This is a genomic window from Pseudomonas sp. ACN8 (assembly GCF_002303925.1).
Taxonomy (GTDB): Bacteria; Pseudomonadota; Gammaproteobacteria; order Pseudomonadales; family Pseudomonadaceae; genus Aquipseudomonas.
On record NZ_MRCS01000001.1, the window covers coordinates 1 to 115,343 of the forward strand.

General features: G+C 59.9%; 102 protein-coding genes and 2 pseudogenes (1 of these 104 running past the window's edge). 48 read left to right on the top strand and 56 right to left on the bottom strand.

Annotated elements, in window-relative coordinates:
• Nucleotides 1–84 (bottom strand): hypothetical protein (locus BSF44_RS29320; protein ID WP_305886979.1); only part of this gene is annotated, 84 nt, incomplete at its 3' end.
• 24 nt (nt 85–108) lie between these two features.
• Between BSF44_RS29320 and BSF44_RS00005 the strand changes: the two are divergent.
• The 3 genes and pseudogenes from BSF44_RS00005 to BSF44_RS00015 all read left to right on the top strand — a co-directional run.
• Nucleotides 109–795: pseudogene (locus tag BSF44_RS00005) on the top strand (tripartite tricarboxylate transporter substrate binding protein); the annotation flags it as partial.
• A gap of 1 nt (nt 796) precedes the next feature.
• Nucleotides 797–1,279, top strand: coding sequence for a tripartite tricarboxylate transporter TctB family protein (locus tag BSF44_RS00010; RefSeq protein ID WP_095941698.1), 483 nt, complete (start codon nt 797–799; stop codon nt 1,277–1,279).
• A gap of 15 nt (nt 1,280–1,294) precedes the next feature.
• Nucleotides 1,295–2,803 carry a tripartite tricarboxylate transporter permease gene (locus BSF44_RS00015; protein WP_095941699.1) on the top strand — a complete coding sequence of 503 codons (1,509 nt, stop codon included), beginning with the start codon at nt 1,295–1,297 and terminating at the stop codon, nt 2,801–2,803.
• 146 nt (nt 2,804–2,949) lie between these two features.
• On the opposite strand, the gene BSF44_RS00020 is transcribed toward BSF44_RS00015, so the two are convergent.
• Nucleotides 2,950–3,462, bottom strand: coding sequence for a carboxymuconolactone decarboxylase family protein (locus BSF44_RS00020; protein ID WP_095941700.1), 513 nt, complete (start codon nt 3,460–3,462; stop codon nt 2,950–2,952).
• Nucleotides 3,463–3,596: 134 nt separating this feature from the next.
• On the opposite strand from BSF44_RS00020, the gene BSF44_RS00025 reads away from it, so the two are divergent.
• Entirely contained in the window at nt 3,597–4,412 is an 816-nt protein-coding gene (locus tag BSF44_RS00025) for an AraC family transcriptional regulator (RefSeq protein WP_095941701.1), read from the top strand.
• Between the two features lie 142 nt (nt 4,413–4,554).
• On the opposite strand, the gene BSF44_RS00030 is transcribed toward BSF44_RS00025, so the two are convergent.
• A complete protein-coding gene (locus BSF44_RS00030) occupies nt 4,555–4,986 on the bottom strand; it encodes a nuclear transport factor 2 family protein (protein WP_095941702.1) in 432 nt (143 codons plus the stop codon).
• A gap of 157 nt (nt 4,987–5,143) precedes the next feature.
• Between BSF44_RS00030 and BSF44_RS00035 the strand changes: the two genes are divergently transcribed.
• Complete coding sequence (locus BSF44_RS00035) at nt 5,144–5,794, top strand: DUF2238 domain-containing protein (protein ID WP_095941703.1); 651 nt, start codon at nt 5,144–5,146, stop codon at nt 5,792–5,794.
• A gap of 144 nt (nt 5,795–5,938) precedes the next feature.
• On the opposite strand, the gene ilvD is transcribed toward BSF44_RS00035, so the two are convergent.
• The gene (ilvD, locus tag BSF44_RS00040) at nt 5,939–7,621 is read right to left on the bottom strand and encodes a dihydroxy-acid dehydratase (protein ID WP_095941704.1); all 1,683 of its coding nucleotides are present in this window, start codon (nt 7,619–7,621) and stop codon (nt 5,939–5,941) included.
• Between the two features lie 372 nt (nt 7,622–7,993).
• Between ilvD and mqo the strand changes: the two genes are divergently transcribed.
• Nucleotides 7,994–9,640, top strand: a complete 1,647-nt coding sequence (gene mqo / locus BSF44_RS00045) for a malate dehydrogenase (quinone) (protein WP_095941705.1) — start codon at nt 7,994–7,996, stop codon at nt 9,638–9,640.
• A gap of 143 nt (nt 9,641–9,783) precedes the next feature.
• Here mqo and BSF44_RS00050 read toward each other — a convergent pair whose 3' ends face one another.
• A complete protein-coding gene (locus BSF44_RS00050; RefSeq protein ID WP_095941706.1) occupies nt 9,784–10,149 on the bottom strand; it encodes an NIPSNAP family protein in 366 nt (121 codons plus the stop codon).
• A 57-nt stretch (nt 10,150–10,206) separates the two neighbouring features.
• Nucleotides 10,207–10,377, bottom strand: a pseudogene (locus tag BSF44_RS00055) (transposase domain-containing protein); the annotation flags it as partial.
• A gap of 353 nt (nt 10,378–10,730) precedes the next feature.
• Here BSF44_RS00055 and BSF44_RS00060 point away from each other — a divergent pair.
• Together BSF44_RS00060 and BSF44_RS00065 are read left to right on the top strand one after the other, a co-directional pair.
• Entirely contained in the window at nt 10,731–11,972 is a 1,242-nt protein-coding gene (locus BSF44_RS00060) for a molybdopterin-dependent oxidoreductase (RefSeq protein ID WP_095941707.1), read from the top strand.
• Nucleotides 11,973–11,982: 10 nt separating this feature from the next.
• Nucleotides 11,983–12,615, top strand: coding sequence for a c-type cytochrome (locus BSF44_RS00065; RefSeq protein ID WP_095941708.1), 633 nt, complete (start codon nt 11,983–11,985; stop codon nt 12,613–12,615).
• 78 nt (nt 12,616–12,693) lie between these two features.
• Here BSF44_RS00065 and BSF44_RS00070 read toward each other — a convergent pair whose 3' ends face one another.
• The 10 genes from BSF44_RS00070 to BSF44_RS00115 form a co-directional block, all read right to left on the bottom strand.
• Entirely contained in the window at nt 12,694–13,500 is an 807-nt protein-coding gene (locus tag BSF44_RS00070; protein ID WP_095941709.1) for a glycosyltransferase family 2 protein, read from the bottom strand.
• A 120-nt stretch (nt 13,501–13,620) separates the two neighbouring features.
• Nucleotides 13,621–15,201, bottom strand: a complete 1,581-nt coding sequence (locus tag BSF44_RS00075) for an arylsulfatase (RefSeq protein WP_095941710.1) — start codon at nt 15,199–15,201, stop codon at nt 13,621–13,623.
• Between the two features lie 84 nt (nt 15,202–15,285).
• Entirely contained in the window at nt 15,286–15,918 is a 633-nt protein-coding gene (locus tag BSF44_RS00080) for an SDR family NAD(P)-dependent oxidoreductase (RefSeq protein WP_095941711.1), read from the bottom strand.
• Nucleotides 15,915–16,559 carry a TetR/AcrR family transcriptional regulator gene (locus BSF44_RS00085; RefSeq protein ID WP_095941712.1) on the bottom strand — a complete coding sequence of 215 codons (645 nt, stop codon included), beginning with the start codon at nt 16,557–16,559 and terminating at the stop codon, nt 15,915–15,917. Before BSF44_RS00085 ends, BSF44_RS00080 begins: the two co-directional genes overlap by 4 nt.
• 125 nt (nt 16,560–16,684) lie before the next feature.
• Complete coding sequence (locus tag BSF44_RS00090; protein WP_095941713.1) at nt 16,685–17,509, bottom strand: SDR family NAD(P)-dependent oxidoreductase; 825 nt, start codon at nt 17,507–17,509, stop codon at nt 16,685–16,687.
• Between the two features lie 30 nt (nt 17,510–17,539).
• Nucleotides 17,540–17,956: a MaoC family dehydratase gene (locus BSF44_RS00095; protein WP_095941714.1), complete on the bottom strand. Its 417-nt coding sequence runs from the start codon at nt 17,954–17,956 to the stop codon at nt 17,540–17,542.
• A gap of 14 nt (nt 17,957–17,970) precedes the next feature.
• Entirely contained in the window at nt 17,971–18,411 is a 441-nt protein-coding gene (locus BSF44_RS00100) for a MaoC family dehydratase N-terminal domain-containing protein (RefSeq protein ID WP_095941715.1), read from the bottom strand.
• 29 nt (nt 18,412–18,440) lie between these two features.
• A complete protein-coding gene (locus tag BSF44_RS00105; protein ID WP_095941716.1) occupies nt 18,441–19,625 on the bottom strand; it encodes a lipid-transfer protein in 1,185 nt (394 codons plus the stop codon).
• A 27-nt stretch (nt 19,626–19,652) separates the two neighbouring features.
• Complete coding sequence (locus BSF44_RS00110) at nt 19,653–20,753, bottom strand: acyl-CoA dehydrogenase family protein (protein WP_256588926.1); 1,101 nt, start codon at nt 20,751–20,753, stop codon at nt 19,653–19,655.
• Between the two features lie 315 nt (nt 20,754–21,068).
• Nucleotides 21,069–23,900 (bottom strand): LuxR C-terminal-related transcriptional regulator, encoded by a 2,832-nt coding sequence (locus tag BSF44_RS00115; RefSeq protein ID WP_095941718.1) that lies wholly within the window; start codon nt 23,898–23,900, stop codon nt 21,069–21,071.
• A gap of 197 nt (nt 23,901–24,097) precedes the next feature.
• Here BSF44_RS00115 and BSF44_RS00120 point away from each other — a divergent pair, with 197 nt between their 5' ends.
• The 16 genes from BSF44_RS00120 to BSF44_RS00195 all read left to right on the top strand — a co-directional run bounded on the left by BSF44_RS00120 (nt 24,098) and on the right by BSF44_RS00195 (nt 45,546).
• Nucleotides 24,098–25,252, top strand: coding sequence for a CaiB/BaiF CoA-transferase family protein (locus BSF44_RS00120; protein ID WP_095941719.1), 1,155 nt, complete (start codon nt 24,098–24,100; stop codon nt 25,250–25,252).
• Nucleotides 25,253–25,291: 39 nt separating this feature from the next.
• Complete coding sequence (locus tag BSF44_RS00125) at nt 25,292–26,095, top strand: enoyl-CoA hydratase/isomerase family protein (RefSeq protein WP_095941720.1); 804 nt, start codon at nt 25,292–25,294, stop codon at nt 26,093–26,095.
• A gap of 51 nt (nt 26,096–26,146) precedes the next feature.
• A complete protein-coding gene (locus tag BSF44_RS00130; protein ID WP_095941721.1) occupies nt 26,147–27,703 on the top strand; it encodes a long-chain fatty acid--CoA ligase in 1,557 nt (518 codons plus the stop codon).
• Nucleotides 27,704–27,707: 4 nt separating this feature from the next.
• Complete coding sequence (locus BSF44_RS00135; RefSeq protein ID WP_095941722.1) at nt 27,708–29,231, top strand: long-chain fatty acid--CoA ligase; 1,524 nt, start codon at nt 27,708–27,710, stop codon at nt 29,229–29,231.
• 217 nt (nt 29,232–29,448) lie between these two features.
• Nucleotides 29,449–30,588 carry an acyl-CoA dehydrogenase family protein gene (locus BSF44_RS00140; RefSeq protein WP_095941723.1) on the top strand — a complete coding sequence of 380 codons (1,140 nt, stop codon included), beginning with the start codon at nt 29,449–29,451 and terminating at the stop codon, nt 30,586–30,588.
• Between the two features lie 28 nt (nt 30,589–30,616).
• A complete protein-coding gene (locus tag BSF44_RS00145) occupies nt 30,617–31,825 on the top strand; it encodes a lipid-transfer protein (protein WP_095941724.1) in 1,209 nt (402 codons plus the stop codon).
• On the top strand, nt 31,822–32,979 hold the full coding sequence (locus BSF44_RS00150; protein ID WP_095941725.1) for an acyl-CoA dehydrogenase family protein: 1,158 nt from the start codon (nt 31,822–31,824) through the stop codon (nt 32,977–32,979). Before BSF44_RS00145 ends, BSF44_RS00150 begins: the two co-directional genes overlap by 4 nt.
• A 24-nt stretch (nt 32,980–33,003) precedes the next feature.
• Nucleotides 33,004–34,005, top strand: a complete 1,002-nt coding sequence (locus BSF44_RS00155; protein ID WP_095941726.1) for an acyl-CoA dehydrogenase family protein — start codon at nt 33,004–33,006, stop codon at nt 34,003–34,005.
• Nucleotides 34,006–34,014: 9 nt separating this feature from the next.
• On the top strand, nt 34,015–34,803 hold the full coding sequence (locus BSF44_RS00160) for a crotonase/enoyl-CoA hydratase family protein (RefSeq protein ID WP_095941727.1): 789 nt from the start codon (nt 34,015–34,017) through the stop codon (nt 34,801–34,803).
• Nucleotides 34,804–34,970: 167 nt separating this feature from the next.
• The gene (locus BSF44_RS00165; RefSeq protein ID WP_095941728.1) at nt 34,971–36,803 is read left to right on the top strand and encodes a DUF1302 domain-containing protein; all 1,833 of its coding nucleotides are present in this window, start codon (nt 34,971–34,973) and stop codon (nt 36,801–36,803) included.
• A 26-nt stretch (nt 36,804–36,829) separates the two neighbouring features.
• On the top strand, nt 36,830–38,197 hold the full coding sequence (locus BSF44_RS00170; RefSeq protein WP_095941729.1) for a DUF1329 domain-containing protein: 1,368 nt from the start codon (nt 36,830–36,832) through the stop codon (nt 38,195–38,197).
• Nucleotides 38,198–38,335: 138 nt separating this feature from the next.
• A complete protein-coding gene (locus tag BSF44_RS00175) occupies nt 38,336–40,546 on the top strand; it encodes a LuxR C-terminal-related transcriptional regulator (protein WP_095941730.1) in 2,211 nt (736 codons plus the stop codon).
• Between the two features lie 53 nt (nt 40,547–40,599).
• On the top strand, nt 40,600–42,030 hold the full coding sequence (locus BSF44_RS00180; RefSeq protein WP_256588917.1) for a coniferyl aldehyde dehydrogenase: 1,431 nt from the start codon (nt 40,600–40,602) through the stop codon (nt 42,028–42,030).
• 28 nt (nt 42,031–42,058) lie between these two features.
• The gene (locus tag BSF44_RS00185) at nt 42,059–43,141 is read left to right on the top strand and encodes a Zn-dependent alcohol dehydrogenase (RefSeq protein ID WP_046040422.1); all 1,083 of its coding nucleotides are present in this window, start codon (nt 42,059–42,061) and stop codon (nt 43,139–43,141) included.
• Between the two features lie 56 nt (nt 43,142–43,197).
• The gene (locus BSF44_RS00190) at nt 43,198–44,391 is read left to right on the top strand and encodes an acyl-CoA dehydrogenase family protein (RefSeq protein ID WP_095941732.1); all 1,194 of its coding nucleotides are present in this window, start codon (nt 43,198–43,200) and stop codon (nt 44,389–44,391) included.
• A 12-nt stretch (nt 44,392–44,403) separates the two neighbouring features.
• A complete protein-coding gene (locus tag BSF44_RS00195) occupies nt 44,404–45,546 on the top strand; it encodes an acyl-CoA dehydrogenase family protein (RefSeq protein ID WP_095941733.1) in 1,143 nt (380 codons plus the stop codon).
• Nucleotides 45,547–45,573: 27 nt separating this feature from the next.
• Here the strand turns inward: BSF44_RS00195 and BSF44_RS00200 are convergent, their stop codons facing one another.
• Entirely contained in the window at nt 45,574–46,200 is a 627-nt protein-coding gene (locus tag BSF44_RS00200; RefSeq protein WP_095941734.1) for a dihydrofolate reductase family protein, read from the bottom strand.
• A 233-nt stretch (nt 46,201–46,433) separates the two neighbouring features.
• On the opposite strand from BSF44_RS00200, the gene BSF44_RS00205 reads away from it, so the two are divergent.
• The 5 genes from BSF44_RS00205 (at nt 46,434) to BSF44_RS00225 (ending at nt 51,307) form a co-directional block, all read left to right on the top strand.
• Nucleotides 46,434–47,006 (top strand): DUF2214 family protein, encoded by a 573-nt coding sequence (locus BSF44_RS00205; protein ID WP_095941735.1) that lies wholly within the window; start codon nt 46,434–46,436, stop codon nt 47,004–47,006.
• A gap of 305 nt (nt 47,007–47,311) precedes the next feature.
• Nucleotides 47,312–47,860, top strand: a complete 549-nt coding sequence (locus tag BSF44_RS30570; RefSeq protein WP_371918204.1) for a hypothetical protein — start codon at nt 47,312–47,314, stop codon at nt 47,858–47,860.
• Nucleotides 47,861–47,989: 129 nt separating this feature from the next.
• Complete coding sequence (locus tag BSF44_RS00215) at nt 47,990–48,832, top strand: DUF6502 family protein (RefSeq protein ID WP_095941736.1); 843 nt, start codon at nt 47,990–47,992, stop codon at nt 48,830–48,832.
• Nucleotides 48,829–50,454, top strand: a complete 1,626-nt coding sequence (locus BSF44_RS30250; protein ID WP_095941737.1) for a DUF5666 domain-containing protein — start codon at nt 48,829–48,831, stop codon at nt 50,452–50,454. The genes BSF44_RS00215 and BSF44_RS30250 overlap by 4 nt, the downstream gene beginning before the upstream one ends.
• Nucleotides 50,455–50,557: 103 nt before the next feature.
• Nucleotides 50,558–51,307: a hypothetical protein gene (locus BSF44_RS00225; protein WP_095941920.1), complete on the top strand. Its 750-nt coding sequence runs from the start codon at nt 50,558–50,560 to the stop codon at nt 51,305–51,307.
• A 93-nt stretch (nt 51,308–51,400) separates the two neighbouring features.
• Here BSF44_RS00225 and BSF44_RS00230 read toward each other — a convergent pair whose 3' ends face one another.
• The 3 genes from BSF44_RS00230 to BSF44_RS00240 form a co-directional block, all read right to left on the bottom strand.
• On the bottom strand, nt 51,401–52,204 hold the full coding sequence (locus BSF44_RS00230; protein ID WP_095941738.1) for a 2OG-Fe(II) oxygenase: 804 nt from the start codon (nt 52,202–52,204) through the stop codon (nt 51,401–51,403).
• Nucleotides 52,205–52,287: 83 nt separating this feature from the next.
• Nucleotides 52,288–53,097, bottom strand: coding sequence for a glycosyltransferase (locus tag BSF44_RS00235; RefSeq protein WP_095941739.1), 810 nt, complete (start codon nt 53,095–53,097; stop codon nt 52,288–52,290).
• A 333-nt stretch (nt 53,098–53,430) separates the two neighbouring features.
• Nucleotides 53,431–53,916 (bottom strand): adenosine-specific kinase, encoded by a 486-nt coding sequence (locus tag BSF44_RS00240; protein WP_095941740.1) that lies wholly within the window; start codon nt 53,914–53,916, stop codon nt 53,431–53,433.
• Between the two features lie 522 nt (nt 53,917–54,438).
• Here BSF44_RS00240 and BSF44_RS30500 point away from each other — a divergent pair.
• Nucleotides 54,439–54,777 (top strand): hypothetical protein, encoded by a 339-nt coding sequence (locus BSF44_RS30500; RefSeq protein ID WP_178081853.1) that lies wholly within the window; start codon nt 54,439–54,441, stop codon nt 54,775–54,777.
• A 628-nt stretch (nt 54,778–55,405) separates the two neighbouring features.
• On the opposite strand, the gene BSF44_RS00250 is transcribed toward BSF44_RS30500, so the two are convergent.
• From BSF44_RS00250 to BSF44_RS00320, 15 genes are all read right to left on the bottom strand, one after another.
• Nucleotides 55,406–55,756: a copper-binding protein gene (locus BSF44_RS00250; protein ID WP_095941742.1), complete on the bottom strand. Its 351-nt coding sequence runs from the start codon at nt 55,754–55,756 to the stop codon at nt 55,406–55,408.
• Entirely contained in the window at nt 55,753–58,911 is a 3,159-nt protein-coding gene (locus tag BSF44_RS00255; RefSeq protein WP_095941743.1) for an efflux RND transporter permease subunit, read from the bottom strand. Before BSF44_RS00255 ends, BSF44_RS00250 begins: the two co-directional genes overlap by 4 nt.
• Entirely contained in the window at nt 58,908–60,392 is a 1,485-nt protein-coding gene (locus BSF44_RS00260) for an efflux RND transporter periplasmic adaptor subunit (protein WP_095941744.1), read from the bottom strand. Before BSF44_RS00260 ends, BSF44_RS00255 begins: the two co-directional genes overlap by 4 nt.
• Entirely contained in the window at nt 60,389–61,645 is a 1,257-nt protein-coding gene (locus BSF44_RS00265) for a TolC family protein (protein WP_095941745.1), read from the bottom strand. The genes BSF44_RS00260 and BSF44_RS00265 overlap by 4 nt, the downstream gene beginning before the upstream one ends.
• A 100-nt stretch (nt 61,646–61,745) precedes the next feature.
• Complete coding sequence (locus BSF44_RS00270; protein WP_095941746.1) at nt 61,746–62,087, bottom strand: hypothetical protein; 342 nt, start codon at nt 62,085–62,087, stop codon at nt 61,746–61,748.
• Between the two features lie 220 nt (nt 62,088–62,307).
• Nucleotides 62,308–63,216, bottom strand: coding sequence for a MurR/RpiR family transcriptional regulator (locus tag BSF44_RS00275; protein ID WP_095941747.1), 909 nt, complete (start codon nt 63,214–63,216; stop codon nt 62,308–62,310).
• A 119-nt stretch (nt 63,217–63,335) separates the two neighbouring features.
• Nucleotides 63,336–64,100, bottom strand: coding sequence for an ABC transporter ATP-binding protein (locus BSF44_RS00280; protein ID WP_095941748.1), 765 nt, complete (start codon nt 64,098–64,100; stop codon nt 63,336–63,338).
• A gap of 18 nt (nt 64,101–64,118) precedes the next feature.
• Nucleotides 64,119–65,231 carry a succinylglutamate desuccinylase/aspartoacylase family protein gene (locus BSF44_RS00285; RefSeq protein ID WP_095941749.1) on the bottom strand — a complete coding sequence of 371 codons (1,113 nt, stop codon included), beginning with the start codon at nt 65,229–65,231 and terminating at the stop codon, nt 64,119–64,121.
• Between the two features lie 9 nt (nt 65,232–65,240).
• Nucleotides 65,241–65,939, bottom strand: coding sequence for an ABC transporter permease (locus tag BSF44_RS00290; protein WP_095941750.1), 699 nt, complete (start codon nt 65,937–65,939; stop codon nt 65,241–65,243).
• 13 nt (nt 65,940–65,952) lie between these two features.
• Nucleotides 65,953–66,642, bottom strand: coding sequence for an ABC transporter permease (locus BSF44_RS00295; protein WP_095941751.1), 690 nt, complete (start codon nt 66,640–66,642; stop codon nt 65,953–65,955).
• Nucleotides 66,643–66,747: 105 nt separating this feature from the next.
• The gene (locus tag BSF44_RS00300) at nt 66,748–67,524 is read right to left on the bottom strand and encodes an ABC transporter substrate-binding protein (RefSeq protein ID WP_095941752.1); all 777 of its coding nucleotides are present in this window, start codon (nt 67,522–67,524) and stop codon (nt 66,748–66,750) included.
• Nucleotides 67,525–67,973: 449 nt separating this feature from the next.
• The gene (gene arsH / locus BSF44_RS00305; protein ID WP_095941753.1) at nt 67,974–68,669 is read right to left on the bottom strand and encodes an arsenical resistance protein ArsH; all 696 of its coding nucleotides are present in this window, start codon (nt 68,667–68,669) and stop codon (nt 67,974–67,976) included.
• Nucleotides 68,670–68,680: 11 nt separating this feature from the next.
• Nucleotides 68,681–69,151 (bottom strand): arsenate reductase ArsC, encoded by a 471-nt coding sequence (locus BSF44_RS00310; protein WP_095941754.1) that lies wholly within the window; start codon nt 69,149–69,151, stop codon nt 68,681–68,683.
• 29 nt (nt 69,152–69,180) lie between these two features.
• Entirely contained in the window at nt 69,181–70,464 is a 1,284-nt protein-coding gene (locus BSF44_RS00315) for an arsenic transporter (RefSeq protein ID WP_095941755.1), read from the bottom strand.
• 23 nt (nt 70,465–70,487) lie between these two features.
• A complete protein-coding gene (locus BSF44_RS00320; RefSeq protein ID WP_095941756.1) occupies nt 70,488–70,835 on the bottom strand; it encodes a metalloregulator ArsR/SmtB family transcription factor in 348 nt (115 codons plus the stop codon).
• 154 nt (nt 70,836–70,989) lie between these two features.
• Between BSF44_RS00320 and BSF44_RS00325 the strand changes: the two genes are divergently transcribed.
• A complete protein-coding gene (locus tag BSF44_RS00325) occupies nt 70,990–71,493 on the top strand; it encodes a GNAT family N-acetyltransferase (protein ID WP_095941757.1) in 504 nt (167 codons plus the stop codon).
• 42 nt (nt 71,494–71,535) lie between these two features.
• Here BSF44_RS00325 and BSF44_RS00330 read toward each other — a convergent pair whose 3' ends face one another.
• The 5 genes from BSF44_RS00330 to BSF44_RS00350 all read right to left on the bottom strand — a co-directional run bounded on the left by BSF44_RS00330 (nt 71,536) and on the right by BSF44_RS00350 (nt 78,499).
• Nucleotides 71,536–72,369 carry a DUF2950 domain-containing protein gene (locus tag BSF44_RS00330; protein ID WP_095941758.1) on the bottom strand — a complete coding sequence of 278 codons (834 nt, stop codon included), beginning with the start codon at nt 72,367–72,369 and terminating at the stop codon, nt 71,536–71,538.
• 80 nt (nt 72,370–72,449) lie between these two features.
• A complete protein-coding gene (locus BSF44_RS00335) occupies nt 72,450–74,000 on the bottom strand; it encodes a DUF3300 domain-containing protein (RefSeq protein ID WP_095941759.1) in 1,551 nt (516 codons plus the stop codon).
• A gap of 156 nt (nt 74,001–74,156) precedes the next feature.
• Nucleotides 74,157–75,434: a flavohemoglobin expression-modulating QEGLA motif protein gene (locus tag BSF44_RS00340; RefSeq protein WP_095941760.1), complete on the bottom strand. Its 1,278-nt coding sequence runs from the start codon at nt 75,432–75,434 to the stop codon at nt 74,157–74,159.
• A gap of 88 nt (nt 75,435–75,522) precedes the next feature.
• The gene (locus tag BSF44_RS00345) at nt 75,523–77,649 is read right to left on the bottom strand and encodes a TonB-dependent receptor domain-containing protein (protein ID WP_095941761.1); all 2,127 of its coding nucleotides are present in this window, start codon (nt 77,647–77,649) and stop codon (nt 75,523–75,525) included.
• A gap of 109 nt (nt 77,650–77,758) precedes the next feature.
• Nucleotides 77,759–78,499: a Mut7-C RNAse domain-containing protein gene (locus BSF44_RS00350; protein WP_095941762.1), complete on the bottom strand. Its 741-nt coding sequence runs from the start codon at nt 78,497–78,499 to the stop codon at nt 77,759–77,761.
• A 154-nt stretch (nt 78,500–78,653) separates the two neighbouring features.
• On the opposite strand from BSF44_RS00350, the gene BSF44_RS00355 reads away from it, so the two are divergent.
• Entirely contained in the window at nt 78,654–79,160 is a 507-nt protein-coding gene (locus BSF44_RS00355; RefSeq protein ID WP_095941763.1) for a GNAT family N-acetyltransferase, read from the top strand.
• Between the two features lie 485 nt (nt 79,161–79,645).
• Here the strand turns inward: BSF44_RS00355 and BSF44_RS00360 are convergent, their stop codons facing one another.
• The gene (locus tag BSF44_RS00360) at nt 79,646–80,779 is read right to left on the bottom strand and encodes a response regulator (protein ID WP_095941764.1); all 1,134 of its coding nucleotides are present in this window, start codon (nt 80,777–80,779) and stop codon (nt 79,646–79,648) included.
• A 49-nt stretch (nt 80,780–80,828) separates the two neighbouring features.
• Entirely contained in the window at nt 80,829–85,691 is a 4,863-nt protein-coding gene (locus BSF44_RS00365) for a HAMP domain-containing protein (protein WP_095941765.1), read from the bottom strand.
• A 298-nt stretch (nt 85,692–85,989) separates the two neighbouring features.
• On the opposite strand from BSF44_RS00365, the gene BSF44_RS00370 reads away from it, so the two are divergent.
• Both BSF44_RS00370 and BSF44_RS00375 read left to right on the top strand, forming a co-directional pair.
• On the top strand, nt 85,990–86,631 hold the full coding sequence (locus BSF44_RS00370) for a response regulator transcription factor (RefSeq protein WP_095941766.1): 642 nt from the start codon (nt 85,990–85,992) through the stop codon (nt 86,629–86,631).
• 348 nt (nt 86,632–86,979) lie between these two features.
• The gene (locus BSF44_RS00375; RefSeq protein ID WP_095941767.1) at nt 86,980–87,279 is read left to right on the top strand and encodes a hypothetical protein; all 300 of its coding nucleotides are present in this window, start codon (nt 86,980–86,982) and stop codon (nt 87,277–87,279) included.
• 239 nt (nt 87,280–87,518) lie between these two features.
• Here the strand turns inward: BSF44_RS00375 and BSF44_RS00380 are convergent, their stop codons facing one another.
• Nucleotides 87,519–88,172 carry a hypothetical protein gene (locus BSF44_RS00380; protein WP_095941768.1) on the bottom strand — a complete coding sequence of 218 codons (654 nt, stop codon included), beginning with the start codon at nt 88,170–88,172 and terminating at the stop codon, nt 87,519–87,521.
• A 275-nt stretch (nt 88,173–88,447) separates the two neighbouring features.
• Entirely contained in the window at nt 88,448–88,726 is a 279-nt protein-coding gene (locus BSF44_RS00385) for a DUF2790 domain-containing protein (protein ID WP_057715339.1), read from the bottom strand.
• Between the two features lie 369 nt (nt 88,727–89,095).
• Between BSF44_RS00385 and BSF44_RS00390 the strand changes: the two genes are divergently transcribed.
• Both BSF44_RS00390 and BSF44_RS00395 read left to right on the top strand, forming a co-directional pair.
• Complete coding sequence (locus BSF44_RS00390; protein ID WP_095941769.1) at nt 89,096–90,070, top strand: quinone oxidoreductase; 975 nt, start codon at nt 89,096–89,098, stop codon at nt 90,068–90,070.
• Nucleotides 90,067–90,993 (top strand): LysR family transcriptional regulator, encoded by a 927-nt coding sequence (locus BSF44_RS00395; RefSeq protein ID WP_095941770.1) that lies wholly within the window; start codon nt 90,067–90,069, stop codon nt 90,991–90,993. Before BSF44_RS00390 ends, BSF44_RS00395 begins: the two co-directional genes overlap by 4 nt.
• Nucleotides 90,994–91,282: 289 nt before the next feature.
• Here the strand turns inward: BSF44_RS00395 and BSF44_RS30255 are convergent, their stop codons facing one another.
• Both BSF44_RS30255 and BSF44_RS00400 read right to left on the bottom strand, forming a co-directional pair.
• A complete protein-coding gene (locus tag BSF44_RS30255) occupies nt 91,283–91,438 on the bottom strand; it encodes a hypothetical protein (RefSeq protein WP_172435283.1) in 156 nt (51 codons plus the stop codon).
• A 543-nt stretch (nt 91,439–91,981) separates the two neighbouring features.
• Nucleotides 91,982–92,320: a hypothetical protein gene (locus tag BSF44_RS00400; protein WP_095941771.1), complete on the bottom strand. Its 339-nt coding sequence runs from the start codon at nt 92,318–92,320 to the stop codon at nt 91,982–91,984.
• Between the two features lie 315 nt (nt 92,321–92,635).
• On the opposite strand from BSF44_RS00400, the gene BSF44_RS00405 reads away from it, so the two are divergent.
• Genes BSF44_RS00405 through BSF44_RS00425 form a run of 5 tightly spaced genes read left to right on the top strand, consistent with a single transcriptional unit; the run spans nt 92,636 to nt 97,669 of the window.
• Nucleotides 92,636–94,108, top strand: a complete 1,473-nt coding sequence (locus tag BSF44_RS00405) for a cytochrome c oxidase subunit II (RefSeq protein WP_095941772.1) — start codon at nt 92,636–92,638, stop codon at nt 94,106–94,108.
• A gap of 49 nt (nt 94,109–94,157) precedes the next feature.
• A complete protein-coding gene (ctaD, locus tag BSF44_RS00410; protein WP_095941773.1) occupies nt 94,158–95,930 on the top strand; it encodes a cytochrome c oxidase subunit I in 1,773 nt (590 codons plus the stop codon).
• Entirely contained in the window at nt 95,927–96,619 is a 693-nt protein-coding gene (locus BSF44_RS00415; RefSeq protein ID WP_095941774.1) for a cytochrome c oxidase subunit 3, read from the top strand. The genes ctaD and BSF44_RS00415 overlap by 4 nt, the downstream gene beginning before the upstream one ends.
• A 5-nt stretch (nt 96,620–96,624) precedes the next feature.
• Entirely contained in the window at nt 96,625–97,338 is a 714-nt protein-coding gene (locus BSF44_RS00420) for a heme-copper oxidase subunit III family protein (protein WP_095941775.1), read from the top strand.
• 13 nt (nt 97,339–97,351) lie between these two features.
• A complete protein-coding gene (locus BSF44_RS00425) occupies nt 97,352–97,669 on the top strand; it encodes a cytochrome C oxidase subunit IV family protein (protein ID WP_008053359.1) in 318 nt (105 codons plus the stop codon).
• 30 nt (nt 97,670–97,699) lie between these two features.
• Here the strand turns inward: BSF44_RS00425 and BSF44_RS00430 are convergent, their stop codons facing one another.
• Both BSF44_RS00430 and BSF44_RS00435 read right to left on the bottom strand, forming a co-directional pair.
• Nucleotides 97,700–98,260, bottom strand: a complete 561-nt coding sequence (locus BSF44_RS00430) for a hypothetical protein (protein WP_095941776.1) — start codon at nt 98,258–98,260, stop codon at nt 97,700–97,702.
• Between the two features lie 132 nt (nt 98,261–98,392).
• Complete coding sequence (locus BSF44_RS00435) at nt 98,393–98,683, bottom strand: hypothetical protein (protein ID WP_095941777.1); 291 nt, start codon at nt 98,681–98,683, stop codon at nt 98,393–98,395.
• 298 nt (nt 98,684–98,981) lie between these two features.
• Here BSF44_RS00435 and BSF44_RS00440 point away from each other — a divergent pair, with 298 nt between their 5' ends.
• Nucleotides 98,982–99,521 carry a hypothetical protein gene (locus BSF44_RS00440; RefSeq protein ID WP_095941778.1) on the top strand — a complete coding sequence of 180 codons (540 nt, stop codon included), beginning with the start codon at nt 98,982–98,984 and terminating at the stop codon, nt 99,519–99,521.
• A gap of 300 nt (nt 99,522–99,821) precedes the next feature.
• On the opposite strand, the gene BSF44_RS00445 is transcribed toward BSF44_RS00440, so the two are convergent.
• Nucleotides 99,822–100,367, bottom strand: coding sequence for a carboxymuconolactone decarboxylase family protein (locus BSF44_RS00445; RefSeq protein WP_095941779.1), 546 nt, complete (start codon nt 100,365–100,367; stop codon nt 99,822–99,824).
• 34 nt (nt 100,368–100,401) lie between these two features.
• Entirely contained in the window at nt 100,402–101,019 is a 618-nt protein-coding gene (locus tag BSF44_RS00450) for a nitroreductase family protein (RefSeq protein WP_095941780.1), read from the bottom strand.
• Nucleotides 101,020–101,132: 113 nt separating this feature from the next.
• Between BSF44_RS00450 and BSF44_RS00455 the strand changes: the two genes are divergently transcribed.
• Nucleotides 101,133–102,563, top strand: a complete 1,431-nt coding sequence (locus BSF44_RS00455; protein ID WP_095941781.1) for a PLP-dependent aminotransferase family protein — start codon at nt 101,133–101,135, stop codon at nt 102,561–102,563.
• Nucleotides 102,564–102,701: 138 nt separating this feature from the next.
• Here the strand turns inward: BSF44_RS00455 and msrA are convergent, their stop codons facing one another.
• The 4 genes from msrA to phnA form a co-directional block, all read right to left on the bottom strand.
• Nucleotides 102,702–103,208: a peptide-methionine (S)-S-oxide reductase MsrA gene (gene msrA, locus BSF44_RS00460; RefSeq protein ID WP_095941782.1), complete on the bottom strand. Its 507-nt coding sequence runs from the start codon at nt 103,206–103,208 to the stop codon at nt 102,702–102,704.
• A gap of 316 nt (nt 103,209–103,524) precedes the next feature.
• A complete protein-coding gene (locus BSF44_RS00465) occupies nt 103,525–104,628 on the bottom strand; it encodes a polyamine ABC transporter substrate-binding protein (protein ID WP_095941783.1) in 1,104 nt (367 codons plus the stop codon).
• Between the two features lie 414 nt (nt 104,629–105,042).
• A complete protein-coding gene (locus BSF44_RS00470) occupies nt 105,043–106,329 on the bottom strand; it encodes an MFS transporter (protein ID WP_095941784.1) in 1,287 nt (428 codons plus the stop codon).
• 96 nt (nt 106,330–106,425) lie between these two features.
• On the bottom strand, nt 106,426–107,649 hold the full coding sequence (gene phnA / locus BSF44_RS00475; protein WP_095941785.1) for a phosphonoacetate hydrolase: 1,224 nt from the start codon (nt 107,647–107,649) through the stop codon (nt 106,426–106,428).
• Between the two features lie 140 nt (nt 107,650–107,789).
• Between phnA and BSF44_RS00480 the strand changes: the two genes are divergently transcribed.
• Nucleotides 107,790–108,689: a LysR substrate-binding domain-containing protein gene (locus BSF44_RS00480; protein ID WP_095941786.1), complete on the top strand. Its 900-nt coding sequence runs from the start codon at nt 107,790–107,792 to the stop codon at nt 108,687–108,689.
• Between the two features lie 423 nt (nt 108,690–109,112).
• Here the strand turns inward: BSF44_RS00480 and mhpT are convergent, their stop codons facing one another.
• Nucleotides 109,113–110,330 carry a 3-(3-hydroxy-phenyl)propionate transporter MhpT gene (mhpT, locus tag BSF44_RS00490; RefSeq protein WP_095941788.1) on the bottom strand — a complete coding sequence of 406 codons (1,218 nt, stop codon included), beginning with the start codon at nt 110,328–110,330 and terminating at the stop codon, nt 109,113–109,115.
• Nucleotides 110,331–110,661: 331 nt separating this feature from the next.
• Here mhpT and BSF44_RS00495 point away from each other — a divergent pair, with 331 nt between their 5' ends.
• On the top strand, nt 110,662–111,984 hold the full coding sequence (locus BSF44_RS00495) for an OprD family porin (protein ID WP_095941789.1): 1,323 nt from the start codon (nt 110,662–110,664) through the stop codon (nt 111,982–111,984).
• A gap of 61 nt (nt 111,985–112,045) precedes the next feature.
• Here BSF44_RS00495 and BSF44_RS00500 read toward each other — a convergent pair whose 3' ends face one another.
• Nucleotides 112,046–112,534, bottom strand: a complete 489-nt coding sequence (locus BSF44_RS00500; RefSeq protein ID WP_046038332.1) for a MarR family winged helix-turn-helix transcriptional regulator — start codon at nt 112,532–112,534, stop codon at nt 112,046–112,048.
• A 212-nt stretch (nt 112,535–112,746) separates the two neighbouring features.
• Here BSF44_RS00500 and BSF44_RS00505 point away from each other — a divergent pair, with 212 nt between their 5' ends.
• From BSF44_RS00505 to BSF44_RS00515, 3 genes are all read left to right on the top strand, one after another.
• Complete coding sequence (locus tag BSF44_RS00505) at nt 112,747–113,577, top strand: p-hydroxycinnamoyl CoA hydratase/lyase (RefSeq protein ID WP_046038330.1); 831 nt, start codon at nt 112,747–112,749, stop codon at nt 113,575–113,577.
• A gap of 83 nt (nt 113,578–113,660) precedes the next feature.
• The gene (locus BSF44_RS00510) at nt 113,661–115,109 is read left to right on the top strand and encodes an aldehyde dehydrogenase (protein ID WP_095941790.1); all 1,449 of its coding nucleotides are present in this window, start codon (nt 113,661–113,663) and stop codon (nt 115,107–115,109) included.
• 89 nt (nt 115,110–115,198) lie between these two features.
• Nucleotides 115,199–115,343 carry the start of a feruloyl-CoA synthase gene (locus tag BSF44_RS00515; protein ID WP_095941791.1) on the top strand. 1,739 nt of this gene lie beyond the right edge of the window, so only the first 145 of its 1,884 coding nucleotides appear in the window; it begins with the start codon at nt 115,199–115,201; the stop codon falls past the right edge of the window.

The window sequence follows — 115,343 nt, forward strand, 5'->3', positions numbered from 1 at the left end:
GGTGGAATAGGACAGGAAGGTCGGAATCTCGGCGCCACCGGCCGGAATCGAACCAAACGGAAAGCCGATCAGCGTGCCGCGCAACCAGGCGGGGACCGAGCGTTTCCAGTCGGCGCGATCATGGTCGCGGGCATCGAACAGAACAAACCGCAGATCAGCCTGAAGGATGTGACGCCCATTGCCCGGCTGTTCACCGAGTACAACGTGATCGCCGTGCGCAAGGAATCTGAATTCAAGACCCTCGATGACCTGATCAAGGCCTTCAAGGCCAATCCAACCAGCATCACCTGGGGCGGCGGCTCCAAGGGCTCGGTGGATCACATTGGCATCGCCGAGTTGGCGGGCAAGCTGGACGTGCCGGTCAACAAGGTCAACTACGTGGCCTTTGGTGGCGGTGGCGAGGTGGTTGCCCAGGCGTTGGGCGGCCAGCTCAAGGTGATCACCGGCGGTTACGCCGAGCTGGGGCAATACATCAAGACCGGTCAGTTCCGTGTCCTGGGCATCGGCGCGCCGGAGCGGGTTCCCGGCATTGATGCACCGACCCTCAAGGAGAGCGGCTATGACGTGACGATCGGCAACTGGCGCGGCGTTTACGGTGCGGCGGGCCTCACCCCGCAACAGCGTAAAGAGGTGATCGACGCGGTCGTGGCCGCCACCAACAGCAAGGTCTGGCAAGACAATATCCAGACCAATGCCTGGACGCCCAGCGTGCTGACCGGCGATGAGTTCGGCAAATTCGTCGAGGAAGAACATGTGCGGTTGCGCGCCATGCTGGTCAAGGTCGGGCTGCTTTGAGATGGCCACACAGCGCGCAGTAGTACCGACGCAATTGGCGGTCGGCATCGGCCTGATCGTCATCAGCGTCGTATTGGCGATTGGCGCCTACCGGTTTCCGCCCGAAATGGGCTTCGTGATCCTCCCGGCGTACGTCTACCCCTATGTCGTGGCAGCGTTTCTGGGTGCAGTGGGGCTGCTGCTGGGGTATCAGGCCGTCAGTGGCGGTTTTCGCGAACTGGATAACGACACTGCCACGGTGCCCGGTGGGAAAACCGGTGCGGCCTGGGTGACGGCGGGGCTTGTCGGGGTGGCGGTGCTGATCAACCTGATCGGGTTTGTGCTGGCCGCCGGGTTGCTGTTTACCTGTTCGGCGCGGGGGTTCGGCAGCCGTCATCCCCTGCGGGACCTGGCCATCGGCATTGCCTTGACCCTGCCGATCTACTGGCTGTTCAACGCCGGGCTGGGGGTTTCCCTGCCGTCGCTGATCAACATCTGGCTTTGAAAGGAGCTCGACACCGTGGACATTCTTTCAAGCCTGGCGATGGGTTTTTCCTCGGCGCTGACGCCGATCAATCTGATGTGGGGGTTCATCGGCTGCCTGCTTGGCACCGCCATCGGCGTGCTGCCGGGGATCGGTCCGGCACTGACGGTGGCCCTGCTGTTGCCGATCACCGCCAAGGTCGACCCCACTGGCGCGCTGATCATGTTCGCCGGTATCTATTACGGTGCGCAGTTCGGTGGCTCCACCACCTCGATCCTGCTCAACACGCCCGGTGAATCATCCTCCATGGTCACGGCCCTGGAGGGCAACCTGATGGCGCGCAACGGCCGAGCGGGACCTGCGCTGGCGACGGCGGCGATCGGCTCGTTCGTCGCCGGCACCATTGCCACGATTTTGCTCACGCTGTTTGCGCCCATCGTGGCCAGGCTGGCCCTGAATTTCGGCCCGACCGAATACTTCGCAATCCTGGTGCTGTCGTTCACCACCGTGTCGGCGGTGCTTGGCGCTTCGATGCTGCGCGGGTTTGCCTCGCTGGGCGTCGGGTTGACCATCGGTTTGATCGGCCTGGACTCGACCTCGGGCATTGCCCGCTACACCCTCGGCGTGCCGGAACTGGTGGATGGTATCGAGGTGGTGCTGGTGGCGGTTGGTTTGTTCGCGGTGGGCGAGGCCTTGTACAGCCTGCTCTATCAAAAGGAATCAAACGAAGGACGGCACCGCCTGACCTCGTTGTGGATGACCCGCGCCGACTGGAAACGCTCGGTCCCCGCCTGGTTGCGCGGCACGCTGATCGGCTTTCCGTTTGGTTCGATTCCGGCCGGTGGCGCCGAGATTCCGACCTTCCTGTCCTATTCCACCGAACGCAAACTCAGCAAGTACCCCAAGGAGTTTTCCGCCAACAAGGGCGAGGGCGCCATCGAAGGCGTCGCCGGCCCGGAAGCGGCCAACAACGCCAGCGCGACCGGGTCCCTGGTGCCGTTGCTGACCCTGGGCATCCCGACGTCCGCCACCGCGGCGATCTTGTTGGCGGCGTTCCAGAACTACAACCTGCAACCCGGGCCGATGCTGTTCGAAACCTCCTCGGAGCTTGTCTGGACGCTGGTGGCCTCGCTGTACATCGGCAACGCGATTCTGCTGGTGTTGAACCTGCCGCTGGTGGGTTTGTGGGTCAAACTGCTGCAAATCCCCCGGCCGTACCTGAATGCCGGCATCCTCGTGTTCGCCACCATCGGCGTGTATGGCATGCGCCACTCATCTTTCGACCTGATCCTGATGTTGGCCATTGGCTGGGGCGGGGTGCTGATGCGCCGTTTCGACTTCCCCGTCGCCCCGGTGATCGTCGGCATGCTGCTGGGGCCGATGGCCGAGAAACAACTGCGCAATGCCTTGTCCATCAGCCAGGGCGACTGGACGGTGTTCCTCACGCAACCGATCTCGGCGTTCTTCCTCGCTCTGACGCTGCTGGTGCTGGTGGTGCCTCATGTGCTGCATAAACGCGGCATCAAGTTGCATGAGGATGATTGAGGCCTGCGAATACATGGCAGCGGAGTGAATATCTGTAGGAGCGAGCCTGCTCGCGATGGCGGAGTGTCAGACGACATCATAGGTGTCTGACTCAACGCTATCGCGAGCAGGCTCGCTCCTACAGGTTTTTTCAGACTGGATTTACGCTAGATGGCCGGGAAGTCGATGTCGGTCAGCGCTGTGTTGTTCAGGTAGTTGGTCAATGTCTGCGAGGCCACGTGGGCGATCACTTCGATGATCTTGCCGTCATCGATGCCGGCGGCACGGGCAGCGGCGAGCTGCTCGACGGTCAGGTGACCACGGCTTTCGGTAACTTGGCGGGCGAGGGCGGCAATGGCGTTGAGCTCGCCGTGTCGTGCGCTGAGGATGTCCTGCTTCGACAATCCGGCCTTGCCGGCGAACAACGTATGAGCCGCCAGGCAGTAGTCGCAGCCGTTGACCTGCGAGGTGGCGAGGGACACCGCTTCTTTTTCCGTGGCGCTCAGGGACGTTTTGCCCAACGCTGCCGAGTTTTGCAGGTACGCGGCCAGCACCGCTGGGGCGTGAGCCAGGACTTTGAAGGTATTGGGCACAAAACCGACTTTTTTCTGCACGGCTTCCAGCAGCGGGCGGGTGGCGTCGGTGGCGTGTTCCAGGCTGATCGGGGCAATGCGGGTCATGGTGATACTCCGTGGTGTGAAGCGCGGTATGCGCTGGGTACGGAGCTGATGTTAGGGAGAGTGGCTGGCTTGTTGGGTGCAAATCGTCGAGGATATGCGACACATCGTCCAGAACTGCCTTCGGGAGCCTTGTCATGGATCGCTTGTCCACCTTGCTCACACACTTTGGCGTCAATGCCGGCACTTTCCATAGCGGTACGTTTTGCGGCACCTCCGCCTTCGATGGCCAACAGGCCAGCGGTCATCTGCACTTGCTTCAGGCGGGCGAGTTGCTGCTCAAGATGGGCGATCAGCCGGACCTGCAACTGAGCGAGCCGACCCTGATCTTTTTCCCCCGGCCCTATCGACATCGTCTGTTCGCGTCTGAAGCGTCCGGCACGCAACTGGTCTGCGCGACCCTGGATTTCGACGGCGGTGCAGGCAATGCCCTGGCGGCGGCGCTGCCGGATTACCTGGTGCTCAAACTCGATGAAATCCCGACCCTGGCCGGGACCCTGGAATGGCTGTTCAACGAGGCGTTCGACGGTACGTGCGGGCGCGAAGCGGTGATGGATCGCCTGTTCGAGTTGCTGGTGATTCTGTTGTTGCGGCACATCTTGAGCACCACAGGCCAGCAGCCGGGCATGATGGCCGGCCTCGCCGATGCGCGCCTGGCGCGCCCCCTGAGCCTGATGCATCAAACCCCGGCCAAGGCCTGGAGCGTGGCCGAACTCTCGGTCGCCGCCAACATGTCGCGAGCCAGTTTCGCCGAGCACTTTCGCCGGGTAGTCGGGCAGACGCCGGTGGATTACCTGGTGAGCTGGCGCATCAGCCTGGCACAGAAACGCTTGCGCGAGGGCCGACCGATTGCGCTGATTGCCGAGGAGGTCGGCTACGAAAGCCCCTCGGCGCTGGCCCGGGCGTTTCGGCGCAAGACCGGGCTCAGTCCCAGGGAGTGGAAAGGTAGTTGATTCACCCGAAAACCCCTGTAGGAGCGAGCCTGCTCGCGATGGTTGCTAACGATTACGCGTGTTACCTGAATAAATGCGGTGCATTTACGTCCATCGCGAGCAGGCTCGCTCCTACAGGTTATGTTGGTGGCTTACGAACTCATCAGAACTTGAACGCCTGCCGTCCTACCAACAGCCATTTACCGTCCTGCTTTTGCCAGATCTGGAAGTTTTCGATTTCCGTCGGCACCACTTCAGTGCCTTTGAGCGCTTGCGCCGAGAAGTGGTGACGGACCAGCGCGACATCGCCGGAGACGGTAATGGTCTGGTTTTGCATCTCAAGGGTCTTGAACGCGCTTTTGCCGGTTTCGATGTCGGCGATGAAGGCCTGCTTGTCCTGGATCTTGCCGCTGGAATGCCCGTAGGTCAGGTTCTCGGCGGTCAAGGCGTTCAGTTCCGGGATGTCTTTGTGCAGCATGGCCTGGGTCAGGTGTTCGACCGCCAGGGCCACGTCCTTGTCCGCGACAGCCGGGGTGGCGGCGACGTAACCGCTGAACAGGCACAGAAAACCGATCAGCACGTTTGCTTTTTTCATGGGTGTTTCCTTGTTGTTGTAGGGATAGAGCGATGACTGGATAAACATTCGTCAGTCATCGTACAACCTATCATGAGCTGAAGGAAAAAAGCGAACTTGCCTGGCACCCTTGCCTCGAAGTTAAAAGGGTGATGCCCTGACTTCGAGGTATTGCACCATGCAGCCTGACCCGCGTTTACGGCACGACCTGATGCTGCTCCTGGTGTTTGTGCTGATTGTCGTGGCGTCGGGTTTTTCTCCCCGCAGTCGGGTGGACTGGGCGCTGGAAAACCTGCTGGTGTTGTTGCTGGTGGGGACTTTGGTGGCTGTATCACGTCGTTTCCGCTTGTCGGCGATGTCCATCACGTTGGTGTTTGCGTTTCTGTGCGTGCACGAACTGGGCGCCCATTACACCTATTCCCTGGTGCCATACGATCACTGGTCTTCGGCGTGGTTGGGCTTCAGTTTTGACCGGGCGGCAGGTACTCACCGCAATCACTACGACCGGTTGGTGCACCTGAGCTACGGGCTGCTGCTGGCTTATCCGGTGCGCGAAGTCCTGTGGCGCCTGACGCCGCTGCGCGGGTTCTGGCTGTTTTTCGTGACCCTGAACATCATGCTGTCGACATCCGCGGTGTACGAACTGGTGGAATGGATCGGTGGAGCCTTCCTGGGCAAAGACACGGCGAACGCCTTCGTCGGCGCGCAAAATGACCCGTGGGATTCGCAAAAGGACATGGGCATCGCGGTTGCCGGTGCGTTTGTCAGTCTGTTGCTGGTGTCTTTGCGCGGTATGGCGCAAAAGCAATCGGTGACGACTGCAAGGTGATCGGTTCAGGCTTTGAGGTAGAGGTTGCCTGACAGGCCGCCTTCGCGAGCAGGCTCGCTCCCAGGGGATCTTCGGCATATGGAGATCAACTGTGTGCGAGCCTGCTCGCGATGGCATTAGACCAAACAGCGCCAGACTCAAACCTTACAGGTACTTATCCGTCACAGCCCCCTCCGAAGCACTGGAAACTGTCTTCGCATACTTGGCCAGCACCCCGCGCTTGTATTTCGATTCCGGCCGCACCCAGTGCGACTTGCGCTCGGCCAGCACTGCATCGGGAACATCCACCGTGATCTGCCGGGTTTGCGCATCAATAATGATCCTGTCGCCATTCTCGACCAGCGCAATCGGCCCGCCCTCAAAGGCCTCCGGCGTGATGTGACCGACCACGAAACCGTGGGAGCCGCCGGAAAAACGCCCGTCGGTGATCAGCGCCACCTCCTTGCCGAGGCCCTTGCCCATGACCGCCGACGTCGGCGACAGCATTTCGCGCATGCCCGGGCCGCCCTTGGGCCCTTCGTAGCGGATCACGATCACTTCGCCGGGCTGCACTTCGCCATTGAGGATGCCGGCCAGCGCACCTTCCTCGCCGTGATAGACCCGGGCCGTGCCTTCGAAGCGCAGGCCTTCCTTGCCGGTGATCTTGGCCACGGCGCCGGTGGGCGAGAGGTTGCCGCGCAGAATGACCAGGTGGGAGTCCTTTTTGATCGGCTGGTCGAAAGGCCGGATCACGTCCTGGCCGGCCGGGTAGTCGGGCACGCTGGCCAGGTTGTCCGCCAGGGTCTGGCCGGTGACGGTCAGCACATCGCCGTGCAGCATGCCGGCATCGAGCATGCGCTTCATCAGCGGTTGAATGCCGCCGATGGCCACCAGCTCGCTCATCATGTATTGACCGCTGGGGCGCAGGTCGGCGACCACCGGGGAAACCTTGCCCAGCTCGACGAAGTCATCCAGGGTCAGTTCGACATCCACCGCATTGGCCATGGCCAGCAGATGCAGCACGGCATTGGTCGAGCCGGCGAGGGCGATTACCACGCGGATGGCGTTCTCGAAGGCTTCGCGGGTCATGATGTCGCGAGGCTTGAGGTCGAGCTTGAGCAGCTCCATCACCTGCTGGCCGGCGCGAAAGCTGTCCGAGGCCTTGTCGCCGCCAATGGCGTCCTGGGAGCTGGAACCGGGCAGGCTCATGCCCAGTGCTTCAATGGCCGAGGCCATGGTGTTGGCGGTGTACATGCCGCCACAGGAGCCGGGGCCGGGAATCGCCACTTCCTCGATCTGCTTGACCTGAATCTCGCTGATATCGCCCCGCGCGTGCTGGCCCACGGCCTCGAACACGGAAATGATGTCGGTGTGGCCGGCGCCCGGCTGGATGGTGCCGCCATAGACAAAAATCGACGGGCGATTGAGCCGTGCCATGCCGATCAGGCACCCCGGCATGTTCTTGTCACAGCCGCCGATGGTCACCAGGCCGTCGAACCCCTCGCAACCGGTGACCACTTCAATGGAGTCGGCGATCACCTCGCGGGACACCAGGGAATACTTCATGCCTTCGGTGCCGTTGGCGATGCCGTCGGAAATGGTGATGGTGTTGAAGATCACGCCCTTGGCCCCGGCGGCGTTCGCGCCTTTTTCGGCTTCGAGCGCCAGTTTGTCGATGTGCATGTTGCAGGGCGTGACCATGGCCCAGGTCGAGGCGATGCCAATCTGCGGCTTGGTGAAATCTGCATCGGTAAAGCCCACGGCCCGCAACATGGCGCGTGCCGGTGCGGCCTCCACGCCGTCGATCACTTGAGAGGAGTACTTGCGCAGATCGTCTTTGTCGCTCATGGCTGTTCCTCACACACTCATGGAGAAAAACAGGATGAGTATAGAAGGCCGATCGCCCGCGCCCGGACTAACCGGTCGGGAACAGACGCGCGGGTAAGCCTTGTCGTGATATTCTTCGCGCCAACTTGGTTTGACCTATTCAGTTTGCATGTCGTTGAGACGTGCCGACCGAATCACTGTCGCTCAAGTAGCTGAAGCCAATAAAGATAAAAAGTCAGTTCAGAAGGGACATTAAACTGGGGTCGATGCGGTTCATCGGCCTTGTGTGCCCACCCTGTAATCCTTGAGTGCCGCACCCGTGACTGCCGTGAAACACGGGGCTGTGCGCGTGAGGATGGAAGGGCGGATGGCGTTTTATCATAGGTGCTACAGATGTTTAAGAAAGTGAACACGGCCCTGCTGGGGCTGGCTTTGTCCATGGGGATGTCTGCCGTCCACGCGCAAGAGGCCAAGAAAGTCGATGTGCTGCTGATCGGCGGCGGCATCATGAGCGCGACCCTGGGTGTATGGCTCAATGAGCTGGAACCCGGTACCTCGATGCAAATGATCGAGCGCCTCGACGGCGTCGCCCAGGAAAGCTCCAACGGCTGGAACAACGCCGGTACTGGTCACTCCGCCCTGGCCGAGCTGAACTACACCCCGGAAGACGAGAGCGGCAAGGTGTCGATCCCGAAGGCCGTTGAAATCAACGAAGCGTTCCAGATCTCCCGTCAGTTCTGGGCCTGGCAGGTTCAGCAAGGCGTGCTGAAGAACCCGCGTTCGTTCATCAACTCCACCCCGCACATGAGCTTCGTGTGGGGCGATGACAACATCAAGTTCCTGAAAAAACGCTACGAAGCCCTGCAAGCAAGCCCGCTGTTCGCCGGCATGCAGTACTCCGAAGACCCGGCTGTGATCAAGCAGTGGGTGCCGCTGATGATGGAAGGGCGTGACCCGAGCCAGAAAATCGCGGCCACCTGGAGCCCGCTGGGTACCGACGTGAACTTCGGCGAAATCACCCGCCAGTTCGTTGCGCACCTGCAAACCACGCCGAAGTTCGACTTGAAGCTGTCCAGCGAAGTGCAGGACATCACCAAAAACGAAGACGGCAGCTGGCGCGTCAGCTACAAGAACCTCAAAGACGGCAGCAAGACCGAAACCGACGCGAAATTCGTGTTCATTGGCGCCGGCGGCGGTGCCCTGCACCTGTTGCAGAAGTCCGGCATTCCTGAAGCCAAGGAATACGCAGGCTTCCCGGTAGGCGGCTCGTTCCTGGTGACCGAGAACCCGACCATCGCCGAGCAACACCTGGCCAAGGCCTACGGCAAAGCCTCCGTTGGCGCGCCGCCGATGTCGGTTCCGCACCTGGACACCCGCGTGCTGGACGGTAAGCGCGTGATCCTGTTTGGCCCGTTCGCCACCTTCAGCACCAAATTCCTGAAAGAAGGTTCGTACCTGGACCTGCTGACCACCACGACCACCCACAACGTGTGGCCAATGACCAAGGTCGGCATCAAGGAATACCCGCTGGTCGAGTACCTGGCAGGCCAGCTGATGCTGTCTGACGAAGACCGCCTCAACGCCCTGAAGGAATACTTCCCGAACGCCAAGGCTGAAGACTGGCGCCTGTGGCAAGCCGGCCAGCGCGTGCAGATCATCAAGCGTGACGAAGCCGCCGGTGGCGTGCTGAAACTGGGCACCGAAATCGTCGCTTCCCAAGACGGCAGCATCGCCGGCCTGCTGGGCGCCTCCCCGGGCGCATCGACCGCCGCGCCGATCATGCTGACCGTGCTGCAGAAAGTGTTCAAGGACAAGGTCGCGACCCCTGACTGGCAGGCAAAGCTGCACCAGATCGTCCCGAGCTACGGCACCCAGTTGAACGCCAGCCCTGAGAAGGTTGCGCAAGAGTGGGCCTACACCGCCAAGGTGCTGGAACTGACTCCGCCACCCGCGGTGATCGCGCCGGCTGTGACGCCAGTGACTGTTGATACTGCAGTAAAAGCGCCGAAGGCGAATGCTGCGAGTGATATGGCTCTGTAATTAGAGACCGGATCAAAAAAAGCCCACTGAACCGGCGACGGTCAGTGGGTTTTTTTGTGGGCTGGAAAATGATTCTGGAGGCATGATCGTAAGCGTCCGGCTAACACACCTTCCTGATCCCTGCGTTGAAGAATACGGGCCTATCACGCTGATTGAACGTCGGCTTTCGACATATCCATGGACGCTCTGAAGGCATCAATTACGTCTTGAGTGAGCGCCATTACTGTCGTTGTACTGACTTCAATGAGACTGATAATGTCTGCTCGCGGGCCCTGTTTCCAGGCAGCGCTTGCGTAAAAAATATCTTGAGATGCCAAGCGATGGCTCTCGCTTTCATAGGCGCGAATCAGGTGATAGCTGTCACAATCATGCAATGAGCCGCCATAAGAAACGACATCGATGCCAGCTTCCAGGTGAAGCGGAATACTTACATTCTGCATTATTCGATGAAAATCCAATCCCGATCCTGGCTTTAAGGTGTACATCAGGATTTCAATAATTCGAGTCATTCCAAGTCTTCCTTGTGGAGTTTCAACGTGAGTATCCGTACATCCCGGTTTACGTTGTTAGGTGGGTGGCCAGTTATGCGGCAGCAGCTCGGTAATCTTACTCGCCCACTGCGTCGGCAGGCGCGCTAAAACATACTTCAGGTAAGCATACGGATCATGCCCGTTGAGCCGGACCGACTGGATCAATCCCATGATCGCCGCCGCCCGATTACCATGGCGTAACGAGCCTTTTTGTGGGTGATGGCACAGGCAGGGCTTCGAATCCGAAGTGTCTACGCCGGCCTTGACGGGAGTTCCTGTCATCAATTGTCAAGTCGCTGACGCTCAATGAAAAGCGGACAGTTTGGCCCTGACGATACTGGCTTGTTCATCGACCGTAAGCCTGATATCTCACCGCCTGGCGCGCAACATTCTGTAGGAGCGAGCCTGCTCGCGATGGTCGTTAACGATAACGAGTGTTTATTGGTTAAACGTGGCGCTCTTTAGTCCATCGCGAGCAGGCTCGCTCCTACATAAAAGCATTGCGTCCTGGTGGGGAACGATCAGTTGCATCTCAATAAAACAATCATAGAGAGCGCAGAATGAAGTTCAGTTTTGTAGACAACAGCCAGCCGACCCGTCGGCGGGTTTTACGCGATGCTTTCACTTTGGCTTTGGCGGCCTCGCCGTTGGCAAATCTCGCCAGGGCTGCCGAGGAAAACGTCGAAGAAGTGACCTTTGCCGCCGGCCCACGACCGCTCGTGCAATACCCGCAAAAACGTCCGTTGACCCTGGTGACCACGCGTCCGCCGCATCTGGAAACGCCATTCTCCGTCTTCAACGAAGGGCCGATTACGCCCAATGACGCCTTTTTCGTGCGTTACCACCTGGCCAATTTTCCGACCAGCATCGATCCCGACAGCTACCGCCTGATGATCAAGGGCTCGGTCGACACGCCACTGTCGCTTTCCCTTGCCGAGCTCAAGGCCCTCGCCGAACCGGTGGAAGTGGTGGCCGTCAATCAGTGTTCGGGTAATAGCCGTGGCTTCTCGATGCCTCGGGTGTTCGGCGCTCAGTTGGGCAATGGTTCCATGGGCAATGCGCGGTGGGTGGGGGTGCCCCTCAAGGCGGTATTGGAAAAGGCCGGTGTGAAAGCCGAGGCCCGGCAAGTGACCTTCCGTGGGCTGGATAAACCCGTGCTGCCGAGCACGCCGGAGTACATCAAGGCGCTGGACATCAGCCATGCCATGGACGGTGAGCCGATGATCGCCTGGTCGATGAATGGCACCGACCTGCCATTTCTCAACGGCTACCCGATTCGTCTGGTGGTGCCTGGCTATTTCGGTACCTACTGGGTCAAGCACCTGAGTGAGATCGAAGTCGTCGATCACACCTACGACGGTTTCTTCATGGCCAAGGGATACCGGGTTCCGGATAACGATTGCTTGTGCATTGCCCCCGGCACCACGGCGGCGAAAACCCGGCCGATTTCCAAATTGCCGGTGCGCTGTTTCATCACCAGCGTTAAACACGGCGATGTATTGCCGTTGAACAAAAGCCTGGTGCTCAAGGGCATCGCGTTCGACGGTGGCGTTGGGGTCAACAAGGTGGAGGTGTCGATCGACGGCGGGAAAACCTGGCGTGAAACCATGCTCGGGCAGGACCTTGGCCGTTTCTCCTTTCGTGAGTGGACACTGCCGATCACCTTTACCGGCAAGGGCGCCACCCAGCTGATGGTGCGGGCCAGCAACAGTGCCGGCGAGACGCAGCCGCTGCAAGCCGACTGGAACCCCGCTGGCTATCGCCGCCATGTCGTCGAAACCACCCACGTGACCGTCGCCTGAGGAGGGCCGCATGAGACTTGTGAAATGCATGACCGCCTTGCTCTGCGCGGTTCAGGTTTGTCTGGCGACCCTGGCTGGCGCCACGCCGCTGTCCATTACGCTGCCGCCTGAAACGGCTGTGTTCAAGCCCAGCGCGATGCCTGGCTACGCATTGGCGCAGCAGAAGTGTTCTATCTGCCATTCGGCCGATTACATCAACTTCCAGCCGCCGGGCATGAGCCTGGCGCAGTGGACCGCCGAAGCGGGCAAGATGCAGCACGTGTACGGTGCTCCGATCAGCGACCGGGAGGTGAGTGCTATCGGCGCTTACCTGGCAGTGACCTACGGCAGTGCGAAGGTCAATGATGCCGATGTTCAGGCGGCCTCGAACGCCCCGGCGGTGGCTGATGCAAAAGTCGACGCCAAGGCCTTGCTGCAGAACAACGCCTGCCTGTCCTGCCACGCGATCGACCACAAAGTGGTGGGCCCGGCCTACCGCGATGTGGCGGCCAAATATGCCAAGGACCCGCAGGCAATGGACCGGCTTATGTCCAGCATCCAGCACGGCGGCAGCGGGAAGTGGGGGGATGTGCCCATGCCGCCTTTCGCGCAGTTGAGTCCGGACGACCTGAAAAGCCTGGCGACTTTTATCCTGCAACAGTGAGCCGGTATCAGCCTGATGCGAAAAGCCCACTGCACCGGCAACGGTCAGTGGGCTTAATTTTTGTGGGTGCGGGTTTGTTCAAGACATCGAGGAGTTGGTTGCACTGAAGCGCTTGAGAATGTCCTGGTACATTTTGGTCCGCCGATGATCCTGGCCATATCCGCCCGCAGCGGCGACGGTGCCGGACTGTACGTGGTCCAGGTACTTGAAGATTTTGCCGGGCGAAAGAAACACGACTTTGTAGCCAAGGTCGATCACGCGGTCTTGCAGCTCATAACCGGGCACACGGTCATCGATCTGAAAATGCAGACCCTGCTGCTTGATCAGCCTGCCATTCCATAGCGTGCAAAAGCTTTTCAGGTAGGTTTCCCGGTAGGGTTTCGGCTCCTTTGATCGCAGGCCCAGCGATTGCTTCAAGCGTCGGTAGTGGTGCTTGATCAGGCGTGAAGTGAAGCGCCACGCGGTCCTTGGCAGTCCGCGGTTGAGTTGCTCCGTGCAACCGACCGCGATGACATTTTGATCCTTGGTGCAGCGCTCCATCATCATCGCAAATACGTTTGCATCGAAGACGAACGTGTCGGTGTGCATCAGGAACAGGTAGTCGGTGTTGACCCTGGCCAGCGCCATGTCCAGTGCCTTGCCATGGGCGATGTGCCCCGGTTCTTTGGTGGGGGCATCGCGTTCGATCAGGTTGATCCAGTCGAGCGAGCGCAAATACTCGACGCTGGCATCCGCCGAACCGTTATCGACCACCCAGACCGGGATTCCGGCTTTTCGTACCGGTTCGCGCAAAAGGTCCAGGCAGATCCTGGTCAAATCATGGGTTTTGTAATTAACCAGAACGATGCTGAACGGTGGCTTGGCGTTTGTATCGACACTACCCATCTTCGAAATGCTCGACTACTCGAAAGTGCCGAAGACTAAAGAGCCAACCTTAGCCCAAGCTTAATTTCACCTGGGCGGGTTGGCCGCTGGCATTCAGGCCGCATTGGCGTAGAGAGGCGCTTAGGGTTTGGCCTGGCCTTTCATCTTCTCTTCGATTTTCGCGTCGACGGCAGCGCGGATCTGATCAACGCTGAAGCTGGCAGGTTTCTGGCTCGGTGGGTACTCGATGAAGGTCTGCAGGAAGCGCGCAGCCTTGGCCACACCTGCGGCCAGCAGGTAGGAGTTCTTCACGAGCCAGTCGTTGTACTGGTCCGAGACCAGGTCAGCCCGCTCATACGGGTCCATGCGCAGGTTGAACAACTTGGGTACGCGCAGCGGCACGAACGGGCTGCTCCACACCGCAAAACCACCGGGTTCGCGTTGTTCGGCGAAGACCACTTTCCAGTTGTCGAAGCGCATGGAAACCAGCACACCGTCGTCATTGAAATAATAGAACTCGCGGCGTTCACCTTTAGGTTGCTCGCCAGTCAGGTAGGGCAACTGGTTGTAGCCGTCCAGGTGCACCTTGAAACTGCTGCCACCCGAGGTCGGCGCCCAGCCTTTCAACAGCTTGTCCTTCACCTTGGTATCTCCAGCCGCCGCGAGCAGGGTAGGGAACCAGTCCAGGCCCGAGAACATCTCGTTGGACACTTCACCGGCCTTGATCTTGCCCGGCCAACGCACAATCGCCGGTACGCGATAGGCACCTTCCCAGTTGGAGTTCTTCTCGTTACGGAATGGCGTGGTTGCCGCGTCCGGCCAGGAGAACTGGTTCGGGCCGTTGTCGGTGGTGTAGACGACGATGGTGTTGTCGGTGATCTTCAGGTCGTCGAGAGTTTTCAGCAGTTTGCCGACGTCGCCGTCGTGCTCGATCATGCCATCGGCGTAATCGTTGCCGGGCATGCCGCTCTGGCCCTTCATCGATTCGCGCACGTGGGTGAACACGTGCATGCGGGTGGTGTTCATCCAGACGAAGAACGGCTTGTCCGCCTTGGCCTGCTTCTCGATGAACGCTTGCGCGGCGGCGGTGGTTTCGTCGTCGATGGTTTCCATGCGCTTGGTGGTCAGCGCGCCGGTGTCCTCGATCTTGCCGTCGGCGTAGCTATGAATCACGCCCCGTGGCGTGCGGGTTTTGACGAAGTCCGGGTCGTCCTTGGGCCAGTACGGACGCTCAGGCTCTTCTTCGGCGTTGAGGTGATACAGGTTGCCGAAGAACTCATCGAAACCGTGGTTGGTCGGCAGGTACTCGTCGCGGTCACCGAGGTGGTTCTTGCCGAACTGGCCGGTGGCATAGCCCTGGGACTTGAGGGCCTGGGCGAGGGTGATGTCGCGTTTCTGGATACCGATCGGCGCCCCCGGCACGCCGACCTTGGTCAGGCCGGTGCGCAGCGGTGACTGGCCGGTGATGAACGACGAGCGCCCGGCGGTGCAGCTGTTCTCCGCGTAGTAGTCGGTGAACAGCATGCCTTCGTGAGCGATGCGATCAATGTTCGGTGTCTTGTAGCCAACCACACCCATGGAGTAGGCGCTGATGTTGGTCTGGCCGATGTCATCGCCGAAGATCACCAGGATGTTGGGTTTGTCAGCAGCATTCGCCGCCATTGCCATGACCGTTGTCGCCACCATGGCGAGTTTCGGCAGCCACTTTTTTATGCGAGTCATCTGACTGGCTCCTTGTTGACGGGCGTCGCGCAGGGCGACCGGTCCCGATGTTCAAGGGTCGTCAGAAACTAAACGCCACCCGTATCAGGTGGCGTGGTTGTCGATGTGCAACACCGCCCCGGTGACGCTGGCACCCGCGCCACTGGCCAGCAACAGCAAGGGACCGTTGAGCTCCTGCAGGCCCGCGTCCTTGCCGCGTCCGGCGGCAATCACATTGACCCGGATCCGGTGCGGCGTCAGCGACTGGGCCATGGCCCTGCTCATGCGGATCAGGCTGCTGTTGGAGCGCAAACAAGGGTTGGGCTCGCTGATCGGGCGGGGCGGTGGTTCGATGTTGACGATGCTGCCGCCACGTTCGGCCTTGATCATGTACAGGCTGGTGCAATGGACCAGGTGATTGTTCAGCGCCATGTGCTCGCGCTCGGCGCTGTTGTTGATCAGTACATCGACGCTGCCGAAGCGCTCCTCGATGGCCTCGAGCGCCGCTTCGACGCTGGGACGGCGGGCGCTGTCGAGGCTGACGATCAGTACTTCACCACCCTCCCAGCGCAGGTCGGCTTCCAGCTGCTCAAGCTGTGCGGGGCGTTGCGCGCCGAGGGCTACCCGGGCGCCGGCGAGGCTGATCAGTCGGGCGAAATGGGCGCCGAGCCGAGTGGTGGCATCGGCTACCAGCACAGTTTTGCCGGCCATGGAAAAGGGTTGCATGAGATCGCTCATGAAACTGCCTCCATCGGCATGGTGCGGCGTGTAATGGTCGTACGGCGCGTGGGTGGGCGAGGTGATGCGATGGGCACGGCACCGAGCATTTTCAGCACCAGTTCCGAGTAATGGCGGATGACGTCGTCGACGCTCCAGCGGCCATCGGCCTGATACCAGACGCAGGCGTGGGTGAGCATGTTGAACAGGGTTCTGGCCATCAATTTTGGTTCGGCGCAGCTGAGCGAACCTTCACGCACGCCTTGCTCCAGCAGATCCTGCAGGCCCTTGAGGTAACCCCGTCGCGCTTGGCGGACCTGGGTCAGGGATTGTTCATCCAGGCTGCGTAATTCCAGGTTGCCGAGAATGGCCTGGTTCTTATGCTCCAGGTGATAACGCACATGGCAGGCGATGAACGTGCGCAGTTTCGTATCGGCCCACGCAACGGCGGGGCGGCTGCGTGCCCATGCCAGGGACATCTCCTGGAAATATTCCAGAACCAGCTCCAGCAGCAACTCGCCTTTGCCTTGGTAATAGAGGTACAGCGTCGAGGGGTTGATCCCCGATTCAGCCGCCAGTTGCCGAAGGCTCATCGAGCCGTAGCCATTACGCGAGATCAGTTTGATGGCAGCCTGGCGGATATTGGTTTCAGTCATGTTCATGGTGTGATCCTGCGGTCTTGTAGGAGCGAGCCTGCTCGCGAAAAACGTCAGGACGCCGCGATCAATCAGACAGCCCGCGTCATCGTTGACGTCCATCGCGAGCAGGCTCGCTCCTACAAGTTGAGTTATTGCAGATTGCCGGCGACGGCGATGGTCTGGGCCGTGATGTAGTTCGACTCCGGCGAGCAGAACAGGTACACGGCGTCCGCCGCTTCCTTCGTGGTGCCCGGGCGGCCGAGCGGGTTGCGCTGGGCGAACGATTTGGCCGCTTCCGGGCTGATGCCGACGCGGATGTCACGGCCCTCGATGTTCACGGTGGCACCGGCATGGGCGTCGGCGCTGGTCATGCGGGTTTCGATGAAACCGAAGGCCACGGCGTTGACGTTGACCTTGAAGCGGCCCCATTCCCGGGCCAGCGCGCGAGTCATGCCCAGTACACCGGCCTTGGCCGAGGAGTAGTTCATTTGCCCGGCATTACCGTTGAGGGCCGATACCGACGAGATGTTCACCACTTTGCGGAACACTTCGCGCTCTGCTGCGGCGTCCGCCTGGGCCTGCGCCTTGATGATCGGGTAAGCGGCACGCAGGATGCGGAACGGTGCGGTCATGTGACAGTCGAGAATCGCGTACCACTGCTCGTCGCTCATCTTCTGGATCACGTCGTCCCAGGTGTAACCGGCGTTGTTGACGATGATGTCGATGCCGTTGAAGTTGTCCATTGCGGTCTTGATGTAGCGCTCGGCGAAATCCGGGGCGCTGACGTTGCCGTGACACACGGCGGCTTCGCCACCCATCTTGCGAATCAGCTCAGCGGTTTCATGGGCCGGATCGGCATCCAGGTCGTTGATAACGATGCGCGCGCCTTCACTTGCCAGTTTCAGGGCGATTTGCTGGCCGATGCCACGACCGGAACCGGTGACCAGTGCGACTTTGCCGTCGAGTTTTGCCATGGGGTGTTGCTCCTCAATTATTCGGTTTGTTTACAGAGCGATCACAGCGTCACCAACAATTTTGGTGTCGCCGTATTGATTGGTGGTGCGCACTTCAACCTTGATGCGTTGCTCGCCGTCGACTTCAAAGCGCTCGACGACTGTGCCGGTGCAGGTAATCTGGTGGCCCAGGTGGGTGATACCGAGAAAGCGCACGCCGAATTCGCGTAACTGGCGCTGGTCGACCCACTGGGTCAGCAGGCGACCGAGGTAGGCCATCGACAACATGCCGTGGGCGAACACGTCGGCCATGCCGGCCTTGCGCGCGTAGTCGGTGTCGAGGTGAATGGCGTTGTGGTCACCGGACGCGCCGGCAAACAGCGCCAGGGTTGTGCGGTTGATCGGCGGCAACGCCAGTGGCGGCAGGGTGTCGCCGATGTTGATTTTTTCCAGGCTTATGGCGTTCATCAGTGTTCTCCGCTTCAGCTGTTGCGCTGTACGAGCACGCTGCGCAGGTCCGCGACGTGCTCACCGTGCTGGTTGGTGACCCGGGTCTCGCGCACCACGAACTCCAGCGCGCCGCCTTTTTTGTCGTAGATGTCGGCGATGCGCACATCGAAGCGCAGGGTGTCGCCGGCATAGGCCATGCGGTGATAACGGAACGACTCCTCACCGTGCAGGATGCGTGCAGTGACGATGCCCAGCTCAAAGCGCCAGCCGTTGGACGGGATCTGGAATTCCAGCGAGAACAGAAAGGTCGGTGGCAATGGCAGGTTCGGATGCCCTGCATCGCGAGCGGCCTGCTCGTCGAAGTAGATCGGGTTGGTTTCCCCGGTGGCCTTGGCGAAGAAGCGCAGTTGTCCGGCTTCGGCGGTGGCGAGGAAGGTGGGCAGTTGTCTGCCGATGTGTTTCTTGTCGATCATCTGAGTGACTCCTTCATTAACCGGTCGCTTCAGTTTTTCTGGTACACGGTGACGACGCAGGCGCCGCCCAGACCGAGGTTGTGCTGCACGGCGATGCGCGCGTTCGGCACCTGGCGCTGTTCGGCGGTGCCGCGCAGTTGGTGGGTCAGCTCGTAGCACTGGGCCAGGCCGGTGGCGCCCAGCGGGTGACCCTTGGAGAGCAGGCCACCGGAGGGGTTGGTTACCCACTTGCCGCCGTAGGTGTTGTCGCCGTCGTTGACCAGTTGCTCGGCGCCGCCTTCAGCGCACAAGCCGAGGCCTTCGTAGGTCAGCAACTCGTTCTGCGCGAAGCAGTCGTGCAGCTCGATCACGTCGATGTCTTGTGGACCGATGCCCGCCTGGTTGTAGGCGATGTCGGCAGCCATGCGGGTCATGTCGAAACCGACCACGCGGATCATGTCCTTGGCATCGTAGGTGCTCGGCAGGTCGGTGGTCAGGGCCTGGCCGGCCATCAGCACGTCGGTGCGCAGGCCATGCTTTTTCGCGAAGGCTTCGGAGACCACGATGCTCGCGGCGGCGCCGCAGGTCGGCGGGCAGGCCATCAGGCGAGTCAGCACGCCTTCCCACAACATCGGTGCGGCCAGGACTTCTTCGGTGCTGACCACGTTGCGGAACACTGCCAGCGGGTTGTTGGCGGCATGGCGGCTGGCCTTGGCGCGGATTTTGGCGAAGGTTTCCAGCCGGGTGCCGTACTTCTGCATGTGCGCGTAGCCGGCACCGGCGAACTGGCGGATGGCAGTCGGCAGGTCGGGCATGCCCACCAGTTCGTTGGTCAGCTTGAGGGCGCGCTCGGTGGCCGGGGCGCGGTCGGTCCAGGCGGATTTCAACGCGCCGGGATTCATCTGCTCGAAGCCAAATGCCAGGGCGCAGTCCACCGCACCGCTGGCCACGGCTTGACGGGCCAGGAACAGCGCGCTGGAACCGGTGGCGCAGTTGTTGTTGACGTTGATCAGCGGGATACCGGTCATGCCCACGCGGTACAGGGCTTTCTGGCCGCAGGTGGAGTCGCCGTAGACGTAACCGGCATAGGCTTGCTGGATGTCACTGAAGTCCAGCCCGCAATCGGCCAGGGCCAGGCGAATCGCCTGTTCACCCATGATGTCGTAGGGCTCGTTGGTCCCCGGTTTCTTGAACTGGATCATGCCGACGCCAGCAACGAACACTTTATTGCTCATCGTTGTTTTCCTTGTTGTTTTGAAGGGTCAGAGCTTGCGCGCGATCATTTCGCGCATGACTTCACTGGTACCGCCGTAGATGCGGTTGACGCGCATGTCGACGAACGCGCGGGCAATCGGGTACTCCATCATGTAGCCGTAGCCGCCGTGCAGCTGGACCATGTCGTCGATGCATTTCCACAGGGTTTCGGTGGTGTAGAGCTTGGCGATGGCGGCTTCTTCCAGGGTCAGCCGGCGGCGCATGTGTTCGCCCAGGTAGTAGTCGACCATCACCCGCAGGGCGGTGGCCTGGGCCTTGATGTCGGCGAGCTTGAACTTGGTGTTCTGGAAGTCCCAGACGGTCTGGTTGAAGGCCTTGCGGTCCTTCACGTATTCAAGTGTCTGTTCCAGCACGCGCTCGAGCTTGGCGGCGGCGGACACCGCGATCGAGAAGCGTTCCTGGGGCAGTTCGCCCATCAGGTAGGTGAAACCCAGGCCTTCTTCGCCAAGGCGGTTGCCGACCGGCACCCGGACGTTGTCGAAGAACAGCTCTGCCGTGTCCTGCGCATGCTGGCCAACCTTGTCCAGCTTGCGACCATGTTTGAAACCGGCGCGACTGGCTTCCACTGTGATCAGGCTGATGCCCTTGGCGCCGGCTGCCGGGTCGGTCTTGCACACGACGATGACCAGGTCGGCGGTCAGGCCGTTGCTGATGAAGGTCTTGCTGCCGTTAATCACGTATTCGTCGCCATCGCGTACGGCGGTGGTGCGCACGGCCTTGAGGTCGCTGCCGGTGCCGGGTTCGGTCATGGCGATGGCCAGAATGATCTCGCCAGAGCAGATGCCCGGCAGCCATTTCTGTTTCTGTTCTTCGTTGCCGCAGCGATTGATGTACGGCGCAATGACGTCGGAGTGCATGCCGAAGTAGGCGCCACTCACGCCGGCACGGGCGAACTCCTCGTTGAACACCGCGCTGTGACCGAAGTCGCCACCGCCACCACCGTATTCGGTGGGCAGTGTGATGCCGAGCAAGCCTTCACGGCCGGCCTTGAGCCAGGTCTCGCGGTCGACCTGGCCGGCTTTGTCCCAGGCTGCCTGGCGCGGCAGGCATTCACGCTCGAAAAAACGGCGCACGGTAGTGCGAAACATTTCATGGTCGTCGCGGAAAACGGTTCGGGCGATATGCACGCAAGACTCCTCAAAAATGCCAGGCCGGCCACAGGCCGAGCGCTTACGCAAGGCGCGGACTGCACCTGTGATCTGAGGGTTACGATAGGCTTGAGAGGCTTGGATGAACGCCACCCGAGGTGGGTGGCGGGAGAGAAATGCCAGCAGGAAGAAGAGCACCACGGCCCCTGTGGGAGCGGGCTTGCCCGCGAAGAGGCCGGTACATTCAACATTGATGTTGACTGATACACCGCCTTCGCGGGCAAGCCCGCTCCCCCAGGTTTCTCTGTTTGTCAGTTAGTGCGTATTGAGACCCGCATCACCCTGCGATTCCAGATCCCGGACCCGCGCCACCGCTTCATCGCGGCTGCTGACGCCGAGCTTGCTGTAGATATGGCTCAGGTGCCATTTCACGGTTTCCGGGGACAGCCCCAGCGCGCGGGCGATTTTCTTGTTGGGCAGGGCCTGGGCCAGCAGTCGAACCACTTCGATCTCCCGTTCGCTCAAGGGCTCGATCCCGGCCGCCAGCGGTTTGCTGGTTGCCGCCGTCGCGGGCTTGGTTTTCGAGACTGCAGGCGCTGTAGCCCCGGCGGCCTGCAAGCGCTCGACATAAAACGCCAGCACCGGGTCAAGGACTTCCCGGCTGGTGATATCGCAGATCAGTTTCAACCCCTCCGGATGGGCGTCGATGAGGCTGCGTACCAGGCCGAAGCGTTGCCCTCGGCGCAGCGCCTCCATGACCTTGTCCCGCGCCTGCTCATGGTGACCCCGTTCGGACTCGATCACGGCACTGAGCACCATCAGGCGTACCGCTCCGAGTTGGCGGCGGTGCCTTTCACAGGTTTCGATCAGCTGTTCTATGCGTGCGAAGGCGCCGTCCAGGTCGCCCTGCGCCAGTTGCCAGCGAGCGCGGGCGTTCTCGGCCAGGATGTGGATTTCCTTGAGTGCCGTGTGCCCGGCGTCCGGGTGGCGCGCATCGATGGCTTCCAGGCGCGCCAGCTTGGCCTGGGCTTGTGCGGTCTCCCCGAGTATCAACAACCAGCGCACCTGCCAGGTCAGGCAGTAGGCTTGCAGGCGCTCCAGGCCGAGTTTGATTGCGTACTCATCAAGCCGCTCGACGAACGCCAGGGCCTCCTGATGGTTACCCGCCAGCCATTGCACATTCCACAGCACTTGCAGCACACGCAGCACGGAATCGGGAATCGAGATCCGTTCGAGAATGTCGATCCAGCCCGAGAGCATCTTGAATGCGGCGTCGAGGTCGTTGGTTTCGTACAGCACTTCGCCGAGCAGCGCAGCGGAGAGGTAAGTAGCGTCGGCACCGCTTTTGCCGCATTGGCCGGCTTCATGCAATACATCGCGGTAAACCCGTTCCGCCTGGGTCATCTGGCCTTCAAGGGCCAGGCTCAAGCCGATCAGGCAGCGCCCCTGAAGGCTGCCCGCCGTGGTTCCCAGCAGCGGCTGGCCATTGATCAGCAGGTTCGGCCGGTCGAGTTGCACCTGCCGGGCTTTTTCGTATTCACCGCGATGCATGTACAGCCAGGACAGGATGTTGGCACAGGAGCCGATGGCCACGCTGTTGCTGCCCGCCGGCGGGTTGAGCAATTGCGGCAGGACCGTCATGGCCGCATCGGTGTCATCCCGCTGCAGGGCCAAAGAGGCGCGCAGCAGCGAGATCATGAAGCGGTCATGGACTTCGCTCTCGGGAACGTCGTGAAACAGTTGTTCGAGGCTGGCGGTGCAGGCCACGAAGTCCCTGGCATATAGCTGCATCCGCGTTTTGAGAATGCGCAGCTTGACCCGGGCCTGTACCTGTTCGACCGGCAACAGCCGTACCAGCTCGATCAGCATGCGCAGGTCGCCATGGGCGTACAGCGCTTCGCAGTGTTGTTCCACCAGATCGGCGGCGGCCGACGGGTCACCGCCCATGACCGCATGGTGCACCGCTTCATCCAGGTGATTGTGCTCGCGGAACCAGTTCCATGCGCGAACGTGCACCGCTTGCTGCTCGGCGTTGTTGCGCGAGTCGAAATACTTGAGCAGGGTTTCGCGCAGCAATGGGTGCAGGCGATACCAGGTTTCGCGCTCGGCGCTGTCCACCGGGATCAGGAACAGGTTGTCCCGCTCCAGCCGCGTCAGCAGCGCGTTCGCCTCGGCAACCGCCTGCGGGTGACCACTCAAGGCCGCGCACAACGAGGCGCAGAAACGGTTGCACACGGCCATGAGCAGCAACAGGTCCAGGTCTGTCGGTGACAGGTGGGACAACACTTCGACTTCGAAAAACCTGGCGAAGGCTTGATCGTCCCGTAGCTGCGCTTGCACCGATGCCGCCTCTGTGGCGGCAGGCGGGCGATTCTTTTTGCGGCTGACGGCGAGCAGTTGCAGGCCGGCGACCCAGCCATCGGTCAGCTCATGCATCATCCTGGCGTCCCGGGCGCTGATCTCGCCCAACTGCGCCTTGAGGAACTGTTCGGATTCGGCGGCGGTGAAACGCAAGTCCCGCAGGTTCAGTTCCAGCACCAGTTCCTGGCTGCGCAACCGCGCCAGGGACAGCGGTACGATACTGCGCGAGATCAGCGCCAGGTGCAGGTTGGCCGGGGCGTAGTCGATCAGCCATTGCAGGGCCTGGTGAATGCCCACGTCAGTCAGGTGGTGCAGGTCGTCGAGTACCAGCACCAGCTCACGGCCACGGCTGGCAATGCTGCGCACCAGAGTGATGACAGTGCGTTCCACGGCTTCGCTGTCGATGCCGCGACCTTCCAGTTGAGTCGCTTCGCGCACGAGCGTCGGGTCGATCTGGCCGAGGCTTGCCAGCAGATAGTCAAGAAAGCGTGCCAGTTCGTTGTCATCGGCCGACAGCGTCAGCCACGCCACATCGAACCCCAGCGGCAACAGCGCCTGGCGCCAGGCGATCAGGGTCGAGGTCTTGCCACACCCGGCCGGCCCCTTGAGCACGATGCAACGCAGGCGGCGGGCCTTGAGCATTTGCTCCTGCAGGCGCTCGCGGGAAATCAGGCGCCCGGCGCTGCGCGGTGGAGTCAGCTTGGTACTGACGATCGGGGACTGAACCGGATTGAAGACCTGGCTGGCATGGGTGTCCGATGCATTGGACTTGCGGTGTTTATCCATGGGGCTGTCCGATTCTTTTTTGTTTTATGAGTGCGCCGAATCTCATCGAGTGTAACCCAGACCATGGGCGGGATGACCCTGTCTTTGGCGGCCACCACCCGATGCGGGTGGTGGTCGGTGGGGCCGGGATTGATCTACTGGATGGCACAACAATAGGAGTGCTGCTGGCGCTCCAGAAGAATCACGGAGCGTTGGCGATGGGCGTACTGAGCGGCATTCGGGTGGTGGAGTTTGAGGCAATCGGGCCGGCGCCGTTTGGCACCATGCTGTTGGCCGACATGGGCGCCGACGTGGTGCGCATCGACCGGCCGCAGAAGGCCAGTGACCTGGGGCCGAAACTTGAAGGCAAGCGGGTCGACATCACCGGGCGCAACCGGCGTTCGGTCACCCTCGACCTGAAGCACCCCGACAGTGTCGCTGTCGCGCTGGAGTTGATTGAGCGCGCCGATGTGGTGATCGAAGGGTTTCGCCCCGGCACGATGGAGCGCCTGGGTCTCGGCCCGGAAGTCGCGCTACAGCGCAATCCGCGCCTGGTCTACGGCCGTATGACTGGCTGGGGCCAGACCGGCCCGATGGCCGACCGCGCCGGCCATGACCTGAACTACATCGCCTTGTCGGGTGTGCTGTCGAGTATTGGCCCGGCCGGTGGTCGACCGGTGCCGCCACTGAACCTTGTGGGTGACTACGGCGGTGGCGGCATGTTGCTGGCGATGGGCGTGCTCGCGGCGCTGGTCAATGTGCAGCGTGGCGGCGCCGGGCAGGTGGTTGATGCGGCGATGACCGAAGGTGCGGCGCAGTTGGGCTCGGTGATCTGGGGTCTGCTGGCCGGTGGTCACTGGAAAGAACAGCGCGGCAGCAACCTGCTCGATGGCGGTGCGCCCTGGTACGACACCTACGAAACCGGCGACGGCCAGTACATGGCGATCGGACCGATTGAATCGCGCTTCTATGGGCAAATGCTGGACATTCTCGGGCTTTCCAGCGCAGACCTGCCCAGCCAGCACGACCGGGCTGGCTGGCCGTGGCTACGGGAGGCATTCACTGCTGCGTTCCTTGGCCGTACCCGCAAGCAGTGGGAGGAGGCCTTCGAAGGCAGCGATGCCTGCGTCGCGCCGGTGCTCGGGCTCGCCGAAGCGGCCAGGCACCCCCACGGCGTTGCCCGTGGCAGCTTCATCGAAGTCGACGGGGTGGTGCAACCGGTCCCGGCTCCCCGTTTCCTCGGCACGCCATCGGCGCAACCGCAACCGGCGCCTGAGCGTGGTGAGCATGGCGGCGCGGCACTGCGCGACTGGGGCTTCGACACCGCGGCCATCGAGCGCCTGCGTGAACTGGGCCTGGGTTTTGGCGCCTGAAAAACAACATGAAGAATCGCGCAGCGCAGGAGTTACATCATGGCCATTCAGTTCAAGATCAACGATCACGTGGCACTCATCACGCTCGATGCGCAACAGTCGAACAACGCGCTGAGCGTCAGCGACCTGATGCACCTGCGCAAGACCCTGGGTGCCTGCCAGGATGACGAGCAGGTGCGGGTGATCGTCCTGACCGGTGCCGGCGAGCGCGCGTTTTGCAGCGGTGCAAGCCACAAGGAGTCGTTGCTGGCGGCATCCGGTTTTGTCGCCGGCACCCTCAAGAGCCGCGAGACCGAAGCCGAGGAGGGCGGCTACAGCCGGCTGTTCGACCTCAGCGACCTGGACATCTGGAAACCGGTGATTGCCGCCATCAATGGTGCCTGCCTGGGTGGCGGTCTCGAGCTGGCGCTGCAATGCGATCTGCGCATTGCCTCGGCCGGCGCCACGTTCGGCTTGCCTGAGGTGTGCGACGCGACCATTCCGGCGGCTGGTGGCGTGCAGTACTTGCTGCGTGCAATTCCAGCGGCCCATGCCATGAAAATGGTGCTGACCGGGGAATCGATCAACGCCGGGCAGGCCTTGGACATCGGTTTGATCATCGAGCTGCTGCCCAAGGACCGTCTGCTGGCAGCGGCGCTGGACCTGGCCGAGCGCATTGCCGCCAACGGCCCGCTCGCAGTGCAGTCGATCAAGCGCCTGGCCTTGCAGAGCGCCCATCTCGCGCCCCGGGACTTCGTCACCCAGGCCCATCTGCACTGGGGCTTGCTGCGCGACAGCGAGGATCACGCCGAAGGGCGCATGGCCCAGGTCGAGCAGCGTTCGCCGAAATACACCGGTACCTGATCCGTAGCGTCGCGTTCGTTACCTGACAACAATAATTCACAGGAGAACCTCATGTATCTGACCCAAGGCCTGCACCGCGTGCTGCAGCAACGTCCACATGCCGTGGCGACGGTCTTTCGCGGCCGCCGCCGCACCTATGCCGAACTGGCCGACCGGGTGGCTCGCCTGGCCGGGGCCTTGCAGCAACTGGGGATGCAGACCGGCGATCGCGTCGGTCTGCTGGGCCTGAATTCCGACCGGTTCCTTGAGTATTTCCTGGCGACCTGGTGGGGTGGTGGCGTAGTCAACCCGGTGAACATTCGCTGGAGCGTGCCGGAAATCGTCTATTCGCTGGACGACTGCGACACCCGCATCCTGCTGATCGACGACACCTTCCTGCCCATGGCCGAAGGCATTGCCAGCAGCGCCAGGGTGCGGCCGTTGCTGATCCACATCGGCGACGGGCCGTTGCCAGAAGGCATGCTGTCCTACGAGCAACTGATTCGTGAAGCTACGCCCGTGGACGACGCGTTTCGCGGCGGCGATGACCTGGCGAGCATCATGTACACCGGCGGCACCACCGGCCGACCGAAAGGCGTGATGCAGTCGCACATGAACCTGTGGACCGCCGCCGTGGCCCGTGCCGCCGACGTGCCAGTGCCGGCTGACGCCTTGACCCTGCACATCGCGCCGATGTTCCACCTGGCGGCGCTGTCGCGGGTGATCCTGATTTCGTTGCTGGGGCTGCCGAGCATTTTCGTTCCGGCCTTCGATGCCCTGGACGTGATGCGCACCATCGAGCGCGAGCGCATCACCGATATCCTGATCGTACCGACCATGCTTCAGGCGCTGATCATGCACCCCGATTTCGCCGGGCATGACCTGAGTTGCCTGCGCAGCCTCACTTACGGCGCCTCGCCGATTGCCGTGCCCTTGCTGGAAATGGCACTCAAGGCCTTGCCGAATGTCGAGTTCACCCAAGGCTACGGCATGACCGAAGCGGCACCGCCAATCTCTGCCAACGGCCCGGAAAACCACAGTGCAGAAGGCATCGCCAATGGTCGCCTGCGCTCGGCCGGGCGGCCGGGACTGGGCGTCACGGTGCGTATCGTCGACGAAAATGACAACGAAGTGCCCTGCGGCACCGTCGGCGAAGTGGTGGTGCGCGGCCCGAACATCATGCTCGGCTACTGGAACAACCCCGAGGAAACCGCCAAGGCCTTGCGCGGCGGCTGGATGCACACCGGCGACGGTGCCTACATGGACGCCGATGGCTTTATCTACATCGTCGACCGCTTCAAGGACATGATCGTCAGCGGTGGCGAGAACGTGTATTCCGGTGAAGTGGAAAGCGCCATCGCCAGTCACCCGGCCGTCGCCGCCTGCGCGGTGATCGGCATTCCCTGCGCGCAGTGGGGCGAAGCGGTGCACGCGGTGGTGGTGCTCAAGCCGGACAACGAGGTTGCAAGCGCCCAGATCATCGAACACTGCCGTCGGCAGATTGCCGGCTACAAGACCCCGAAATCCGTGGAGTTCCGTGCTGCGTTGCCGTTGTCCGGTGCGGGCAAGGTGCTCAAGCGCGATCTGCGCGAACCGTTCTGGCGCGGCACGGATCGGGGCGTGAGCTGACAGCATGTACATGACCCAATGCCTGCAACGCACGCTGCAACAGAACCCGGACCACATCGCGACTATCTGTGGCGAGCGTCGCCACACCTACCGTGAATTTGGCGAACGGGTCGCTCGCCTGGCGGGCGCCTTGCAGAATCTCGGCATGGCGGCCGGTGACCGGGTTGGCATGCTGGCGCTGAACTCCGACCGCTACCTGGAATACATCATGGGCGTGTGGTGGGGCGGCGGGGTGCTCAATCCGGTGAACATCCGCTGGAGCGTGCCGGAAATCGTCTATTCGCTGGACGATTGCAGTACTGGCATCCTCATCGTCGATGAGCACTTCACTGCGCTGGCCGAAGGCATTTGTGCCAGGGCCCGTCGTGCGCCGCTGTTGATTTATGCGGGTGACGGTGACGTGCCGGCCGGCATGTCGGGTTTCGAGCAATTGATTGCCCAGACTGCGCCAGTGCAAGACGCCGGGCGGGGCGGTGAAGACCTTGCCTGCATCATGTACACCGGCGGCACCACCGGGTTTCCCAAGGGTGTCATGCAGTCGCACCTGAACCTGTGGTCGGCGTGCATGCCTCGCATGGTGGACATGCCGCCGATCCACGGCGGCCTGTTGATGCATGTCGCGCCGTTGTTCCATGTCGCCGGCATGGCCCGTGCGCTGATTCAGTTTCTGGCCGGTGAAAGCCATGTGCTGGTGTCGAGCTTCGACCCGTTGCAGGCCTTGCAGATGATTGAGCGCGAACGGGTCACCGAGACGTTGCTGGTGCCGACCATGATCCTTGCGCTGTTGGCTCATCCAGACTTTGACAAGTATGACTTGGGCGGCCTGAAACGCCTGACCTACGGCGCTTCACCCAGCGCCGGGGATATGGTCGAGCAAGTGCTGGCCAGACTGCCGGACATCGAATTGTCCCACTCCTACGGACTGACCGAGGCCTGCCCGGTGGTGTCCAGCAATCTGCCGTGCAATCACACGCCAGAGGCGCGCATCAGCGGTTTGTCGCGCTCGGTGGGGCGTGGCGGCCTGGGCGTCAACGTGAAGATTGTCGACCCCCAGGGCCAGGAGGTTCCCCGTGGCACGGTGGGCGAGATCATCGTGCGCGGGCCGAACATCATGCAGGGCTACTGGAACAAGCCCGAGGAAACCGCCAGGGCGTTGCGCGACGGTTGGCTGTACACCGGCGACGCGGCGTGGATGGACGAGCAGGGGTACCTGTTCATCGTCGATCGCTTGAAGGACATGATCGTCAGCGGTGGGGAAAACGTTTACTCGGCGGAAGTCGAAAACATACTGGCACGACACCCGGCCGTGGCGATGTGCGCGGTGATCGGCATTCTCCATGAACAGTGGGGCGAGGCGGTGCACGCGGTGGTGGTGTGCAAGCCCGGTGTCCAGGTCGATGAGGTGCAATTGCGGCTGTTCTGCCGCGAGTTCATCGCCGGCTACAAGTGCCCCAAGACCGTGGAGTTCCGCGACGAGCTGCCGCTGTCGGCGGCGGGCAAAGTCCTTAAGCGCGAACTGCGCAAGTAACCACACCACAAAAACCTGTGGGAGCGAGCTTGCTCGCGATAGCGGAGTGTCAGGCACCGTCAATATTGAATGTGCCGTCACCATCGCGAGCAAGCTCGCTCCCACAGGGGGCCGCATTCCGCTACCCGATCCGGGTGGCTTCATCACCCACCTCTCGCCAATACAGTGGACCCACGAACCAGGCGCATGCCTGCCTGGCAACCCACTGGAGATCCCGATGCACATCAACCGTACCGTCTACCGTGAAGACCACGAAATGCTGCGTGAAACCGCGCGGCGTTTCTTCGAGCGTGAATGCCTGCCCAAGCAGGCGCAGTGGGACGAGGCCGGGCAGGTCGACCGGGAAACCTGGCTCAAGGCCGGGCGCCACAACCTGTTGTGCCTCACCGTCCCCACCGAGTACGGCGGTGGCGGCGGCGACTTCGGCCACTCGGCGGTGCTGATCGAAGAGCTGTACCGCGCCGGCGTTTCGGGCTGGAGCCTGGGCGTGCATTCGGACATCGTCGCCCCCTATATCGTGCGCCTTGGCACCGAAGAGCAGAAGCAGAAATGGCTGCCGAAAATCTGCTCCGGCGAAACCGTGCTGGCGGTGGCCATGACCGAACCGGGCACCGGCTCCGACCTCAAGGCCATTCGCACCACCGCCGTGCGTGACGGTGACGAGTGGGTGATCAACGGCAGCAAGACCTTCATCAGCAACGGCCTGACTTGCGACATGGTCGTGGTGGTGTGCAAGACCGACCCGAGTGCGGGCGCCAAAGGTTGCAGCCTGATCATGGTCGAGTGCAATCGCGAGGGTTTCCGTCGTGGCCGCAAGCTGGAGAAGGTCGGCCAGCACGCTGCCGACACCGCCGAGTTGTTCTTCGACGACGTCCGTGTGCCGGTGGGCAACCTGCTCGGTGAAGAAAACAAAGGCTTCATGCACTTGATGGAGGAGTTGCCACAAGAGCGCCTGGTGATCGCCCTGTACTGCGCCGCCAAACTCGAACGCCTGCTGGAGCAGACCGTCGAGTACGTCAAGGACCGCAAGGCCTTCAACCAGACCGTGTGGGACTTCCAGAACAGCAAATTCAAGCTGGCCGACATCAAGGCCAAGGCCACCGCCGTGCGCCTGACCATCGACCACTACATCGCCGAACACATGCGCCGTCGCCTGACCGTGCAGGAGTCGGCCATCGCCAAACTGTACGCCACCGAGACGCTTTGGCAGTGCATCGACGACATGGTCCAGCTGCACGGCGGCTACGGCTACATGCTCGAGTACCCGATTGCCCGTGCCTTCGTCGACATGCGCGTGACGCGCATCTTTGGTGGCACCAGTGAAGTGCTGCGTGAGCTGATCGCTCGCCAGTTGTGATCCTTCCCCCTCATTTTCAGGTGACACCATGAGCGAAAAAGTCCTGGTTGCCGGCGTCGGCATGATCCCGTTCCGCAAGCCCAGCGAAAGCCCGACCTATGTGCAGATGGGCTCCGAAGCGATACGCCTGGCCCTGGCTGATGCGGGCATCGACTACAAACTGGTGCAAGAAGCCTATGCCGGTTATGTCTACGGCGACTCCACCTGCGGCCAGACCGTGCTGTACGAAGTGGGCATGACGGGGATTGCGGTGGTCAACGTCAACAACAACTGCTCCACCGGTTCCACCGCGCTGTTCCTGGCGCGCAAGGCCATCGAGTCCGGTTCGGCCGATTGCGTATTGGCGGTGGGGTTCGAGCAGATGCAGGCCGGCGCATTGAAATCCCACTGGGACGACCGCCCACCAACCCGCGAGCGCTTCCTGCCGATCCTGTGCGGTCTCACCGCCGATATGGATGGCATGCCCCAGGCCATCCGGACCTTCGGTGGTGCCGGGCGCGAGTACATGCACAAATACGGCACCAAAATGGAAACCTTCGCCGCCGTGCGCGCCAAGGCCAGCCGTCATGCCGCCAACAACCCACTCGCATTGTTTCGAAAGGTGCTCAGCGTCGAAGACGTGATGAACGACCCGGTGATTCTGCCAGGCGTCATGACCCGCCTGATGGCCTGCCCGCCAACCTGCGGTGGTGCCGCGGCGATCCTGGTGTCCGAGCGCTTTGCCAAAAAGCATGGCCTGCGCCGCGACGTGGAAATCGTCGCCCAGGCGATGACCACCGACACCCCGGAATCCTTCAATTTCGAAAAACCATCGATGCTCGATTGGGTCGGTACCCACATGACCCACGCTGCGGTGGGCCAGGTCTACGAGAAGGCCGGTGTCGGCCCGCAGGACATCGACGTGTGCGAACTGCATGACTGCTTCGCCCAGAACGAAGTGATCTGCTACGAGTCGCTGGGTTTCTGCCCTGAGGGCGGGGCCGAGAAGTTCGTCATGGACGGCGACAACACCTACGGCGGGCAGATCGTCATCAACCCGTCGGGTGGCCTGCTTTCCAAGGGTCACCCGTTGGGCGCGACCGGTCTGGCGCAGTGTTACGAGCTGACCCGACAATTGCGCGGCAACGCCGATCAGCGTCAGGTCGACGGCGCGCGTCTGGCCATGGCCCATAACCTCGGTCTGGGCGGTGCATGCGTGGTGACGCTGTACGGCAAAGTCAGTGGGGGTGCCCAGTGAGCAGCTTGCTCGACGCCTTTCGCCTGACCGCGCTGCCGCCACACGCCGAGGCCTTTCGTACCGAGGTCAAAGAATTTCTGGCCGAGCATCTGCCGAGCGTCCCGGCGGATGTACGGGCCCGTAGCTGGACCGGTTTTGACGCCGGTTTCAGTCGCCAGCTCGCGCACCGTGGCTGGGTCGGCCTGACCTTGCCGGCCGCTTATGGCGGTGCCGGGCTGGATGCATTCAGTCGCTTCGTACTGGTCGAGGAACTGCTGTCGGCCGGTGCTCCGGTGGCGGCGCACTGGATCGCCGACCGCCAGAGCGGGCCGTTGATCCTGAAATTCGGCAACGATGCGCAGAAGGATTTTTTCCTGCCGCGCATCTGCGCCGGCAAGGCGTTTTTCTGTATCGGCATGAGCGAACCGAACTCGGGGTCTGATCTGGCCAGCGTGCGCAGCCGCGCCACCCGTTGCCCTGAAGGTTGGCGTCTGAACGGGCGCAAGATCTGGACCACCAATGCTCATCATGCCGACTACATGATCGCCCTGGTGCGCACCAGCGGTTCGCCCGAGGACCGTCACAACGGGCTGTCGCAATTCATCATCGACCTCAGGCAGCCAGGCATCAGCGTGCGTCCCATTGTCGACCTGGCCGGCGACGCGCATTTCTCCGAAGTGGCCTTTGACGACGTCTTGCTCGGCGAAGACGCGTTGGTGGGCGAGGAGGGCAGCGGCTGGAAGCAGGTCAATGCCGAACTCGCGTTCGAGCGCAGCGGGCCGGAACGCTTCTACTCCAGCGTGGTGTTGCTCGATCTGTGGGCCGACACCTTGCGCCGTCACGGCGCCACTGCACAGGAATCCGCGTTGCTCGGCAGTTTCCTCACGCAGTTGACCTGTCTGCGCAATCTCTCGCTGGCGCTGACTGCATTGCTCGCCCGGGGCGAAAGCCCGGTGGTGGAAGCCGCGCTGGTCAAGGACATCGGCACTGAATTCGAACAGGCGATCCCGTCAGCGATCGCCTTGGCGATCAGCGCCCATCCGGATGTACCCGTCGATGAGGAGCTGTACCGCACGGTCGCCTACCTGAACCAGGTCGCGCCGACTTTCTCGTTGCGCGGCGGCACCCGGGAAATCCTGCGCGGCATGATCGCCCGCGGCCTTGGCCTGCGCTGATGCACCTCGAATAGGAAAAACTTCATGTTCACTGAAGCCATTGAAAAGATCCTCAGCGACTTTTGCACGCCGGCACTGGTCCGTGCTGTGGAGGGCGGAGACAGCGCCGCAACGCTGTGGAGTGCCCTGGAAGACAGCGGCTTTCTCGAATTGCTGACGCCAGAAGTCGCCGGTGGCGCGGGACTTGCGCTGAATGCACTGCTGCCGGTTTTTGTCGCCTTCGGTCGCTGCGCGCTGCCGGTCCCGGCGGCGCAAAGCATTGCCGCCCGCGCGCTGCTGCGTGACTGCCCGATCACACCACCGACCGGCATGGTGACCCTGGCCGGCACAGCCTGTCGCCAGCCCGATGGCCTGTTATGCGTGCCGCGCGTGGCGTTTGGTTTGTTGGCTGATTTCGCCCTGGTCAACCTGGACGGCGAGTTGCTGCTGCTCGATTGCAGGCTCGCCCGGCGCGAGTCCACGGGCGTTCACGGCAGTCAATGCGCCACCTTGTACTGGCCGCAGTATTCACTCGGCAGCGCAATCGGCCATAACGGCGAAGAAGTACGAGTGTTCAACGCCGCCATTCACGCCGCCACCATCGCCGGGGCCATGGAGCAGGTTCTCGCCATGACGCTGGAGTACTGCAACGACCGGGTGCAGTTCGGCAAGGCCATCGGAAAATTCCAGGCCGTGCAGCATCAACTCAGCGTGATGGCCGAGCAAGTGGCCGCCGCGCGCATCGCCGCTGAACTGGCGTTTGCCGGCGATTTGCAGGTGCCGGACCTGATGGCGACGGCCATTGCCAAAGCGCGGACCAGCATGGCCGTGCCTCAAGTCACTGCCATCGCCCACGCACTGTTCGGCGCCATCGGCGTGACCGAAGAACTGGACTTGCAATTGTTCACCCGGCGCCTGCACGAGTGGCGCATCAGCGACGGCTCGGAAACCTGGTGGAACGGCATCGTCGGCCAGGCCTTTCTCGAACAACCGGATACCTGCGCCAGCCATTTCGTGCGTCACGTCACCCTGTCCCCATCGGCCTGAGGATCATTCATGAGCGCGTTTTTGAAATACGAACAGGAAGGTCATGTCGTCACCCTGACGATGAATGACCCCGAGCGACGCAACCCGCTGACCGGCAACAGCGCGGTGCCGGAATTCCTCGAAGCCATTGAGCGAATCGAACGCGACAGCAGTGTGCGTGCAGTGATCATCACCGGCGCCGGCACGGCGTTCTGCTCCGGTGGCAACGTGCGCGACATGGATCGCTACGCGCAGATGTCGGGCATGCAATTGCGTCAGGAATATCGCACCGGCATTCAGCGCTTGCCCTTGGCATTGTTCAATCTGGAAGTACCGGTGATTGCCGCGGTCAATGGCGCGGCCATCGGCGCGGGGCTGGATCTGGCGTGCATGTGCGACATCCGCGTGGCGTCGGAGCACGCGAAGTTTGCCGAGAGCTTCGTCAAGCTGGGGATCATCCCTGGCGACGGCGGTGCCTGGTTGTTGCCACGCATCATCGGTTTGTCCCGCGCTACCGAACTGACCCTGACCGGGCAAATGATCGACGCTCGCCAGGCCGAGCAATGGAACCTGGTGTCCCGGGTTGTTCCCGCCGAACAGTTGCTGGATACGGCGCGGGACATCGCCGCGTCGATTGCCTCCAACCCGCCTCACGCCGTGCGCCTGGCCAAGCGTTTGTTGCGCGAGGCCTTGCACACCCGACTCGACACGCTGCTGGAAATGTCGGCGACGTTCCAGGTGCTGTCGCACCAGACCGCCGATCACCGCGAAGCCGTGGCGGCGTTTATCGACAAGCGAACACCGACTTTTACCGGGTGAGTGTCACCGAGCGTAACGCACGGTGAGCGTTGTTCAAACCGGGTTGTTACGCGGCACAAAACCCCATCAATAACGCTGTTTCAAATCACCCGTTCGGGTGTGAGACCCCCAACGGAGCGCCGCTAGCATGGGCGCTCCAACACTTAATCCTTAACCGGAGAAACCGCATGACAACAAAAACAATGCGCGGAGTCTTCCAGCCGAGTCTGCTGGCCGTCGCTGTGATGGTTGCCACTTGCGCGAGCAATGAGGCTCACGCTGTCGTTTTCAATATCGGGGAAATTCAGGGCAATTTCGATTCGTCGCTGTCGATTGGCGCGAGCTGGTCGGCAGCTGATCCGGACAAGCAATTCATTTCCAACTTCAACTCCCAGGGTGTCACCGGTGGCAAGTCCGCGTCCCGGACCACCGACGACAACCGCCTGAACTTCAAGAAAGGTGAAACCTTCTCGAAGATCTTCAAGGGCGTGCATGACCTGGAGCTCAAGTACGGCGACAGCGGCGCCTTCGTGCGCGGCAAGTACTGGTACGACTTCGAGCTGATGGACGAGAGCCGTCCGTTCTATGACATCGATGACTCGGGACGTGACCGTGCGGCCAAGTCGTCCGGCGCAATGTTCCTCGACAGCTTCGTCTACCACAACTATTCGATTGGCGATCAGGTCGGCAACGTGCGCCTGGGTAAGCAAGTGGTGAGCTGGGGCGAGAGCACTTTCATCGGTAACTCGATCAACAGCATCAACCCGATCGACGTCGCCGCCTTGCGTCGCCCGGGTGCGGAAGTGAAGGAGGGCCTGATCCCGGTCAACCTGCTCTATGTGTCCCAGGGCCTGGCCGACAACATCACCGCCGAAGGGTTTTACCAGCTGCAATGGGACAAGTCGGTGGTCGATAACTGTGGCACGTTCTTCGGCAATGACGGCGTGCCACAAGGCTGTGACGACCGCCTGGTGATCGCCGGTCTCGACCTGCCACCGGGTGTCGCGAAGAACACCGGCGGTCTGGCTGCCATTGCTGCCGGCACCGACGACGCGTTCATCCCGCGCCTGAAGGACAATGATGCCCGCGACGGTGGCCAGTATGGCCTGGCGCTGCGCTGGTATGTGCCGGAAGCCAACGACACCGAGTTCGGCGCCTATGCGATGAACTACCACAGTCGCAACCCGCTGCTGAGCATCAATCAGATGAGCAACTCGGCCGGTGGCGTGGCCTCGGCGCGCAGTGCGCGTTACTTCATCGATTATCCTGAAGACATTCGTCTGTACGGCTTGAGCTTCCAGACCAACGTCGCCGGCGTATCGCTCGGTGGCGAAGTCAGCTACCGGCCGAACATGCCGCTGCAACTGAACACCGCTGACCTGCTGTCATCGGCAACCTTTGGCGCGACGTCACCGCTGATTACCACCGGATTCGCCGGACGCACCCTGGGGGCCGAGGTCAACGGCTACAAGCGCATGCCGGTGACCCAGGCGCAGGTGACCGCCACGCAGTTCTTCGATCAAGTCTTCGGCGCCAGTCGCCTGACCCTGGTGGGCGAGGTGGGTTACAACAAGATCAACGGCCTGGGCAAGGCGGACGGTACGGACCTTCGCTTCGGTCGCAGCCCGGCCTTCGGTTCCGGCGAACTGCCGGGCGCAGCGGGGGCGGCCACTTGCCGTGGAACCGCAGCGGGCCTGCCCAACGCCAGCAACCCGGCGCAGGAGTGCAACAACGATGGCTTCTACACCAGCAGCAGCTGGGGTTATCGCCTGCGCGGCAAGCTCGATTACCCGAACGTGATCGCCGGTATCAACCTGTCGCCGAACATCGCCTGGTCCCACGACGTGCAGGGTTACGGCCCGAACTTCGATGAAGGCTCCAAGGCCGTGAGCCTCGGTGTCGACGCCGACTACCAGAACACCTACACCGCCAGCCTGAGTTACACCAACTACTTCGGTGGCGATTTCAATACCAACGTCGACCGCGACTACGCCGCGCTGAGCTTCGGCGTGAATTTCTGATGCAACCCTGCCAGAGGAAACTGAACATGAACGCACGTTTAATTCTGCGCGCTGGCGCACTGAGTCTGTCGTTGCTGGCCAGCGGTGTGATGGCCGCGGTTTCCCCGCAAGAGGCGGCGCAACTGGGGACTACGCTGACGCCGTTGGGGGCCCAGAAAGAAGGCAATGCCAACGGCAGCATTCCGGCCTGGACCGGGGGCCTAAAGCCCGGTGCGGCGGCACTCGACAATGGTTTTCTCGGCGATCCGTTTGCCGGTGAAAAACCGCAGTTCGTGATCACGGCAGCCAACGTCGACCAGTACAAGGACAAGCTGACCCCGGGCCAGCTGGCGATGTTCAAGCGCTATCCGGACAGCTACAAGATCCCGGTGTACAAGACCCAGCGCACCGCCGCGTCACCGCAAAATGTCTATGACATCGCGAAAAAGAGTGCGGTGACCACCGAGCTGACACCCGATGGCAACGGACTGGTGAACTTCACCCAGACCCGTTACTACCCGTTCCCGATCCCGAAGAACGGCGTGGAGATCTATTGGAACCACACCAACCGTTATCGCGGTGGCAACATGGAACGTATAGCGGCCCAGGCGGCTCCGCAAACCAATGGTTCTTACAACATTGTCGAGTACGAGGACAAACTGGCTTTCCCGCAATTGATGGAAGGCGTCGATGCCGGGCAGGCCGACAACGTCCTGTACTACTACAAACAGGAAATCACCGCGCCATCGCGCATGGCCGGCAGCGTGATCCTGATCCACGAGACCATCGACCAGGTCAAGGAACCGCGCCTGGCGTGGGTCTACAACGCCGGCCAGCGCCGCGTACGGCGTGCACCGCAAGTGGCTTACGATGGCCCGGGCAACGGCTCCGACGGCATGCGCACCGCCGACAACACCGACATGATGAACGGTGCTCCGGATCGTTATGACTGGAAGCTGGTGGGCAAACAGGAGCTGTACATTCCGTACAACAACTACAAGTTGCAGTCGCCGAAGGTCAAGTACGACGACATCATCAAGCCGGGGCATATCAACCAGGACCTGACGCGCTACGAATTGCACCGCGTCTGGCACGTGCAGGCCACGCTCAAGCCCGGTCAGCGTCACGTGTATGCCAAACGTGACATGTACTTTGACGAGGACACCTGGCAACTGGCCGAGGTCGATCACTACGACGGTCGTGGCCAGCTGTGGCGGGTGGCGGAAGGTTATGCGATCAACGATTACGAGCGTGGCGCGCCGAACTTCGCGATGCTCGGCATCTACGACCTGATCGCCGGCCGCTACAACGTGCTGGCCATGACCAACCAGTCCAGGCATGCCACCACCTATGGCTTGACCGCGAAGATGACCGACTTCACCCCGGCTGCGCTGCGCAACGACGGCATTCGCTAACCGTTCGCCGCTGCCTCAAGCAACGCCCTGTTCGCAGGGCGTTGTACATTGCGGGCCTTGCACCCACCTGATGCGGGTGGCGCGCAAACCGGTGTCCGGCTCAATGATGGAGTCCACTTCCCATCAGCGAGGTCCGCCATGTTTGTGCCACGGCTGCATCTGATCGATGCACTTGAGGGCAAGCAGTGCCGCTTGCAACTGCTTTGCGCGCCTGCCGGATATGGCAAGACGTCATTGTTGCAGCAGTATTTGCAGGGCGTTGCGCCGCCGGGGCAAGTGGTCTGGATGTCTTTGGGCGCACGGCCGCGGACGCTGGAGCACTTCATTTCAGGATTGGCGGGTGAATTGGGGTTGGCGGCTGATACTGCGCCGGATGCGGTATTGGCGTTTTTCGATTCAAGAGCTGTGGTGCCTGAGCTATTGCTATCGCGAGCAGGCTCGCTCCTACAGGGGAACGCGGTTAACTGTAGGAGCGAGTGTGCTCGCGATGAGGCCCTTGAGGTAGCCCCAATCCACCTGGTATTCGACGATCTTCCCGTCGATATGCCCGCAGACCTGAACCACTGGTTCGACCAACTCCTGTCCCTCAAAACCCCACGACTGCAAGTGTTGGTCACCTGCCGCCAGCGCCCAGACTGGAATCTGCCGCGCTTGATGCTGACCGGGCAGTTGCAGGAGCTGGGCACCGGGCAGCTGGCCCTGCACCCCGATGAGTTCGAATCGCTGATCGATGCCCTAGCGCCGCACACCGATGCAGCGGCCAGAGAAAAACTCTGGCATGAGACAGGCGGGTGGTGCGCCGGTATTCGCCTGTCGCTTTCTCTGGAACAGGCACAGTCCTCACCCTTGCTCGGCCAATACCTTGAGCGCGAACTGTTGTCGCGGCTGAGCCAGGAACAGCGCGAGGTCCTGTGTGGGCTCGCGCATTTGTCCCGATTCAGCGCGGACTTCTGCGAGCAGTTATGGGAAGGCCAGCAGGGTGGTCGGGTATTTCACAGCCTGCTGGACTGCCGGGCATTTCTGTTCCCGGTCGAGCAACAGCCCGGTTGGTATCGCCTGCTGCCCGCCGTGGCACAGTCCCTGCAAAACCAGTTGAACGCAGCACCGTTGAATCGGCTGCGCCTGCGGGCCTGTCAGTTGCTCAGCGTGCTGGGGCATGTCGATGAGGCGGTGGAGCAGGCGTTGTGCGCTGATCAGCCGGAGGTGGCTGCCAATTACATGGAGCGCTTGTGGCTGAGCTGGATCCTCGGCGAACGTCATCTGAGCAAGCTGATGGACTGGCGTGAGCGTATCGAACCGCAGTTGCTGCACAGCAGCCCGCGCCTGATCTATCTGTGCGCCAAGGCCTTGCTGTTCAGCGGGCGACTGGACGAAGCCGCCGAGTGCCTGGCGCGGCTCGGGCATTTTCTGCCGTTGCCTGATGCCCGGCGCAATAAGCGTCTGCTGGTGAACTGGCAGGCGCTGTACGGCACCTTGCAGGCATTGCGCGGCCATGCCGATTCGGCGCGCCTGCATTGTCGGGCGGCCCTTGACGAGCTGACGGCGGAGGATTGGCTGTCGGTGTTGTTGTGTCATTGCATCCTGGCGCGGATCGCGATGGAGGGCGGCGACCTTGTCAAGGCCCAGTCGCTGCTGGATCACTCACTGGAACTGGCCCGGCGCCAGGGCAGTCATGAGTCGGAAGTGTTGGTCAACGTCGACCGGGCGCGCCTGCTGATGCTTCAGGGGCAATGGGGGCAGGCGCAATCGCTGGTGCGAAGCGAGCTCAACCGACTGACCGTGAAGGGCGCGCAACCTTACCCGTTGCTCGGGCGGCTGCTGTTCACGCAAGGCGAGTTGCTGTTGCAACAGGGCCACACCCACGAAGCCGAAGTGGTGGTGCAGGCAGGGCTGTTGCAGGTCCGCGACTGCTGCGCCCCCTTTGTGCTCAACGCCTACCTGCTGTTGTCGGAAATCGCTTCGCGCAGCCGTGACCCGGAAAAGGCCCGCTGGCATTTGCACGAAGCCGAGCGACGCATGCATTGGGGCAAGATCCACGCGGCGTGTTACCAAGGGCCGATCGCACGGCAGAACGCCCGGATCGCTGCCCGCGAGCAACCGGCCAACGACGACAAGGTTTCACCGGTTCGCCTGACCGGCGTGGCGGATTACCAGGATGACCTGACGCCCCGCGAGGTGTCGGTACTCAAGTTGCTGGCCGAGGGGATGTCGGTGCGGGAGGTGGGCAGCCGCTTGTTCATCTCGGAAAACACCGTGAAAACCCACGCCAAGAACATCAACGTCAAGCTTGGCGCGTGCCGTCGCACTCAGGCCATCAACAGCGCCAAGGCCATGGGCATCCTCGCTTGAATCCATCGACGTGACGCCACCCACCTGATCCGGGTGGCGGCGTCGCGCCGGCGATGATCAACCATGCAGCCAGACCCTGTGCATTGCAGCCCGACCGTGGCCGCGTCCTGAAAAAAACAAGAGAGGTAGTGATGAGTGCCATCGAGAGTTCGACGAGCTGTGACATCCGCACGATCCTGGAAAAACAACGCGCGGCCTTTCAGGCCCGCGAACCCTATACCCTTGAAGAGCGCTGCGAGTTGCTCGACCGGGCGATCGGTTTGCTGGTCAATCATGAGCAGGAAATCATCGAGGCCCTGAGCGCCGATTTCGGCCATCGCAGCCCCGGTTTCTCCAAGGGCAGTGAAGTGCTGTCGCCACTGGCGACGCTCAAGCAGACCAAAGCCGAACTGGCGCAATGGATGCGCCCGGAACAGCGCCAGGCCCGGGCCGGTGAAGCCTGGGTGCAATTCCAGCCCCTGGGGGTCGTGGGCATCGTCACGGCCTGGAACGTGCCTGGCTACATGGTGTTCAGCGGGCTTGCCGGCGCGTTGGCAGCGGGCAACCGGGTGATGATCAAACCGTCGGAATTCAATCCGCATACCTCTGAGTTGATCGCTCGGTTGATCCGCTCTGTGTACGCAGAAGATGAGGTAGCGGTGGTTCTGGGCGGTGCGCAGGTCGGCCAGGCGTTCTGTGGCCAGCCGTTCGACCATCTGCTGTTCACCGGCGCCACCAGCATCGGCAAACATGTGTTGCGGGCGGCGGCGGAGAACCTGGTGCCGGTGACCCTGGAGCTGGGCGGCAAGTCGCCGACGATCATCTCGCGCTCGGCGGACTTCAACGACGCGGTGGCCAAGGTCGTGATCGGCAAGCTGCTCAACGCCGGCCAGTTGTGCGTGGCACCGGACTACGTGTTTGTCCCGCAAGAGTCGGTGGACGCCTTCATCGGCGTGGCGAAAGCCGTAGTGGCGAAGTTCTTCCCGACGCTCAGGGACAACCCCGACTACACCTCGATCATCAACGCCCGGCATTTCGAGCGCTTGCAGGATTACCTGAGCGAGGCCCGCGCCGCCGGTGTCGAGCTGATCGAACTGAATGCCGGTGCTGAAGATTTCAGCCAATCGACACTGAACAAGATCGTGCCGACGTTGCTGCGCAACCCCGGTGACGATTTGCAGGTCATGCAGGACGAAATCTTCGGCCCGCTGCTGCCGATCAAACCTTACGAAACCATCAGCGAGGTCATCGCCCAGATCAACGCGCGGCCGCATCCGCTGGCCTTGTACTACTTCGGCAACGATGCCGTCGAAGAGGCCCAGGTACTCAGCCGCACCTGCTCCGGTGGCGTGACCCTCAACGGTGTGATGAGCCACGCCAGCACCGAAGGCTTGCCGTTCGGCGGCGTCGGCCAGAGCGGCATGGGGGCCTACCACGGCATCGACGGTTTCCGCACTTTCAGTCATGCCAAGGCCGTTTTGCGTACAGCGGCCAACCCGGCCTGAACCCCACATCATTGTTGAGAGAACTGCCATGAAAGCTGCCGTATTCCATCAGGTTGGAGCCCCGCTGGTCATCGAAGAGGTGGGCATCAGCAAACCGGGTCCGCGCGAAGTGTTGATCCGCACTAAAGCGGTGGGTGTGTGCCACTCGGACCTGCACGTCATCGACGGCTCGTTTCCCTATCCCGGCCCGATGGTGTTGGGTCATGAAGCCGCCGGTGTGGTCGAGCAGGTCGGCTCCGAAGTGCGTTCGGTCAAGCCCGGCGATCATGTGGTCACCTGCCTGACGGTGTTCTGTGGCCACTGCGATCACTGCGTGACCGGCCATCTGGCGCGCTGCGTGTCGCCGGAAACCAAACGTGGTAAGGACGAAGAGCCGCGCCTGACCTACGTGCACAAACCGATGCCGCAATTCGTCAACCTGTCCGGGTTCGCCGAGCAGATGCTGGTGCACGAAAACGCCTGCGTGGCGATCCGCCGCGACATGCCGCTGGACCGCGCCGCCTTGCTCGGTTGCGCGGTCACCACCGGCACCGGCGCGGTGTTCAACACCGCCAAGGTGCGGCCGGGCGAGACCGTGGCCGTGATCGGTTGCGGCGGTATCGGCCTGGCCGCGATCAACGGCGCGGCGCTGGCCGGAGCAGGGCGGATCATCGCCATCGACATGCTCGACTCGAAGCTGGAGCTGGCCAGGCAGTTCGGCGCCACCGATGTGATCAACGGCCGCGACGGTGATGCCGCCAAGCAGGTGATGGAGCTGACCCGTGGCGGTGTGCACCACGCGTTCGAATGCATCGGCCTCAAGCAAACCGCCGAGCAGGCGTTCGCCATGTTGGCCCGTGGCGGTACCGCCACGGTGATCGGCATGCTCAAGCCGGGCCTGAAGATCGAACTCGACCCGCTGCAATTGCTCCACGAACGGCGCATTCAGGGTTCGCTGATGGGCTCCAACCGCTTCCCGGTCGACATGCCGCGCCTGGTGGATTTCTACATGTCCGGCAAGCTCAAGCTCGACGAGATGATTTCCCAGCGCATCCGCCTGGACCAGATCAACGAGGCATTCGATGAACTGCGTCGCGGTGAGCTGGCGCGCTCGGTGATCGTTTTCGAATAAACACCGCAGTTCCCCTGTGGGAGCGGGTAAGCCCCAATGCTTTTTGGAGTGGATGGATGGACATTGAATTTTCCCCACAGGAACAGGCCTTTCGCCAGGAAGTCCGGGCCTTCTTGCGCGACAATTTGCCTGGCGAACTGTCCGAGCGGATTTCGTTGGGCAAACGCCTGAGCAAAACGCATCAGGTGCAATGGATGCAGATCCTCGACCGGCAAGGCTGGCTCGCGCCGGGGTGGCCGGTCGAGTTCGGCGGTACCGGCTGGAGTGCCGTGCAAAAGCATATTTTCGACGAGGAATGCTTTGCCGCGGGCGCACCGAAGGTGGTGTCGTTCGGCCTGAAAATGGTCGCGCCAGTGATCATCAAGTTCGGCACCGCCGAGCAGAAAGCACACTTCCTTCCCCGAATTCTTTCCAGTGAGGACTGGTGGTGCCAGGGCTACTCCGAGCCGGGTGCCGGTTCTGATTTGTCGTCGTTGAAAACCCGCGCAGTGCGCGAGGGCGATCACTACGTGGTCAACGGCCAGAAAACCTGGACCACCTTGGCGCACTTTGCCGACTGGATGTTCTGCCTGGTGCGCACCGACCCCGAGGCCCGTCAGCAACGCGGCATTTCGTTCCTGCTGATCGATATGAAAACCCCGGGCATCACGGTGCGGCCGATCATCACCCTCGACGGCGAGCATGAAGTCAACGAGGTGTTCTTCGACAACGTGCGGGTGCCGGTGGCGAATCTGGTGGGGCAAGAGAATGAGGGCTGGACCTGCGCCAAGTACTTGCTGACCCACGAGCGCACCAGCATCGGCGGGATCGCGCAGAACAAGGCATTGCTCACCCGGCTCAAGCGCATTGCCAGCCAGGAAGTCCGTGACGGTCGAACGCTGATCGAAGATCCGTTGTTCCGCGCGCAGATCGCCGAAGTCGACATGCAATTGATGGCGGCCGAAATGAGCAACCTGCGCACGTTGGCGGCGACACAAAACGGCGATGTACCCGGTGCCGAAAGCTCGTTCCTGAAGATCAGGGGCACCGAGATTCGGCAGGCCATTACCTACCTGATCAGTAAGGCCGTGGGGCCGTACGCGTTGCCGTTCATTGAAGATGAACTGGGTTATGGCAGCGAACCGTTGCTCTACACCGACTACAGCAGCGCGGCCACCTACCAGTACCTGGATGCGCGCAAGGCCTCGATCTATGGCGGCGCCAATGAAATCCAGAAGAACATCATCGCGAAAATGATCCTCGAACTCTAAGGCGCCACGACCATGGATTTCAAACTGACAGAAGAGCAGCTGATGCTGCAGGAAACCGCCGCGCGCCTGGTGCGTGACGTTTACGGTTTTGAGCATCGCGAGCAATACCGCCGGAGCAGGCAGGGTTTCAGTGGCCCGTTCATGCAGCAACTGGGTGAACTCGGACTGTGCGCCGTGCCCTTTGCCGAAGCCTATGGCGGCTATGGTGGCAGCGGTGTGGAGAACATGCTGATCATGACCGAACTGGGCCGGGAGCTGTGCCTGGAGCCTTACCTGCACTCGGTGATTTTCGCTGGCGGCCTGGTTGAGCAGTTGGGCTGCGCAGCCCAGAAAGACACGCTGTTGCCGCAAGTCGGCAGCGCCAGCCTGCAACTGGCTGTGGCCCTCGATGAGCCGCAGAGTCGCTACCAGTTGCACGACGTTCAGACCATCGCCGAGCCAGTCAGCGGCGGCTGGAAACTTAGTGGCCGCAAGTCGGTGATTATCGGTGGCCAGAGCGCCGGGCTGATTCTGGTGTCGGCGCGCACCAGCGGCAGTGTTCGGGACGAAAAGGGCATCACTCTGTTCCTGGTCGACCCGCAAGACAACGGCGTCAGTCGACGCTCCTTCGATACCCAGGACGGGCGAATGGCCTGCGAGCTGTACCTTGAGGACGTGTTCGTCAAAAGCACTGCGGTACTCGGTGAAGTGGGGCAGGCCTTGCCAGCGCTGCGTTATCAGCAAGGCCGCTGCATCGCCGCGCAATGCGCTGAGGCTGTCGGCAGCATGGAAGCGGCGTGCGCGTTGACCCTCGATTACCTGAAAACGCGGCAGCAGTTCGGTCAGCCCATCGGCAAGTTCCAGGTGCTGCAACACCGCATGGTGGATATGCGCATCGAGCTGGACCAGGCCACTTCGATGACCCTGCTCGCCGCCTGCGTGGCGGATCAGGCCGACAGTGACGAGCGCAGCCGCGTCCTGGCAGCGGCCAAGTTCATCGTCAGCCGCGCCAGCCGCTTTGTCGCGGACCAAAGCATCCAGTTGCACGGCGGTATCGGCCTGACCTGGGAATACATGCTGTCGCACCATGCCAAGCATCTGCTGATGGTGGCGCGCCAGTTCGGCGATGACGATCACCACTTGCAGGTTTACGCGAAGTTGATGCCGGTGGCGTGAGGCGCGGGGCGGTGGCGCCGGCTATCGCTACCTCACGCCTTCGAACGAACCTGTGCGCACCTCGCCGCTGCGGGTGTAGCGGGTGATCAGCACACCCCCGGGTGAGCTGATCGAATTCACCAGGGTGAAGGCCGACGCTTGTGCGTTGTCGTCGAACAGGCGCTTGCCGCGTCCCAGCAGGATGGGGTGAATCATCAGCCGCAACTCGTCCACCAGGCCGGCGGCTAGCAGTTGCCGCACCAGATCGCCGCTGCCTTGGGTCAGTAGCTGTGGGCCGTCCTGGCGTTTAAGCGCGTTGATCGCGTCGACCAGTTTGCCCTCCAGCGCATGGCTGTTGTGCCAGGCCAAGGAGTCGGCGCGATGGGTGGCCACATGCTTGGGGACGGCGTTGAACAGATCAGCAATGCTGTGATGGGGTGAATCGGCTTGAGTGTGCGGCCAATAGGCGGCGAAGATGTCGTAGGTACGACGCCCCAGCAGCAGTTCGAATGGCTGCGAGAACAGGTCCATGACGGCCTGGCCGGTGGTTTTGTCGGCGTAGGGCACGATCCAGCCACCGAAGCGGAATCCGCCACTGCAATCCTCTTCAGGCCCGCCGGGTGCCTGCATGACGCCGTCCAGACTTACGAACGCGGCAACAGTCAGTGTGCGCATGGTCTTCTCCTAGTTGATCCTGGTTTAAGCGTTTAGACAGGGAAGTCTGCGATCTCTTGAGACCGTTCCTTGAAAGATAGTCGCTTCCATGTTCGACGAAAGTCGTATGGCGGTCTGTTCCGTTGAGTGTTAGCAAGTATTTGTCTTGAAAGCGCAATTGCTAATTTGTATCATTCGTTTTCAATTCAGCGAAGCAGGGAACGCAGCGCCAAAACAATAAAAAGGTCAAGGCAATGCTCAAAATGCTTCTCGTGTACGGTCATCTGCTCGCTACGTGTATTGCCCTGGGGAGGGTATTGCAGGCAGATCACAAGCTTTGGAGTTGGCGCAAGGAAATACTGGACCAGGCGAGGCTTGAGTACCTCAATGAGACCCAGAAGATTGTCAGCCTCGCGCTGCTGGCCCTTTGGGCAAGTGGGCTGTTGCTGGTGCTTCAGGGTTATCTCGATGAAGGTGACGCGTATCTGCTCAATCAGAAGCTCTGGGCCAAGGTGACGGTCGTCGCGCTGCTGAGCCTCAACGGCGCACTATTGCATCGAATCGGCTTCCCGCTGCTGCAAAAGGCTCCCTTCGTCGCACTGCGCAGTGCAGGCCGCTCGCGGCTCGCCTTGTTGGGTGCGCTTTCCATGAGCGGTTGGCTGTTCGCCGCTTTCCTGGGGGTGGCTCGAGCCTGGAATCACGTGTTGCCTTATCTGCATGTGATGGGCGCATTCGCTGCATTCTCGTTGCTGGCCTGTTGCGTAGCACTGGCAGTCGCCGGCAGGGCGGGCGGTGTTGGCGCGCAAAAATCCTCGGTTCCCGGGTAGCGATCAACAGGCTGTATTTCATACCTGTAAACCTGCGGTTTAAAACGTAAAGTACCACCGCCCATGCGACTCCCGCATGGGCAACCCCCTCTCATCCCCATCTGTGTCCACAGGCCGTCGGTCGGCTTTCTCCTGCGCGAGTTGACCCTGAGCCAGAAAGGGCTAACTTCTGTGTGTGGGAAAAATTCCCACGCTAAAGAATTCAGAAGAAGCTGTAGGTTTGACAGTCTGCTCCCATGCCGCCCCCGGATTGCAACGCTTATGGCGTTGACACTGTTCGCGGTAAATCACCAGGAGAATGCACGATGAACAATTACCTGTTTTTCAAGAGAGGATTGCTGGCGCTGGCAATTGGCGGTGTCCTTTCGGCTTCCATCGTTCTGGTACCAGATTCCATTTCCCATGACTCCAGTGCCTATGCCAAGGATGGTGGTGGTGGTGGTGGTGGAAGCGGCGGTGGCGGCAATGGCGGTAGCGGTGGCGGTCACGGCGGCAACAGTGGGAGCGGTGGCCATGGTGGCAATAGCGGAAGCGGCGGCAACAGTGGCCATGGTGGCAACAGTGGTCACAGCGGCAGCGACCATGGGAATTCAGGCCATGCCGGTTCTGGAGGCGCGAACTCTGGTCGCGGTGGTACCCATGCTGAAGCGGGGGATGATCACGGCAATCATGTCGGCGGCGAGCCGGGTGATGACCACGGCGTCCACGTCGGCGGCGAGCCAGGTGATGACCGCGGTGTCCACGTTGGCGGCGAGCCGGGTGATGACCACGGTGTCCACGTTGGCGGTGAGCCAGGTGATGACCGCGGTGTCCATGTCGGCGGCGAACCCGGCGACGACAACAGCCGGATCTGAGGCGTTTTGTGATTCATGCAAAACCCCGGGGACCGGTTTTGCATGAGTCGTGGCAAAAATACGTGCGTGGTTTCATGGGATTATTTCCCACATGGCTATACTGGGGTTATCTATCCAGGAATTCGCTGAATGCAATCGTCCACGCTGCCCACCTCGCTCCTCAAAGCCTTGCGGCATGTCATGCAGCCGCTGGTGCGCCTGATGCTGCGCAAAGGCGTCACCTACCTGGTGTTTGCCGACCTGCTCAAGGAGGTTTTCGTCGAAGTGGCGGACCGTGAGTTCCGCCTGGGCGAGAAGGCACCGACCGACAGCCGCATCAGCCTGCTCACCGGCGTGCACCGCAAGGATGTACGGCGCTTGCGCAATACCGGCGACCCGGCTGCCTCCACGCTTCCGGAAAACATCACGTTCGGTGCGCAACTGGTCAACGCCTGGGCCAAGGCGCCCTTTTGCAACGACGCCGGCCAGCCACTGCCGTTGCCTCGATTGGCCAGTGTCGGCGGCGATCGTTCCTTCGACGCCTTGGTGGCGAAGGTCAGTACCGATATCAGGGCGCGGGTGGTGTTGGACGAGTGGCTGCGTCTGGGGGTCGTGCGCCTTGACGAGCAAGAACGCGTGCATCTCGAAGCGCAGGCCTTCGTGCCACAAAAGGGCTTCGATGAGAAAACCGCTTACCTGGGGCATAACCTGCACGATCATGCCAGCGCTGCAGTTCACAACCTGAGCAGCGACGCCCCGGCCTTTTTTGAACGCAGCGTCCACTATGACGCACTGACCCCGATGAGCGTCGAGGCGTTGCGCCAGGCCGTGGCCAGCGAAGGAATGCAGGCCCTGTTGAGCTTCAACCGACTCGCCGCCGAACTGGAGTTCCGGGACCTGCCCAGCCTTGAACCACGCCAACGCATCACGGTCGGCTTGTACTTCTACACTGAAGCTACCGATACCCATTCGCCAAAAGCCCCTGAACCATGACCGTCAAATTGCGCCTGATTCGTGCAGTCGCCCTCGTTCTGGGCCTCGCGCTTCCGATTGTGTTGCAAGCCGCTCCGGCCTGTGTCAGCCAGAATGACGCGGGCACCAGCGAAGTGCCGGTCATCCAGGCACCGGGAGGCACTGGCGGCACGGGCGTAGCGCCTGGCGGCATGGGCGGCACCGGCATCGATACCGACAACGGTGGAGTCGGTGGTACCGGCGCGCCACTGAAAAAACGCCCGGGCGGTATTGGCGGCACCGGGGCCGTTGCAGGCGGCGTGGGTGGTACGGGTATCAGCAACGATAACGGTGGGATCGGAGGTACCGGTATTGTCGGCACCATCACCGGGTTCGCCTCGATCTGCGTCAATGGCGTGGAAGTGCACTTCAACCAAAACGTTCCTGTCAGCGAGAACGGCATTGCCACCTCCAGTACCCGCCTGGCGATAGGCCAGGTGGTTGCCGTGGAAGCGTTCAACTCCCAGCGCGGTCTGGAAGCCGGACGCATTTCTATCCTGCACGCCTACGAAGGTCCTTTGACAGCCCTGCCGCGCGATTCCATGCCCATGCGCGTCATGGGACAACCGGTACGCCTGGCCAAGGGTGCCCAAGTCGCTGCCGACCTGCGCCCGGGCGATCCCGTGCGGGTCAGTGGGTTGCGCGATGCTCGAGGCGAAGTGGTGGCCAGCCGCATCGACCGGGCACTCGGCCTCAAGGAGGCCAGTGCCATCGGCCCGGTGGATCGCAGCGGCTATCTCCACGGGCTCAAACTCAGCAACCACTCGGGCCCGGCGCAGGAAATGCTGGTGCGCGGCCACTGGTCCGGTCGCGAGCTGGACGTGAGCCAAAGCCGTCCCGACCCGAGCCTGCCTTTCATTGGTCGGGCACACAATGCAGTGATCGAGGGCCTGGTACAGGTCCGGCAGGAGCGCCATTTGGTGGTGGGCGGCTTTAATGTGAAGCTGGCGCGCGACACCGTGTTTGTCGGTGTGCAGGCTTCGCAGCTGACGCTGGATCGACGCGTGCGGATCAATGGCGTGTTCACCGGCGCGCGGGAGGTGCAGGCAACGCGTATCGAATTGCCCCGCGAGGGCTCCGATTCCCCAGCCAACAACCGACACGGACGACTCGGCAGCAATGAGCAAGACACCGACGATTCAAGCGGCTCAGGCAATTCGAGCGACTCGAGCGGCTCCGGCAACTCTGGCAACTCTGGCAGTTCGGGGAACTCCGGGAGCTCCGGGAGCTCGGGCAGTGACAGGAGCGGCCGCTCCGAGAGCGCAGGCAGTGTCATCGACGATACTCGCCACGGGGGCAGTGACAGTCATGGCGGTGGCGACAATATAGAACGCGTGGACGTGAACGTGAACGTGGACAAGTCTGGCAAATCAGAGCGAGTCGAAAGGGTCGAGCAATCCGGCAAAGGCGAGAATGTGGAAAGGGTAGAGCGGGTAGAGAAAGTAGAGAAGGTAGAACGTACGGAGAAAGTCGATCGACCTGAAAAGATCGAAAAAATTGATCGGCCGGAAAAAGTCGAGAAGGTTGAAAAGGTTGATCGGCCAGAAAAAGTCGAGAAGGTTGAACCAGTTGAAAAAATCGATCACTCCGGCAGGTCGGGTTAAAACAGTGCAGCCATGATGCACTTTCGTCATAAGTAACTAGGCTGGGTAAGTCACGCAACAAAACATGCGTGTGAACTTCGATGACGCCAGACACGAGGTGAACATGGACCCCAAGCGCATTCTGCTCGTCGGTTGGCTTGCCAGCCTGTCCTTGCCGGCCTTGGCCGATACCTTCACGACCTCGATCGGAACCGACTACTCTCGGGGCGACTATGGCACCGGTACCATGTCCGAAACCTGGTACGTCCCGCTGGTGGGCAGATACGAAACCGGTCCCATGACCTACAAGCTCACCGTGCCCTGGCTACGCATCACCAATCCTTCGGTCGGCCCTGACGGCGAGCCGCTGCCCGGCGGTTGCGGCAAGGTGGAAAGCGGTCTGGGCGACACCGTTGCCGGTGCCGACTATGCGGTGCTGGACGGCAGCGTTGGCGGGCTGTTCGTGGACCTGATCGGCAAGGTCAAATTGCCCACCGCCGACGAAGACGAGTGCCTGGGCACCGGCAAAACCGACTATTCCGCCCAGGTCGATGTCGCCAAAGCCTTCGGTCGTGTGACCGGGTTCGCGACCCTGGGCTGGAAAAAGTTCGGCGACCCGTCGGGCTCCGACTTCGACAACCCGATATTCGCCGGCCTGGGCTTTGCCATGCCCGTGTTTGCGCGCACCACGGCGGGCGTGTCTTACGACTGGCGGCAGAAGGTCGTTTCCACCGGCGACGAGATCGAGGAGCTCACGCTCTTTCTCACGCACAAGCTCAATCAGGAATGGAAGTTTCAGTTGTACGCCGTCAAGGGCTTTTCCGACGCCAGCCCGGACGGCGAGGCCGGACTGTTGCTTAGCCACGCTTTCTGATTCCTGGCCGTTGCCTGTCAGGTTGCCTCCGGCATTGATGGGTTTCACCGCATCGACTCAGGCCCTTTGCCTTGCTCCCGGGCGTTTTGCAGGTCAGTTTTTCTTCTTGATCAGCTTATTAATGTAGTACTTCAGGCTTAAACGATCCTTGGGCCTTGGTTTGTAGTGGGTTTTGTTTCTTTGTGCCGGATCGATCGCCATGGTTCCCGCAGTGTAGTAATAAAGCGCGATAGACCTGCGGGTGATGTGTTCCGGAGTCGTTAAAGGCTCCGGGTGCCCATGATTGCTGTCCTTGTCTGTGTTGAAAATGACACAGCGATTGTAAATGGGCAGGACTTTTTTAAGGCAGGTCTTCATGCCGACGTCCCAAAGCTCCAGGTTGCCGCCGTATTCCTCTTGCCAGTCCTCATTTAGATAAATGATGATGTTCAGTCTGCGCTCAACATTAAGTTTTTTGTTGAGCCTGAAGTCCGAGTGCACCCCCAGGAAACCACCGCTTTTCGTTTCATGCAGGCCGCCGCCGCTAAAGTAGGGGTCGGGTATCAATCCTTCGATGCCAGTGAGCTTTTCAAGAAACTGCAACATGGGGGCCGAGTTAAAGGCGTTGAAAACGGTCTTCAAATAGGGGTCGCATTCGTTGGGGCTGATTTGACGTTTGCGTTGACCTTTATAGCCGCGCTCGTAGAGCATTTCATTGTTGGTTGGCTCGACCGGGAAGTGCGAGCAGATGCTCGCAATCAGGTCTTCGTGCAAGAAGTTGTCGAGGACTATGTGCGGAAATGGCGTAGCCTGAACATAGCTGCCGGTCAACGAAGCACCAAAGGCGCTGGCGGCATTCTGGTCGAAATCAAGCTCCGGGGACAGGGTGATAGGTAGTGCTTGAGTGATGGGTGCCATTACCGCTCCAATGACCTGATATAAAAATGTATGGGTGACTTCACGCAGGGTTGAATGCCCTGCTCGTTGCGTCTATTTGCCGTTCACTTGGTCCTGTCGTCCTTGTTCAGGCGCTTGAGGATGTTGTTGTACATTTTGGTTCGCCTATGGGTTTCACCATAGCCGCCAACCGCTGCAACAGTGCCGGACTGAATGTGATCCAGATAGCTGAAGATTTTACGTGGTGATAACATTTCAATGACATAACCAAGTTCGGTCATGCGGTCCTGAAGCGTATAGCCAGGCACGCGATCATCCATCGAAAAGTGCATGTTGTGCTGTTTGACAAGTTTGCAGTTCCACAAGGTGCAGAAACTTTTCAAATAGACTTCTTTGTACGGTTTTGGCTCTCTGGAACGCAAACCCATGGAGATTTTCAGGCGTCTGAAGTGGTGTTTGAATAGTCGTGAGCTAAAGCGCCAGGCGGATCTCATGGTGCCGCGGTTAATTTGCTCGACACAACCGACGGCCGCGACCTTCGGGTTTTTCAAGCATTTATTCAACATCATCGAAAAAACATTCTTGTCGAAAACAAATGTATCGGTGTGCATCAGGAATAAATAATCGGTGTCAATTCGCTCCAGAACCAGGTCAAGTGCCTTGCCATGGGCAATATGGCCCGCTTCAGGTTCGGAAATAGAGCGCTCGATCAAATTGATCCAGTCAAGCGTTCGTAAGTACTCAGTGCTCTCGTCGGCGGAATAGTTGTCAACCACCCATACCGGAACGCTGTTACTGCCAAAATGCTGGTGCAATAAGTCCAGGCATATCTTGGTGATTTCTGGTGTTTTGTAATTTACTATAACTATGCTGAAGGCTTTGGAGCTTTCGGCCTGTAAATCAGGGTTGTTCATCGTTCAGGTGCTCAATGTTATTTTAATTAATTGTATGAATGAACTTGTATACAATTTTTGCTTGTTCGCCGCGCAAAATCTTGCATGGCCAGAGAGCACAATTTGTTAATTCGCTTTGTCATGCATAATAACCACGGATTGCTCAGGCCCGATGGAGAGCAGTAGAAGCGGACTTCATCGTATAAGGATATGCCCTGCAGGTAAACATTTTGACTTGATTCGTTACATCAGGAGGCTGATCAGGTCACCACCTGCAGTACCGCCCCAAACAGGGCGTCACGCGCCGCGTATCATGCACCGGTTGAGCGTGTTTGGGAGGGAACGCCCTGCAACTCACAGCTTGTAGCCAATCTGCCGCAACAAGTTCTTGCGCCACAGAATGTCTTCATCGCCTTCGATGTCATGGGCACAAAAGCCATCCACTACGCCCAGGATCGCTCGCCCTTGCTGCGTCTCGGCGAGAATCACTTCGGTCGGATTGGCTGTTGCACAAAAGATACGGCATACCTCTGGAACCGTTTTGATGGTGTTCAACACGTTCAGCGGATAGAAACCTTCGCCCAGGAAAATGATGAAGCTATGGCCTGCTGCGATGGCTTTCGCATTTTTCTGTGCAAGTTCAATCATTGAGCTATCGGTGCCAGACCATCGCACCAGGCATTTGCCGGAGGCTTCACAAAAGGCCACGCCAAACTGGATGCCTGGCACGGTATTGACCAGCGCTTCGTGGATGTCCTCGACGGACTTGATGAAATGCGTCTGACCCAGAATGAAGTTCGTCTCATCCGGTTTTTCGATTTTCAACGTGATGAGTTGCATCTCAAACGCCTCCTTTCACGATGTTGCCAAGAGAGCCAGGCAACAAACCAAGCATAGCTACTCATTTGCCATTGCTGCGTCCTCTGTCTGCTGTTGGCCGATTGCTCAACGCGTGCCGCGGACCTGATATCCGGTCGTTGACACTTGTGCTGACAGTACTAATCTAAGTGGTGTGGGAATATTTCCCACGCTAAGATGCCAGCTGGCTCTGAAGGATCGTACGGATACCGCAGTGGCTCGTTGCTGCTGCCTATTCATGGCCGTGCCGGTTGGGTGGCCGCTCCAGTGGGCGGCCGGGAACTCACTGGACATTGCGTTCGATACGGAGGTGACAACGCAACTCCAAGCGGAGGTGCATCATGCTGCTCAAGAAATGTTTGTTGGCTCTGGCAATAGGCGGGGTCCTGTCGGCATCGACTGTTCTGGTGCCCGATTACATCAGTAGTTTCTCCAGCGTGTATGCCAAAGATGGTGGCAGCGGCGGTGGTGGCTCCGGCAGTGGAGGCTCCGGAGGCGGTGGTCATGGTGGTGACGGCGGTGGCGGTCATGGTGCAACAGGCCATGGCGGTGACGGTCGCGGCGATGCTGACCATGGTGGTATGGCCGGGAACAGAGGCCCGGGCAATGCGCGTGACAACGACGATGACAATGGTGCCATGGCCGGGAATAGAGGCCCAAATAGAGGCCCAGGCAAAGCGCAAGACAACGATGATGACAACGACGCGGATAACGCCGCCGATGCAGCCAGGGAAGCCGCAGAAGATGCCGGTGACGCTGCAAGGGAAGCGGCAGAAGACGCCGATGACGCTGCAAGGGAAGCCGCGGAAGACAGAGGCGTTGCCAGAAATGACGCTGATGTAGCCAGAGACGCAGCCAAGGCTGATGCAGACGCAGCCCGGGATGCGGCAAAAGCCGCTGCTGATGCAGCCCGGGACGCCGCCAGAGCTGAGGCGGATGCAGCACGGGATGCCGCAAGAGCTGCTGGCGTACCGCGCGCAGAGGCCGATGCAGCCAGAGACGCTGCCCGGGCCGCCGCGGATGCAGCCAGAGACGCCGCCAAGGCCGACGCAGATGCTGCCAGGGATGCAGCCAAGGCTGATGCGGATGCTGCCAGGGACGCAGCCAAAGCCAAGGCGAACGTAGCCAGAGAGGCTGACAAAGCCAAGGCGCGGGCGGCCAGAGAGGATGTGGCTGACGCCCCGGATGCACCAGATGCCCCAGACGCACCTGACGCACCGGATTTCGATACGGTTGAGATAGAGAACTAGGCCCGCACGTTCGGCAATGAATACGGCAGGCCTACCCGTCGATGACGTCCCGGGGGTTTGAAGGACGTATCGGCAATGAGTCGCAAGCCCTGAAGAATCGCGGGGGCTTGCGACTTTTTTTCGACATATGCCGCAGGTCTGAAACACTGACGTGAATGACGCAAGGGGAGACGGAACTGGACGGCACGAAAAAATGTGCCGGACACTTCCAACACCGGAATTTACTTCTTAATGGACACAATCGAGGCGCTGTTACCCTCTAGCCGGAAGGAAAACGATACCCGGTCTCCAGGCGCCAACCCCGACAACTGATCTTGCGTCACGGAAAAGGCCATCGTCATCGGCGGCCATTGCAGGGCGGGAACGGCGCCGTGGGAGATCGTCACCGTGCCCTTCGAAATATCGATAGCCTTGATCGTACCTTCGGCATTCGAGACCGGAGCCTGTTTAGTTTCCTGCTTCATCTGCATACCTTCCATGCCGTCCATTTTCATGCCCGGCATGTCCTGCGCGCGGGCAGAAAGTGATAGCGCGAATACGGTGCTTGCGACTGCAATCAGGGTCAGTTTCATACGACTTTTCCTTGAGGGGTGTTGGTTTTAACTTGGAGGTGCCGGCGACGCATCAGGCGATACGCTGCCGGAATGACAAACAGGGACAGCAAGGGTGCAGTGACCATACCGCCGACCATGGGCGCGGCGATGCGGCTCATCACTTCGCTGCCGGTGCCGCTGCCCAACAGGATGGGTAACAGACCGGCAATGATCACGGCCACGGTCATGGCCTTGGGCCGAACGCGCTGCACAGCGCCTTCACGAATCGCCGCCACCAGACCGCGCTCAGTGCTGTCGCCAAGGTCTTCACGTTCGGCCCACGCGTTTTTCAGGTAGAGCAGCATGATCACACCAAATTCGGCGGAAACCCCGGCCAAGGCTATGAAACCGACCCCGGTGGCAACCGACAGGTTGAACCCCAACAGATAGAGAAACCATGCCCCCCCAGTCAGTGCGAACGGCAGAGTGGCCATGATCAGCAAGGCCTCATCGAAGCGGGCAAAAGTCAGGTAGAGCAACACGAAGATGATCAACAGCGTGGCCGGCACCACCAGCTTGAGTCGAGCGTTGGCTCTTTCAAGAAATTCGAACTGCCCTGAGTAGCTCAGGCTCATACCGGGCTGCAACTTGACCTGCTCGTTGACGACCCGGCGTAGATCGGCGACCACCGAGGCAATGTCCCGGCCCCGCACGTCGATGTATACCCAACCAGAGGGCCGTGCGTTCTCGCTTTTGAGCATCGGTGGGCCATCGCTGACCTTGACCTTCGCCACCGTGCCAAGGGTGATCTGACTACCCAGCGGGGTATAGATCGGCAGTTGCTCCAGAGCGCCGAGCGAGTCACGCCATTCCCTTGGGTAACGCACGTTAATCGGGAAACGTGCGAGCCCTTCAATGGTTTCGCCGACGTTTTCACCGCCGATGGCACCGGCCACGATGGACTGCACATCAGCGATGTTCAGCCCGTAACGAGCGGCGGACTTGCGGTCGATATCCACGTCGATATAGCGGCCGCCGGTCAATCGCTCGGCCAGAGCCGAACTGACACCGGGCACGTCCTTGGCTACTCGCTCGACCACTTGGGTGACCGCATCGATTTCCGCCAGATGGGTGCCAGCAACCTTCACACCGATCGGGCTCTTTATACCCGTCGCCAGCATGTCGATACGGTTGCGAATCGGCGGTATCCATATGTTGGTCAAACCGGGTACGCGCACCACGCGATCCAGTTCCTCTACCAACTTTTCCTGAGTCATGCCTGGACGCCATTGCTCGTGTGGCTTGAACTGGATCGTGGTTTCGAACATCTCCAGCGGTGCGGGGTCGGTGGCGGTTTCGGCACGACCGGCTTTACCGAAGACGTGTTCGACCTCTGGCACGGTCTTGATCAAACGGTCGGTCTGTTGCAGCAGTTGCGCCGCTTTCTGCGCCGACAATCCCGGCAAAGCTGAGGGCATATAGAGCAGGTCGCCCTCGTCCAGCGGCGGGAGAAACTCGCCACCCAAACGCGACATTGGCCACAACGCACTGACAAAAACCAACAGCGCGACCACCAGCGTGATTTTCGGACGACGCAAGACCGCGTCCAGGGCCGGCTGATAGATCCGGATCAACCACCGGTTCAACGGGTTCTGTTGCTCACTGGGGATTCGTCCTCGAATCCAGTAGCCCATCAGCACCGGCACCAGGGTCACTGACAATCCCGCCGCTGCGGCCATGGCGTAGGTCTTGGTGAAAGCCAAAGGACCGAACAGCCGTCCCTCCTGAGCCTCCAGGGTGAACACCGGAATGAACGACAGGGTGATGATCAGCAAACAGAAGAACAGCGCCGGGCCTACCTCTGCTGCCGCTTCGGTCATGACATGCCAATGACGCTCGCCCTTTAGTTCCTCCCCTGGATTGGCTACGTGCCAGGCCTCAATCTTCTTGTGGGCGTTCTCGATCATCACCACGGCGGCATCGACCATGGCGCCGATGGCGATGGCGATTCCGCCCAAGGACATGATGTTGGCGTTGATGCCTTGGTAGCGCATGACGATGAAGGCAATCAGCACCCCCACCGGCAGTGAAATGATCGCCACCAGCGATGAGCGCAAGTGCCAGAGAAAGATTCCGCAGACCAAGGCGACGACGATGAACTCTTCGATGAGCTTGTGGCTGAGGTTTTCCACCGCGCGGTCGATCAGCTTGCTGCGATCGTAGGTGGTGACGATTTCCACGCCGGCCGGCAGGCTGCTTTTCAGTTCGTCGAGTTTGGTCTTGACCGCCGCAATGGTCTCGCGAGCGTTCTTGCCGCTGCGCAAAATCACCACGCCACCGACGGTCTCGCCCTCGCCGTCGAGTTCAGTGATGCCACGGCGCATTTCCGGGCCCAACTGAATCGTGGCGACATCGCCAAGGGTCACCGGCACGCCGCCCGCACCCAACTTGAGTGGGATCGAGCGGAAGTCATTGAGCGTCTTCAGGTAGCCGGAAGCCCGCACGATGAACTCAGTTTCTGCCATCTCCAGCACCGCGCCACCGGTTTCCTGATTGGCCTTGCCGATAGCGTCGGTCACCTCGGCCTGAGTGATACCGAGGCTGGCGAGTTTCAGCGGATCCAGTTGCACCTGGTACTGCTTGACCATCCCGCCGACTGTCGCCACCTCTGCGACGTTGGGCAGCGTCTTGAGCTCAAACTTGAGAAACCAGTCCTGAAGTGCGCGCAGTTGCGCCAAATCGTGTCCACCGCTGCGATCCACCAGTGCGTACTGATAGATCCAACCCACCCCCGTCGCATCCGGCCCCAACGCTGGCTTGGCGCTGGCCGGCAACCGACTCTGTACTTGGCTCAGGTACTCCAACACCCGCGAGCGAGCCCAATACAAGTCAGTGCCGTCTTCAAACAGCACGTAGACAAAGCTGTCACCGAAGAAGGAATAACCACGCACGGTCTTGGCGCCAGGCACCGAGAGCATGGTGGTGGCCAACGGATAGGTCACCTGATTCTCGACAATCTGCGGCGCTTGTCCTGCATAAGGGGTGCGGATAATCACCTGCACATCGGAAAGGTCTGGCAGCGCATCAATGGGCGTGCTCTGCACCGACCAGATACCCCAAGCCGTGACGAACAACGTCGCCAGTAGCACCAGGAATCGGTTGGCCACCGACCAACGAATCAGGGTAGCAATCATGGCTGCCCCCCCGATTTATCCAGGCGCTCGACACGCAAGCCATCGTCGGTCTGGCTCACCGCGACCCGAACCTTGTCACCCGCCTTGAGGCCCTGCATCAGCGCCGGACTGGCGAGTGGGAACGTCATCGTCATGCCAGGCATGCCCAGCGTCTTGAAGGGACCGTGGGCGAGCGTGACGTCTTTATCGTTGATCTCAACGATCTGCCCATCCGCTTCATGAAAACTGGCGGCGGCCGCACTGGGTGGTGACACTTCCTCCGAGCTTGCAACGATGCCCTTGAGACTGGCCTCCGAGTCGAGCAGGAACTGACCAGACGTAACCACCTTCTGACCTTCGCCCAGACCTTTCAAAATCGCCGTCTTGCCATCGCTCTCCTGCCCGAGTTGCACCTCCACTGGGCGGTAGCGGCCCGCATCTTCGGCGAGCATCACCAAGGCACGTCGGCCAGTGCGAATCACCGCTTCGCTCGGCACCCACAATACACTTTGCTCAACTGTACGATTCAGGCGGACCTGCGCCGTCAAACCTGGTCTCAGGCGCCCATCTGGATTGGGCAGTTCCACCCGCACACGAAGCGTGCGACTGTCCGGATTGGTTTCAGGCAAAATCGCGCTGACCTTGCCACTGAGCGTTGCCCCTGGAAAGGCTGGCAATCGCGCTTCGACTGACTGCCCCACGGTGATAGCTCCGGCATCCGATTCCGGTACGGCCACGGCGAGCCAGACACTGCTCAAGCCATTGACGCGTGCCAGGGTATCGCCAGTCGCCACGGTCATACCCGCACGTACGTTCAACTCTTGCAGCACGCCGCTGATGGGGCTGGTGAGGGTCAGGTTCGGTTGGACTTTGCTACTGCGCTCTAGCTGAGTGATTAACGCAACCGGCATCCCTGTGAGTCTCAGTCGCTGGCGGGCCGCAGCCAACAGATCGGTATCACCGTTGCGCTTGAGGGCAAGAAACTCTGTCTGGGCGGCCGCCCACTCCGGCACCAGGATATCCGCCAATGCCGCGTTGGCCTTGAGCACATCACCGGGTGCATGGGCATAGACCCGCTCCACAAAGCCAGGGGTGCGTGCCTGAATCACAGCGACATCACGTTCGTTGAACGCCAAGACACCGGTTACTTCGAGGCTGGACTCAAAGACGCCACGAGTGACAGTCGCAAAACGCAGACCAAGATTCTGGGTCAGGCTCGGATCGATACTGACGGCCGCACGATCCCCGACGCCGCTGGCGTACTGGGGGACCAGTTGCATGTCCATAAAGGGGGACTTACCCGGGTTATCGAACTTTTGCTGCGGGTACATGGGGTCATACCAGTACAGAGCCTTGCGTTCATCCAGTGAATTGAGGCTCTGCTCCGGGGCGGTACTTGGTACTCCGCTCATGCGCTTGGGAGCGAACCAGTAACCACCGGCAACACCCAATGCCAGCGAGATGCCTGCCAGCAACGCCCCGTTCCATTTTTTATGGTTCATTGGCTGGACTCCCCATAAGCAAAAAACAGACGCGCGCTGGTCAGTGCTCGCTGTTCTTCCACGTCGATCTGTTTGAGTCGGGCTTCGATGAGTTCACGTCGGGCGGCCACAACGGCGTTTAAATCGCCTTTGCCGGCACGGTAGCTGGCCATGCTGAGTTCGACCTTTTCCCTGGCCAGCGGCAACAGGCTTTCCTGGTTGCGGCTTACCGCACGATTCAGACGCTCATAGTCGGCCAGTTCGTTTTCCAGTTGCTGTGTGTGCTCGCGTGACAGGGCTTCGCGCTCAGCCTCAAGCTGGCTGAGTTCAGCCTGTTTGGCTGCGATTTTGGGGTTTTGCCGGGAGTCAGGAAACAGCGGCAAGTCCCAGGACAATTGCACGCTGACCATGTCGCCGAACTGGCGATCGCGATGTTGATAGTCAAGCTCCCAGCTCCAGTCTGACTTTTTCTCCGACTCGGCTTCACGAACCTTGGCTTGCGCTTCGCGGGTCATCGGCGCAAACGCTGCCAACTCGGGGTGGTGTTGCAGTTTATGGGCGTAGCTTGAGGAATCGACAGGCCACTGCGGCAAGGTGCCCACAGGCTTGTCGTTGGCGGCGGAGCCAATCCAGCGTTTGAGGGCCGCTCGGGCCTGCGCTCTCTGGAGAACCAGATCGTCCTGTTGCTGCGCCAGTCGAGCCGCTTCTTGCTTGGGTGTCACCGCATCGGCGGGCTGAGCGCGGCCACCGGCAATCTGGGCCCGGACGGTATCGGTCAGCAGGCGGTTTTCTTTGTAGAAGTCCTGGAACAGCGCATCTTTTCGCTCGACCGAGTAGCTACTGATCCAGGCCAGTGCCGTGGATTGGCGTACCTTCAAACGTTCGACCCGACGCTCTGCCGCAGCGCGATCAACGGCCGCATCGGCGACCTCAATGCGTGCTTTGCGCTTGTCGCTGTTGGGCATCTCTTGTCTGACCCCGACCATTTGCATGGTCATGAAGTCGTCGTTGATGCTCCAGCGATCCGGGCCGCCGATGGGGTAGTTCTGCACACCTGCCAGCAACTTGGGGTCAGGTAATTCACCCGCTGGAATAGCCGCACTGCTGGCAGCCTGAATCTTTGCATCTTGTGCAGTCAGCGACGGCGCATTGTTTTCGGCCAGCCGCAGCGCTTCATCAAGAGTCAGTGCGGCAGCGACGCCCGGCAATGCCAGTACGCTTGCCGCCAGACCGGCCACGAGGGACCAGCCTGTGCAATAGCACTTGGAGTTCATGTTTTGGATTCCTGTGATCATCCACTGCACGCGTCAAAAAGACAGGCGCGCAGCCAGTCCATCCCGCTAGTGCGGAATGAGGCTCAATGTTGGACAGGAATCAAACGCGAGGCGGTCGCCATACCCCGGACGGGGTTTGTACGGGCAGGGAATCACTGAAGAAGGAAACCACTACGGGGCTGAACACGGTGACAGGAGGCTTGAGGATCGAGACTTGCAGCATACCGCCTGTCTTGCACTCCTGGCCCGGCTTGCAGGGCTTGCCATGCTCCGTCGGGCTTTTCATGTCATTGCAGCAGTCCATTGCCATGTCATCCATCATCGCCATGCCCATCGTCTTCGTCGGGCAAGGTTCTGTGGGCGCCTGAACACCCGCCATCCCGCTGAGGGGAAGCACCAGGCTAATCACGAAAATGAGGCAAAACCGCAGGTAGCGTTTCATGGGCTGGAGTGTAGTGGTTGAAATGGGCTCTTACAATTGGAGGACTGTTCTCACCGCGTGCCGAAGGCGTTGATTCAGGCGATATCACCGTATCTGAATTAAGCCAGCATTATCGCTGACAGAGGATTTGCTCACCTTCGGGACCTTCGAGTACGGGTTCTCGACCACCATGATCGGCGCGACTGTCGGCTTCGTCATCCTGGCGGTGTATTTCCATCACTCACTTTTTTGCCGGTTTACCGCTGGCAGGGATGTGCAGGTACGACATCACGCTTTCCGTCAGTTCGGTTGCCAGTTTGACCGCTTCTTTATTGCGCGCCATCACGCCGGCGACCAAGCCTTCGATCAAGGCCAGTACGGCGATGTTGGAGCTGGTCAGCACGGGGTGATCGCAAGGCGCAAACAGCGTGTGCCGGGCTATGCCGGTGAGTGGCGAGGCGGGTGAGTCGGTAATGGCGAGCACCGATGCGCCGCGTTCATTGGCGAAGCGTGCCAGTTGCAGGGTGTCGAGGGAGTAGCGCGGCAGGGTGATCGCCAGCAGCACGTCCTGATCGGTGATCGCAGCCAGACGGTAAGCGGCGTTTTCGTTTCCGCCCTCCATGCTGATGGCCGTGGCGTCCGCACAGAAGGGCATCAGGGTCGAGGCGGCGAGACCGGCGAAGTAGACACTGTTGCCAAAGCCCAGGATGTAGATCTTGCGCGCTTTGGTCAGGCGAGTGACGAATGCTTCAAAGGTGTCGGCGTGGTTGTTGCTCGCCGCGGTGGCCAGGTTGCTACTGGCGCTCTGGAGTTGCTCATGCAGGCCGAACGCGCCGCCGGGTCGATGGGCAAGTTCGTTGCGCAGTTTGTCGACCGGCGACACCATCTGCTGCAACGTTGCGACCAGCTCGGCCTTCATGCCGCTGTAGCCACCGAGGTCCAGTGCTTTGGCCAGGCGGTTGACGGCGGCGGGTGAGGTCAATGTTTCGTGAGCCATCTCCTCGATGGTCAGTGTCGCGGCCTTGAGCGGGTGACGCAGGATAAAGTCCGCGACCTTGCGCAGTGACGGCGGCAGATCGGAAACGATTTCCGTGAGTTTGCGCATGACCGGCGCGGCATAGACGGTGGTGTCTTTCGATGGGGTTGGCATATCCAGCTCAACATTTCCTGAGGGTGAGAGAAGGGCTGTGCCTGATGCCCTGACAAGGTTGGCTGGAGTGTATCCGAAGCCAACCTTGTCGGGCAGCGCCGTGCAATGGATGGAGGCGCTTACTTCAGGCTTCCGGCCAGAAACTGCTGGAGGCGTTCGGACTGTGGGTTGACCAGCACTTGACGCGGGTCGCCGCGTTCCTCGACAACGCCCTTGTGCAGGAACACCAGTTGGTTCGAAACCTCACGGGCAAAGCCCATTTCGTGAGTCACCACCACCATGGTGCGGCCTTCCTGCGCCAGATCCTGCATGACTTTAAGCACTTCGCCGACCAGTTCGGGGTCGAGCGCCGACGTCGGCTCATCGAACAGCATCACTTGCGGCTCCATCGCCAGTGCGCGGGCAATGGCCACGCGCTGCTGCTCGCCACCGGACATATGCGCCGGCCAGGCGTTCATGCGGTGCGCCACACCGACTTTGTTCAGGTAGTGCTCGGCCTTCTCCCGTGCCTCTTTCTTGCCCAGGCCCAGCACATGCACCGGGGCTTCCATGACGTTTTCCAGAGCGCTCATGTGGGACCAGAGGTTGAAGTGTTGAAACACCATCGATAGCTGCGAACGCATGCGTTGCAACTGTTTGGGTTCGGCCGCCTTCATCCCGTCGGAGTTGTTGGCCACCAGCTTGAGCGGTTCGCCATTGAGCACGATATTGCCCGCATTGGGTTGCTCCAGCAGGTTGATGCAGCGCAGGAACGTACTTTTGCCAGAGCCGCTGGAGCCGATGAGGCTGATCACGTCACCGGCCTTTGCCTGCAGGGACACGCCCTTGAGCACCTGGTGCGCTCCGTAGCTTTTATGCAGGTCTCGAACTTCAAGTTTGTACATGGTTTGAACTCTCTGGAATCAGTCGCTGAGCAAGCGACCCTGGCGAATGGGGGTGACGCCTGCCACTTTGGCCAACCACAATCCCGGCTGGGCAAAGCGCAGCCGTTCGCGGGCATAGAGAATGCCGTCGGTGCTGGCACTGACCACGCTATGGCGGTCGGTTAGCGGGTCGATGACTTCGAATAGCGGATCGCCGACCTTGACCTGGGCACCCAACGGTTGCAGAAAACTCACCACACCCGGGTGGGGTGCACAGGCGTACTGCGCGCCGGCGAATGGCATGGCCTGGCAATGGCTCGGTGGTGCCGCTGGCCAGTCACCGCTGATCAGGCCTTGCTCGGCGAGATACCCGAGAATGGCCTGTGCACTGTCGAGGCATTGCTCGCGTTCGGTGTCTGCCATGCCACGCAATTCGATGGTGGTGGCCGCGCACGCCAGGGGAATATTGGCTTCGGGAAACCGCTCGGCCAGGTGTAGCCATGCAATGGCGCAGGCTTCGTCGAAGGCACTGCCGCCCGCATCTTCGGCCAGTAACGTGACCCCGGCGCCAAGGCGTGCGGCCAGTGACTGCAGGCGCGGCCAGATTTGCGGCATCGCATACATCAACATGATCGATTCGAAATCGCAGTGCAGGTCCAGCACCACATCGGCGTCACAGGCATGCTGCAGCAACAGGCGGCGCAGACCGTCGAGCTCCGAGGTCGGTGCCGGCATGGCGGCCAGGGCCTCACCCATGGCGCGGCGGATGAGTGCGATGTTGGCGTCGGCATCGTCGCCCAATCGGCCTTCCAGCAGCGGTGCAATGGCATCGACCAACTCGGGGAAGTCGCGATTGAAGTTCTTGCCGCTGGAGAACTCGAAGCGCCCCTGATGGGTGGCCTGGAACATCTGGGCGATCCCGATCGGGTTGGCCATGGGCACCAACTCGATCACCCCGGTCAGGCGGCCTTGTGTTTCCAGCTCCAGAAGACGGCGCTTGAGCTCGACGGCGACGCGCATCCCCGGCAATTCGTCGGCATGCAGTGACGCCTGGATGTAGGCCTTGCGTGGTCCGCGGCCAAAACGAAACAGCGACAGCGTTCGTTCGGTGCCCGAGGCACTCCACGGCAACCGGTATTGAATGTGCTCCATAGCAGCTCCTTAGTGCTTGCGCGGTGCCAGATACGCCAGCCAGCGGCGCTCGGCCAGCTTGAACAGGCGCACCAGAATGAAGGTCAGGGCGAGGTAGATGAGGCCGGCGGTGATAAACGCCTCGAATGGCAGATAGAAGCGTGAGCTCACCGTACGTGCGGCCCCGGTGATGTCGACGAGGGTGACGATGGAGGCCAGGCTGGTGGTTTGCAGCATCATCAGCACTTCGTTGCTGTATTGCGGCAGTGCCCGGCGCAAGGCCGACGGCATGAGAATGCGGCGATACAGGGTCAGGCGTGACATGCCCATGGCCCTGGCGGCTTCGATCTCGCCAGGGTGGGTGGATTTCAGACTGCCGGCCAGCAGCTCTGCGCTATAGGCACTGGTGTTGATCGCGAAGGCCAGGCAGGCGCAAAAGGTGGCGCTGGAGAGGTAAGGCCAGAGCACGCTTTGGCGCACCGCTTCGAACTGCGCCAGGCCGTAATAGATCAGGAACAATTGCACCAGCATCGGCGTACCGCGAATCACGTAGGTATAGAGCCAGGCCGGGAAGTTGATCAGCGGCGATCGCGACACCCGCATCAGTGCCAGTGGAATCGCCAATACCAGACCCAGGGCCAGGGAAATGAGCAGGACTTTGAGGGTCAACAGGGCGCCATTGAAGTACAGCGGCAGGTTTTCCCAGATCAGGTTGTAGTCGAGAATCATGGGCGGCTCCCCCTCACAATTCGGCGGCTTTGATGCCGACCGAGTAGTGTTTTTCCAGATAGCGCAGCACCAGCAAGGACAGGCTGGTGAGCATCAGGTACAGCGCTGCCACTGCGAGGAAAAACGTGAATGGCTCGTGTGTGGCATCCGCTGCGTTCTTGGCTTTGAACATCATGTCCTGCAAGCCGATCACCGAGATCAGCGCGGTGGATTTGGTCAGCACCAGCCAGTTGTTGGTGAACCCGGGGATGGCGAAACGAATCATCTGCGGGACCAGGATTCGCCAGAACACCTGAGTACCGCCCATGCCATAAGCCACACCGGCCTCGGCCTGACCCTTGGGGATCGCCATGAAGGCGCCGCGAAAGGTTTCCGAGAGGTAGGCGCCAAAAATGAAGCCCATGGTGCAGACGCCGGCGATAAAGGGGTTGATGTCGAGATAGCGGGTGTAACCGAGCGCCAGGGCGATGCGGTTTACCAGATCCTGGCCGCCGTAGAAGATCAGCAGGATCAGCACCAGGTCTGGAATACCGCGAATCAGGGTGGTGTAGCTTTCCCCGAGCATGGCCAGCCATTTGAGCGGTGACAGGCGAAAGGCCGCGCCGACCAGGCCCAGGGCAATCGCCAGGGACATGGATGTCAGGGCCAGGTTTATGGTCAGCCAGGCGCCATCGAGAATGCTCGAACCGTAGCCGTGAAGCATGATGAAGTTCCTCAAGCGAGCGCCGCGAGGCGCGCATGACAAGTCCCGACAGACGCCTGCAACGGGCCGTCGCCGGGTCTTGGATCGGGGGGGCAGGAGTAAGGCTTACTCGCCGTAGATATCGAACGCGAAGTACCTGGCCATCACTTGCTGGTACTTGCCATTGGCGCGAATGGCGTCAATCGCGGCACTCAGGCGCGCAACGTTGGCACTGTCGCCTTTGCGCACGGCGATCCCGGCGCCCCGGCCGAAATATTTCGGGTCGTTGATGTCGGGGCCTGTGAGCGCGAAGCCTTGGCCGGCGGGTGTCTTGATGAAGCTCTCATCGGTGTTGACGATGTCGGCGAGGGTGGCGTCCAGGCGACCCGAGGCGAGATCGAGGAAGGCTTCATTCTGCGAGCCGTAGCGCACCACGGCGACGCCGGCTTTTTCCAGTTGCTCGGTGGCAAAACGATCGTAAGTCGAGGAGCGTTGCACGCCGAGTTTCTTGCCCTTGAGGTCCACCAACGGGTCATTGATCACGTTGCCGGCCTTCATCGCGAACTTGCCCGGCGTGTGGTAGTACTTTTTGCTGAAGTCCACGGACTTCATCCGGTCTTCGGTGATCGACATCGACGACAGCACGGCATCGATCTTGCGCACTTTGAGCGACGGGATCATGCCGTCGAACTCCTGAATGACCCACTCGCACTTGACCTGCATTTCTTCGCACAAGGCGTTGCCGATGTCGTAGTCGAACCCGCTGACGTTGCCTTCGGGTGTCTTGAAGGAGAAGGGCGGGTAGGCGGCTTCGATACCGATACGCAGGCTGTCTTCGTCGGCATGTGCCAGGAAGCTGAAAGCGCACAGCGCCAGAGCACCTAGAAGTTCTGTCTTGTTCATATTGTTGACTCCCTGGAGGGCATTGGGGGGAAGCGGGTGTCCGCCATCCGGGTTGGCGTGGTGGATCAGTCCTGTGATCGGCGAGCTATAAATGACACAATAAAATTCCATATGCAAGATGTCTGAAAATAAACATATCAGCCTGGGGCGAAACGATGCTCCGGGACGCGGCCAGAGAGACTGCGGATGCAGCCCGTGACGCCGCCAAAGTTGAGGCGAAGGACGCCAGAGAGGATGTGGCGGACGCCCCGGATGCTCCGGACGAACCGGATTTCGACGCAGTTGAGGTAGAGAACTAAGCCTGCACGTTCGGCAATGAATACGGCAGGCATGCCGTAGAAAACGTCCCGGGAGCTTGAGGGACGTATCGGCAAAGAGTCGCAAGCCCTGAAGCGTTGTGGGGTTTGCGACTTTTTTCGGCTATCGAGCCTGGGGGAGCATTTCTACAGTCAAATCGACCGCTGATTTACGCGCTGACTCAGTTCCTCTGCGGATTCTTTTCGCTCCGAGTAGCGATCAACCAGATCGGGGCGATCCCGTAGCAGCAGGGTGAATTTCACCAGCTCCTCCATGACGTCCACCACCCTGTCGTACAGCGACGAGGGTTTCATGCGATTGGCCTCGTCAAATTCCAGAAAAGCCTTTGGCACGGAAGATTGATTGGGGATGGTGAACATGCGCATCCAGCGCCCCAGCACACGAAGCTGATTCACCACATTGAAAGACTGGGAGCCGCCGCAGACCTGCATGACCGCGAGGGTTTTCCCCTGGGTCGGACGAACGGCCCCCAACGCCAACGGCACCCAGTCGATTTGCGCCTTGAACACCGCGGACATGGAACCGTGGCGCTCTGGCGAACACCAGACCTGGCCTTCGGACCACTGCATCAGCGCGAGCAGTTCCTGGACTTTCGGGTGATCGGAGGGCGCGTCGTCCGGTAGCGGCAGGCCTGATGGGTTGAAGATCCGGGTCTCGGCGCCGAAGTGTTCGAGCAACCGGGCTGCTTCCTCGACCAGCAGGCGACTGAACGAGCGCGCACGAGTCGAGCCGTATAGCAACAGGATGCGCGGCTTGTGCTGGTCGTCGCGTCCGCTGGCGATGGGCTGGGTCAGTGAGGTGTCGAGATTGGGCAGGGGATGGGTCATGGGGGCTCCGGTCAAAGCGTGCCGATGCGGTCGAGTTCCCGCTTCAGCGCATCGCGGTCAAGTTGTGCAAAAGGCAGGTCGAGCAATGCCCGGCAGCGTGTTTCGATGCGCGCCAGGGTTGAGTGGAACGCAGCCGATACCATCGCTTCATCTCCCTGTATGTCCGATGGGTCTTCCAGGCCCCAATGAGCTTTCAGTGCCGGCCCGAAATACACGGGGCACGCCTCACCGGCGGCCTTGTCGCAGACCGTAATGACGATGTCCGGCGGGTTGGCTTCGAAAGCCTCATTGCCTTTGCTGCTCAAGCCGTCGATGGCGATACCGGCTTCTTGCAACGTGCTCAGGCTGCGGGGCAGCACCTGGCCCTTGGGGAAGCTGCCGGCACTGATCGCCTCGAAACCTTCGGGGGCGAGATGGTTGAACATGGCTTCGGACAGGATGCTGCGACAGCTATTGGCGGTACACATAAACAGAACGCGCATGGTGACTCCTCTTTGCAGTCGCACGGGGGCTAAACGCTCAGGCGCAGGGCCAGGGCAGACAGGGTGATGAACAGAATCGGCAGCGTCAGGACCACGCCGACCTTGAAGTAGTAACCCCAGGTAATGCGGATGCCCTTGCGCTCCAGGACATGCAGCCAGAGCAGGGTGGCCAGGCTGCCGATGGGGGTGATCTTGGGGCCCAGGTCAGAGCCGATGACATTGGCGTAGATCATGGCTTCACGCACCACACCGGTGGCGTCGCTGGCCTGGATCGACAGGGCACCCACCAGCACCGTCGGCATGTTGTTCATGCCCGATGACAGCAAGGCCGTGAGCAGCCCAGTGCCCAGCGCGGCGCCCCAGATGCCGAATTCGGCCGTGCGGTTCAGGGCCATGGTCATGTAGGTGGTCAGTCCGGCGTTTTTCAGCCCGTATACCACCAGGTACATGCCCAGCGAAAAGATCACGACCTGCCAGGGCGCCTCACGCAGCACCCGTCGCGTTGAAATCACATGCCCACGCGCCGCCACGGCGAACAGCATCGCGGCACAGACCGCTGAGATGGCGCTGATGGGAATGCCCAAGGGTTCCAGGGCAAACAGCCCGATCAGCAGCAGAGCCAGGACCATCCAGCCGACGCGGAAGGTCAGGGGATCACGCACGGCGCGTCGCGGATCCATCACGTCATCGAGAGCGTAGTGCCTGGGAATGTCGCGCCGGAAAAACCAATACAGCACCACGAGGGTGGTTGCCACGGCAACGAAGTTGACCGGCACCATGATGGCGGCGTACTCGCTGAAGCCCAGGTCGAAGTAGTCAGCCGAAACGATATTGACGAGGTTGGACACCACCAGGGGCAGGCTCGCCGTGTCGGCAATGAAACCGGCCGCCATGACGAACGCCAGGGTAGAGGCTGGCGAAAAACGCAGTGCGAGCAGAATTGAAACGACGATGGGGGTCAGGATCAGGGCTGCACCGTCGTTGGCAAACAGGGCGGATACACCGGCCCCCAGCAGTATCGTGAATACGAACAGGCGCCGCCCGTCACCCTTGGCCCAGCGTGCCACATGCAATGCGGCCCACTGGAAAAACCCGGCCTCATCGAGCAGCAGACTGATGATGATCAGCGAGATGAAGGTCGCGGTGGCGTTCCAGACAATGGCCCACACCAGCGGAATATCGTGCAGTGTAACGACGCCTGCCAGCAGGGCCAGGATGGCGCCCAGGGAAGCGCTCCAGCCGACGCCCAGGCCCTTGGGTTGCCAGATGACCAACACCATGGTCAGCAGGAAAATGGTAAATGCAGTAAACATGAACAGTCTCGATGAATGAAAGGTCAGCAGCAGGCGGAAGTGTTCAGCGGACGGTCGCCCATCGCGGCAAGGCGAGTGCTGTCGTTCGCAAGCCAGTCGGCGTTTGCCAGCAAGGTCGTTTCGAGAACGTCGCGAACCCACGCGGGCAGATCGGGGTTGAGCCGGTAATACACCCACTGTCCCTGACGGCGGTCGAGAAGCAGGCCGCAGCCGCGTAGCTGTGCAAGATGGCGGGAAATTTTAGGCTGACTGTCGTCAAGGGCGCAGACCAGTTCACACACGCATAACTCGCCTTCACGAGTGATGAGCAAAGTGGCCCGGGCGCGGGTTTCGTCGGACAGGCATTTGAATACGGCGGCAGGATTGAGCATTGGCGCGGCTCTGTACATATGGTTATTCGAATATACGTTTTTCCATATGTGTTGTGCAAGCCGCTCGCGTTCGAGAGGAGGAAGGCCCGGCCAGGTTGTTCAGGTATGAGATAGACTCGAGCCAATTCGGCGCAAGACACAGCAGAGGTGATGAATGGAATCATTTAGCGTTCGCGAGCTGAAAAAGACTGACGCTCAAGCGTTGCTGGCGTTCGAAATCGAGAACCGTGAATGGTTCGAATCCCATATCGATGCGCGCGACCCTTCTTTTTACTCGTTGCAGGGTGTCGCCGATCATATCGAAAGCTATTTGTCCGATTTCGCCATTGGTGCCTGGCACCCCTTTGTCATTGAGGATTCCAGTCAGAGAATCGTCGGTCGAGCCAATTTGAAAAGCATCGACTCATCGACCCGTTCCGCTGAAGTCGGCTATCGGATTGCCGAGTGCGCATGCGGCCAGGGGCTGGCGACACTGGCGCTGAGGCATTTGATCCAGGAATCGCGGATGCGCTGGGGGCTTGCGCAACTGGTTGCCTATGCCTTCAAGGAAAACCTGGGCTCGCGAAAAGTACTTGAACGGTGCGGATTCAAGCTTGAGCAACCCTCCTGCAACGACAGCACGGGGGGCGAAGACCGATTTGTCCTGTCGATCAGATAACGGCTTTCAACCGTTCTGAAGGCTGGTAGCAGGTCACGCCTGCTACTCCTGATCTTCAGGCACCTCTTTCCAGCTGTCATCCGGATCGAAGCGCTTCATCGCCAGCGCCAGTTTTTCACTCTCGGGCCCCAGGTCTTTCTCGAACACCTGGCCTTCATGACTGATCATGAAACTCATCACGCCAGTGTCGTTGTACTTCGCCGGCCAGGCGATCAGCGCAAAGCCGCGGCTCATCTTGTCACCGATGAGGTAGCTGTAGGCACCACCCGGTGCCGAAGGACCCTGGCCATGAAGGATGCGGAAGCGGTAGCCATGCCATTCTTCGTCGGCAATGGCTTTGCCGAACGAAGGCCCCAGCGGGCTGATCTGGCCGCTGTCGTCTTCGGCCCAATAGAGTCCGTCGTGTTTGCCGGGGGTGCTGAAGATTTTCTGCGCATACTCGAGTGCGCCATCATCGTCACGATCCACCGACGCATAGTCCATCTGGGCATCGTGATAGGCCAGCACCGATTGCACCGCGGCAAGTTCATCGCGGCCGATTTGACGTGCACGGATCTCGGCACTGCCGGCCTTCATGTCGAAGCGCCAACCGTTCTCGTTTTTTGTCAGGGGGATAGGCAGTGTCCAGTTCTCACTGCCGACCGCCAGGACAGCCTGACGGTCACTGGTGTTTTCAAAGTGGTGTTGCTCGCGATATTGCTGCAAGAACGCATCCACATCTTTGCGCTGCACGCCTTCACGGGGGATGTAAATGTGCCAGTCATTGCCCAGCAGTTCGGTCAGGCGTGCCTGGTCGGCGTGCTCCGTGCCCAGTGCTTCGACAAAGGCTTCTGCAGCCTTTTCCGGGGTTGGAAAAGCCTGCTGGGCCGTCGCCATGCACGACCACGACAAGCCGGCGGCTATAACCAGTACATGAAGGAGCAAGCCCGTGAGTCCCTTCAATCGAGGATGGTTTTTCAACGACGGCTCCCCCTTTGACGCGCTGGTGGATTGGACGGCCGGCTGACCTGGTGACCGCCCGATCGCGAAGCACTGGGGCGTTGGGCGGATGCCTGGCTGGCCCGGCCACGATTGGCCTGGAGGTTGGCCTGGGACGGTGAGCGTGCGCCGGCGAACGCATTGTTGCGGGCACTGCCGGCACTGGCGGCGGGCCGTTTGTTCGTCGTTTGCCGCGTCTGCGCGGAGCCTTCTCTGCGCTGATTCAACTGGGAACTCTGGTTCCTGGCCTGCTGATTGGCCTGATGGGTCTCCCTCCTGGGCTGCTGATTCTCTCGGGTGTTTCTGGCCGTGTCCTGGCTTCTGTCCGCCGCCCTCGGCCTGTCCGCACCGGCCTGCAGCCGATCGCCGCCTGCGCTTGCGGACTGGAGTTTGCGCGTTTGATCACGGGCTTCGAGATTGCTGGTGGCGGGTCGTTCGATACCGTGCTTGTCCATTGAGCTGCGGGCATTTTCACGGGCCTGGGCGCGCTGGGCATTCTCTCCGCGATAGGCTTGACGCTGATTGGCGCCGTTCAGTTGCCGGCCGTACTGTGCGCGGCTCGCATTGTCTCGATAGGGCACGCCATTGCGATGCACCGGATTGTGCTGCCATTTGTTGTTGGTGATCCGGTTGTTGGCGTTGATGTTGTTGTAGCGATTGACGTCGATGTCGACGTCGTTATTGCCCCAGTCGCATTCACCCCACAACGATCCAATGATCGCCACACCGGCACCGAACGCGAGTCCGGCCATCAGGGCCTGACCAGGGTAATAGGCCGGTGGCGGCGGATAGTACGCGGGCGGCGATGCCGGGTAGGGCCAGGTGCCGTAGGTGGTTGTGGGGTTATAGGTGGGGACGTACACCACCTGCGGATCGGCAGGCTGGATGATGATGGTCGAGTTGCCGGCCGGGGCCGGTTCAGGGGTTGGAGCCGGTGCCGCAGTCGTGGTTGCCGGTGCCGGCGCCGCGACATTCTGGATCGTCACGTTCTGATACTGGTTGCTCTGCAGATTGCCGGCTGCCTGGGCCTGGCGCCGCAAGCGTTGCGCGCTTTCCATGAGATCGTCGGGCTGCGCCAGGAAGGCATCACCCAGGCGCTGGACCCAGACGGGGTCCTGTCCCAGCATTGCCAGCACCTGCGGGAAGGCGACCAGTGCCTGCACGCTCGGATCCCAAGGCTGATTCGCCACCTGTTTGACCGCATCGTCACCCTTGGCGTCCGGGTGAGCTTTGGACCAGCTGACTGCCTCGCCGACTTCTCCGGGGTAGGTGGTGGCCATCAGCACCTGTGCAAACAGTGGGTCCGGGTAAAGCGCAATGGGCGCCAGCATCTGATCCAGCTGTTCCTGGGTAAACACCGGATCCTTGGTCACCGGCGCGGCGGGCGCTGTCGTGGCTGCGCTTGCCGGTGTAGCGGCGGCGGGTGCCGGGGGCGGTGCTGTAGCGGTTCCATCCGTACCCAGTGCCAGGCAGGGCGATCCGCTCAAGAGCAGTACAGCCGACAACGCGTAAAGCAATGGATTGTGCATTGCAACCCCCATGGGGTCAGGCAGGCTTGAAATGAGTGGATCAATCCCTGGCGGTGAAAGCCGTTTTTGAAAGCCACAGAGCCCGGCCTTGGCACCGCTTCCTAATGGTAGCAGTTGATTCGAAGAGTCAAGGCCGGCTGAAAAACTCGGCGCCGATCACAGCGCACTGGCATCGCTTTCGTGTTCTTCGGCGAATGCCATGAACACATCAAGGTCCAGCACATCCAGCTTGACCCGGGCGATGAACGCCGAAAAGGCCAGGTTGGCGGCCAGCAGGCGCAGGTCGCTGGCCCAGGCGGGAAGATAGACCGGCCCCTTCAGCCAGCCGGACTCGAACAGGGGCGCCAGGCGCACGGTGTCGGCCAGGCTGAGTCGCCCGGCAAACAAATGCCCCACCAGATCCGGTCGGTTATCGCGGATCGCAATGCGCAGCAGGGTGTGGACGCCGAGCAACCCGGTCAGGTAAGCGGCGTCCTTGGTGAATGCCGAACCGCCCCGCAGGTCGGCGCCGCGGAATACCCGTTGAGTCGAGCGGAAGGATTCCTCTTCTGTCTGCCCGGCCGTCAGAAAACCTTCGAACACCTGGATGAAGTCGGCACCCTCCAGCGCCTGCTGGACGGCGAGCACGCGCAGGGCCAGGCGACGCAGGCGGTTGATGTCCATGCTGCCGGTGAACAGTTCGGCCAGGGTGGCAATGCCTTCCTGGGTCTGGGTCGTGCGGGGCGCTCCCAGGCCCAGGCTTGTGAGGTTGGGCTGGCGCGCGCCGTTCTGTGCGGTGGCGACATGCACGAAGGCCTCGTGTTGCAACAGCTGATGCTTGTCCAGCTCGGAGAACAGCGCGCTGGCCCGCAGGCGAATGCGGCTCGATCCGGCGATGGCCTTGGCGGCCAGGTTCGGATCGAGCACGACCGTGATCTGTCCGGCGCCAAAGAAGCGGTCCAGTTCCGGTTGAATCCAGGCGGCGAACGCCTTGGCCGGGATCTCGGCCGGGCAGGGTGGAATCCGCGCACCGCCCAGCAGGGCGTCGGTGGTCTTGAGAAAGAAACGGGCCGCGTCGAGCATGCTCAGTTGCAAGCGCGTGTAGTAGAAGTCGGGACGGCGGTACAGCGCTGACGAATATTGGGTAAAGGCGGGAGTGCCGATGGCCCCCAGCATGTGTCCGGCCGTGGCATAGCTACGGGCGGTCATGGCAAGGAAATTTCCGGCCGGATGCCCCACATCGCAATGGCTGATAAAGCTTTCCAGGGCGGCGATGTCGGCGCTGTGGTCGCGAGGCTGCAACTCGACCCTGGGTAACTCGACCCGCCCGCCGCGCCATTTGGCCAGGAAGTCTTCCTCGACGCCGTCCGGCCAGGACAGGGCATCCAGCACGCGGATCTTGCGGGTCAGGTCGGGCAGGGCGGCATCGAGTTCGGACAGGGCTGCGGCGCTCATGGATATCTCCTTGAGGGACGAGGTGACGTTACAAAAGCTTAGTCGTCGCGGCGCAGTTGCGTGCGTTTGCGAAGTCGGGCCAGTGACCTCAGAGCAGGCTCCACGACACCCCGACGTACATCGCCATGCCTTCGCCGGGGGTGGAGCGTGCCGCGTCCAGCCCCTTGTCGTCGTAGCCCGGCGTGACCGTGGCGGCATAGTGCTTGTCGGTCAGGTTGCGCATGTCCAGCCAGGTCTGCCAGTCGCCCTTGGGCGCGTTGTAGCCCAGTGTGGCGCCGAATAGGGCGTAGGGATCGGCGTAGTAGCTGTTGGCGTAATCGACTGCTACTTTGGACACCCATTGCGTGTTGACCGCGGCGAAAAAGCCTTGTGGCCAGTCGTAGCGCAGTTCGCCCTGGTAATAGTGCATCGGCAGGCCCGGCAAGCGGTTGTCGCCGAAGCGCTCATCGTCGCGGTAGTGGAAGTCACTGAAGGTATAGCTCTGGCGCAGGCTCAATTGGCCGCCATCCTCCGGCGACCAGAGGGGGCTCAGCAGGCTGGCTTCCACGCCCTGGTGCACGGTGGGGCTGGCGTTGAGCTCGTAGGGCGTGGTGGCGTTGGCGTCCGGCAACACCGACAGCAGTTCGTGGCGCACCTGGGCGTAGTACCAGGCCAGGCTCCATTGCCCCAGCGTGCTGTCACCGCGACCGCCGATTTCCAAGGTGGTGGCGGTCTGGTTTTGCAGTGTGACCGGTTCGCGCTGGGCGCCCGTGGCAACGCCGCTGCCCTTGGGAAAGCGGATGTTCGAGCTATAGATCAGCGACCACGGGTGCGGCGCCTCGACCGAGCGGCTGAGATTGCCGAACAGTTGCAGGTCCGGTGTCAGTTGGTAGCGCAGGCCCACGCGCGGGGCGTAGTCCCAGTCGTGCAGGCTGGTCTTGCCACCTTCCTGCGGGTAGGTGACATCGCTTTCCCGGCGGGTGTAGATCGCGGCGAGGCCGGTGGTCAGCCACAGGTCGTCGGCGATCTCCAGGTCATTGCCGGCATGCAGGACCGTGTCCGAGCCCTGGTAGGTGAAGTTGCGAATCAGTGTGCCCGGTGCGTAACCGGCGGTGTTGCCGGTGGGGATGCGCACGAACTCGCTGGCACCGGCATTGGGCAGGTGTCTGGTCATTCGCAGGCCCAGGGTACTTTGGCTTTGCAGACCCCAGAGCGTGTCGCGCCGCTTGTAGTCGAACGTGCCGCTGACATCGGTGTACGCGACCTTCAAGCGGTTGGGGCCCTCGCTCAGGTCCATGGGGTAGTCGTGGTAGACAAGGCCGGTCTGGATGCTCGAATCGTCATCGATGTACCAGGTGGTCTTGTTGCCGATAAAGGTGCTGCCCGGCTCGTCGCGGCGGTCGTCCCGCGCCACGTAGGCAGGGTTGGCCGCCCGTGGGTCATGCTCTATGGAGTGCTTGGTCACCCGTCCCGCGAGGTCGTTGTCGGTCTGGCGGTGGCGCAGGTAGAAGCGTGTTTCCAGGTTGGCGTTGAAGCGATAACCGAAGTTGGCGATGACTCCCTGGCTCTCGCTGGCCGTGTGGTCCTGATAGCCGTCGGCGTTGGCATCGGTCATGGCCACGTAGTAATCGAAAGCGCCGAGCACTTGCCCTGAACTGATCTGGCGCTGCTGATAGCCGTGACTGCCCGTTGCGTAGCGTACCTGCAACTTCGGCGCGTCGTAGCCGGTATAGCTGACGTAATCGATTGCCCCGCCCAGGGCCAGGGCACCCCGGTCGAACCCGTTGGCGCCGCGCAGCACCTCCACATGGTCGAGCCACAGTGGTTCCAGCAATTCATAGGGCGTGCCGCCGGGGCCGGTCAGCGGCAGGCCGTCGAGCAGGGTGTACAGCCCCGAGGCGTGGGCGCCCGGTGCGCGGTTGATGCCCGATCCGCGGATCGAGATCTTCACCCCTTCGTTGCCCGCCGACTGGGCATAGATCCCCGGCTGGTAAGCCAGCACATCCTGATTGCTGGCCACGCGGCCCTGCAACGGACGGCGCATGTCCACCACGTTGGTGCCGCCGGGCACCTGGGCCAGCCGGGCCCTGGCGTCCTCGATCCCCTGGTCTTCGTCGCTCTGGTCCTCGGCGCCAATCAGCACTTGTCCCAGCTCCAGGCCCTGAGCCTCGGTCATGGCCGGACAAACAAGGGCCAGGCCCAGCAGCGCAGCAGGCAAGGAATGAGGCGAGGGCATTGGGAAAACTCCAGACGTGCGGGAACGGGCAATGAACAGTGCGACGCAAGAAGGAACGAAGGGAGCACATGGCAATTTTGTTATTTTTTTGCCCGCCAAGGGCTGGCGGCTATCGGTTCAGCAGCGGTGCCAGCAATGCACACATGCCGCGCCAGTGCGAACCCTCCCAGTAAACCCGTTGGCAGGCGTCGCAGCGCAGGAAGTGTGAATAGAGGGCGCCAATGCGTGGCGGCACCTGCGTCCGGGCCAGTTCCAGGCTGATCTCGTGCAGCGGCAGGTTGCAATGAAGGCACAAGCTGAATGGTCGTGCACTACGCGCCAGGTCGAGGCGCTCGTACAATTCGCGCAACTGCAACGACGGTTTCAGGGCATGCACATAACAGCCGTGGCTGATGATTCGGCGCTTGAGCAGTTCGCGGTCGCGGGTCAGCACGATGCGGCCTTGCTGTGCAGCGATCTCGGCGATCTCGCCATCCTCGAAGCCATTATCGTAGAGGGTGTCGAAGCCGCTCATGCGCAGCAGGCTGGCCAGCCCGCCAAGGTGCGCATCCGCGACGAAACGCAGCACCCGTAAAGGTTGCGCGCGAACCTTCAGCAGCGGGCTGATGTCCAGCGTTTCGAACTTGGGATACACCGCCAGCCGGTCGCTGTCGAGGATCACCCGCTCCAGCCCCACCGACTCGCCGTTGAGCAGCACCAGTTCGACCTCGGTGTGCGGCACCCCGAGCGCCTCGATCATGTGCTTGACCGTCGCCCCTTGCGCGCACTGGCAGGTGAAGGGTTGCCGCCGCCGTTCGGCCGGCAGGAAATCGTTGAGCTCATCAAAGAAGCGGAAAGTTGCACGGGTCATGTTGAACAGTATGGCAGGGCTGCAGGGGGAGCGAGTCTGATCCGGCTTTGACTATGCGTTCAACCTCACCTATGGCAGCCAGTACACAAAAACGACTGACCTGTTCAACGCGCTACGGGGCCTGATCGATCAAGACACTAGAGAAAAACTCAATATGAATTTGAATATCCGCAATGAGCTACCTGAAGACATCAAACGCATATCCACACTGACTGCGGCGGCATTTGAGCAGGAACAACATTCCAGCCACACCGAGCATTTCATTGTCGATGCACTACGCCAAGCCGGACAATTAACAGTTTCGCTGGTTGCAGTGGAGAATGATGAAATCATTGGGCACGTCGCCATTTCTCCAGTCACCGTGTCTTCCGGCGCTGCGGGTTGGTATGGACTCGGGCCAATATCCGTGTTGCCTGACTGCCAAGGCCAAGGTATTGGTTCATCTCTGATGAAAGCCGCTCTTGCCAAGCTACAAAACAAAGGGGCAGATGGATGCGTCGTATTGGGCGATCCTGGTTACTACGGTCGCTTTGGCTTCAAACCTCACGCTGGCCTGGAGTTGCCAGGGGTTCCCCAAGAGTACTTCCAAGTTCTGTCTTTTGGCGGCGATCTACCAACAGGCACTGTGCAATATCATGAGTCTTTTGACGCGATGGAGTAAATCTTGAGGGCTGCCACTTACCATTCTTGAAACACTCGGCTTACCTCACCGGATTTTTCTGCAGCATCCCAATTCTTGAGTGAATTTCAGTCATTCGTGGCAGGTCGGTCAGGGGCAATCTGAACTCCGCTTTTGGCCGACGAGCCTTTTGCGAAGAGCAGTTTCGGGGGTTGTAAGCAGCCGAATTCTGAGCTGCCTTGTATTTCCATCAGGAATGCAATGTATAAAATTAATGAGTTTTTATTATCGCTGTTGATGACCTGAGTTGATTCAAGGACATGGAGAATTGCCTTGAAATCATGACCATTCAACTCAGCTGAAAAGTTTGATAACACACGGGCCAATGAATACGGACGACAGAGCAACCGTTACCGATGTGAAGGTGATCATGACCCATGACCCACGACACACTGAACAAGATCGTGTTGAAAGAGACTTCGTTGAACGACGCACAGGCCTTGGGTGATATCAAGGTGCTATTCGGATCAGTCGAGTGGCAGCGATATCGTTAATCTCGTTCCTTTGTCCGGTGCGCTGTCAATCGTGAATTCCCCGCCCAGCATGCTGATGCGTTCCTTCATTCCCACCAGCCCGAACGAGTTCAGTTTTTTGCGATCCGTCATGCCTACGCCGTTGTCCTTGATCTGCAGATAAAGCCGGCGACCCTCTCTGCAGAGTTCGATATGCACCTGTGTCGCTTGCGCGTGCCGGGCAATGTTCGACAGCGATTCCTGCACGATGCGAAACAGAGTCGTGGCGGATTTTTCATTCAGGTCGCGACGGAAATTTTCGTCTTTGGCCGACATCGTGCAATCGATCGCGCTGCGCTGCCGGAACTCTTCAAGTTGCCACTCGATCGCTGCCTGTAGTCCCAGATCGAGTACGGGTGGCCGAAGATCATTGATGATACTGCGGACACTGCGGATGGCTGTATCGAGGTGATTCAGCGCATCGCTGGCCTTTTCGTTGAGCCTGGGGTGCCGGGTACTGGTGCGCGCCTGCAACATGGAGACATCGATTCGCAACGCCAGCAGGCTCTGTCCCAGCTCGTCATGGATGTCCCGTGCGATCCGCTTTCGCTCTTCTTCCTTGATGTGCTCCTGATAGGAGGCCAGTTCACGCAGTTGCCGTTTCGATTGCCGCAATTCTTCGGCCTGCATCGTCAGTTTGCGCTGCAAGTAGAACAGGTCGACAAACACCTGGATCTTGGCGCGAAGAACCTCGGCCACAATCGGCGAGAAGATGTAATCCACAGCGCCGGCCGTATACCCGCGGAAACGCTCGGAATCCGTGTCGGCCTCCGCTGTGACGAAGATAATGGGCGTGTGGGCCGACTTCGGGCGGCCGTGAATGAGTGCAGCGGTTTCAAAACCGTCCATCACCGGCATTTTCACGTCGAGCAGAATGACGGCGAAGTCGCGTTGCAATAGCAGGCGCAGCGCCTCGCGTCCGGAAGTCGCCGTGGCAACATCGAGGCCCATGTCGGCAATCACCGCGGCGAGCGCCGTAAGCTTGGCGGGATTGTCATCCACCAGCAACACGGATGCTGGCACGCCATCGGGCGGGAGCGGGTGCCGCACCTGGGCTCTGTCATTGAATATCGGAGGTTCCTGTTGCATATCTATGCCACTTCGGTTCGCGCTAGTGCGCAATGAGCGCGGTACAGCGTCATCGATAGAGCCATTTGCGCATCAGTGACAGCAACTGGTCGGTATCCACCGGTTTGCTGACATAGTCCGAGGCGCCGGCCTCAATGCATTTTTCACGGTCGCCCATCATCGCCTTGGCCGTCAGCGCAATCATGGGCAGGGCTTCGAATCTCTTGAATGTACGGATCTGGCGCATGGTTTCAAAGCCATCCATCTCGGGCATCATGATGTCCATCAGCACGATGTCGGTATCGGGCTGTTGCTGCAGCAGTTCTATGGCGGTTCGACCGTTTTCCGCCGTGGCCACCAGCATCTTGTTGCATTCAAGCACGCTGGTCAGGGCAAAGATGTTGCGCACGTCATCGTCGACCACCAGGGCCTTTTTACCCTCCAGACTGTCCGAGCCCTCATAGAGTTTTTCCAGCATTCTGCGCTGGGTCTGCGGCAGTCTGGCGACGACACGGTGTAGAAACAGCGCGGTTTCGTCGAGTATGCGCTCGGGGGACTGAACTGACTTGATCACGCCCTTGCCGAGCAGTGTCCTGAAACGCTCGTGTTCCGGCTTGGTCAGTGTCTGTGCACCATAGACGACGATCGGCAATTCCCGCATGGCGTGGTCTTGCTGCAAGGCCTCGAGAAAGCTGATGCCGGATGCGTCGGGCAGTTCGAGATTGATGGCCATGCAGTCGTAGCGTTTCTTTGCCAGTTTCTTCAAGGCCTGCGCGCCGCTGGCGGTCGTTTCGATCTTCACGTCGGTGTTGCCGAGTAGATCGAGGATGCGGGCGCGGCTCTCATCGTTGCCGTCGATGAGCAGCAGGTTCCTGGTCTTGCGCCGAGCGAATGCCACGATACCGACCAGTGCATTTTGAATCTCCTCGGCTGTGACCGGCTTGAGCAGATGGTCGAAAGCGCCATAGCGCAGCCCGCGTGTGTGGTCGTCAGCGTTCGAGATGATCTGGACCGGAATGTGGCGCGTGGCGAAATTGCGCTTCAACTGCTCGAGCAGCGACCAGCCATCGATGTCCGTCAGGCCCGGGTCCAGCGTGATCGCGGCGGGTTTGAAGCGTTCGACAAGCTCCAGCGCATCCGCGCCACGGGTCGAGACGATAGCCCTGAAGCCCGTCTGGTGCGCGGCTTCGAGCAGAATGCTGGCGAATCGGGCGTCGCCCTCGAGCATGAGCAGCACTTGGTCCCCGGGTTGGACCGACTCGCGGTCGTCGGGTATCTGTGCAGTCGGGCTTGGCATGAGGTCGCGCTTGACCTGGTCAGGTACTGCCTCTGTCGTTGATTCGTCTAGCGTCTGACGCTGGGCATCCTGAGTACGCAAGGGCACGTACAGCGCGAAAGTACTGCCCTTGCCGATCTCACCGGGGATCAGCCGCAGCTCACCGCCCAGCCGGTGTGCGAGCTCGCGGCTGATCGACAGGCCGAGGCCGGTGCCGCCGTATTTGCGTGAGGTTCCGGTATCTGCTTGCTGGAACGCTTCGAAGATGAGCTTCTGCTTGCCGACGGATACGCCAATGCCGGTGTCGGTGACCACGAAGGCGACCACCGCATCGGCACGATTGAGTTCGTCGTTATCCACGCTCCACCCGGACACCGCGGGTTCGATGCTGATCTTGACGCTGCCTTGTTCAGTGAACTTGAAGGCGTTGGACAGCAGGTTCTTGACCACCTGCAGCAGGCGCTTTTCGTCGGTCCAGATGACGGCGGGCAGGGCAGGCGCCAGTTCAATCGTGAAGTCGAGGCCCCGGTTTTCGGCGACCGGCCGGAAGGTGCGTTCGATCTGGTCGTGCAGATCGGCGAACAGCGTTTCATTCAGATCCAGCGTGACCGTGCCCGACTCGATCTTCGACAGATAGAGAATCTCGTCGATCAGCTCCAGCAGGTCTTTGCCCGCGCTACGGATGGTCTTGGCATATTCGACCTGCCTGGGCGTGAGATTGTGTTCTGCGTTGTCGCTGAGCTGCCGGGCCAGGATCAGCAGGCTGTTCAATGGCGTTCTGAGCTCATGGGACATACTGGAGAGGAATTCGGACTTGTACTTCGAGGTCAGCATCAGTTGTTCCGCCTTCTCCTCCAGCGACAGCTTGGTGATTTCGACCTCGCGGTTCTTGCGCTCGACTTCGGCTTTCTGCTCCGCCAGCAGTCCCGCCTTGTCCTCCAGTTCCTCGTTGGTCTGCCTCAATTCTTCTTGTTGCCTTTGCAGCTCGTGCGCCAGCGATTGCGACTGCTTGAGCAGTTCTTCGGTACGCATATTGGCTTCGATCGTGTTGAGTACGATACCAATCGATTCAGCAAGCTGATCAAGGAAGGTTTGATGAATGATGCTGTAGCGCGTGAACGAAGCCATTTCGACGACGGCCTTGACCTTGTTCTCGAACAGGATCGGCAACACGATGATATTCAGCGGGGCGGCCGCACCCAGTCCCGATGAAATCGCGACGTAGTTGGCGGGTACATCGGTCAGCAGGATGCGCCGCTTCTCGTAGGCGCATTGCCCGACCAGGCCCTCGCCGAGCCGCCACTCATCGTTCACATTGATGTTGCTCTTGTATGCATAAGCGGACAGCAGTTTGAGCTTCGCAGGATCGGGCGGGCTCTCGTTCATCATGTAGAACACGCCGTGCTGGGCGTTGATCAGCGGAGCCAGTTCAGACAGCACCATCTTGGAGACTGCCGCCAGATCGCGCTGGCCCTGCAGCAGACGGTTGAATTTCGCGAGATTGCTCTTGAGCCAATCCTGTTCTGCGTTTTGCCGGGTGGTTTCCCGCAGGTTGCGGATCATTTCGTTGACGTTGTCCTTCAATTCCGCCACTTCACCCTTTGCTTCCACCTCCACGTAACGAGTCAGATCGCCCTTGGTCACGGCAGTCGCCACGTCGGCAATCGCGCGCACCTGATTGGTCAGGTTGGCCGCCAGACCGTTCACGTTGTCGGTCAGATCGCGCCAGGTGCCGGCTGCACCCGGCACGTTGGCCTGGCCCCCCAGCTTGCCCTCGACGCCCACTTCACGCGCCACCGAGGTCACCTGATCGGAAAACAGCGCCAGGGTATCGGTCATACCGTTGATGGTGTCGGCCAGTTCAGCGATCTCGCCCTTGGCTTCCAGTGTCAGTTTCTTCTTCATGTCGCCGTTGGCTACGGCGGTCACCACTTTTGCGATGCCTCGTACCTGGCTGGTCAGGTTGGCCGCCATGAAGTTCACGTTTTCGGTCAAGTCCCTCCAGGTGCCGGACACGCCTTGCACCTGTGCCTGCCCCCCGAGCTTTCCTTCGGTGCCGACTTCGCGCGCCACCCGCGTCACTTCGGCGGCAAAGCTGTTGAGCTGGTCCACCATGGTGTTGATGGTGTTTTTCAGCTCCATGATTTCGCCCTTGGCTTCCACGGTAATCTTGCGCCCCAGGTCGCCTTTGGCCACCGCCGTCGTTACGTCGGCGATGTTGCGCACCTGATTGGTCAGGTTGGCCGCCATGCTGTTGACCGAGTCGGTCAAGTCTTTCCAGGTTCCACCGACGCCCGTCACTTTTGCCTGGCCACCGAGCTTGCCGTCAGTTCCCACTTCGCGAGCCATGCGCGTCACTTCGTCGGCAAAGGTCGAGAGCTGGTCCACCATGGTGTTGATGGTTTCCTTGAGTTGGAGAATTTCACCTTTCGCTTCGGCGGTGATCTTGCGCGACAGGTCGCCGTTGGCCACTGCCGTCGTCACGTCGGCAATGTTGCGCACCTGGGTGGTCAGGTTGGCCGCCATGCCGTTGACCGAATTGGTCAAGTCCTTCCAGGTACCGGACACGCCGGTCACTTCGGCCTGTCCGCCCAGTTTGCCTTCGGTACCGACTTCCAGCGCGACGCGGGTCACCTCCGAGGCGAAGCTGGAAAGCTGGTCGACCATCGTGTTGATCGTGTTTTTCAGTTCGAGAATCTCGCCCTTGGCTTCAACGGTGATTTTCTTGCCCAGGTCGCCGCGCGCCACCGCCGTCGTCACCTGTGCGAGGTTGCGCACCTGGGTGGTCAGGTTGGCCGCCATGCCGTTGACCGATTCGGTCAGGTCGCGCCAGGTGCCTGATACGCCACGCACTTCCGCCTGACCGCCCAGCTTGCCTTCGGTACCGACTTCCAGCGCGACGCGGGTCACCTCCGCAGCGAAGCTGGAAAGCTGGCCGACCATCGTGTTGATGGTGTTTTTCAGCTCGAGAATTTCACCCCTGACTTCGACGGTAATCGTCTTGCCCAGATCGCCTTTGGCCACCGCGGTCGTCACGTAAGCGATGTTGCGCATCTGGGTGGTCAGGTTGGCGGCCATGTCGTTGACGGAATCGGTCAGGTCTTTCCAGGTGCCGGACACCCCTTTGACATTGGCCTGCCCACCGAGAATCCCTTCAGTGCCGACTTCGCGGGCCACGCGGGTGACCTCGGAAGCGAAGGAGCCCAGTCGCGTCACCATGGTGTTCACGATCCTGGCGGATTTGAGGAACTGGCCCCGCAGTCTCAGGCCGTCAAGTACCGGTGGTACCTGCTGGCTCAGATTACCCTCGGCAACCGACCCGATAACGCGAATCATCTCGCTCATCGGGCTGATGAGGTCGCTGGTCAGCGCATTGCTCGAGTTGACGATCTTTTGCCATGAGCCTTTCATCATCGGCAATTGGATACGCTCATCGACCTTGCCCTGCTTGCCGATCAGTCGCGCCACGCGTTCGAATTCGGTGGCGGTGTCGGCCGCCATATCGATGATCTCGTTGAGCGTGTCGGCGATCTTGCCCGGCATGCCGGTCCAGTCTTGCGGCATGCGCGTGGTGAAGTCACCATTGCGCAACGCTTTCAGCGCTGCCAGCAACGTCTTCATGTCGAAAACTTCGATCGGTGTCGTCACTGTGGCCATGTCTATGTCCAGTCAAAGTGGATGCCACGCGCAAGGCGTCATGCAGGAGCCGGCATTGCAGTATTGACCCTGCTGAAAGCTGAGCGTTGGCTTGTGAAATATTAGCAAGGTTGGCGCAATGCCCCGGATTCTGGGGAAATTGGTCGGGAACAGGCCGTTCCAACCGATTGCACCCGCTGCACGGAGTAGTGAGCACCAACGGCTGAGGCAAAAAGTGCAAGTGTGCTCTGTGCCTGCTAACGTCAAACGCTGCAGCAGATTCCATGGCTTGCTGGCCACTGCCGAATGGAAAATACAGATGGTTGACCACAAAATCAGAGTCTTGCTGGTGGATGATCACAGCATCGTGCGTAGCGGCGTGCGACGCATGCTGGAGACTGCCGGCGAGATCGACGTTACGGGTGAAGCAGAGACGGCACAAGGCGCAATGCTCCTGGTCCGGGAGCAGGATTTCGACGTGGCGCTGGTAGATATTCAGCTGCCCGACAAGACCGGCCTGCAACTCCTCAAGCTCATGCGTGCAGAGAAACCCAGGCTCGCCGTTCTGATGTTGAGCATGCATTCGGTCGAGGCCTATGCGTTACGCGCAATCAAGCATGGCGCAGCGGGATACCTCACCAAGGATATTTCCGCAGCCACCCTGGTTGCGGCGGTTCGCAAGGTGGCCTCAGGCGGCAAGCACGTCAGTCCCGAACTGGCAGAAAAACTGGTCAACGCTATTGGCAGGGGCGACGGGGCACCCCACGAAGCGCTATCCGACCGGGAGCTTGAAGTCCTCAAGCTCCTCGCTTCAGGCGAGAGGATTGTCCGCATCGCTCAGATATTGCACTTGAGTCCGAGTACCGTCACGACGTACCGGGCACGTATCCTGGAAAAAACAGGGATGGACAGCAACGCGAAACTGGCCCGCTATGCCCTCGAAAATGGCCTGTTGACTTAGAACGCCCTGCCATCCGACGCAGCCGAGCCACTCAATCGTACTCGGCAGCTTCCAGCTCTGCGGTACATGCCCAGCTTCACCGGTTCCAGTCTGCTTGTAGTGGAATCACTACAAGTGTTTGGCCGATATCGCCACAAAGAAGTACTGCTTACGTCGATAGTGGGGGCCGCTCCAATCAAGCATGCTTACCTCTCGGAAAATTCTCGCCCGCTCAATGGAGTTGTCTTCGTCAACGTCTTGTACAGCCATTTTCACGAGTCAGAAAAGACTCCGGAATCGATATTCGCAAGTTGAGCGAGGAGTGCACGCTACATTCATGTTGCGTCAATGTTCTAACTGGAGAACGTCATGATGATAGGTTATTGGTTATGTGCGTTGCTATGGGGTGTGGTGCTGCTGGAGGAGATCCAGCTCATGCCCCTTCAAGAATGGAAAGACGAGGGCCTGAAACGAGTTCTGTTGTTGCGCCGGACCAGAACCCGGACTGGCTACTTTATTGCGTTGATCGCGGGCGCCATGTGCCTTTATAGCGAAATCCTGGTGGCACCGGTCGATCAGAACATTTTCAATCCGGAGCTGATACTTGCACTCTGTGGTGTTCTTTGGGGTGTTTATCTTTCCGTAGTCTGTATGAAGGGCAAGCGATAGACGCCTGTCTCCATGACTACTGCGGGTCGTCGGCCCGATTCCGGGCTGCTTGAGGCGGATTCAACACACTGGATTGGGTGTAGGCGGGATCTTGGTTAAACCGGCGCTAGCAGTACCTTGGGTGCTGCTAGCGAGGCTTGAGGCTGCACATTTGTGCTCAGCCGGTGGACAGAGGCTGCACCGATCAGCTGTTGCTGTGATCGGACGCCTTGGGCTGAACTTCCGTGTTCAACCTGGCTTCACCAGCCAGCCAGGGCGGCGTTTCCTGCTGGCCGGGTGCTTTGCTCGATACGCGCTTCGGTGTCTTTGTCTTTTGCCCAGACGGTGAGCAGTACCATCGCCCCGAATCCACCGACGATGAGCACCGGATAGGCGGCCAGCAACTCCAGCAGCGAGTACTTCCAGGCCAGCGGACGACCCACACCGAGCATGGCGGCATAGAACCACGACACAGCAGAGAAGGCACCCGAGAACAGCGCCAGCATGCGCAGGCTGAAGGAGAGTTTGAGTAACGAACCGGCTTTTTTCAGCGCCGGCAATACAGCGCTATGCAACACGAAGCCGTTAATGGTCAACAGCACGACTATGCCAATTTTGGCTTGTATTTTTGGATTGAGAAAATACTCCATCCCCTTGCCGGCATAATCGATCCCGACAATGCCAATGCCCGTAATCCAAAGCACTACAAGTGCAAGCATTACGGTTTTTTGAAGGCTATCCATGTGCGCGTCATCGTGGTGACCTGACGCATCCCCCTTCAGGAGTTGCTTGACCATTGCAATGTCACTGGTCAATACCAGTCCGATTGCAACACAGCAGGCGATAAGATGAAAATATACAACGCCCAAACGCACATATTCCACGGTGGACGAAGAGAACATACTAAGTTCCATGGTTACCTCTGGCTTCAATAGTGAATCAACTTGGCTTTTGGTACGGTATAATTTGGATTTACCGTTGCTGACCGCCATTTAGATTCAGTAATTGTTATCAATTAATCTTGCGACATTCCGCCGTCAAGATAATAGTGAGTTTCTCGAATGAACTTTTAGTCATTCGATCATGTCCATTTTCAGGTAACTAAAAACCTTATCGCACTGAGTGCACAGAAGGTTTAACTTCCACTTCTGGGAGGCCGGTCAGGCCTGGAACCCGATCGACGAGCGGATCAGGCAATGCTGGTTGGGTCGGCGGGGCTTCCACCCCATTCGAGGAAACGAATCTTGTGAACCTCGCCCTCGCTGTCTTCGTAGACCAGGGTCACCGGTACCACGCCGGTCTTGTCGGATGTATCGGTGCGCTGCAGCACCCGTTTCACATCGATGTCCATTCCGTAGTGGTATTCGACGGCCGAGACATGCGCGCCTGGTTCTTGCAGGCTGCTCTGGTCGAAGACACTGGGTGCGAGACTGGAAATCACGGCACTGACAATTGTGGCCATGCTCATAAGGCTGTACCTCTTCTGACGTTTGCTTGACAAGGACCTAATGTGACACGTCGAGAAGGTGAAGTTCACTTCACCGCGACGAACGTGCCCGCCTGAAAAGCCTGTAGTGGCTGCAAACTCCCGGCAATTCCCCGCGCTTGACGCCTCTCGACCATTCGTCCTTTAACCCCCGTATTTATTGGTCAAAGTCCATTTTTTAGGGAAGTCATGACATGTCATGACGGATTTCGAGCAAGGTGAGTCAGTCATTACATTGCTGCAAAAAATGCATTAATGTCCTGCAATAAACTAGCCTTGTTCATCCGCAGATCAGTTATCACACTGAGGCCACTTATTTGATAACGGCTTCTGACGGAAGGAGAAATGACCATGGTATCTGCGATCCGGTTTAACCGGTTCGGCACCCCTGAAGTGCTGAACCTGGAGACACTGAGCGAACAAACGCCAGGCCAGGGCGAGGTCTGGCTCGAGCAAGAGGCTGTAGGTGTGAACTTTCTCGACGTTACCCAGCGTAGGGGAGCGGTGCCCGTTTCTTTGCCATCCGGGCTTGGGCTGGAGGGCGCTGGGCGTATCGCCGCGGTGGGGGCGGGTGTCAGCAACGTTCGAGCAGGGGATCGCGTGGCCTATGCCACCGGCCCTTTGGGTTCCTATGCTTCGGCCCGGCTTTATCCGGCAGAGCGGCTGGTGAAAATTCCGGATTCGCTGTCGTTCGATGATGCCGCAGCCGTCATGTTCAAGGGCATCACGGCGCAGTACCTGTTGAAAGCCACCTATCCCGTCGGCCCCGGCACAACCATTCTGCTCTACGGTGTGGCTGGAGGGCTGGGGGAAATCATGGTGCCGTGGGCCAAGCACTTGGGGGCCACCGTGATCGGCGTGGTTTCAAAGCAGGCCAGTGTCGAGAAAGCTCATGCGTCGGGATGCGATGAAGTCCTGGTGTTCGATGCTGACAGCCTGGCTGGCGAGGTGGCTCGTATCACCCTGGGCAAAATGGTCGACGTCGTCTATGACCCGATAGGGCGTGTTTCTTTCCAGGCATCCCTGGATAGCTTGCGACCGCGAGGGCTGATGGTATCGTTTGGTGCTTCATCAGGTGCACGGTCAGCCGTGGAGCTATCAACGCTGAATACCAAAGGCTCGCTGTTCCTGACACGTCCTTCGTTGGCAGCCCATACGGCGAGCGCCTGCGAGTACCAGGAACGAGCGCAGGATGTGTTGGTCGCCATAGGTGCGGGTATTATCAAACCTTCGGTCCGGGCAAGCTACTCTCTGGCGGACGCAGCATTGGCGCATGCCGACCTGGAGTCGGGGCGTTCATCGGGGGCGATCATTCTAAAACCATGAATCCTGATGTTCTGAACAACCAGCACAGTGACGAAATCGCTGCGTTTCTGGCCGTGGCCTCGCAAGGCTCGTTTGTCGGGGCTGGCCGGCTATTGCAGCGACACCCGACAATCGTCTCGAAACGCCTCGCCGCCATGGAGAAACGCCTCGGCGTTCGGCTCGTGGAACGCTCCACCCGCCAGGTTCGAATGACTGAAACCGGTGCCAGGCTGGAGCAGCGCCTGCGCTCGGCCATCGAGTCGATGAATGAAGCGCAGCAACAAGCGTCCGAGGGCGCCAGCGAAATCCGCGGTACTTTGCGCCTTGCATTGCCGGCCGCCATGGGCAGGCGTTGGCTTGGCCCGATGCTGCCGGAGTTTCTCAAGGCTCATCCGCATGTCTCGATCCTCGCTGACTATAGCGAGCGTCTGGTCGACATCATCGATGAAGGTTTTGACGCGGCGATCCGAATCGGAGAGTTGGAAGATAGCCGGTTGATCGCCAAAAAACTGAGTGACCATCGCCGGATACTGTGTGCCTCGCCTGCCTACATCAGACAGCACGGTATGCCCGAAACGCCACAGGACCTGATCAGGCACAATTGCCTTCGCTTCAGCGGCCTTGCGTCTTTTCCCCTGTGGAGACTCCATCGCGGCAATGAGTTGCAGACGGTTTCTCCCAAAGGAAACCTGACGGCCAATGACAGCGAGTCCTTACTGGCAGCGGCCCGCGCCGATGCGGGAATACTGGGGGCCGGTGACTGGTTGATGAGTCGTGATATTGCTGCCGGGAGGCTGTTGCATGTCCTTCCTGACTGGCAATTGGACACCGCCGGTGGGGTCTATCTGGTCAGGCCATCGGCCAGGTTTCCGGGCGCGGTGGTCGTCGCGTTCAAACAATGGATCGAGTCAAAGTTCATCCCCGCGCCCCCATGGGCCGTTTGACTGGCGTACCTTCGGCTCCCATCTGACCGACCCATGGCTGCTGGTCATGTGTGTTCATAAAACCAGGTGGTGACTCACTTTTTCCATTGGATCAAAGCCAATACAGGATAGCAGTGGACCACAACCAGCCGATGCAGAGGGTGATAGTAAGGTAGATCGCCACAATCATCAGAGGCTGATTCCACATGACACACCTCCCATAACCGCTTTTGTTGCATGGGTGCCTGGTAAAACGGGCGCTCGTATGAGTACCGCAATCATCAAGCCATTTGAGTGAAAGACGTATTCGTCAGAACACTCCAAGGGTGAACTCCATCGCCAGCACCGCGGACAACGCCAGCGTCATCAGCAACGCGATAAACATCAGGCCCAACTCAGCGAGCTGCTTATAAAGGGCCAGAGGCCGTTTCGTGATTCGAGCAATCGATTTATTGGTGGAAGCCATCACTCATCCTCACTGTTGCGTGGAGCACGCACCACAGGCTTGACCTGGGCAACACGGCGATGGAGTTGCATGGTGGTGTTGCGCGTTTCATTTTTCACCCCTCGCGTCATGTCGAATCCGGCGAGCCCCGCCGTCTCCATGATGTCCGGGACGACAGCTGTTGCGGGTACCAGGGGTGGTGCAACTAATGAGCCATTTCAATAGTGATAAGAAAAAACTCAAATGAATTAACAAACTGTTTCGGGGGGATTCAAGCGAGAGGAAGGGTGAGGGGGGAATATTCCTCAAATTTGGTGGCAAACGACTGGTCGGGTGGGTGTAGTCCCCCATTTATGGAGAGAGTAGCGGCCCTGTTTCACCGATCGCTTTTGGCAGGGGCTTGCCCCAGAGGCGAGGTGGATTTAGCCGGGCGGGAAGGGCCGCTTCTGTCTGGGGTTTAAACCGGTCGAAGCAATACACTGAATTGCGTTTAAAAGCCCCGTGAGTTTCCGGCACCGCACATTACCCCGCGGGGAAACACCGATGCCGGGAATCACGTAACCGCTACTCGAGCAGTTGATCAATCAACACCGCGTTGGTGTAGATCAAACTGCCGTCGCTCGCTCGGTGCCCAACCAGATGGAACTGTCCGCGGTCGTGGTGCAGATAGACACGCATCTGGCAGTCGGACAAGGGGGCGTATCCCTCGGGCATGATCAACTCCATCGAATCCATATCGACATCGACCATGGCTTCCCGATCGTGGGTCTTCTGCAAGCGCTCTTCAGCTTCCTCCAGACGCAGATGCAGAGATCCATCGACGTTGAAATGGACTTCCCCCATCGGGGTGGACTTTTGGGCGTTGCCGGTTTTGCACCAGCCTTCGATCGTCAGGGCACTCATGACGAAACCTCCAGTTGGATTGCTGGACTCTGTGGCTGTCGTCCCTGCTCAATGCCATCACTCATGTTTGATGACTACTCAATGGCAGAGTTCGTCTTTTGGCACTGCTTCCGACCGATCTCTGCTGTTCGTCATCAGACATTCAGTATAGCCGGTCGCCGGACCTCGCTGGCCAAGCCCACGGTACAACCCGATGGGCTCTATACTTCTTACGGACTTTGCCGCCCGGACGGGTGGTATTTGTCTGCCTTGCTTGGATGTCAGTGGCGATGCTTTTGCATAACCAATGAACAACAGGAATAGGATGAAGAGGAAATGGCAATAGCAATTATCCTGATACTCATCGTTATTGCATCAGTGCTATTCCACATACTGGCGCCCTGGCACGCGACGCCGGCGGCTTCCAACTGGGGGTCCATAGACACCACCCTGTTCATCACCCTGATCATCAGCGGAATATTCTTCATTGCCATCACGGTATTCATGGCAGTCGCGGTGATGCGATATCGTCACAAGGAGGGTGCCAGGGCGGCCTACCAGCCGGAAAACAAAAAGCTGGAACTGTGGTTGATTATCGTGACCTCACTAGGTATTGCCGGGATGTTGGCGCCAGGCCTGGTTGTCTACAACGACTTCATCCGGGTGCCGAAAGAGGCCTACGAACTTGAAGTAATTGCCCAGCAGTGGCAGTGGGCCTTTCGTTTTCCCGGCCAGGACGGGAAGTTGGGCAAGTCGGATATCAGGTTTGTCGATTCGGCCAATCCCCTCGGCGTTGATCCCAAGGATCCTGCCGGGCAGGACGATGTGCTTGTCATGAATAATGAGGTTCGCCTGCCGCTCGATCGGCCGGTGAAAGTCTTGCTGCGGGCCAAAGATGTCCTGCACGATTTCTATGTACCGCAAATTCGCAGCAAGATGGATATGGTGCCTGGGATGGTGTCGTACTTTTGGTTTACGCCGACTAAAACCGGAAAATACGAAGTCCTTTGCGCTGAGTTCTGTGGCGTAGGTCATTACAACATGCGCGGCCATATGATCGTGGAAGAGCAGGGCGTCTTCGATCAATGGCTCAAAGGCCAACCGACTTTTGCGCAGACATTGACGACAGCGGCCAAACCCGGTCGAGACAGCGTGGTGGAAAAAGGCCGCCAGTTGGTCGAACAACTCGGCTGCAAGGCCTGCCATAGCCAGGATGGCGGTGCCAGTCTCGGCCCGGGATGGAAAGGGTTGTACGGCCGCACTGAACAGCTTGCCGATGGCACCCGTGTGCAGGTCGACGAGGCCTACCTGAAGGAGTCGATTCTCGATCCGAAGGCCCGACTGGTGCAGGGCTACCCGCCGGTCATGGTGGCCTATACTCTCAAGGACGATGAACTGGGTGCTGTCATCGCCCTGATCAAATCACTGGGTGCCGCGGGGCAAGACGATGAACCTTCGACCGGCGAAGCTTCGAGCCCGGGTGAAGACCTGGTGGCGCAGGGGCAGCGGCTGGCCGGGTCGCTCGGCTGTCTGGCTTGCCACAGTGTCGATGGCAACAAGGGCGTCGGCCCCAGCTGGCAGGGCCTGTATGGCAAGACGGAAACCTTTGCCGACGATACGAGCGTAAAGGTCGATGAGGGCTATCTCAAGGATTCGGTTCTTCATCCCAACGCCAAAATCGTCAAGGGCTATGCCGCCGTCATGCCGGCTCTGGCTCCAAGTGACGAGGAGCTGAATGCACTGATCGCTTTCATCAAGTCCAAAGCGAATGCTGACACTGATGCGAACAACGCGGAGCCAGGGAAGTAGCCGTAAAGCAGCCAGGAAAACACTGAAACTTCGGCAGGAGGGTGACGTGATGGCCTATGCGGAGCAAGCCGAAACAGAAGCGCTGCACGAGCCCAAAAGTTTCCTGACCAAATACATCTGGAGTCAGGACCACAAGGTCATAGCCATTCAATATTCGTTGACGGCCATCTTCGTGGGACTTATCGCGTTGGTGTTGTCCGGCTTGATGCGCATGCAGATAGGCTTTCCCGGCAGTTTGGCGTTCATGGACGCCAGTACTTACTATCAGGCGATGACCATGCACGGCATGATCATGGTCATTTATTTGCTCACGGCCTTGTTTCTGGGTGGCTTCGGCAACTATCTGATCCCGCTGATGGTGGGCGCCCGCGACATGGTCTTCCCCTATGTCAACATGCTCAGTTACTGGTTTTACCTGGTGGCGGTACTGGTGTTGCTCAGCAGTTTTTTTGTCCCGGGCGGCCCCACAGGTTCCGGCTGGACGCTCTATCCGCCACAGTCGATCACCCAGGGGACACCGGGGGTCGAGTGGGGCATTGTCCTGATGCTCGTCTCACTGGCGATTTTCATTGTCGCGGCCACCATGGGCGGGTTGAACTACGTCACCACGGTGTTGCAGGCGCGCACGCACGGCATGACCCTGTTTCGCATGCCGCTCTCGGTATGGGGCATCTTCATGGCCTCGATCATGGCCTTGCTGGCGTTCCCGGCATTGTTTGTCAGTGCGGTGATGATGCTGTTCGACAAGCTGTTGGGCACCAGCTTCTTCATGCCGGCGATGATCTCGCTGGGGCAGCAGCTCGATCACCAGGGTGGCAGCCCGATATTGTTCCAGCACCTGTTCTGGTTCTTCGGCCACCCGGAGGTCTACATCGTTGCACTCCCTGCGTTTGGCCTGGTTTCCGACTTGATCAGTACCCATGCGCGTAAAAATATCTTCGGTTATCGAATGATGGTGTGGGCCATTATTGCGATTGGCGTACTCAGTTTCGTGGTCTGGGCACACCATATGTATGTCAGCGGAATGAACCCGTACTTTGGCTTTTTCTTCGCCGTCACCACCTTGATCATCGCGGTGCCGACCGCGCTGAAAGTCTATAACTGGGTATTGACCCTGTGGCGGGGCGACATCCACCTGACCGTGCCAATGCTGTTTGCCCTGGCCTTTATCGTCACCTTCCTGGTCGGTGGTCTGACCGGGTTGTTTCTCGGCAATGTGATCGTGGACATACCGCTCTCGGACACCTATTTCGTCGTGGCCCACTTTCATATGGTCATGGGGGTCGCTCCGGTACTGGTGGTGTTCGGCGGCATTTATCACTGGTACCCGAAAGTCACTGGGCGCATGTGGAACGACACCCTGGGCAAGCTGCATTTCTGGATTACCTTTCTGGGCACCTACGCCATCTTCTTCCCCATGCACTACCTGGGTTTCCAGGGCATGCCCCGTCGTTACTACGCCTATGAAAACTACGCGTTCATCCCGCAGTCCGCGCAAGACTTGAATGCCTTCATTACGGTGGTCGCATTGACTGTCGGCGTTTCCCAGTTGCTGTTCCTGTTCAACCTGACCTGGAGTGCATTCAAGGGCAAGCCGGCAGGCGGTAATCCCTGGGGCGCGGCCAGCCTGGAATGGCAAACGCCGGACACTCCGCCGAAACACGGTAACTGGGGAGAGAAATTGCCGGTCGTGCATCGCTGGGCGTATGACTACAGTGTGCCGGGGATCGAGCAGGATTTCGTGCCGCAAACGGTCTCCGCCGAGGAACTGGAGCAGATGCGGCAACTCAGTGCCGGAACCAGGGCGGACATCAAGACATGAACAGGCTGCTATTGAGAAACGCCGACGGCGCTGATCCCGGCGGCAGCTGGAGTCGCGACCCTGAGGGTATTCAGGCCGCCGAGGATGCCAATAGAAGGCAAACCGCAAGGGTAGGGCTGCGCTTGTTTCTGGTGGTGGTCAGTTCGTTGTTCTTCCTCTTCCTGATCGCCTTCATTGCCCGTTCACAAATGGCCGACTGGCTCCCCCTGACAGAGCCTTTGGCGCCGTTAGGCAATCTGCGGCCGCTCTGGTTGAATTCGGCATTTCTGGTATTGAGTTGCATCGCACTGCAAGGGTCGCGCATGGCCGCGCGAAAGGCTCGGCCGGGCGCAACTGTCGTTGGTTTTGCATTGGGGGGTGTCTTTGCCATTGCCTTTCTGGCGGGGCAACTCTGGGTCTGGCAGCAGTTTGTCGCCTGGGGCTACTTTGTCGCCGGCAATCCGGCCAACAGTTTCTTCTACCTGTTGACCGGCCTGCATGGGCTCCACCTGCTGGGCGGGCTGATCGCCTGGTGCTGGATCGTCGCCAGATTCCTGCGTCATGTGCCACAGGCGCAACTTGGCGCCGGCGTCGAGCTCTGTGCCATCTATTGGCACTACTTGCTGGGCCTTTGGTTCGTGCTTTTCGCGCTGCTGGCCAGCACGCCGCAAACCTATGAAGCCATCGCCAGATTCTGCGGCCTGAGGTAACAGCCATGGCATTGCACTCACAAGCCCAAGTCGAGCCCCGTTCATCCAATCCACCAGGTTCGCCGCCTGCACCGGGATGGCAGGGCATCGCCAGCGATTGGTCCTCGGATAAAGAGGCCTTCAAGCAGGTGCCCTGGGGCAAGGCGATGATGTGGATATTCCTGCTCAGCGATACGTTTATATTCACCTGTTTTCTGACCGGCTACATGTCGGTACGCATGACCATCACCAGCGCCTGGCCGAACCCCAGTGAAGTGTTCGCATTGACGATCGGCGGCAGGGAAATCCCGCTTATTCTGATCGCCATCATGACTTTTGTGCTGATCAGCAGCAGCGGCACCATGGCCATGGCCGTCAATTTCGCCTATCGCCGTAATCGCGCGAAAACCACGGCGCTGATGCTGGCCACGGCTGCCCTGGGGGTGACTTTCGTCAGCATGCAGGCATTCGAATGGAGCAAGCTGATCGCAGAAGGGGTCCGTCCCTGGGGGAACCCCATGGGAGCCGCGCAATTTGGTGCCAGCTTTTTCATGATTACCGGATTTCACGGACTGCATGTATCAATCGGCGCCCTCTATCTCAGCATTGTGGCGCTGAAAGTATGGCGCGGAGACTATGAGCGCTCCGGAAACTATCAGAACGTCGAGATAGCCGGACTCTATTGGCACTTCGTGGATTTGGTGTGGGTATTTATTTTTGCATTCTTCTATTTATGGTAGAGGAGCACGAGTGATGGCACATGCTCAGGGTCAGCAACATCCAATCAGTTTGTACCTTAAGATCTGGGGGCTGTTATTTGTCCTCAGCACGCTGTCGTACCTTGTCGATTATTTCCACTTCCATGGTTATCTTCGGTGGTCTCTGATTATCACTTTCATGTTGTTGAAGGCAGGTTTGATTGTCTCCATCTTCATGCATATGGCATGGGAGCGCCTGGCGATGGTCTACGCCATATTGGTGCCACCATTGTGTTTACTGGTGCTCATCGGGCTGATGGCCACCGAGGCAGACTATGTCTTCCTCAGCCGGGTCATTTTCTTTGGTCAGTAAGCAGCGTTCGGATGGCCTCGAGTCTCCGGGCTAACCGGATATCACTCGCTTGAACTGATGCCATTTGTGCTGCCAGGCCACCGTCCAGTGGGGGGCTGCCGCTCCCGTGCCGGCGATCTTCAGCTTCGGATGCTGTTTGATGACCTGATCCAGTACCGATTCCTGATTCGGTTCAACATCCACGAAGAAGATATGTTTGCCTTCTTTTACTGCCTGTTTGAAATTGCGGAAGTGAGTGTTCGGCACCTGGAAGCCAAAAAAACCGCCTTCCCAGATGCAGAAGCCCAATACAACAATGGCAAGGAAGATAAAGGGCATCCAGCCTGCGGCGGATTCGGTCCAGCCCATCCAATAGGCGCCAACCAGTACCAATGCCGCGAGTGGCACACCGATCACCGCACCAATCTCACCAGAGTGAACAGCATCCTGTTCCATTAACGAGCTGATCTCGTGGAGGTGATGTTCTTCTACATCAGCAACTTTTTCACTGAGTACATGAATCTGTTCGGAATTGATGCCGCTGGCTTCTAATTCATATTCAACGTTTTCAAGATCGTTGAGATTGTCACTGATGTAATAGTGCCGGTTCATGCAACACCTCCCATCTCGGGTTGCTGCAGACCTCCTCTGTCCGGCAGCAGTCGGTAGCTGTACTGTGGGGAACGTTGCACACCCCGTGCAATCTGAAAAAAGTATAGCACTCACTATCCTGCGGATCGGTCGCTAGCTGATCTGCACAATGACCGGGCCTTCCGTTACGATCGGCGGTTTCGCGTGGATATTCGAGGCATTTTTCTGAATCCATTCACGCGCGACTTTCAGGCTCGCATCGCTGCCGGCCTTGTCCGTGCAAACAGTCACCGCCGTGCCACCGTCACCCGTATTCAACAGTGTGTAGCTAACGAGGCCAGGCACTGTCCGCAGGGTCGCTTCGACGTCGGCATTGCGCTCTTCCAACAGCTCGAAAAGCTGCTTTGCTCCAGTACCCAGGTAGGTTCTTATCACCGCATACATAGTCGTCTCCCTTGGGAGTGCCGCCTTTATGCCAATCCGGATCCGTTGATGGCCGCTATCACTTAAGGTTTCGGTTCGTCCTGATTTACTAAGCTTAGCCAAACGCCGGCGACAGTCGTAATGCGACGACCACCGGCCGTGTTTGGCTGAAGGCAGTCTAGTGGCAGATTAGTGGCTATGCTTGGTCAGCTACCTGTACGTGTTGGGGGGAACACCGTTCAGCAGGCTCGTGAAAACGTGATCACCTCGCTTCAGGCGTCATCACAAATTGCCCTTGCGCCACGGAGTCGTCACTAACATGAACAAAAAAGAAGCTAAAGCCAAAGTAAAAGACCTGATCTCGTCCGGAGTACCGAAATCGGAAGTATTCACTCGGCTTTCAGGCCAAGGGGTCAAGGACCGTCTGCTTGCCAGGTTGATCGCTTCAACTGCTGATCCCTACCTCTGCGATATACATGACCGCAAGGTTAATGCCGTTATTACACTCATGTTTATCCAGGCTGCACTCGTTCTTCTAGTCGGATTTATTGCAGGTTCGACTATTGGGCCTAACGCCAGATGGGTCGTTGGTGGTTTGGGCGCACTTATCCCGCTCTTGTTTGCTTGGGGGTTCTACAATCATCTGGCAGGCGCTTACAATGCATATATTATTCTGTCCATGGGCTCGGTAGCGAGGCAGGTGGACGGGTTGGCTTCAGGGTCCATTACAATGTTTATCGGCTCGGCCATAGCGCTCGGAATGTTTGCTTATATATTCTACGTTCGCCAGAAGTTATTTCCGGATTTGGCTTTTTTTTCACCGAGAAAAGTCAAAGGACAGTATGTGTTTTCCAGTTGAAGAAACTGCTAAAGATAAGTCAATTTAATGGTGCGAAGTAAATGAGGTTCTTGAGTGAGGGCGCGGGGGCAGATCTGTTTTTCACGTTAACCTGAACAGCAAGACTCGTGTTCGCTTATTTATGTATGTCTTATTCTTTGCATGTGCTCATCTGATACTCATGTGGAAAAGCTGGACGCTCAGGAACGGCCGTTGATTCGTCAATGGGACTTTTTCGGGACGGTAGCGACGGTCCGGGCCTGACCGTCGCGAATGTGAGTACCGTTTGCCTATACGCGGTATTTGCGGGGCGGATCGAACTCAGATCGAGCCAGCCGGCGTAACGGCAGGGAAGTCCTTCTCGGGATCGAACACGTTATTGAAAAAGTTCGTCAGGGAGTACATGGCCACCAACGCGACAATCTCCATGATATTCGCATCGGTGTAGCCCGCATCACGGACGGCTTTCAGATCAGCGTCACTGACCTTGCCGCGAGTCTCGATGACTTTGTGGGAGAACTGGAGGGCAGCGTCGCGCTTCGGGTCGGGGGCATGGCCCTTGCGAGCGAGAATGATTTCATCGGCCGACAGCTTGGCCATATGCTCGGCCGTAAAGCTGTGAACCGTCAGGCAGTAGTTGCAGCCATTCGCTTCGGAGACGGCGAGGCCGATACTGTCACGCGTCTTCAGATCGAGCGCTTTGCTCAAGGAGCCGAGCAGAGTAGCCCATGAGTTGAACGCGATTGGACTCTGCGCGAAGGTCATCATCATGTTTGGAGTGAACCCGATGTTCCTGGTGAACGCATCGAGAGTCGGTTTCGAATCGGCCGGCACTTGTTCCGGCTTTAGAACTGCACTTCTAGGCATTGTAGTCTCCGTCAATTACCTGGTTTATTAACAGTTAAACGAGATCCAACACATCAGACAGCGGACGGCGCGGCTTCTGAGCCCAGTTCCCCGGACGTTCCGCGCCTATGGACAACAACATGACCGGCACTTCGTTTTCAGCCAGTCCGAATTCGCGGGCCACCGCTTCGGCATCGAAACCGATCATCGGCGTCGAACCCAGGCCTAGCGAGCGGGCGGCATAGATGATCGCCGACGCACCGAAGGTGGCGGTGCGTACTGCCTCGTCACGCTGGCGCTGTGGGTGCTCTGAATACAAATCGCGCGCGGGGAGTTCCCAATCCGGCACCATCGTTGCGGGCATGACGCCCGCTTCCACCAGCGGCGCAAGGCGTTCGGGTATGACGCTGGAATCGGCCAGTTGGCCGCAGATGATGAAGGTAACGGCGGCTTCAGTGATCGGGGGCTGATTCCAGGCGATAGGACTCAACCGGGCTTTGGCTCCAGGCGTACGTACCGCGATGAAGCGCCAGTTCTGTATATGGAAGGACGTTGGTGCCGTGGTGCCGATTCGCACCAACTCACGGATTTGGTCGTCGCTCAAAGTGGCGGCAGGGTCGTAGTACTTGGCGGCACTGCGACTCACGATACATTCGATGACGGCGTTGGTCATGATGGTTCCTATGGATGAGGGGGTAGGTTTCTCCGGCTTGGTCTTTAAATCTTGTACCGTCGATGGTACGAATAAAAGAACCAAGATCACCCACCTTTGTGTGTACCAAGAATATGAATTCAGACCTGCAAATCCAGCTCGACCGAACAGCAAAGCTGTCCCTGTCAGAGCAGATTCGTTTGAGTATCAGCAGGGCAATAGAGTCAGGCCTGCTCACACCAGGTACTCGATTGCCTTCGTGGCAGGATCTCGCCGCGCACCTTGGTGTGGCGCGCGGGACCGTTCAAACGGCGTATGAACGATTAGCCGACGCCCAAATGATCGAAACATTCGGAGCAAAGGGCACACGCGTGGCGCCACGCCCCCGTGCCGCGACGGCTCAACCGGCACCACCGGGGCCTGGAGCTTTTATGAGCGCCTATGAGCGGGTGAACACTGGACCTGCAATCTTTCAGCTCGGTATTCCAGCGTTTGATGGCCTGGAAAAGCTTTTCGCACGCGCGCGCTCGTCCAATCTGTTGAAAGCAGGATCTTTCTCGTCACTGATCTATCCCGATCCTCGCGGGGAATATGAGATGCGTCGAGAGATTGCAGGTTATCTCTCCATCTCCAGAAACCTGCACTGCCTCCCTGAGCAGGTGTTCATCACGTCGGGATACAGCTCCGGCTTAGGGCTTGCACTGCGGGTGTTAGGTCTGGACGGTAAGAAGGTCTGGATGGAGGAGCCCGGATTCTTTCTTACCCGCAAGGGGCTGGAGCTCGCTCGCTTGAATGTCATTCCGATTCCGGTGGACGCCGAAGGCCTCAACGTAGACTACGGAATCGAGAAGGCCGCGGACGCTGCATTAGCCGTCCTGACCCCCGGTCAACAAGCGCCTTTGGGCTCGACTCTGTCATTGAGGCGACGGCTTCAACTGCTCGAATGGGCCGTCTCCAACGACGCCTGGATCATCGAAGATGACTACCTCAGCGAGCTGCAACTGGAAGGCCGGGCGGCCCCTGCCTTGGCGTCTTTGGATGAGGGTAAACGGGTTATCCACATAGGTTCTTTCAGCAAGACTGTGAGCCCGGGGCTGCGACTTGGATTTGTTGTAGCGCCAACCGAACTTATTACTGCGTTCTCCGAGGTGGCGACGACGCTTGCCCCCGCGCCTTCACCCGTCATTCAACTCGCCACGGCTCAATTTATGCGCGAAGGCCACTACATTCGGCGTGTCCGTCGGCTCAAGCGACTGTATGTTGCCCAGCGTGACGCGTTATGCGAGCAGTTACGAATGCACGATGCAGAGTGGGTCAAGGCAGGCCTGGCCGTGCTTCTCAGACTCCCCGACGGGGCACCCGACGTGCAAATCGTTCGGGAAGCGATGACCTTTGGCATGGCCCCATCGCCTTTGTCAGCGTGGTTCGCGACGCCGTCCAGGAGCTCCTCCGGCCTGTTGCTCGGAGTTGCCACAGCGTCTGAACCTTACCTTGCGACATCGTGCCATCGATTGTTCGAGATCATCGGGCGATATTGCGAGCCCGGTGTTCGAGGCGTCACATAAGAGGAGGAAACCTTCAGTGCCGGGGATGCTGGCAAGTATTGTTGGTGAGTCCACCTCGCGCTCCTGGCTGGTTGCCGCCTGTCGTAAGGGCGGAAAACGGTCGGAAGCGGTCACCTCTGCGCCTCACAAACTCGACTTTCAGGCGCGCTTGGGGAGCTTCCAGTTCGGGCGGATGAAGTGGCATGTGTAGCCGTTCGGAATACGTTCGAGGTAATCCTGGTGTTCTGGTTCCGCCTCCCAAAAAGGCCCCGCTGGTTCGATTTCGGTGACTACTCGGCCTGGCCACAGGTGTGAAGCATCGACATCGGCAGCGGTGTCCTCGGCAATGTCGCGTTGCTGTTCGTTGAGGTAGTAGATCGCCGAACGATAGCTGGGGCCCAGGTCGTTACCCTGACGGTTGGGCGTGCTGGGGTCGTGTATCTGGAAGAAGAACTCAAGGATCTGCCGGTAGCTGATTACGGCAGGGTCGAAGACGATCTCGATGGCTTCGGCGTGGTTGCCATGGTTGCGATAGGTGGCATTCGGCACATCGCCGCCGGTATAACCGACCCGCGTGTGCAGCACACCGGGATAGCGCCGCAGCAGATCCTGCATGCCCCAGAAGCAGCCGCCGGCGAGAATGGCAGTTTCGGTGTGTCTGGTCATGGTCTGTCCTTCCTCTCGGGAGCGTTGTGTATAGCCACTGTTATGAGGGCGTGTTGGCCAATTCCAAGGTTTCGCGCAAACAGAATTGGAATGACCGCTCCTGGCCGTTTTCTGCCTGTCGTGAAGGGCAGCAGTCGACCCATAGCTGCCGGTGGCAACTGGCAGAAAATGACCGATCTCTGCTCGTCGTGAATGGCGGTTTCCGCCCAGGCCAACTGGCCCGACGCAAGGCGTAGAGCAAGGTGGCGGCATCTAGCCCCGGCAGCGTGCCGATTGCCCTTCAGTCGCGACCAGAAACAACATCGCTGATATCGGCTCAGTTGCCGTTCTTGATATTGCTCCAGAAGCGCGTACGGACACGATCCACCGCATGGGACTGCGGTTGCAGGGTGAACAGTGTGGCTATCACTTGCGCAGTGGGGTAGATGTTCGGGTTGTCGTTCACTTCAGCCGAGACCAGCGCCGTCGCGTCTTTGTTGGCGTTGGCGGTGAGCGCCAGATCGGTAGCAGGCGCAATCACTTCCGGGCGCAGCATGTAGTTGATGAAGGTCAGCCCATGCTCCGGGTGGCTGCCGTCTTTCACCAGTACCAGGTTATCGGACCACAGCGGTGCACCTTCGACGGGGATGCTGTATTCGATTTTCACTCCTTTTCCGGCTTCGTTGGCGGCTTGCTTTGCACCGAATACCGCGCCGGACCAGGTCAGGGCCACGCAGATATCGCCGTTGGCCAAGTCGCTGCCGATCTTCGACGAATTGAAATAGGTGATGTACGGGCGCAACTTCAGCATCAGCGCTTCGGCTTTTTTATAATCATCGGGGTTGCTGCTGTTGGGAGGGAGGCCAAGGTAGTGCAGGGCGATCGGCATGATCTCGGCGGGCGCGTCCAGAATTCCCACCCCACATTGACTGAGTTTGGCCAGGTTCTCTTCTTTGAACAGCAGGTCCCATGAGTTCACCGGTGCCTGGTCACCCAGGATGGCGCGGACCTTTTCAACGTTGTAGCCAATCCCATCGGTGCCCCATAGGTAAGGTATGGCGTATTGGTTGTCAGGGTCGTTCGCGCGAAGCTTTTCCAAAATTATCGGGTCGATGTGTTTCAGATTGGGCAGTTGGCTGCGGTCGAGCTTTTGCAAGGCACCCGCCTTGATCAGGGCGGGCAGGATGAAGTTACTGGCCACCACCACGTCATAACCGCTATGGCCGGTCATCAGCTTGGCCTCCAGTACTTCGCCGCTGTCGAAGGTGTCATACACAGGTTCAATACCCGTTTCGCGCTTGAAATCCTGGAGGGTGGTCGGACCGATGTAGTCGTACCAGTTGTACACGTGCACGGTGGGCGTATCAGCTGTTGCAGTCGTTATCCAGGCCGACAGACAGGTGCTGATTCCGAGGTTCAAAGACGAGCGGTAACGACACAATGTGACACTCCTGGCCTGCTTCAGGACCATGATGTTCGGGAGAGGACAGGTTAATGATGCAGGCTGTTGCGGCCTATTACCAAGGTGGGTTACTCGAAAGGGGTAGTGATTGGAAGCCTTGTCGCCAAGCGCTTTCTACAAAGCGCTGCAAGCGTTGAATACTTTGACGCCTTAAGTCGCAATGGGTCGTTTTCTACCCGTAGCGACAGACTGCTCCTGGCCGATTTCTGCCTGTTGCGAAGGACATCCACAACCCAGTATAGATAGTCCGTCCCGCCTTCACCGATACTGGTAACGGTTGCCATTGATACGCACTGCAACGACAACCCTGAGCGAGTCAGTATCGCTATCATAAATCGCTCGGGGCACGCGAATCGTGGCGCTTGTGGCGCTACGATCCGCGCATTAAGGTTGTCAGCGTTTGATCAATAACGACAACATTGCACTCGCCCCACAGAGTCCCGCTACAATCGGAAAAATGATCGACGTACTACCGGTTGAATCGATCATGTGGCCGATAACTGGCTCACTCATGCCTGCAAATGCATAGGACATGGTATTGAGTACGCCGGTTGCGGTGCCTGCAACGTGACGTCCAAAGATGTCCGGACACAGAGCCCAGAACGACGACGCCGGGCCGAAGACGAAAAACCCGCAAAGAAACAGCAAGCCAATCGCGACCATGCTTGCGTGCGGCACGAACATCATGATCATCGCGGTGGTTGAAGCGAGCACCATATACGAGACGATCGCCAGATAGCGTCTTCCCTGAAATACCACGTCGGAAATCCAACTGTTCGACAGGGCACCCAACGCCATCCCTACCGGCAGTGCGATAGTGATCCACTTCGGGTCAATAATCGCTGACGATGTCTTCCAGTCCAGCCCGAGAAAATGCACCGGTACCCAGACCACCAATGCGTAGCGCGCAGCGTTCTGGAAACCGATGGCGAATCCGGTGATATAAAGTCGCCAGTTCCGCAGCACGGTCACATAGCGCTGTGCACTGGTTGAATTATTTTCCGCTGCCGGCAGCGAGGTGTCGTCCGCCTGTTCAAGGGGGGCCGATTTATTGTCTTCGGGACGCTCGGAGACAAAAAACCACAGGACAATTGCGCCAAGTAGCATCGACAGTGGTGCCAGCCGGAAAATCCAGATCCAGTCCAGTTGCATCGCGCCCAGAATGACCAGCGGCAGAATAAACGCGAGCACAGAGGAGAAACCGGAAAATCCGACATAAACACCGTACACAAAGCCGCGATGTTTATGGCTCCACCAGTTCGACAGCAGGCGACTGCCGGGCGCAAAACCCATGGACTGGAAGTAACCGTTCGCCCCCCACGCAAGCAGGAAAAACCAGAACGAGTGGCCGAAGCTAAAGACCCAGTTGGCCCCCAGCGAGAGAATCGCGCCGGCGATCATCATTCGCTTGCCGCCGAACTTGTCGCCCAGATTGCCGTTGATGAACTGACCGCCCGCGTAGCACCACAACATCATGGCGCTGATCCAGCCGATCTCGTATTTCGATAAACCGTAATCATGCTGAATGCCGGGGATCGCGAAGCCCAGGGTCTGGCGCCCTGTGTAATAGAAGAGATAGCAGAACGTAACGCCGATCAGTGCGCGCCATTTGTATTGGTCAAAGGTGGATACTCGCGAGTTCGCCTTGTATTGCAGGGTATCAGCGGTTTTTGTAGGCATGCCTGTCTCCGTGTGGCGCGCAGTCTTTCGCTGCGCTAACCAGTTTTTGGATTAAGCGGGAGCGCGCAGTCTTCGCTGCGCTGCCGGGTTTGCGAATTAAGCGAGATGGTTGAGCGCGAGATCGATAATGTCGAAATTTCGCAGTCGGCCGGGGCTGTCGAGACCGACCAGCTTGCGGTTGAAGATCAGTGGCACTTTCTGCTCCGATACACCACCGTGGGAACGCAAGGGCACCGTCAGTCCGGACAGGTCGTGTTTGTCGGCAGCACTGCCAAGCACCGTCAGTCGTTCCCCGAGTACCACCAGGTCGCCAATCCGGTCTTCGGGCAGTTCGAATCGCTGGCAGGCCTGCGAACGCGTCAAGACTGCCTCGACACCGGCGATGCCTGCGAGAAAGTCGATGGCATCGCGCTGCGGTACCGCATCGCGCAAGTACACGGTCGCGTAAGAGCCCAGCGCGCCGTGATGCACTACGTAAGGGTCGGTGATCGGCAGTAATACCCGTGTGCGCTGCGCGCCATATTGGGCATCGAGAAGGTCTTGCAAAAACAGGATGTTGGGGCGACCTATCGCATCGGTCTTGGCATTCATGCCGTGATCCGCCGTAATCGCCACGATCGCGCCTTGCTCGTGATAACGCTTGAAGTAGCTGTCCATCATTGCGTAGAACGCATTGGCTTCGGGTGTGCCTGGCGCATGTTTGTGTTGTACATAATCGGTAGTGGACAGGTACATGAAGTCGGGGCGTTCGTTGGTCAACAACGAGAGGCCGGCGGCAAACACGAACTCGGAAAGGTCTGCGCTGTATACCGAAGGCACGGGCATGCCGACTCTTGCCAGGATGTTCTCGACACCGTGTTCCTCCAGATTCACCTGGTCGGCTTTTTCAGCGGAAAAACAGATCCCTTTCAGTTGATGCCCCAGCAAGTTGCGCAACTTGTCCTTTGCGGTCACCACGGCGACGAGCTGGCCCGCTTTGGCCATCTCGGCAAGAATAGTCGGCGCGCGAAGGTACTTCGCGTCGTTCATCAACACCTCCTCTTGCGTCTCCTGGTCAAAAAAGAAGTTGCCGCAAATACCGTGAACGGATGGCGGGGCCCCGGTAACGATCGACAGATTGTTCGGGTTGGTGAACGAAGGCACCACGCAATCGCCAGTCAACACTGTGCCGAAGCCGGTAAGTTCGGCGAGAAACGGTGCCTGTCCGGCTTGAATGGCTTGATTGATGTATTCCTGCTCGCATCCGTCGACGCAGATAACAATCGTCGGTGCCGACGACAGGCGATAGGAGCGCGAGTTCACGCTGATAAGTTGTGTCATGGATAAGCCTTCCCTTCGATGAGTGAGCGCACGGCGCGGTGAGTGACCTGCACTGTTTGAAACCGGCGATTCACCGTATTCTGAGCATCTTTCTCACACAATCGAATTAAACTGGCGATATCTGTGCATGAGGCTCACACATGAGGCAAAAACTTCCGCCGCTTCACGCGCTGCGCATTTTTGAAGTGGCCGCCCGGGCAGGCAGTTACTCGGCTGCGGCCCGGGAACTGAACCTGACTCACGGCGCGGTCAGTCGGCAGATTGCGGCCCTTGAGGAGTGGCTCGGTCAACCGCTGTTTGTGCGTGATGGGCAGAGCATGGTGGCGTCGCCCCATGCCCGGGCGCTCGCCCGGGAAATCAGCGCCGCGTTCGATCACATCGCGGACGCTGCCGAGCGCTATGGCAAGAAGCAGCAGCTGAAAATCATCCGTGTCAGCGCCCCGGCCACCGTCGCGATGCGCTGGCTGATCCCCCGATTGCCTTTGTTTACCGAGACACACCCCGGGGTGGACGTGCGCGTTTCGACCGTGCTTTCGACGCAACCGGCGTTCACGGGAAGTTTCGACATTGCCATACGACGGGGCGTACCAAACGGTGGTCAATTTCAGGCAATACCCTTGTACCGGGAATCGAATACGGTGATTGCGAGCCCGTCTTTGCTCGCCAGGACAGGCATCGAGGCAGTTGAGCAACTGGCCGCCGAAACCTGGTTGACCACCGAAACCCGCCCAGGTGACTGGGAAGCCTGGTTGGAAAGTGCAAATCAACCGATGCTTCGAGCGAGCCGAACCTTGCGCTTCGATCATTTCTTCGTGACGTTGCAGGCCGTCGTCGATGGGCTTGGTTTCGGAATAGGTCCCTTTCCAACGCTTGAGGCCGAATGTGCCACCGGACGGTTGCAGAGACCCTTTCCGGCTTTGCGCTCACTCGGCCCGACTTACTATGCGCTGGTTCCGCTTGACGCCGACAAGCCCGTCCATTTGCGGGCCTTTGTTGATTGGCTGCAATCAGTGAGTGTGACAGGTGAGGAATCGCAGTGATGGTAGTCGTAGATATTGGTGCCGGTATTTAAGGCTCCCTGGCTTTCGTCCCTTCAGTGATCTCAGCGAACCGGATCGACAGTTTTACCGGTTCGAAGTGGATGGGCAATAAGACGCTTAACGGTCCCCCTTGTACTGATTAGTCAATGATGTGCATCGATTTGAGGCTGATTCGGTGGTCATGAAAATGCCCGGAAAATTGCCGTAATGCTGTTCAGTTAAGGAAATTGTAGGAGCGAGCTTGCTCCGGGCGGCGTTCCGACGATGGACTCAAGAGCGCCGCGTTTTGCCAGTAAATACGCGTTATCGTTAACGACCATCGCGAGCAGGCTCGCTCCTACAGAGGACCACATTCGCTTAAGTGAACAGCATTTCGGCAAATTGCCGGGCATTTTCATTCCTCAAACCCCAGGGTGGCGTGGCTCAGCTTGCAGCTTGCGGATGAGACTCAGTGGTCGCGCCGTTGCGGGCGATCACGGTCAGGATCGACAGCGCGGCGATCACCAGCCCCGGTGACGTTGCCAGCAGCACGCCAGTGGTGCCGGCACCGGCGGCGAGGATCTGGCCGGCGGCCAGGGGACCTGCCACCGAACCGAGCCGGCCGATGGCCACGGCCGCGCCGACTCCGGTGGCGCGCACCGACGTCGGGTAGGAAGGAGGCGCCAGTGCATACAGCACAAGCTGTGCGGCCATGACGAACAACCCGACGGCAAACCCGGCGATGGCCATCGGCACGATACCCACTGACAGGCCGACCCCGGCCAGCGCCGCCAACACCCCGGCGTACACGAACAGGACCACTTTCAGGCCGTTGCAGCGGTCCAGCATCACCCCGCCGAGCAGCGAACCCATGGCGCCGCCGATGTTGAACAGCATCTGCACCATGCCTGCCTGGGGCTTGGTGAAACCCTGTTCCAGCAACAGCGAGGGCAGCCAGTTGAGCAGCATGTACATCACGGTCAGGGTGAAGAAGTAGCTCAACCACAAGGCCAGCGTGCAGCGTGCGCGTCCTTCGCCGAACAGCGCCTGGGCGGTGGACGACCGTGGGCTGGCGGTCGTGACGTGTTGCTGGCGAAACGCCGTGGATTCGGGCAGCAGCAGGGCCATCAGCGGCACCACCAGCAAGGGCGTCAGACCGCCGATGATAAAGGTGGTTTGCCAGTGTTCACTGGAAAACATCGCCACCACGGCCGCCAGCGCGCCGCCCAGGGGTACGCCGCAGTACATGACGCTGATGGCGGTGCCGCGATGGCGCTCGCTCACGGCCTCGGCACACAGGGCAATCAGGTTGGGCAGGGCGGCACCCAGGCCCAGGCCGGTCATGAAGCGCACCAGCAGCAGGCTGGAATAGCTCTCGACATAGGCAGTGCAGAGCGAGAAGACGCCGAACAGCAGTACGGCGCCGACGAGGATTTTCTTGCGGCCGATACGATCGGCCACCCAGCCGCCAAAAAACGCACCCGGCAGCAGGCCGATGATCCCGGTGCTGAACACCCAGCCCATCATCTTCGGGTCCAGGGCAAAGCTCTGGCGCAATCCCGCGGCAGCGGTGCCGGCAGCCTGCAGATCGAACCCCTCGATCAGCGCAACGATAAAGCACAAAGCGATTGTCAGCGTCGAGCGACGCGATGGACTGTCCATGGGTGTACCTCATTGTTGTTTTTGTTGTGGAGTCGAGCCATCCCGTTGCACTCCGGCACGCTGGATGTAATGGCTGGCGATTAAGATAACAAATATAACTAAAAAATGAACGACCTCTTAAAAGGCACGATCCTCTGAATTAAAGCCTTTAAAAACAATCGATTAATTGATTTATGATGATCTTGTTGAAAAATAGATAACAATATTAATGTTCGATTATCGGCTATCTGCGATTGACGATCACCCTCGGCTGTTTCCATTCTCTGTCCACGAAGCCGATTGCCCTGTGGTCGTCAGGCATCCAGCACAACAATAAAAATGGATATCGAACATGCCAAAACACCCCGTCAACGCCGATGCAGCGGCGTCAGTTTCCTGTGTGTCCCGTGTTAATCCAGGATTGCTCCTGGCGCTTCTCGGCTTCAGCGTCCTGCCCTCAACATCGCGAGCAGAGGGGTTTATCGAGGACAGTCACGCCAACTTGACCCTGCGCAATTACTACATGGACCGTGACTACAAGGACGGCGGCGCCAAGACGGCTGCACGGGAGTGGGCCCAGGGTTTCATCCTGGGCGTGGAGTCGGGGTTTACCGAAGGCGTTGTGGGATTCGGTCTGGACGTTCGCGGGTTGCTGGGGGTCAAGCTCGACTCTGCGCCGCATCGTAGCGGCACCGAGTTGTTGCCGGTGTCGGCCAGCGACAAGCGCGCGGCGGATGAATATTCACGGCTCGCCCCGACGGCCAAACTAAGATTTGCCCAATCCACGGTGAAGAGCGGCGATGTCTCGATTTTCCTGCCGTTCGCTTTCGCCAGCCCATCGCGACTGTTGCCACAGACCTTTCGCGGCACGACCCTCAGTTCCAAAGATATCGAGGGCCTGACCCTCAACACCGGTTACATCGATCGCATCAACAAGCGCGATTCCACGGACTATCAGGCCATGAGCATCGCCTCGCCAAACCGGCGATTCAACGGCGCCGCCACCACCTCGCATCTGGCGTACGTAGGGGGCGATTATCAGGTCAACAAAGAACTCAGTCTGCGCGCCTACCATGCCGAGGTGACTGACCTGTACCAACAGGACACCCTGGCATTGCTGCATAACCTGCCGCTCGGCGACGGCGTGTTCACCAGCGACTTGCGCAGCTTTTTCAGCCGCGAGGATGGCAGCGCCAAGGCGGGCAGGGTGGACAATCGCAACCTCTCGGCGTTGTTCGGCTACCGCCTCGGCGGGCACCGTGTGAGCCTCGGCTACATGCATTCCAGCGGCGACACGGCGACGCCCTACATCTCCGGCACGGAGTTGATGGGCATGAGCGAACAGACCATGGCTTCGGATTTTCTCAACGCCAGGGAGCGCACCTGGCAAGCGATCTATGACTACGACTTCGTGGCGTCCGGGGTGCCCGGTTTGAAGGGAAGGTTGCGTTACGTACGCGGCGACAATATCGAGTTGGCCGCCTACAACGCCGAGGACCGCAAGGAGCGCGAATTCCAGATGGAACTGGGTTATGTGATTCAGAGCGGCCCGCTGAAAAACGTCGGGCTGTTGGCGCGCAAGGCGATCTATCGCAATGACTTCCCGAGCGGTACGGCGTTTCGTGATGAAAACCAGACCCGCTTCCAGGTGCTCTATACCTTGCCGATCTGGTAAGCCCGGGTTCTTCGATGTTCCCCGCCGGCCGCACCTTCTGGAGCGTGCCGGCAGCCTGCGTTCAGTCCTGGTAGACCTTTCTCAGCAAGCGCAGCAGCTCCTCGCGTTCCTCGCCGGTCAGCGATGAAGTGGAGTCGAAATCGCTTTGCGCGGCGATCTGCTTGAGCTCCTTGAGCAAGGTTTCGCCGGTCTTGCTCAGGAAGATTCCGTAGGAGCGTTTGTCCGGCTTGCAACGCACCCGCACCGCCAGCGCGCGGCTTTCCAGTTTATTGAGCAGCGGCACCACCTGCGGCGGCTCGATGGCCAGGGCCCGGGCCAGGTCGGCCTGCATCAGCCCTGGATTCTGATCGATGATTGCCAAGGCCGAGAACTGCGCAGGGCGCAGGTCGTGGGCCGACAGGCGACCGATCAGGTTCTGGAACAGTTTGAGTTGGGCGCGCCGCATCGCGTAGCCGATCAGGTCATCCAGTGCCGAATCCAGCGGTGCCTGCAGCTCGGCGGTGGCGGACGGGGACTCGCTCTGGTCGGCGAGGGGGGAAGGCTTGGCCATTGCGGGTGAATCCTGAAGAAGTGGAGGTTAACAAGTGTATCCAGTTTGCCGGGGTTGGCCGCTGATAGCTACGCCCGCCGTTCAGGGCGATGGGTTCGGAGGATATTTGCGGGCGAATAAAAATGGTTAATTCGATTAATAGTTAATTGACATAACTATATGAGTCCTTTAATTTCCAGTCATCTTCAAGCCAAGAACAAGAGAGCAATGCCATGAGCAACTACGAAGGTCGCTGGACAACCGTCAAGGTCGAGATCGAAGAAGGCATCGCCTGGGTCATTCTCAATCGTCCGGAAAAACGCAACGCCATGAGCCCGACACTCAACCGGGAAATGATCGATGTGCTGGAAACCCTGGAGCAGGATCCGGCGGCCGGCGTGCTGGTGCTGACCGGTGCCGGCGAAGCCTGGACCGCGGGTATGGACCTCAAGGAATACTTCCGCGAAGTGGACGCGGGCCCGGAGATCCTCCAGGAAAAGATCCGCCGCGAAGCCTCGCAATGGCAATGGAAACTGCTGCGCATGTACACCAAGCCGACCATCGCCATGGTCAACGGTTGGTGTTTCGGTGGCGGCTTCAGCCCGCTGGTGGCTTGTGACCTGGCGATCTGCGCCGACGAAGCGACCTTCGGCCTCTCGGAAATCAACTGGGGCATCCCGCCGGGCAACCTGGTGAGCAAGGCCATGGCCGACACCGTGGGCCATCGTCAGTCGCTGTACTACATCATGACCGGCAAGACCTTCGGTGGGCAGAAAGCCGCCGAGATGGGCCTGGTCAACGAAAGCGTACCCCTGGCGCAATTGCGTGAAGTCACCGTGGATCTGGCGCGCAACCTGCTGGAGAAAAACCCGGTGGTGCTGCGTGCGGCCAAGCATGGCTTCAAGCGCTGCCGCGAGCTGACCTGGGAGCAGAACGAGGACTACCTGTACGCCAAGCTCGACCAGTCGCGCCTGCTCGACACCGAAGGTGGCCGCGAGCAGGGCATGAAGCAGTTCCTCGACGACAAGAGCATCAAGCCCGGTCTGCAGGCCTACAAGCGCTGAGACTGATCGCCGGGTGCCTGTCCGCCCCGGCGCTCTGCATCGCTCGAATGAATTCCCGATAAAGACAATAAAGAGGAATCACCATGCTGGACGTGCCCCTGCTGATTGGCGGCCAGTCGCTGCCTGCCCGCGACGGTCGGACCTTCGAACGTCGCAATCCGGTGACCGGTGAACTGGTATCGCGGGTAGCCGCCGCCACCCTGGAAGATGCCGACGCCGCAGTGGCTGCCGCCCAGGCCGCGTTTCCCGCCTGGGCCGCCCTGGCGCCCAATGAACGTCGCACCCGTTTGCTTAAAGCGGCCGAGCAGTTACAGGCGCGCAGCGACGAATTCATCGCGGCGGCCGGCGAAACCGGGGCCATGGCCAACTGGTACGGATTCAACGTGCGGCTGGCGGCCAACATGCTGCGTGAAGCGGCGTCGATGACCACCCAGATCAATGGCGAAGTCATCCCCTCGGATGTGCCGGGCAGTTTTGCCATGGCCCTGCGCCAACCCTGCGGCGTGGTGCTGGGGATCGCCCCGTGGAACGCCCCGGTGATTCTCGCCACCCGCGCCATCGCCATGCCGCTGGCGTGCGGCAATACCGTGGTGCTCAAGGCTTCGGAGCTGAGCCCGGCGGTACACCGCCTGATCGGCCAGGTCTTGCAGGATGCCGGACTGGGCGATGGCGTGGTCAACGTTATCAGCAATGCTCCGGCCGATGCGGCGGCGATTGTCGAACGGCTGATCGCCAACCCGGCGGTGCGGCGGGTCAACTTCACAGGTTCAACCCATGTCGGGCGTATCGTTGGCGAACTCTCGGCGCGCCACCTCAAACCAGCGCTGTTGGAGTTGGGCGGCAAGGCGCCGTTGCTGGTGCTCGATGATGCCGACCTGGATGCAGCGGTGGCGGCAGCTGCCTTCGGCGCGTACTTCAATCAGGGTCAGATCTGCATGTCCACCGAACGGTTGATCGTCGATGCCAAGGTCGCCGACGCCTTTGTCGAAAAGCTGGCGGCCAAGGTCGAGACCCTGCGGGCGGGTGATCCTGCGTTGGCGGATTCGGTGCTCGGTTCGCTGGTGGATGCCAGTGCCGGAACGCGCATCAAGGGGTTGATCGACGATGCCCTGGCCAAGGGCGCGCGTTTGGTGGTCGGCGGGCAACTGGACGGCAGCATTTTGCAGCCGACCCTGCTTGATGGCGTCAACGAGAGCATGCGTCTGTATCGCGAAGAGTCCTTCGGCCCGGTGGCGGTATTGCTGCGCGGGGAGGGCGATGAAGCGTTGCTGCGCCTGGCCAACGATTCCGAGTTCGGGTTATCGGCGGCGATCTTCAGTCGCGATACCGGGCGCGCCCTGGCGCTGGCCCAACGGGTCGAGTCGGGCATCTGCCATATCAATGGCCCGACCGTGCACGACGAAGCGCAAATGCCTTTCGGCGGGGTCAAGTCCAGCGGCTACGGCAGCTTTGGCGGCAAGGCGTCCATCGAGCATTTCACCCAGTTGCGCTGGGTCACCTTGCAACATGGACCGCGGCATTACCCGATCTGAACCGCAGAAATAACAATAAAAAGGCGGCAGCCACCACCATGCCCATTCGTGCGGCCTGGTGGTAGCGTGCCTTGATGGAGAACAAGCACGTGAGTTCCGAATTCAGATCGCAACCCCACACCGAGGCTAGTGCGCCGCGCTACCGTCACGTGTCCATCGGTCGCGCAGCGGTCGAGGTGAAAGAACAGCAGGGCGCGTTGCACATGCGTTCCCTGGAGCCATTGGCCGACTATC

Bases quoted from the DNA above. Each gene is read 5' to 3' on its own strand.
- BSF44_RS00010 (WP_095941698.1), top strand. From the start codon at position 797: ATGGCCACACAGCGCGCAGTAGTACCGACGCAATTGGCGGTCGGCATC.
- BSF44_RS00020 (WP_095941700.1), bottom strand. From the start codon at position 3,462: ATGACCCGCATTGCCCCGATCAGCCTGGAACACGCCACCGACGCCACC.
- BSF44_RS00025 (WP_095941701.1), top strand. From the start codon at position 3,597: ATGGATCGCTTGTCCACCTTGCTCACACACTTTGGCGTCAATGCCGGC.
- BSF44_RS00030 (WP_095941702.1), bottom strand. From the start codon at position 4,986: ATGAAAAAAGCAAACGTGCTGATCGGTTTTCTGTGCCTGTTCAGCGGT.
- BSF44_RS00035 (WP_095941703.1), top strand. From the start codon at position 5,144: ATGCAGCCTGACCCGCGTTTACGGCACGACCTGATGCTGCTCCTGGTG.
- ilvD (WP_095941704.1), bottom strand. From the start codon at position 7,621: ATGAGCGACAAAGACGATCTGCGCAAGTACTCCTCTCAAGTGATCGAC.
- mqo (WP_095941705.1), top strand. From the start codon at position 7,994: ATGTTTAAGAAAGTGAACACGGCCCTGCTGGGGCTGGCTTTGTCCATG.
- BSF44_RS00050 (WP_095941706.1), bottom strand. From the start codon at position 10,149: ATGACTCGAATTATTGAAATCCTGATGTACACCTTAAAGCCAGGATCG.
- BSF44_RS00060 (WP_095941707.1), top strand. From the start codon at position 10,731: ATGAAGTTCAGTTTTGTAGACAACAGCCAGCCGACCCGTCGGCGGGTT.
- BSF44_RS00065 (WP_095941708.1), top strand. From the start codon at position 11,983: ATGAGACTTGTGAAATGCATGACCGCCTTGCTCTGCGCGGTTCAGGTT.
- BSF44_RS00070 (WP_095941709.1), bottom strand. From the start codon at position 13,500: ATGGGTAGTGTCGATACAAACGCCAAGCCACCGTTCAGCATCGTTCTG.
- BSF44_RS00075 (WP_095941710.1), bottom strand. From the start codon at position 15,201: ATGACTCGCATAAAAAAGTGGCTGCCGAAACTCGCCATGGTGGCGACA.
- BSF44_RS00080 (WP_095941711.1), bottom strand. From the start codon at position 15,918: ATGAGCGATCTCATGCAACCCTTTTCCATGGCCGGCAAAACTGTGCTG.
- BSF44_RS00085 (WP_095941712.1), bottom strand. From the start codon at position 16,559: ATGAACATGACTGAAACCAATATCCGCCAGGCTGCCATCAAACTGATC.
- BSF44_RS00090 (WP_095941713.1), bottom strand. From the start codon at position 17,509: ATGGCAAAACTCGACGGCAAAGTCGCACTGGTCACCGGTTCCGGTCGT.
- BSF44_RS00095 (WP_095941714.1), bottom strand. From the start codon at position 17,956: ATGAACGCCATAAGCCTGGAAAAAATCAACATCGGCGACACCCTGCCG.
- BSF44_RS00100 (WP_095941715.1), bottom strand. From the start codon at position 18,411: ATGATCGACAAGAAACACATCGGCAGACAACTGCCCACCTTCCTCGCC.
- BSF44_RS00105 (WP_095941716.1), bottom strand. From the start codon at position 19,625: ATGAGCAATAAAGTGTTCGTTGCTGGCGTCGGCATGATCCAGTTCAAG.
- BSF44_RS00110 (WP_256588926.1), bottom strand. From the start codon at position 20,753: ATGTTTCGCACTACCGTGCGCCGTTTTTTCGAGCGTGAATGCCTGCCG.
- BSF44_RS00115 (WP_095941718.1), bottom strand. From the start codon at position 23,900: ATGGATAAACACCGCAAGTCCAATGCATCGGACACCCATGCCAGCCAG.
- BSF44_RS00120 (WP_095941719.1), top strand. From the start codon at position 24,098: ATGGGCGTACTGAGCGGCATTCGGGTGGTGGAGTTTGAGGCAATCGGG.
- BSF44_RS00125 (WP_095941720.1), top strand. From the start codon at position 25,292: ATGGCCATTCAGTTCAAGATCAACGATCACGTGGCACTCATCACGCTC.
- BSF44_RS00130 (WP_095941721.1), top strand. From the start codon at position 26,147: ATGTATCTGACCCAAGGCCTGCACCGCGTGCTGCAGCAACGTCCACAT.
- BSF44_RS00135 (WP_095941722.1), top strand. From the start codon at position 27,708: ATGTACATGACCCAATGCCTGCAACGCACGCTGCAACAGAACCCGGAC.
- BSF44_RS00140 (WP_095941723.1), top strand. From the start codon at position 29,449: ATGCACATCAACCGTACCGTCTACCGTGAAGACCACGAAATGCTGCGT.
- BSF44_RS00145 (WP_095941724.1), top strand. From the start codon at position 30,617: ATGAGCGAAAAAGTCCTGGTTGCCGGCGTCGGCATGATCCCGTTCCGC.
- BSF44_RS00155 (WP_095941726.1), top strand. From the start codon at position 33,004: ATGTTCACTGAAGCCATTGAAAAGATCCTCAGCGACTTTTGCACGCCG.
- BSF44_RS00160 (WP_095941727.1), top strand. From the start codon at position 34,015: ATGAGCGCGTTTTTGAAATACGAACAGGAAGGTCATGTCGTCACCCTG.
- BSF44_RS00165 (WP_095941728.1), top strand. From the start codon at position 34,971: ATGACAACAAAAACAATGCGCGGAGTCTTCCAGCCGAGTCTGCTGGCC.
- BSF44_RS00170 (WP_095941729.1), top strand. From the start codon at position 36,830: ATGAACGCACGTTTAATTCTGCGCGCTGGCGCACTGAGTCTGTCGTTG.
- BSF44_RS00175 (WP_095941730.1), top strand. From the start codon at position 38,336: ATGTTTGTGCCACGGCTGCATCTGATCGATGCACTTGAGGGCAAGCAG.
- BSF44_RS00180 (WP_256588917.1), top strand. From the start codon at position 40,600: ATGATCAACCATGCAGCCAGACCCTGTGCATTGCAGCCCGACCGTGGC.
- BSF44_RS00185 (WP_046040422.1), top strand. From the start codon at position 42,059: ATGAAAGCTGCCGTATTCCATCAGGTTGGAGCCCCGCTGGTCATCGAA.
- BSF44_RS00190 (WP_095941732.1), top strand. From the start codon at position 43,198: ATGGACATTGAATTTTCCCCACAGGAACAGGCCTTTCGCCAGGAAGTC.
- BSF44_RS00195 (WP_095941733.1), top strand. From the start codon at position 44,404: ATGGATTTCAAACTGACAGAAGAGCAGCTGATGCTGCAGGAAACCGCC.
- BSF44_RS00200 (WP_095941734.1), bottom strand. From the start codon at position 46,200: ATGCGCACACTGACTGTTGCCGCGTTCGTAAGTCTGGACGGCGTCATG.
- BSF44_RS00205 (WP_095941735.1), top strand. From the start codon at position 46,434: ATGCTCAAAATGCTTCTCGTGTACGGTCATCTGCTCGCTACGTGTATT.
- BSF44_RS30570 (WP_371918204.1), top strand. From the start codon at position 47,312: ATGAACAATTACCTGTTTTTCAAGAGAGGATTGCTGGCGCTGGCAATT.
- BSF44_RS00215 (WP_095941736.1), top strand. From the start codon at position 47,990: ATGCAATCGTCCACGCTGCCCACCTCGCTCCTCAAAGCCTTGCGGCAT.
- BSF44_RS30250 (WP_095941737.1), top strand. From the start codon at position 48,829: ATGACCGTCAAATTGCGCCTGATTCGTGCAGTCGCCCTCGTTCTGGGC.
- BSF44_RS00225 (WP_095941920.1), top strand. From the start codon at position 50,558: ATGGACCCCAAGCGCATTCTGCTCGTCGGTTGGCTTGCCAGCCTGTCC.
- BSF44_RS00230 (WP_095941738.1), bottom strand. From the start codon at position 52,204: ATGGCACCCATCACTCAAGCACTACCTATCACCCTGTCCCCGGAGCTT.
- BSF44_RS00235 (WP_095941739.1), bottom strand. From the start codon at position 53,097: ATGAACAACCCTGATTTACAGGCCGAAAGCTCCAAAGCCTTCAGCATA.
- BSF44_RS00240 (WP_095941740.1), bottom strand. From the start codon at position 53,916: ATGCAACTCATCACGTTGAAAATCGAAAAACCGGATGAGACGAACTTC.
- BSF44_RS30500 (WP_178081853.1), top strand. From the start codon at position 54,439: ATGGTGGTGACGGCGGTGGCGGTCATGGTGCAACAGGCCATGGCGGTG.
- BSF44_RS00250 (WP_095941742.1), bottom strand. From the start codon at position 55,756: ATGAAACTGACCCTGATTGCAGTCGCAAGCACCGTATTCGCGCTATCA.
- BSF44_RS00255 (WP_095941743.1), bottom strand. From the start codon at position 58,911: ATGATTGCTACCCTGATTCGTTGGTCGGTGGCCAACCGATTCCTGGTG.
- BSF44_RS00260 (WP_095941744.1), bottom strand. From the start codon at position 60,392: ATGAACCATAAAAAATGGAACGGGGCGTTGCTGGCAGGCATCTCGCTG.
- BSF44_RS00265 (WP_095941745.1), bottom strand. From the start codon at position 61,645: ATGAACTCCAAGTGCTATTGCACAGGCTGGTCCCTCGTGGCCGGTCTG.
- BSF44_RS00270 (WP_095941746.1), bottom strand. From the start codon at position 62,087: ATGAAACGCTACCTGCGGTTTTGCCTCATTTTCGTGATTAGCCTGGTG.
- BSF44_RS00275 (WP_095941747.1), bottom strand. From the start codon at position 63,216: ATGCCAACCCCATCGAAAGACACCACCGTCTATGCCGCGCCGGTCATG.
- BSF44_RS00280 (WP_095941748.1), bottom strand. From the start codon at position 64,100: ATGTACAAACTTGAAGTTCGAGACCTGCATAAAAGCTACGGAGCGCAC.
- BSF44_RS00285 (WP_095941749.1), bottom strand. From the start codon at position 65,231: ATGGAGCACATTCAATACCGGTTGCCGTGGAGTGCCTCGGGCACCGAA.
- BSF44_RS00290 (WP_095941750.1), bottom strand. From the start codon at position 65,939: ATGATTCTCGACTACAACCTGATCTGGGAAAACCTGCCGCTGTACTTC.
- BSF44_RS00295 (WP_095941751.1), bottom strand. From the start codon at position 66,642: ATGCTTCACGGCTACGGTTCGAGCATTCTCGATGGCGCCTGGCTGACC.
- BSF44_RS00300 (WP_095941752.1), bottom strand. From the start codon at position 67,524: ATGAACAAGACAGAACTTCTAGGTGCTCTGGCGCTGTGCGCTTTCAGC.
- arsH (WP_095941753.1), bottom strand. From the start codon at position 68,669: ATGACCCATCCCCTGCCCAATCTCGACACCTCACTGACCCAGCCCATC.
- BSF44_RS00310 (WP_095941754.1), bottom strand. From the start codon at position 69,151: ATGCGCGTTCTGTTTATGTGTACCGCCAATAGCTGTCGCAGCATCCTG.
- BSF44_RS00315 (WP_095941755.1), bottom strand. From the start codon at position 70,464: ATGTTTACTGCATTTACCATTTTCCTGCTGACCATGGTGTTGGTCATC.
- BSF44_RS00320 (WP_095941756.1), bottom strand. From the start codon at position 70,835: ATGCTCAATCCTGCCGCCGTATTCAAATGCCTGTCCGACGAAACCCGC.
- BSF44_RS00325 (WP_095941757.1), top strand. From the start codon at position 70,990: ATGGAATCATTTAGCGTTCGCGAGCTGAAAAAGACTGACGCTCAAGCG.
- BSF44_RS00330 (WP_095941758.1), bottom strand. From the start codon at position 72,369: ATGGCGACGGCCCAGCAGGCTTTTCCAACCCCGGAAAAGGCTGCAGAA.
- BSF44_RS00335 (WP_095941759.1), bottom strand. From the start codon at position 74,000: ATGCACAATCCATTGCTTTACGCGTTGTCGGCTGTACTGCTCTTGAGC.
- BSF44_RS00340 (WP_095941760.1), bottom strand. From the start codon at position 75,434: ATGAGCGCCGCAGCCCTGTCCGAACTCGATGCCGCCCTGCCCGACCTG.
- BSF44_RS00345 (WP_095941761.1), bottom strand. From the start codon at position 77,649: ATGCCCTCGCCTCATTCCTTGCCTGCTGCGCTGCTGGGCCTGGCCCTT.
- BSF44_RS00350 (WP_095941762.1), bottom strand. From the start codon at position 78,499: ATGACCCGTGCAACTTTCCGCTTCTTTGATGAGCTCAACGATTTCCTG.
- BSF44_RS00355 (WP_095941763.1), top strand. From the start codon at position 78,654: ATGAATTTGAATATCCGCAATGAGCTACCTGAAGACATCAAACGCATA.
- BSF44_RS00360 (WP_095941764.1), bottom strand. From the start codon at position 80,779: ATGCAACAGGAACCTCCGATATTCAATGACAGAGCCCAGGTGCGGCAC.
- BSF44_RS00365 (WP_095941765.1), bottom strand. From the start codon at position 85,691: ATGGCCACAGTGACGACACCGATCGAAGTTTTCGACATGAAGACGTTG.
- BSF44_RS00370 (WP_095941766.1), top strand. From the start codon at position 85,990: ATGGTTGACCACAAAATCAGAGTCTTGCTGGTGGATGATCACAGCATC.
- BSF44_RS00375 (WP_095941767.1), top strand. From the start codon at position 86,980: ATGATGATAGGTTATTGGTTATGTGCGTTGCTATGGGGTGTGGTGCTG.
- BSF44_RS00380 (WP_095941768.1), bottom strand. From the start codon at position 88,172: ATGGAACTTAGTATGTTCTCTTCGTCCACCGTGGAATATGTGCGTTTG.
- BSF44_RS00385 (WP_057715339.1), bottom strand. From the start codon at position 88,726: ATGAGCATGGCCACAATTGTCAGTGCCGTGATTTCCAGTCTCGCACCC.
- BSF44_RS00390 (WP_095941769.1), top strand. From the start codon at position 89,096: ATGGTATCTGCGATCCGGTTTAACCGGTTCGGCACCCCTGAAGTGCTG.
- BSF44_RS00395 (WP_095941770.1), top strand. From the start codon at position 90,067: ATGAATCCTGATGTTCTGAACAACCAGCACAGTGACGAAATCGCTGCG.
- BSF44_RS30255 (WP_172435283.1), bottom strand. From the start codon at position 91,438: ATGGCTTCCACCAATAAATCGATTGCTCGAATCACGAAACGGCCTCTG.
- BSF44_RS00400 (WP_095941771.1), bottom strand. From the start codon at position 92,320: ATGAGTGCCCTGACGATCGAAGGCTGGTGCAAAACCGGCAACGCCCAA.
- BSF44_RS00405 (WP_095941772.1), top strand. From the start codon at position 92,636: ATGGCAATAGCAATTATCCTGATACTCATCGTTATTGCATCAGTGCTA.
- ctaD (WP_095941773.1), top strand. From the start codon at position 94,158: ATGGCCTATGCGGAGCAAGCCGAAACAGAAGCGCTGCACGAGCCCAAA.
- BSF44_RS00415 (WP_095941774.1), top strand. From the start codon at position 95,927: ATGAACAGGCTGCTATTGAGAAACGCCGACGGCGCTGATCCCGGCGGC.
- BSF44_RS00420 (WP_095941775.1), top strand. From the start codon at position 96,625: ATGGCATTGCACTCACAAGCCCAAGTCGAGCCCCGTTCATCCAATCCA.
- BSF44_RS00425 (WP_008053359.1), top strand. From the start codon at position 97,352: ATGGCACATGCTCAGGGTCAGCAACATCCAATCAGTTTGTACCTTAAG.
- BSF44_RS00430 (WP_095941776.1), bottom strand. From the start codon at position 98,260: ATGAACCGGCACTATTACATCAGTGACAATCTCAACGATCTTGAAAAC.
- BSF44_RS00435 (WP_095941777.1), bottom strand. From the start codon at position 98,683: ATGTATGCGGTGATAAGAACCTACCTGGGTACTGGAGCAAAGCAGCTT.
- BSF44_RS00440 (WP_095941778.1), top strand. From the start codon at position 98,982: ATGAACAAAAAAGAAGCTAAAGCCAAAGTAAAAGACCTGATCTCGTCC.
- BSF44_RS00445 (WP_095941779.1), bottom strand. From the start codon at position 100,367: ATGCCTAGAAGTGCAGTTCTAAAGCCGGAACAAGTGCCGGCCGATTCG.
- BSF44_RS00450 (WP_095941780.1), bottom strand. From the start codon at position 101,019: ATGACCAACGCCGTCATCGAATGTATCGTGAGTCGCAGTGCCGCCAAG.
- BSF44_RS00455 (WP_095941781.1), top strand. From the start codon at position 101,133: ATGAATTCAGACCTGCAAATCCAGCTCGACCGAACAGCAAAGCTGTCC.
- msrA (WP_095941782.1), bottom strand. From the start codon at position 103,208: ATGACCAGACACACCGAAACTGCCATTCTCGCCGGCGGCTGCTTCTGG.
- BSF44_RS00470 (WP_095941784.1), bottom strand. From the start codon at position 106,329: ATGCCTACAAAAACCGCTGATACCCTGCAATACAAGGCGAACTCGCGA.
- phnA (WP_095941785.1), bottom strand. From the start codon at position 107,649: ATGACACAACTTATCAGCGTGAACTCGCGCTCCTATCGCCTGTCGTCG.
- BSF44_RS00480 (WP_095941786.1), top strand. From the start codon at position 107,790: ATGAGGCAAAAACTTCCGCCGCTTCACGCGCTGCGCATTTTTGAAGTG.
- mhpT (WP_095941788.1), bottom strand. From the start codon at position 110,330: ATGGACAGTCCATCGCGTCGCTCGACGCTGACAATCGCTTTGTGCTTT.
- BSF44_RS00495 (WP_095941789.1), top strand. From the start codon at position 110,662: ATGCCAAAACACCCCGTCAACGCCGATGCAGCGGCGTCAGTTTCCTGT.
- BSF44_RS00500 (WP_046038332.1), bottom strand. From the start codon at position 112,534: ATGGCCAAGCCTTCCCCCCTCGCCGACCAGAGCGAGTCCCCGTCCGCC.
- BSF44_RS00505 (WP_046038330.1), top strand. From the start codon at position 112,747: ATGAGCAACTACGAAGGTCGCTGGACAACCGTCAAGGTCGAGATCGAA.
- BSF44_RS00510 (WP_095941790.1), top strand. From the start codon at position 113,661: ATGCTGGACGTGCCCCTGCTGATTGGCGGCCAGTCGCTGCCTGCCCGC.